Origin of the sequence: Cocleimonas sp. KMM 6892 (assembly GCF_035798195.1) — a bacterium.
GTDB classification, from domain to species: domain Bacteria; phylum Pseudomonadota; class Gammaproteobacteria; order Thiotrichales; family Thiotrichaceae; genus Cocleimonas; species Cocleimonas flava.
On record NZ_JAPFBV010000001.1, the window covers coordinates 749729 to 865071 of the forward strand.

The 115343-nt window shown below is 39.2% G+C and carries 107 protein-coding genes, 1 tRNA gene, 1 other RNA gene and 1 riboswitch (2 of these 110 running past the window's edge); of the genes, 62 read left to right on the forward strand and 47 right to left on the reverse strand.

Annotated features, from left to right (window positions below):
• The 8 genes from pdxR to OO007_RS03450 all read left to right on the forward strand — a co-directional run.
• Positions 1-333, forward strand: partial view of a MocR-like pyridoxine biosynthesis transcription factor PdxR gene (gene pdxR / locus OO007_RS03415; protein WP_325807755.1) — the 3' end only. The gene continues 1137 nt to the left of window position 1, outside the view; only the last 333 of its 1470 coding nucleotides appear in the window; the start codon falls outside the window, past its left edge; it ends in the stop codon at positions 331-333.
• A 137-nt stretch (positions 334-470) separates the two neighbouring features.
• Positions 471-1418 (forward strand): hypothetical protein, encoded by a 948-nt coding sequence (locus tag OO007_RS03420; protein ID WP_325807756.1) that lies wholly within the window; start codon positions 471-473, stop codon positions 1416-1418.
• 404 nt (positions 1419-1822) lie between these two features.
• On the forward strand, positions 1823-3175 hold the full coding sequence (locus OO007_RS03425) for a substrate-binding protein (RefSeq protein ID WP_131904611.1): 1353 nt from the start codon (positions 1823-1825) through the stop codon (positions 3173-3175).
• 246 nt (positions 3176-3421) lie between these two features.
• Entirely contained in the window at positions 3422-4438 is a 1017-nt protein-coding gene (locus tag OO007_RS03430; RefSeq protein WP_131904612.1) for a branched-chain amino acid ABC transporter permease, read from the forward strand.
• A 2-nt stretch (positions 4439-4440) separates the two neighbouring features.
• Positions 4441-5589, forward strand: a complete 1149-nt coding sequence (locus tag OO007_RS03435; protein WP_325807757.1) for a branched-chain amino acid ABC transporter permease — start codon at positions 4441-4443, stop codon at positions 5587-5589.
• Positions 5586-6347 (forward strand): ABC transporter ATP-binding protein, encoded by a 762-nt coding sequence (locus OO007_RS03440; RefSeq protein ID WP_131904614.1) that lies wholly within the window; start codon positions 5586-5588, stop codon positions 6345-6347. Before OO007_RS03435 ends, OO007_RS03440 begins: the two co-directional genes overlap by 4 nt.
• A complete protein-coding gene (locus OO007_RS03445; protein ID WP_131904615.1) occupies positions 6340-7116 on the forward strand; it encodes an ABC transporter ATP-binding protein in 777 nt (258 codons plus the stop codon). Before OO007_RS03440 ends, OO007_RS03445 begins: the two co-directional genes overlap by 8 nt.
• A gap of 15 nt (positions 7117-7131) precedes the next feature.
• Positions 7132-7959 (forward strand): universal stress protein, encoded by an 828-nt coding sequence (locus OO007_RS03450; protein ID WP_325807758.1) that lies wholly within the window; start codon positions 7132-7134, stop codon positions 7957-7959.
• Between the two features lie 531 nt (positions 7960-8490).
• Here the strand turns inward: OO007_RS03450 and OO007_RS03455 are convergent.
• Positions 8491-8566: transfer RNA gene (locus OO007_RS03455), tRNA-Phe, on the reverse strand.
• 101 nt (positions 8567-8667) lie between these two features.
• On the opposite strand from OO007_RS03455, the gene OO007_RS03460 reads away from it, so the two are divergent.
• Together OO007_RS03460 and ribF are read left to right on the forward strand one after the other, a co-directional pair.
• Positions 8668-9132: a tRNA (cytidine(34)-2'-O)-methyltransferase gene (locus OO007_RS03460; protein ID WP_325807759.1), complete on the forward strand. Its 465-nt coding sequence runs from the start codon at positions 8668-8670 to the stop codon at positions 9130-9132.
• Between the two features lie 9 nt (positions 9133-9141).
• A complete protein-coding gene (gene ribF / locus OO007_RS03465) occupies positions 9142-10071 on the forward strand; it encodes a bifunctional riboflavin kinase/FAD synthetase (protein ID WP_325807760.1) in 930 nt (309 codons plus the stop codon).
• Positions 10072-10098: 27 nt separating this feature from the next.
• On the opposite strand, the gene OO007_RS03470 is transcribed toward ribF, so the two are convergent.
• Entirely contained in the window at positions 10099-10524 is a 426-nt protein-coding gene (locus tag OO007_RS03470; protein ID WP_131904619.1) for a hypothetical protein, read from the reverse strand.
• Positions 10525-10884: 360 nt separating this feature from the next.
• On the opposite strand from OO007_RS03470, the gene OO007_RS03475 reads away from it, so the two are divergent.
• The 5 genes from OO007_RS03475 (at position 10885) to OO007_RS03495 (ending at position 15240) form a co-directional block, all read left to right on the forward strand.
• Entirely contained in the window at positions 10885-11529 is a 645-nt protein-coding gene (locus OO007_RS03475) for an ankyrin repeat domain-containing protein (RefSeq protein ID WP_325807761.1), read from the forward strand.
• Between the two features lie 245 nt (positions 11530-11774).
• Positions 11775-12944, forward strand: coding sequence for an MFS transporter (locus tag OO007_RS03480; protein ID WP_325807762.1), 1170 nt, complete (start codon positions 11775-11777; stop codon positions 12942-12944).
• Positions 12928-13749 carry a biotin--[acetyl-CoA-carboxylase] ligase gene (locus OO007_RS03485; RefSeq protein ID WP_325807763.1) on the forward strand — a complete coding sequence of 274 codons (822 nt, stop codon included), beginning with the start codon at positions 12928-12930 and terminating at the stop codon, positions 13747-13749. The genes OO007_RS03480 and OO007_RS03485 overlap by 17 nt, the downstream gene beginning before the upstream one ends.
• 14 nt (positions 13750-13763) lie before the next feature.
• Entirely contained in the window at positions 13764-14588 is an 825-nt protein-coding gene (locus OO007_RS03490) for a type III pantothenate kinase (protein ID WP_325807764.1), read from the forward strand.
• Positions 14581-15240: an SPOR domain-containing protein gene (locus OO007_RS03495; protein WP_325807765.1), complete on the forward strand. Its 660-nt coding sequence runs from the start codon at positions 14581-14583 to the stop codon at positions 15238-15240. The genes OO007_RS03490 and OO007_RS03495 overlap by 8 nt, the downstream gene beginning before the upstream one ends.
• Before the next feature lie 70 nt (positions 15241-15310).
• On the opposite strand, the gene ssrS is transcribed toward OO007_RS03495, so the two are convergent.
• Positions 15311-15494: non-coding RNA, 6S RNA (ssrS, locus tag OO007_RS03500), on the reverse strand.
• Between the two features lie 345 nt (positions 15495-15839).
• On the opposite strand from ssrS, the gene lexA reads away from it, so the two are divergent.
• Both lexA and OO007_RS03510 read left to right on the forward strand, forming a co-directional pair.
• Positions 15840-16427: a transcriptional repressor LexA gene (gene lexA / locus OO007_RS03505; protein WP_325807766.1), complete on the forward strand. Its 588-nt coding sequence runs from the start codon at positions 15840-15842 to the stop codon at positions 16425-16427.
• A gap of 121 nt (positions 16428-16548) precedes the next feature.
• Complete coding sequence (locus OO007_RS03510) at positions 16549-17379, forward strand: ankyrin repeat domain-containing protein (RefSeq protein WP_131904626.1); 831 nt, start codon at positions 16549-16551, stop codon at positions 17377-17379.
• Between the two features lie 7 nt (positions 17380-17386).
• Here OO007_RS03510 and bioD read toward each other — a convergent pair whose 3' ends face one another.
• Both bioD and lepB read right to left on the reverse strand, forming a co-directional pair.
• On the reverse strand, positions 17387-18043 hold the full coding sequence (gene bioD, locus OO007_RS03515) for a dethiobiotin synthase (protein WP_325807767.1): 657 nt from the start codon (positions 18041-18043) through the stop codon (positions 17387-17389).
• 3 nt (positions 18044-18046) lie between these two features.
• Positions 18047-18667, reverse strand: coding sequence for a signal peptidase I (lepB, locus tag OO007_RS03520; RefSeq protein WP_325807768.1), 621 nt, complete (start codon positions 18665-18667; stop codon positions 18047-18049).
• 50 nt (positions 18668-18717) lie between these two features.
• Between lepB and hemF the strand changes: the two genes are divergently transcribed.
• Positions 18718-19653: an oxygen-dependent coproporphyrinogen oxidase gene (gene hemF, locus OO007_RS03525; protein ID WP_325807769.1), complete on the forward strand. Its 936-nt coding sequence runs from the start codon at positions 18718-18720 to the stop codon at positions 19651-19653.
• A 12-nt stretch (positions 19654-19665) separates the two neighbouring features.
• Here the strand turns inward: hemF and OO007_RS03530 are convergent, their stop codons facing one another.
• The 3 genes from OO007_RS03530 to OO007_RS03540 are packed head-to-tail and all read right to left on the reverse strand — an operon-like array spanning position 19666 to position 22220.
• Positions 19666-20907 (reverse strand): S8 family serine peptidase, encoded by a 1242-nt coding sequence (locus tag OO007_RS03530; RefSeq protein ID WP_325807770.1) that lies wholly within the window; start codon positions 20905-20907, stop codon positions 19666-19668.
• A complete protein-coding gene (locus OO007_RS03535; RefSeq protein WP_325807771.1) occupies positions 20894-21619 on the reverse strand; it encodes a hypothetical protein in 726 nt (241 codons plus the stop codon). Before OO007_RS03535 ends, OO007_RS03530 begins: the two co-directional genes overlap by 14 nt.
• Positions 21609-22220 carry an RNA polymerase sigma factor gene (locus tag OO007_RS03540; protein WP_131904632.1) on the reverse strand — a complete coding sequence of 204 codons (612 nt, stop codon included), beginning with the start codon at positions 22218-22220 and terminating at the stop codon, positions 21609-21611. The genes OO007_RS03535 and OO007_RS03540 overlap by 11 nt, the downstream gene beginning before the upstream one ends.
• A 327-nt stretch (positions 22221-22547) precedes the next feature.
• Between OO007_RS03540 and gshB the strand changes: the two genes are divergently transcribed.
• From gshB to OO007_RS03555, 3 genes are all read left to right on the forward strand, one after another.
• Positions 22548-23513, forward strand: a complete 966-nt coding sequence (gene gshB, locus OO007_RS03545) for a glutathione synthase (RefSeq protein WP_325807772.1) — start codon at positions 22548-22550, stop codon at positions 23511-23513.
• Entirely contained in the window at positions 23510-23920 is a 411-nt protein-coding gene (locus OO007_RS03550) for an OsmC family protein (protein WP_325807773.1), read from the forward strand. Before gshB ends, OO007_RS03550 begins: the two co-directional genes overlap by 4 nt.
• Positions 23921-24048: 128 nt before the next feature.
• Entirely contained in the window at positions 24049-24618 is a 570-nt protein-coding gene (locus OO007_RS03555; protein WP_325807774.1) for a C40 family peptidase, read from the forward strand.
• Between the two features lie 3 nt (positions 24619-24621).
• On the opposite strand, the gene OO007_RS03560 is transcribed toward OO007_RS03555, so the two are convergent.
• Both OO007_RS03560 and ispB read right to left on the reverse strand, forming a co-directional pair.
• Positions 24622-25071 carry a hypothetical protein gene (locus tag OO007_RS03560; protein WP_325807775.1) on the reverse strand — a complete coding sequence of 150 codons (450 nt, stop codon included), beginning with the start codon at positions 25069-25071 and terminating at the stop codon, positions 24622-24624.
• Positions 25072-25201: 130 nt separating this feature from the next.
• Complete coding sequence (ispB, locus tag OO007_RS03565; RefSeq protein ID WP_131904637.1) at positions 25202-26182, reverse strand: octaprenyl diphosphate synthase; 981 nt, start codon at positions 26180-26182, stop codon at positions 25202-25204.
• Positions 26183-26406: 224 nt separating this feature from the next.
• On the opposite strand from ispB, the gene rpmA reads away from it, so the two are divergent.
• The 4 genes from rpmA (at position 26407) to OO007_RS03585 (ending at position 29988) form a co-directional block, all read left to right on the forward strand.
• Entirely contained in the window at positions 26407-26664 is a 258-nt protein-coding gene (gene rpmA, locus OO007_RS03570) for a 50S ribosomal protein L27 (RefSeq protein WP_131904638.1), read from the forward strand.
• Positions 26665-26749: 85 nt separating this feature from the next.
• On the forward strand, positions 26750-27796 hold the full coding sequence (gene cgtA, locus OO007_RS03575) for an Obg family GTPase CgtA (protein ID WP_131904639.1): 1047 nt from the start codon (positions 26750-26752) through the stop codon (positions 27794-27796).
• Positions 27783-28907 (forward strand): glutamate 5-kinase, encoded by a 1125-nt coding sequence (gene proB / locus OO007_RS03580; protein ID WP_325807776.1) that lies wholly within the window; start codon positions 27783-27785, stop codon positions 28905-28907. Before cgtA ends, proB begins: the two co-directional genes overlap by 14 nt.
• A 268-nt stretch (positions 28908-29175) precedes the next feature.
• Complete coding sequence (locus OO007_RS03585) at positions 29176-29988, forward strand: hypothetical protein (protein ID WP_325807777.1); 813 nt, start codon at positions 29176-29178, stop codon at positions 29986-29988.
• Between the two features lie 94 nt (positions 29989-30082).
• On the opposite strand, the gene OO007_RS03590 is transcribed toward OO007_RS03585, so the two are convergent.
• A complete protein-coding gene (locus tag OO007_RS03590) occupies positions 30083-30739 on the reverse strand; it encodes a precorrin-8X methylmutase (protein WP_131904642.1) in 657 nt (218 codons plus the stop codon).
• Between the two features lie 172 nt (positions 30740-30911).
• On the opposite strand from OO007_RS03590, the gene OO007_RS03595 reads away from it, so the two are divergent.
• The 3 genes from OO007_RS03595 to OO007_RS03605 all read left to right on the forward strand — a co-directional run bounded on the left by OO007_RS03595 (position 30912) and on the right by OO007_RS03605 (position 33796).
• Positions 30912-31799: a phosphoribosylaminoimidazolesuccinocarboxamide synthase gene (locus OO007_RS03595; protein WP_325807778.1), complete on the forward strand. Its 888-nt coding sequence runs from the start codon at positions 30912-30914 to the stop codon at positions 31797-31799.
• 83 nt (positions 31800-31882) lie between these two features.
• Positions 31883-32788, forward strand: a complete 906-nt coding sequence (gene gspC / locus OO007_RS03600) for a type II secretion system protein GspC (RefSeq protein WP_325807779.1) — start codon at positions 31883-31885, stop codon at positions 32786-32788.
• A 105-nt stretch (positions 32789-32893) separates the two neighbouring features.
• Positions 32894-33796: an FAD:protein FMN transferase gene (locus tag OO007_RS03605; protein ID WP_325807780.1), complete on the forward strand. Its 903-nt coding sequence runs from the start codon at positions 32894-32896 to the stop codon at positions 33794-33796.
• 40 nt (positions 33797-33836) lie between these two features.
• Here OO007_RS03605 and OO007_RS03610 read toward each other — a convergent pair whose 3' ends face one another.
• The 9 genes from OO007_RS03610 to OO007_RS03650 all read right to left on the reverse strand — a co-directional run bounded on the left by OO007_RS03610 (position 33837) and on the right by OO007_RS03650 (position 43045).
• Complete coding sequence (locus OO007_RS03610) at positions 33837-34424, reverse strand: class I SAM-dependent methyltransferase (RefSeq protein ID WP_131904646.1); 588 nt, start codon at positions 34422-34424, stop codon at positions 33837-33839.
• 72 nt (positions 34425-34496) lie between these two features.
• The gene (locus OO007_RS03615) at positions 34497-34871 is read right to left on the reverse strand and encodes a SirB2 family protein (protein WP_325807781.1); all 375 of its coding nucleotides are present in this window, start codon (positions 34869-34871) and stop codon (positions 34497-34499) included.
• Between the two features lie 55 nt (positions 34872-34926).
• Positions 34927-36063: a 5-(carboxyamino)imidazole ribonucleotide synthase gene (locus OO007_RS03620; RefSeq protein ID WP_325807782.1), complete on the reverse strand. Its 1137-nt coding sequence runs from the start codon at positions 36061-36063 to the stop codon at positions 34927-34929.
• Positions 36063-36560: a 5-(carboxyamino)imidazole ribonucleotide mutase gene (gene purE, locus OO007_RS03625; protein WP_131904649.1), complete on the reverse strand. Its 498-nt coding sequence runs from the start codon at positions 36558-36560 to the stop codon at positions 36063-36065. The genes OO007_RS03620 and purE overlap by 1 nt, the downstream gene beginning before the upstream one ends.
• A 97-nt stretch (positions 36561-36657) precedes the next feature.
• Entirely contained in the window at positions 36658-38916 is a 2259-nt protein-coding gene (locus OO007_RS03630) for a hypothetical protein (RefSeq protein ID WP_325807783.1), read from the reverse strand.
• 210 nt (positions 38917-39126) lie between these two features.
• Positions 39127-40710, reverse strand: a complete 1584-nt coding sequence (locus tag OO007_RS03635; RefSeq protein WP_325807784.1) for an AmpG family muropeptide MFS transporter — start codon at positions 40708-40710, stop codon at positions 39127-39129.
• Positions 40711-40808: 98 nt separating this feature from the next.
• Positions 40809-41159 carry an MGMT family protein gene (locus tag OO007_RS03640; RefSeq protein ID WP_325807785.1) on the reverse strand — a complete coding sequence of 117 codons (351 nt, stop codon included), beginning with the start codon at positions 41157-41159 and terminating at the stop codon, positions 40809-40811.
• A 90-nt stretch (positions 41160-41249) separates the two neighbouring features.
• Positions 41250-41825, reverse strand: coding sequence for a thioredoxin family protein (locus OO007_RS03645; RefSeq protein WP_131904652.1), 576 nt, complete (start codon positions 41823-41825; stop codon positions 41250-41252).
• Between the two features lie 152 nt (positions 41826-41977).
• The gene (locus OO007_RS03650) at positions 41978-43045 is read right to left on the reverse strand and encodes a DUF1287 domain-containing protein (RefSeq protein ID WP_325807786.1); all 1068 of its coding nucleotides are present in this window, start codon (positions 43043-43045) and stop codon (positions 41978-41980) included.
• A gap of 258 nt (positions 43046-43303) precedes the next feature.
• Between OO007_RS03650 and xrtH the strand changes: the two genes are divergently transcribed.
• Both xrtH and OO007_RS03660 read left to right on the forward strand, forming a co-directional pair.
• Positions 43304-43807: an exosortase H gene (xrtH, locus tag OO007_RS03655; protein WP_131904653.1), complete on the forward strand. Its 504-nt coding sequence runs from the start codon at positions 43304-43306 to the stop codon at positions 43805-43807.
• A 27-nt stretch (positions 43808-43834) separates the two neighbouring features.
• A complete protein-coding gene (locus tag OO007_RS03660; protein ID WP_325807787.1) occupies positions 43835-44470 on the forward strand; it encodes an exosortase H-associated membrane protein in 636 nt (211 codons plus the stop codon).
• Positions 44471-44479: 9 nt separating this feature from the next.
• On the opposite strand, the gene tcdA is transcribed toward OO007_RS03660, so the two are convergent.
• On the reverse strand, positions 44480-45280 hold the full coding sequence (tcdA, locus tag OO007_RS03665) for a tRNA cyclic N6-threonylcarbamoyladenosine(37) synthase TcdA (protein WP_325807788.1): 801 nt from the start codon (positions 45278-45280) through the stop codon (positions 44480-44482).
• 197 nt (positions 45281-45477) lie between these two features.
• Here tcdA and OO007_RS03670 point away from each other — a divergent pair, with 197 nt between their 5' ends.
• The gene (locus tag OO007_RS03670; RefSeq protein ID WP_131904655.1) at positions 45478-45984 is read left to right on the forward strand and encodes a hypothetical protein; all 507 of its coding nucleotides are present in this window, start codon (positions 45478-45480) and stop codon (positions 45982-45984) included.
• 76 nt (positions 45985-46060) lie between these two features.
• Here the strand turns inward: OO007_RS03670 and OO007_RS03675 are convergent, their stop codons facing one another.
• The 3 genes from OO007_RS03675 to OO007_RS03685 all read right to left on the reverse strand — a co-directional run bounded on the left by OO007_RS03675 (position 46061) and on the right by OO007_RS03685 (position 48604).
• Positions 46061-46825 (reverse strand): sulfite exporter TauE/SafE family protein, encoded by a 765-nt coding sequence (locus tag OO007_RS03675; protein ID WP_325807789.1) that lies wholly within the window; start codon positions 46823-46825, stop codon positions 46061-46063.
• Between the two features lie 209 nt (positions 46826-47034).
• Positions 47035-47865, reverse strand: coding sequence for a sterol desaturase family protein (locus OO007_RS03680; protein WP_131904657.1), 831 nt, complete (start codon positions 47863-47865; stop codon positions 47035-47037).
• A 133-nt stretch (positions 47866-47998) separates the two neighbouring features.
• Complete coding sequence (locus OO007_RS03685; protein ID WP_325807790.1) at positions 47999-48604, reverse strand: midcut-by-XrtH protein; 606 nt, start codon at positions 48602-48604, stop codon at positions 47999-48001.
• Positions 48605-48772: 168 nt separating this feature from the next.
• On the opposite strand from OO007_RS03685, the gene OO007_RS03690 reads away from it, so the two are divergent.
• The 4 genes from OO007_RS03690 to OO007_RS03705 all read left to right on the forward strand — a co-directional run bounded on the left by OO007_RS03690 (position 48773) and on the right by OO007_RS03705 (position 52772).
• Positions 48773-49591, forward strand: a complete 819-nt coding sequence (locus OO007_RS03690; RefSeq protein WP_325807791.1) for an urea carboxylase-associated family protein — start codon at positions 48773-48775, stop codon at positions 49589-49591.
• Between the two features lie 424 nt (positions 49592-50015).
• Positions 50016-50864, forward strand: coding sequence for a midcut-by-XrtH protein (locus tag OO007_RS03695; RefSeq protein WP_131904660.1), 849 nt, complete (start codon positions 50016-50018; stop codon positions 50862-50864).
• Positions 50865-50897: 33 nt separating this feature from the next.
• The gene (locus OO007_RS03700) at positions 50898-51716 is read left to right on the forward strand and encodes a sterol desaturase family protein (protein WP_325807792.1); all 819 of its coding nucleotides are present in this window, start codon (positions 50898-50900) and stop codon (positions 51714-51716) included.
• 162 nt (positions 51717-51878) lie between these two features.
• Positions 51879-52772: a recombination-associated protein RdgC gene (locus tag OO007_RS03705; RefSeq protein ID WP_131904662.1), complete on the forward strand. Its 894-nt coding sequence runs from the start codon at positions 51879-51881 to the stop codon at positions 52770-52772.
• Positions 52773-52896: 124 nt separating this feature from the next.
• Here OO007_RS03705 and OO007_RS03710 read toward each other — a convergent pair whose 3' ends face one another.
• A complete protein-coding gene (locus OO007_RS03710) occupies positions 52897-54135 on the reverse strand; it encodes a ChaN family lipoprotein (protein ID WP_325807793.1) in 1239 nt (412 codons plus the stop codon).
• Between the two features lie 119 nt (positions 54136-54254).
• Here OO007_RS03710 and OO007_RS03715 point away from each other — a divergent pair, with 119 nt between their 5' ends.
• The 3 genes from OO007_RS03715 to OO007_RS03725 all read left to right on the forward strand — a co-directional run bounded on the left by OO007_RS03715 (position 54255) and on the right by OO007_RS03725 (position 58353).
• Positions 54255-55625 (forward strand): vWA domain-containing protein, encoded by a 1371-nt coding sequence (locus OO007_RS03715; RefSeq protein ID WP_325807794.1) that lies wholly within the window; start codon positions 54255-54257, stop codon positions 55623-55625.
• A gap of 190 nt (positions 55626-55815) precedes the next feature.
• A complete protein-coding gene (locus OO007_RS03720; protein WP_325807795.1) occupies positions 55816-57645 on the forward strand; it encodes a sensor histidine kinase in 1830 nt (609 codons plus the stop codon).
• A 24-nt stretch (positions 57646-57669) separates the two neighbouring features.
• The gene (locus tag OO007_RS03725) at positions 57670-58353 is read left to right on the forward strand and encodes a response regulator transcription factor (protein WP_325807796.1); all 684 of its coding nucleotides are present in this window, start codon (positions 57670-57672) and stop codon (positions 58351-58353) included.
• 19 nt (positions 58354-58372) lie between these two features.
• On the opposite strand, the gene OO007_RS03730 is transcribed toward OO007_RS03725, so the two are convergent.
• Positions 58373-58957: a DUF1007 family protein gene (locus tag OO007_RS03730; protein WP_325807797.1), complete on the reverse strand. Its 585-nt coding sequence runs from the start codon at positions 58955-58957 to the stop codon at positions 58373-58375.
• A gap of 195 nt (positions 58958-59152) precedes the next feature.
• Positions 59153-60970, reverse strand: coding sequence for a translational GTPase TypA (gene typA, locus OO007_RS03735; RefSeq protein ID WP_131904667.1), 1818 nt, complete (start codon positions 60968-60970; stop codon positions 59153-59155).
• A gap of 329 nt (positions 60971-61299) precedes the next feature.
• On the opposite strand from typA, the gene OO007_RS03740 reads away from it, so the two are divergent.
• Complete coding sequence (locus OO007_RS03740; RefSeq protein ID WP_325807798.1) at positions 61300-61899, forward strand: response regulator transcription factor; 600 nt, start codon at positions 61300-61302, stop codon at positions 61897-61899.
• Between the two features lie 12 nt (positions 61900-61911).
• On the opposite strand, the gene OO007_RS03745 is transcribed toward OO007_RS03740, so the two are convergent.
• Positions 61912-62241 (reverse strand): hypothetical protein, encoded by a 330-nt coding sequence (locus OO007_RS03745; protein ID WP_131904669.1) that lies wholly within the window; start codon positions 62239-62241, stop codon positions 61912-61914.
• Positions 62242-62429: 188 nt separating this feature from the next.
• Between OO007_RS03745 and OO007_RS03750 the strand changes: the two genes are divergently transcribed.
• On the forward strand, positions 62430-63719 hold the full coding sequence (locus tag OO007_RS03750; protein ID WP_325807799.1) for a DUF1800 domain-containing protein: 1290 nt from the start codon (positions 62430-62432) through the stop codon (positions 63717-63719).
• A 37-nt stretch (positions 63720-63756) separates the two neighbouring features.
• Entirely contained in the window at positions 63757-64896 is a 1140-nt protein-coding gene (locus tag OO007_RS03755; RefSeq protein ID WP_325807800.1) for a DUF1501 domain-containing protein, read from the forward strand.
• A 127-nt stretch (positions 64897-65023) separates the two neighbouring features.
• Here the strand turns inward: OO007_RS03755 and metF are convergent, their stop codons facing one another.
• The 3 genes from metF to metK form a co-directional block, all read right to left on the reverse strand.
• The gene (gene metF, locus OO007_RS03760; protein ID WP_131904672.1) at positions 65024-65866 is read right to left on the reverse strand and encodes a methylenetetrahydrofolate reductase [NAD(P)H]; all 843 of its coding nucleotides are present in this window, start codon (positions 65864-65866) and stop codon (positions 65024-65026) included.
• Between the two features lie 276 nt (positions 65867-66142).
• The gene (gene ahcY, locus OO007_RS03765) at positions 66143-67543 is read right to left on the reverse strand and encodes an adenosylhomocysteinase (RefSeq protein ID WP_325807801.1); all 1401 of its coding nucleotides are present in this window, start codon (positions 67541-67543) and stop codon (positions 66143-66145) included.
• Positions 67544-67673: 130 nt separating this feature from the next.
• The gene (gene metK, locus OO007_RS03770) at positions 67674-68828 is read right to left on the reverse strand and encodes a methionine adenosyltransferase (protein WP_131904674.1); all 1155 of its coding nucleotides are present in this window, start codon (positions 68826-68828) and stop codon (positions 67674-67676) included.
• An 18-nt stretch (positions 68829-68846) separates the two neighbouring features.
• A riboswitch (S-adenosyl-L-homocysteine riboswitch) is annotated at positions 68847-68959 on the reverse strand.
• A 585-nt stretch (positions 68960-69544) separates the two neighbouring features.
• Here metK and tkt point away from each other — a divergent pair.
• From tkt to OO007_RS03800, 6 genes are all read left to right on the forward strand, one after another.
• Positions 69545-71545, forward strand: a complete 2001-nt coding sequence (tkt, locus tag OO007_RS03775; protein ID WP_325807802.1) for a transketolase — start codon at positions 69545-69547, stop codon at positions 71543-71545.
• Positions 71546-71633: 88 nt separating this feature from the next.
• Positions 71634-72632: a type I glyceraldehyde-3-phosphate dehydrogenase gene (gene gap / locus OO007_RS03780; RefSeq protein ID WP_325807803.1), complete on the forward strand. Its 999-nt coding sequence runs from the start codon at positions 71634-71636 to the stop codon at positions 72630-72632.
• 162 nt (positions 72633-72794) lie between these two features.
• Complete coding sequence (locus OO007_RS03785) at positions 72795-73976, forward strand: phosphoglycerate kinase (protein WP_325807804.1); 1182 nt, start codon at positions 72795-72797, stop codon at positions 73974-73976.
• Between the two features lie 55 nt (positions 73977-74031).
• Positions 74032-75480, forward strand: a complete 1449-nt coding sequence (pyk, locus tag OO007_RS03790; protein WP_325807805.1) for a pyruvate kinase — start codon at positions 74032-74034, stop codon at positions 75478-75480.
• A 128-nt stretch (positions 75481-75608) separates the two neighbouring features.
• Entirely contained in the window at positions 75609-76673 is a 1065-nt protein-coding gene (fba, locus tag OO007_RS03795) for a class II fructose-bisphosphate aldolase (protein ID WP_131904679.1), read from the forward strand.
• A gap of 213 nt (positions 76674-76886) precedes the next feature.
• Complete coding sequence (locus OO007_RS03800) at positions 76887-77696, forward strand: ankyrin repeat domain-containing protein (RefSeq protein ID WP_325807806.1); 810 nt, start codon at positions 76887-76889, stop codon at positions 77694-77696.
• Between the two features lie 103 nt (positions 77697-77799).
• Here the strand turns inward: OO007_RS03800 and OO007_RS03805 are convergent, their stop codons facing one another.
• From OO007_RS03805 to OO007_RS03825, 5 genes are all read right to left on the reverse strand, one after another.
• Positions 77800-79374: a SpoVR family protein gene (locus tag OO007_RS03805; RefSeq protein ID WP_325807807.1), complete on the reverse strand. Its 1575-nt coding sequence runs from the start codon at positions 79372-79374 to the stop codon at positions 77800-77802.
• The gene (locus tag OO007_RS03810) at positions 79371-80663 is read right to left on the reverse strand and encodes a YeaH/YhbH family protein (protein ID WP_325807808.1); all 1293 of its coding nucleotides are present in this window, start codon (positions 80661-80663) and stop codon (positions 79371-79373) included. Before OO007_RS03810 ends, OO007_RS03805 begins: the two co-directional genes overlap by 4 nt.
• Before the next feature lie 54 nt (positions 80664-80717).
• Positions 80718-82640 (reverse strand): PrkA family serine protein kinase, encoded by a 1923-nt coding sequence (locus tag OO007_RS03815; RefSeq protein ID WP_131904683.1) that lies wholly within the window; start codon positions 82638-82640, stop codon positions 80718-80720.
• Positions 82641-83297: 657 nt separating this feature from the next.
• Entirely contained in the window at positions 83298-84560 is a 1263-nt protein-coding gene (locus OO007_RS03820; protein WP_131904684.1) for an inorganic phosphate transporter, read from the reverse strand.
• Between the two features lie 11 nt (positions 84561-84571).
• Positions 84572-85252, reverse strand: coding sequence for a TIGR00153 family protein (locus OO007_RS03825; RefSeq protein WP_131904685.1), 681 nt, complete (start codon positions 85250-85252; stop codon positions 84572-84574).
• A 243-nt stretch (positions 85253-85495) separates the two neighbouring features.
• On the opposite strand from OO007_RS03825, the gene OO007_RS03830 reads away from it, so the two are divergent.
• The 7 genes from OO007_RS03830 to OO007_RS03860 all read left to right on the forward strand — a co-directional run bounded on the left by OO007_RS03830 (position 85496) and on the right by OO007_RS03860 (position 95402).
• Complete coding sequence (locus tag OO007_RS03830; RefSeq protein WP_325807809.1) at positions 85496-86176, forward strand: hypothetical protein; 681 nt, start codon at positions 85496-85498, stop codon at positions 86174-86176.
• Positions 86177-86178: 2 nt separating this feature from the next.
• On the forward strand, positions 86179-87357 hold the full coding sequence (locus tag OO007_RS03835; RefSeq protein WP_325807810.1) for a copper amine oxidase: 1179 nt from the start codon (positions 86179-86181) through the stop codon (positions 87355-87357).
• Between the two features lie 12 nt (positions 87358-87369).
• Positions 87370-91728 (forward strand): Ig-like domain-containing protein, encoded by a 4359-nt coding sequence (locus OO007_RS03840; protein WP_325807811.1) that lies wholly within the window; start codon positions 87370-87372, stop codon positions 91726-91728.
• Between the two features lie 14 nt (positions 91729-91742).
• On the forward strand, positions 91743-93272 hold the full coding sequence (locus OO007_RS03845; RefSeq protein WP_325807812.1) for a copper amine oxidase: 1530 nt from the start codon (positions 91743-91745) through the stop codon (positions 93270-93272).
• Positions 93241-93672, forward strand: coding sequence for a FixH family protein (locus OO007_RS03850; RefSeq protein WP_325807813.1), 432 nt, complete (start codon positions 93241-93243; stop codon positions 93670-93672). The genes OO007_RS03845 and OO007_RS03850 overlap by 32 nt, the downstream gene beginning before the upstream one ends.
• Before the next feature lie 15 nt (positions 93673-93687).
• Positions 93688-94887 carry a cytochrome-c peroxidase gene (locus tag OO007_RS03855; RefSeq protein WP_325807814.1) on the forward strand — a complete coding sequence of 400 codons (1200 nt, stop codon included), beginning with the start codon at positions 93688-93690 and terminating at the stop codon, positions 94885-94887.
• 95 nt (positions 94888-94982) lie between these two features.
• Positions 94983-95402, forward strand: a complete 420-nt coding sequence (locus OO007_RS03860) for a hypothetical protein (RefSeq protein ID WP_325807815.1) — start codon at positions 94983-94985, stop codon at positions 95400-95402.
• 17 nt (positions 95403-95419) lie between these two features.
• On the opposite strand, the gene OO007_RS03865 is transcribed toward OO007_RS03860, so the two are convergent.
• From OO007_RS03865 to dnaA, 6 genes are all read right to left on the reverse strand, one after another.
• Positions 95420-95731 carry a hypothetical protein gene (locus OO007_RS03865; protein ID WP_325807816.1) on the reverse strand — a complete coding sequence of 104 codons (312 nt, stop codon included), beginning with the start codon at positions 95729-95731 and terminating at the stop codon, positions 95420-95422.
• 141 nt (positions 95732-95872) lie between these two features.
• Positions 95873-96640: an exodeoxyribonuclease III gene (locus OO007_RS03870; protein ID WP_325807817.1), complete on the reverse strand. Its 768-nt coding sequence runs from the start codon at positions 96638-96640 to the stop codon at positions 95873-95875.
• A gap of 12 nt (positions 96641-96652) precedes the next feature.
• Positions 96653-99070: a DNA topoisomerase (ATP-hydrolyzing) subunit B gene (gene gyrB / locus OO007_RS03875; RefSeq protein WP_325807818.1), complete on the reverse strand. Its 2418-nt coding sequence runs from the start codon at positions 99068-99070 to the stop codon at positions 96653-96655.
• 129 nt (positions 99071-99199) lie between these two features.
• Positions 99200-100285, reverse strand: a complete 1086-nt coding sequence (gene recF, locus OO007_RS03880) for a DNA replication/repair protein RecF (protein WP_325807819.1) — start codon at positions 100283-100285, stop codon at positions 99200-99202.
• A 24-nt stretch (positions 100286-100309) separates the two neighbouring features.
• Positions 100310-101416, reverse strand: a complete 1107-nt coding sequence (gene dnaN / locus OO007_RS03885) for a DNA polymerase III subunit beta (protein ID WP_131904697.1) — start codon at positions 101414-101416, stop codon at positions 100310-100312.
• Positions 101417-101668: 252 nt separating this feature from the next.
• Positions 101669-103060 carry a chromosomal replication initiator protein DnaA gene (dnaA, locus tag OO007_RS03890; protein WP_131904698.1) on the reverse strand — a complete coding sequence of 464 codons (1392 nt, stop codon included), beginning with the start codon at positions 103058-103060 and terminating at the stop codon, positions 101669-101671.
• A gap of 415 nt (positions 103061-103475) precedes the next feature.
• Here dnaA and rpmH point away from each other — a divergent pair, with 415 nt between their 5' ends.
• From rpmH to OO007_RS03920, 6 genes are all read left to right on the forward strand, one after another.
• Positions 103476-103610, forward strand: a complete 135-nt coding sequence (rpmH, locus tag OO007_RS03895) for a 50S ribosomal protein L34 (protein WP_131904699.1) — start codon at positions 103476-103478, stop codon at positions 103608-103610.
• Positions 103611-103649: 39 nt separating this feature from the next.
• Positions 103650-104045, forward strand: coding sequence for a ribonuclease P protein component (gene rnpA / locus OO007_RS03900; RefSeq protein ID WP_243651466.1), 396 nt, complete (start codon positions 103650-103652; stop codon positions 104043-104045).
• 13 nt (positions 104046-104058) lie between these two features.
• Positions 104059-105765 carry a membrane protein insertase YidC gene (yidC, locus tag OO007_RS03905; protein WP_325807820.1) on the forward strand — a complete coding sequence of 569 codons (1707 nt, stop codon included), beginning with the start codon at positions 104059-104061 and terminating at the stop codon, positions 105763-105765.
• A gap of 65 nt (positions 105766-105830) precedes the next feature.
• The gene (gene mnmE / locus OO007_RS03910) at positions 105831-107168 is read left to right on the forward strand and encodes a tRNA uridine-5-carboxymethylaminomethyl(34) synthesis GTPase MnmE (RefSeq protein WP_325807821.1); all 1338 of its coding nucleotides are present in this window, start codon (positions 105831-105833) and stop codon (positions 107166-107168) included.
• A gap of 80 nt (positions 107169-107248) precedes the next feature.
• On the forward strand, positions 107249-107872 hold the full coding sequence (locus OO007_RS03915) for a LysE family translocator (RefSeq protein ID WP_325807822.1): 624 nt from the start codon (positions 107249-107251) through the stop codon (positions 107870-107872).
• A gap of 38 nt (positions 107873-107910) precedes the next feature.
• Positions 107911-108525 carry a LysE family translocator gene (locus tag OO007_RS03920; RefSeq protein WP_325807823.1) on the forward strand — a complete coding sequence of 205 codons (615 nt, stop codon included), beginning with the start codon at positions 107911-107913 and terminating at the stop codon, positions 108523-108525.
• A gap of 1 nt (position 108526) precedes the next feature.
• Here OO007_RS03920 and OO007_RS03925 read toward each other — a convergent pair whose 3' ends face one another.
• The 5 genes from OO007_RS03925 to OO007_RS03945 form a co-directional block, all read right to left on the reverse strand.
• Positions 108527-109648, reverse strand: a complete 1122-nt coding sequence (locus OO007_RS03925; protein ID WP_325807824.1) for an extracellular solute-binding protein — start codon at positions 109646-109648, stop codon at positions 108527-108529.
• On the reverse strand, positions 109626-111353 hold the full coding sequence (locus OO007_RS03930; protein ID WP_325807825.1) for a chloride channel protein: 1728 nt from the start codon (positions 111351-111353) through the stop codon (positions 109626-109628). Before OO007_RS03930 ends, OO007_RS03925 begins: the two co-directional genes overlap by 23 nt.
• A 70-nt stretch (positions 111354-111423) precedes the next feature.
• Positions 111424-111906 (reverse strand): HugZ family pyridoxamine 5'-phosphate oxidase, encoded by a 483-nt coding sequence (locus tag OO007_RS03935; protein WP_325807826.1) that lies wholly within the window; start codon positions 111904-111906, stop codon positions 111424-111426.
• A 62-nt stretch (positions 111907-111968) separates the two neighbouring features.
• Positions 111969-112457 carry a hypothetical protein gene (locus OO007_RS03940; RefSeq protein ID WP_325807827.1) on the reverse strand — a complete coding sequence of 163 codons (489 nt, stop codon included), beginning with the start codon at positions 112455-112457 and terminating at the stop codon, positions 111969-111971.
• A gap of 29 nt (positions 112458-112486) precedes the next feature.
• Positions 112487-113263 carry a TatD family hydrolase gene (locus tag OO007_RS03945; RefSeq protein ID WP_325807828.1) on the reverse strand — a complete coding sequence of 259 codons (777 nt, stop codon included), beginning with the start codon at positions 113261-113263 and terminating at the stop codon, positions 112487-112489.
• A gap of 132 nt (positions 113264-113395) precedes the next feature.
• On the opposite strand from OO007_RS03945, the gene OO007_RS03950 reads away from it, so the two are divergent.
• Both OO007_RS03950 and OO007_RS03955 read left to right on the forward strand, forming a co-directional pair.
• Positions 113396-115123, forward strand: a complete 1728-nt coding sequence (locus tag OO007_RS03950) for a mucoidy inhibitor MuiA family protein (RefSeq protein WP_325807829.1) — start codon at positions 113396-113398, stop codon at positions 115121-115123.
• A 53-nt stretch (positions 115124-115176) separates the two neighbouring features.
• Positions 115177-115343, forward strand: partial view of an aspartate/glutamate racemase family protein gene (locus OO007_RS03955; protein ID WP_131904710.1) — the start only. Its footprint extends 550 nt past the window's final position; 167 of the gene's 717 nt are visible here — the first part of the coding sequence; its start codon is at positions 115177-115179; its stop codon lies off the right edge, out of view.

Below are 115343 nucleotides of genomic sequence, written 5' to 3' on the forward strand. Positions count from 1 at the left end.
CACTTAAAACGCATGCGTAAGATCTATTCCAGACGTCGTGAAATCTTGATCTCCAAGCTTGAAGAATATTTTGGTGATGAAATATCTGTTGAAGGCACCAATGCAGGTATTCATTTATTAGTTTGGTTCAAACAGCTTGATGCGGCCAAAGAAGCAGACTTTATTCAACTCGCTAAAAATAAATCCGTTGGCGTCTATTCTGCAAACAAGCTTTACCAGAAACCACCTGAAAACCTCGGGTTATTAATTGGTTATGGCAACTCGAGTTGTGACCAGATAGAACGTGGAATAGAGCGATTAGCTGAGTGTTATTCATCCCTGACGCAACAATAACTACTTCCTATTTTTTACAAAGACACCCCCCTACTTATAGGCACTTTTTTAAAGGCTGCTTATTCTGATTCCAATTTCCTGCCTCTAACGGTCAATACTACACGTATCGTTTAGAGTGTCTTACAGGAGGGTTATCCATGATACTCAGACCAGTTAGAGTCTACGTTTGTTATTTCTTGTTACTGTTAACCATTCTTAGTAGCAGCATTAGCAGTGCAAACGCTAATGCCAATTCAGAGTATCAATTAACTATCAAAGGCAGCTCAATAAACCTGAGATTTTCGCCAGAAATGTCAGATAAGCATCTTGCACTGGATCAACAAACCATCGTTAACTGGATAGAAAAATCTGCAATCGCCGTTGCCGATTACTTTGAACAGTTTCCCGTGAAAAATCTAAAAATTGCAATCACCCCGGGCTCTGGCTCAAGAATTGGTGGCAATGCTTATTACCGGGCAACTCCCTTAATCGTTTTAAGAATTCAACCTGACATCACAGAACAACAATTACAAAAAGATTGGGTATTGGTACATGAAATGGTTCACCTGGCATTTCCCCTGATGGAGGATGATCATGGCTGGGCTCAAGAAGGTCTTGCCACCTATGTTGAGCCCCTAGTTAGACTCAAAGCTGGCATAGTTAAAGAGAAAGATGTCTGGCTCTGGTTATTAAAAGGGACACCCAACGGTATTCCCAAAGAGGGCGACAGAGGATTAGACAACACCCGCAGCTGGGGAATGAAATACTGGGGTGGTGCCATATATTTTCTACTAGCCGATATTGAAATACGTGAACAGACCAATAATAAGTTAGGGCTGGAAGATGCGCTAAGGGCGATCAATCATTCTGGTGCAAGTATGGCTGCTGATGGAACATGGCCAATAAGCGAGGTATTTTCAATAGGAGATAAAGCTGTTGGCACTCAAACACTTATGAATTTATATAACAAAATGAAAAGCAAGGCTTTTGATCCTGAGCTCGAAAATATATGGAAAAAATTTGGAATTAGCTTAAAAAATGATCAAATTAAATTCGATCAATCCAAATCTTTAGCACGGCAAAAATTCATTTTTGGTGTGAAATAGTTTCAAAAAACAAAAATAATCAGACTTATGTGAAATCCTCTAAGCCTTTGATAGCGCTTTCATAATTGATATTTCTCCAGTATTAAATTTAAGTTTTGAAAACCTTAATATTAAATTTACTAATATTAAGTTTTGAAATAATTTACATAAATTCTACCAATAGTCTTAGAAAAAACAAAAACATAGCTTATACTCGGCGATCTATTTTGACCAACATCACTGATGTACACACATGGTGCAATAGAAAAAAACGACTGTTTAGGTTTAATCTTTATTGATGATAGCCTGTATTTAGAGCTCTCTTAAAGAGCCATTTTCTAGTAAATGTGCAAATTGCATTATTAGATCGCTAACAATAATAATATTTTTACCCGCAGTCTTGTTAAACCCCAAGGAGAGAAACAATGAAAAAAAATGAAAATACGCCACATCTAAACAGACGTGGTTTCCTCAAAGTTGCGAGTGCTACAGGCGTAGCCGCTTCTGCTCCAATGATTTTTATGAAAGACGCGTACGCGGCAAAGGACTTTAGAAATGACCCTAAAGATTCTAAAACAGTAACACTAGGATTCAACGTACCACAGTCTGGTCCTTATGCCGATGAAGGTGCTGACGAATTACGCGCTTACAAATTAGCGGTAAAGCACCTTAACGGCGAAGGCGATGGTGGAATGATGAAAACCATGAAGCCTAGCATGTTGAAAGGCAATGGTATTCTCGGTAAGAAAGTTGTCTTCTCAACAGGTGATACTCAAACCAAATCAGATGCTGCACGTGCATCTGCTAAGCGTATGATCGAAAAAGATGGCGCATTAATGATCACAGGTGGCTCTTCATCTGGTGTTGCAATAGCAGTACAGGGTTTATGTCAGGAAATGGGCACCATTTTCATGGCTGGTTTGACTCACTCAAACGATACAACAGGTAAAGACAAGCGTCGTTACGGTTTCCGTCATTTCTTCAATACTGAAATGTCTGGTGCTGCACTTGGTCCAGTACTTGAGAAAGAGTATGGTAAAGATCGTACTGCTTATCACCTAACGGCTGACTATACTTGGGGTTGGTCTCAAGAAGGTTCAATCAAAAAGTACACAGAAGCCATGGGTTGGAAAACCAAAGCAGCAGTTAAAACTCCTGTTGGCGCAGGTGACTTCTCACAATTTATTACACCGGTACTAAACTCTGGAGCTGACGTACTGGTTCTTAACCATTACGGTAAAGACATGGTTAATTCACTCACTCAGGCAGTACAGTTTGGTTTACGTGATAAGCAAGTCAATGGTAAAGATTTCCAGATAGTTGTTCCTTTATTCTCTCGTTTAATGGCACAGGGTGCTGGTGAAAACATCAAAGGTATCTTAGGTTCTACTAACTGGAACTGGGCACTTAAAGACGAAGGTTCAGCAGCTTTTGTTAAGTCATTTGGTGCTGAGTATGGTAACCCACCATCAATGGCTGCTCATACCTGTTATGTTCAGACTCTTTTATATGCAAATGCATGTGAAATGGCTGGTACTTTCTATCCACCAGAAGTTATTAAAGCACTTGAAGGCTTTGAGTTTGACGGTATGGGTAACGGTAAAACTGAATATCGTGCTGAAGATCATCAGTGTTTCAAAGATGTATTGGTTGTACGTGGTAATCAAAACCCAACTAGTCAATTCGATCTGCTTGAAGTTGTACAAGAAGTTCCTCGTGCACAAGTTGAATACAAGCCAGAACTACTTGGTGGCGAATTAGGTCCATACGAAGTATAAGTAGTCGTAAAATTAACCCCATCGGAATACTTCTGATGGGGTTTTAAATTTTAAATACTTAATCGTTATAAATAATAGTTTCAATATTTATAAACGGTTACCTACACGCTTGAATCAAAAAATTTCATTTTTACTAATAATTTGAAATATACGCAAACAGTGTTTATTTTTAAATGCTCGCTATCTTTTTATATAAATTCTAAATTGATTCAAATACTTTAGCTCACAAAAAGAGAAGATAAAATCATGGATGCGATTCTGATCCAACTACTCAATGGCCTTGATAAAGGTGCAGCTTATGCATTAATTGCATTAGGTCTGACTCTAGCATTTGGCACCTTGGGTATTGTTAACTTTGCACACGGTGCATTATTCATGCTTGGTGCTTTTTGCGCCGTCAGCTTTCAAAAAATTCTTACGATATCTAAAAAAGTAAAAGATGAAAGTATTACTTTTTTCGATGCATATAAGGAGCAACCCTATTTAGAAATATGGTGGGGTGACACAGGAACCGCGATCATAGATTATGCCGTCCCACTATCAATAATAATGGCAATTCCAGTGATGCTATTGATTGGTTTTATAATGGAACGTGGCCTAATCAGGCATTTTTACAAACGTTCACATGCAGAACAAATTCTCGTGACCTTTGGTTTGGCAATTATTATACAAGAGGTTATTCGTCATTTTTTTGGAGCAAATCCAATTCCAACACCTGCACCAGATGTAGTTTCTGGTAGTGCGGCGGTTGGAGCATTTTTTGGACTCAACGAAAATTTAGTTTACCCATGGTGGCGATTAATTTATTTAGTCTTCTCTGCAGCAATAATCCTTGCCGTATTTGCCTTCTTGAAATTTACGACCTTCGGAATGGTAGTTAGGGCGGGTATGGCAGACCGTGAGACTGTCGGTTTATTGGGTATCAATATTCAAAAGCGCTTCACTATCGTATTCGCTATTGCTGCATTAGTAGCTGGTCTAGCAGGTGTTATGTATGCACCAATATTACCACCTGACTATCACATGGGCATGGACTTCTTAGTACTGTCCTTTGTTGTAGTGGTTGTTGGTGGCATGGGCTCTTTACCAGGCGCTGTTGCAGCTGGATTCTTATTGGGGGTTTTACAATCATTCGCTTCGATGACTGAAGTGTCATCGTTATTCCCTGGTATTGATCAAATTATTATTTACTTAGTGGCAGTAGTGATACTTCTAGTAAGACCGCGTGGATTAATGGGACGCGAAGGCGTATTTGAGGATTAATGATGAAAAATTTAATTAAAAGTAATACCGTCATCATGCTGATATTTGCAGCTGTTGTTTTAACTGCGCCAATGTGGACTGCGCCAATTGGTGCCAACTATCCTGACTTACTTCAGAAGTTTGCAATATTTGGAATATTTGCAGTTGGTTATAATATTCTATTTGGTCTAACGGGTTATTTATCCTTTGGTCATGCAGCCTTTTTAGGAATAGGTTCATATACCGCCGTTTGGTCTTTTAAATTACTGACGATGAATGTCGTGCCTGCAATAATTCTCGCAGTCATTGTGTCAGGCATATTCGCTTTGATTATTGGCTACTTGAGTCTGAGACGTTCTGGCATTTACTTCTCAATATTAACCTTAGCTTTTGCACAAATGGCATATAGTCTTGCTTATTCTGTACTGACACCTATAACTAACGGTGAAACTGGTTTGCAGCTGGAGCAACAAGACCCACGCATCATTGATTCTATGTTTGGCGTTGTTGTAACGGATGGCCTCCCATCTACCAATTTATTCGGCACTTTGATGAGTGGGTATTCTGGTTTCTATGTTGCTGCAGCTTTTTTGATTTTCGCATTTTATATTTCATTAAAGATTTTCCGATCACCTTTTGGGATGAAGTTGTTAGCAATAAAGTCTAATCAAACCCGAATGAAATACACAGGCTTCAACACCAAACCTTACCTATTAACAGCTTTCATTATATCTGGTATGTATGCAGGTTTAGCTGGTGGACTTTTGGCGTCAATCGATCCTCTTGCGGGTGCTGAAAGAATGCAATGGACGGCTTCTGGTGAAGTAGTATTGATGACAATCATGGGTGGTGTCGGTACTTTAATCGGTCCATTACTAGGCGCTGGAATCATTAAGTATCTTGAAAATATATTCTCTGCGTTAAATAAATCCGAATTAACAGAAATATTCAGCTTTATGCCAGAGTGGTTACAAACCATTGTGGTAAATATTTCGAATGTTTTTGTTGGGGAAGGCTGGCATTTGACACTAGGTGCATTATTCATGCTGATAGTTATATTCTTACCAGGCGGTGTTATGGAAGGTGTAACCAGAATTAAAGACTTTATTTTAGGTATTTTTGGAAAGGGCGAAGACAATAGAACTGCTGAAATCGAAGGAGAGGCAAAATGAGTAATATCCTTGAGATTAAAGGCGTAAATAAAACCTTTGGTGGCTTGCACGCTCTACAAGATGTGAATCTACAAATTGAGGAAGGTGAGACACACGCGATTATCGGCCCCAATGGTGCGGGTAAATCAACACTTCTTAACTGTTGTATTGGACGATTAATACCAGATAACGGAAGTGTGACGTTCAACGGAAAGAATATGATTGGAATGGAAGCGCATGATATTAATCATGCAGGAATGGTGCGTGTATTCCAAACACCAGAAATCTTTCCTGAACTCACTCTTCTTGAGAACGTGATGATTCCAGCACTTGCAAAACGTGATGGAACATTCAAATTCAATCCATTTAAAAGTCTCCTTAAAGAAACTGCCATACATGAAGAAGCGATGGCAACACTAGCCGACTTTAATTTAGATAGGTTTCATGACCATCACGCTGGCAGTATGTCTCGTGGTGATAAGCGTCGTCTCGAGCTTGCAATGGGATTGATTCAACACCCTACTTTACTGTTGTTAGATGAACCAACTGCTGGTATGGCGAGACACGATACTAATGCCACAATTGATCTATTAAAAAGTGGCAAGATGGGTGAAATGACAAAAGTCATTATCGAGCACGATATGCATGTAGTGTTCAGCCTTGCCGATAGAATCAGTGTACTTGCTCGTGGTCATATCATTGCCACAGGCACACCCGAAGAAATTAAAAATGATCCAAAAGTAAAAGAAGCATACCTGGGAGAACAAGAAGATGAGTGATCGAATAGTCGATAATATAAAGGTCAAAGACAGAGTCGCCCCAGTTCAGAGTCAAGGATCTGATCCTGCTTTTTTCTCATGTTGGGATATTCACTCATACTACGGTGAGAGTTATATCGTTCAAGGTGTAAATTTCGATATCCGTGAAGGCGAAGTTGTCGCACTTCTTGGTAGAAACGGAGCAGGTAAAACATCAACGCTACGTTCTATTGCACGTGTTGATGATCCTCAAGTAACTCACGGTGAAATTTGGCTAGACCATAAACCTTTGCATAAAATGTCTTCTTACGAAGCGGCTCAAAGTGGTGTTGCTCTAGTACCAGAAGATCGCCGAATTATTGCAGGTTTAACCGTTCATGAGAATTTAGAGCTCGCACAAATTGCTCCGCCTGTAGGCTGGAGCATAGAGCGACTTTACGAGCATTTTCCACGCCTTGCAGAACGTCGCAATCAGATGGGTACTACTTTATCGGGTGGTGAGCAGCAAATGCTGGCTGTTGCAAGAGCGCTAGCTCGTGATATCAAATTATTACTGCTCGATGAGCCTTATGAAGGCTTGGCGCCTGTTATCGTACAAGAGATAGCCAGCATCGTTGATAGCATTAAGAAACAAGGTATTACAACCATTATCGTTGAACAAAATGCGGTTGCTGCCCTTCGTTTAGCTGATCGTGCATTAATTCTTGATATGGGTAATATCGTGTTTGACGGTACTGCCAAAGAAGTCCTAGATAACGAAGAACTTCGTCATGAATACCTCGCGATATAGTTAGTAAATTTACATTTGAGCATTAAAGACATACTTGTTTTTCTCGATGATAGTGCCGGACACGAAGATCGAGTTAATGCTGCATTTGATATTTCCAAAGCACATGAGGCCCATTTAACAGGGGCCTCATTGGCTTCTATGAAGCCAATTCACGCAAAGTCCGATAATGAGGAAGTCCTCATACGCATATCGGATAAACAAGCCCACAAAATAGCTGATGAATTCGCCGAAAATGCTGAGGCTGAAGGCATTAATGTCGAATCACTAGTCATTAACGGTGGCGCATCTAAAAGTGCCCTCAAGATGGCACATTACGCTCGTAATGCAGACCTTGTAATACTCGGGCAACCTGACCCATCAAGAGATAATTTCTCAAGGCTAGAGGACTTCTCACAAGAAGTCATTCTACATAGTGGTAGACCAATTTTATTCATGCCATACATTGGCACTAGAAGAGTAGGTTTTAAAAAAGCGATGATTGCATGGGATGGCACTCCTGCTGCAAGTCGTGCCATCCATGATTCAATTCCTTTATTAGCCAAAACCAAAGAAGTCTTCATTCTGATTGTTGAAAGTAAAAAACAAAAAGAGCAAAAGAATAATTTAATGGAGAAAAGACTAATTAAGCATTTATCGCATCATGAGATTAACGCCAAGCTGATGCGCGTCAATCCTGGCTCGAATAATGTACCCACAACAATTCTTAATAAAATTTCAGAATATGATGTCGATTTGCTAGTGATTGGCGGTTACGGTACGCCTACGTTAAAACAGAAAATATTCGGCAGCGTCTCTACAATATTATTGAAGTCTATGATCGTTCCAGTATTAATGTCTCATTAAAGACTAGCTACAATGGAGTTAATTAGCCCTTAGCACGTTTCAAAACCCACCCCCCACCTTTGGGGCAGTTTTTATTGCTTAGTTGCTCTATTCGTCTTTAACACCTCATAAGTCATTCAAATGAACTACCCACTATATCCTCACGGCTTAAATTGATAGAAGTGCTGCTATGCTTATTAAAACTGCATTTTTTCTACATTTATCAGTAGATTTCATCTTGTTATTTGCGCAAGATAGCGCACCTGATATTACTTGTACTAATTCCTTAACAAGACCGTATAAACACGCTCATATCAAAGCTAATGAGAACTATGAACCAATAATGCAGGTATCTCTAAAATATCGTTGTGATGGATTATATGCTTAAAAATGTCTTCAAAAGGAATTTCGTATTGGAAATATGGATGAGTTTGGATCCAAGCATCAGTAAAAAACGCTACGGGGTTTGAAAATTTTAAACACGAGTTATTTGTGTATGGAAAAGCTAGAGTGTTAGGAGATAAAACAAGAAGTGGAGCTAGAAGCTTAAAATGGTGGCCCGAGGTGGAATCGAACCACCGACACGAGGATTTTCAATCCTCTGCTCTACCGACTGAGCTATCGGGCCTTAAGCGAGGGCGCTATTAGAGCGTTTTCGTATTTAGTTGTCAAGAGATAAGTTAACAAGTTTTTGATTGAATTTAAATTTTATAAGAAGTAATTATTAATATGATTGATATAGCGCTCTTTGAGCCTGAAATACCGCCAAATACAGGCAACATTATGCGCCTTTGTGCGAACACCGGATCACGCTTGCATTTAATCCATCCACTGGGTTTTGATCTTGATGAAAAAAAATTAAGGCGTGCGGGTATGGATTACCGCGATATGGCGACAATTCAAGAACATGAAAACTATCAAAGCTTTTTAGACTTTATTGGTGATCGACCTGTTTTTGCATTGACCACAAAAGGTAAAACAACTTATACAGATGCAAAACTCGTGGCAAATTCAATCCTGCTATTTGGACCGGAAACACGCGGTTTACCTGATGAGGTATTAAAGACCTTCACAGAAGAAAATAAATTACGTCTACCCATGCTAAAAGAGAGCCGTAGCTTGAATCTTTCTAATACCGTAGCGATTGTCACTTATGAAGCACTTAGACAAAACAATTTCGAATCTTTGGGTTAAACTTTACGGATGAATTTTATCCGCCATATTAGTTCACCGAAGAAGAATGATTCTGCGTGTGTCGCCACCATCGGTAACTTTGATGGACTCCACCTGGGCCATCAAAAAATCATCGGTAAGCTAAAACAAAAAGCTAAAGAGTTACAGCTACCACTAACAGTCGTTAGTTTTGAGCCACTACCCGCTGAATATTTTAGCCCTTATCCTCCAACTCGAATATACCCACTGCGCGACAAGATTCGTTTATTAGAGCAATTAGGCGTTAATAATTTTCTTTGCTTAAAGTTTGATGAAGCACTAGCCAATATGGCGCCTAAAGTATTTGTAAAAGATATCCTTGAAGATTATCTGAATGTTAAACACCTCGCCGTTGGCGATGATTTTAAATTCGGCTATAACCGGGGGGGTGACTTTGCTTTATTAAAAACCCTAGGCAAGCATTCTGGTATGACGGTTGTTGACACCCCAACGCTAGAAAAAGAATCTCAGCGTGTTAGCAGCACCAGAATTAGAAAAGCGCTGGAGCACGGTGATATTTCTCTGGCAAATAGCTTACTCGGAAAAAATTATCAGCTCAGCGGAAGAATTCGCCATGGAGAGAAACGTGGTCGAACCATTAATTTCCCTACATTAAACTTAAAACTTCCGGAAAATATTTCCCCCAAGCGAGGAGTTTATGCCGTTCGCGTTTATGGCTTAAATAATTCCAGTTACACCGGCGTCGCAAATCTAGGCAATCGCCCAACGGTGTCTGGCAGTCAGAATCGTTTAGAAGTGCATCTATTTGGTTTTTCAGATTCAGTCTATGGGCAATATATTTGCGTAGAATTGCTGGAATATATTCGCGAAGAAAAGCGTTTTGATAATTTTGAAGAGCTAAAAGACCAAATTTTACTTGATGCTGAAAAAGCCAAAGAGTTAATTGCTAAAGTCGTTTAAATTTCCCATTGAATTGATATCAAGATACTAGAATGAATTGATAAGCTCTTCTGGCAATTCATCCTTGTATTTAGTCACATAGTTTTGCACCGTGTTTCGATACTCTTCCACATACTGCTTAAAGCTCTTGGTGTTCTCATCAAATACGCCAATTTTATTATCAAATTTAACGATCTGATTGATCTCTATAAAAAATGCATCGCTTAATACATCGTGCTTACTTTGATGAGACATTGCCCTTGGGTAAGACTGGTCGACAAAAGCTTTACTAAAATCAGCGAGTTGCTGACACGAAGAAATCAACGACTCGGTATCCTCATCATCTGTTTTTAATTTCCTGATCGCTATATCGTAAGTGTTGATTATATTTCTGGAGGTTACGTGATCGAACTCTTTAGTTTGCTCATAAGAGTCAGAAAACTTATCAGGATTGAAGTAATGAAATAATTTCACATAATTTGCTCGCGCATAAACGATCGATTCTGTTCCTAATACGGTGCATTTTTTTAATGCAGATATCCTATCCTCGCTATTACATCCAGCTGTAAATAACAAAGCATAGGTAAGCAAAAAGAGCAAAAACAAATACTTCATGTATACCGTTGTGTGGTTGGGCTTATTCAAGAAACTAAAATAGTAGACCAGTTTCAAGAAAATTCAACATTCTTTACATTCATGCGCTTTCCTACAAAACATTGTGCATTACAGTCATCTTTATTTTATGCGCCTTTATCTGGTTCCAGAATGGATTTAGCACCTTACTCTCTATACTAATTCATTAGATTACGGTTAAGCACTTCTTCGGGGAATACCATGCAAAATACCATTCAAAATACAATGCGCAAGCTACTTTTATCTTTGATCACTCTGCTAATAGTGGGATTGAATTTTGTTTCAGTAAGTCATGCACAAGATTATAACAATGGTCAAACCAGCCTCGAACAACAGAGAATTCGAGAAATGCGTCTTCTTGAATGGTATGCGCAACAACAGCAGGCAGAACAAGGTGTACCGCAATCTGCAACTCAGAATGTGAGTGGCAACCAGCCTTACAACGCACCTAGAGCACCGGCACCTGTTGCGACTCCGGAAGCCGATGATTTATTTGCCGCAGCAAATGCCGGTAACGTAAACCAGCTAAGAACACTTCTATCTCAAGGATTGGATATCAATGTATCCAATCGAGAAAGAGAAACTGCACTACATATGGCTGCTGCACGAGGTCATTATTCTGCCGTAATTTTTCTAGTTAATAAGGGGGCTTATGTGAATGCTCCAACTGTAAAAAACTGGATACCACTGCATCATGCGGTTCGTTTTCGTCATCCGAATATTGTTAATTTTCTGATTAATCATGGTTCTTCTCCGCAATCCAGAACCTCGGATGGTTTAACTGCGGTTGATATGGCAAGAAATGTGAATGATTACCGTTTACTCTCCATTTTAGGCGCACGCTAGATTAATACTGACTCTCTAGCCCCCCCCTACTTTAAGGGGCTTTTTTATTTTGCTATTTAAGTGATCTCAGGAATTTATGTTTTTCGGAATGATTTTTATTGGTGAAAACATTTACTGAATTTGCACAAAACTAGTCGCTTTTAAACTATCAAATAAATAGTCAGCTGAAGTTACAAGTCATATACTTTGTCTTTTGTAACTTCGCGATTTTAAGGTCTTGTCCGAAATCGTAAACAGACTTTTAAATGCGAAAAACACAATACTCTCGACTTTCAGCGTTCTACTTTTTTTATTTTGCCGCGCTTGGGGCTTTCCTTCCGTATTGGGCGCTGTATCTTAAATCCTTAAATTTTAATGCGAATGAAATCGGTGAGCTTCTTGCTATTGTGATGGTGAGCAAAGTAGCATCACCTTACCTGTTTAGCTGGATTTCAGATCACATACAAAAACGCCTTGTGATTATTCAAGCCTCCATGTTTGTATCCGTGGTTGTGTTTGCTGGCGTCATTCCATTTCAAAGTTACTGGTGGTTTGCCTTTGTAATGGCAGCTTTTGGCTTTTTCTGGAATGCAGCACTCCCTTTATATGAAGCACTCACTCTTAATCACCTAGAGCACGACACAAGCCTCTATAGCAGCATAAGATTATGGGGCTCAGTAGGTTTTATTGTAGTGGCGTTGGTTTTACCCTTGATTATTGGCGGAAGTCATATTTCTCTGCTTCCTTTAATAATTCTGGCGCTACTTATCGCAAACACCGTTACCACATTTTTAGTTGACGATAGAACTCCAAAATCCAGCCATCAGAGCAGTCAGACACATATAATTGAAACACTGAAAAAACCAATCGTCCTCGCATTTTTATTCGCTTGCTTCTTTCAATCTTTAAGCCATGGAGCGTATTACACATTCTTCACTATTTATTTGGAAGACCATGGTTATTCGCGAGGTTTTTCGGGTGCTATGTGGGCGTTAGGTGTGCTCGCAGAAGTAGGGCTTTTTATTGTCATGAGACGTTTATTAACAAAATTTAGTGTTTGTCACTTGTTCGCTATGGCGCTGTTTATCACAGCTATTAGGTGGATAATGCTGGCACTTTATGTCGATAGCATCGTTTTGTTATTTATCTCTCAACTATTTCACGCCGCCAGTTTTGGTTTATTCCATGCCTGCTCTATTTATCTTGCTCATTCACTATTCCCCGGTCGACTTCAAGGGCGGGGACAGGCACTTTATGCTGGGGTGAGCTTTGGACTTGGAGGAACCTTGGGACACTTATTAAGTGGCTATGCCTGGGACTCTCAGGGAGCAATCTGGACATTTTTATCATCTGCAATTATTGCGCTGATTGGTGCTATTATAGCCAGCAAATATATTACCAAAGAGCGCTTATCTGGTTATGCCAACAACACATAAACCGTATAATATTGAGCTGATTTTACACGAAGCTGGTTCAAAGATACCTGGCAAAATTCATTACCTTGAAGAGGTGGCTTCCACTAACACCTGGCTAAAGGAAAACGGTCAATGTGGGGATGTTTGTCTTAGTGAGAAACAATTCAATGGACGTGGAAGACGAGGCAATAACTGGGTATCTCCCGACAATGGTAATATTTATTTATCATTCTGTTTTTGTCTGATGGAAAATACACAACACCGTTCTTTGTTAGGCTTGGTTACGGGTATAGCTATTGCCGAAGCACTAAAAGATATTGGCCTAAAAGATCATGGGGTTAAATGGCCCAATGATATTTACTGGCAAGGTAAAAAGATGGGCGGTATTTTGATCGAAACTTCAAATTATTCGGATCAATTTATTATCGGCATTGGCTTAAATATCTCTTTAACAGGCATTGAAGAGGATAATATCAATCAGGGAATAACCTCGGTAAACGATGCCATGCTAGGTGATGAATTTTCCCGTGATGAACTTTTAATCAGAATAATCCACAGACTATCTATTCACCTTGATGGGTTTGCTTCCATGGACTTTCAGTCGTTTAAGCATTTATGGAGAGAGTGGGATATTTTACGGGGCGAAAGCGTAAATTTTCAGCATCAGGGGGAAGTTATCTCAGGTACAGTAAATGATATCGATAAGCATGGAAGACTAAGCATTTTACACACATCGGGTGAAACGCAATTTTATTCTTCTGCTGATATAAGACTCGATAAAAAATCCATACAAAAGTTTATAAAAGCTAATAATCTAAAACTCTAAGACTCAACTAATCAATGAAAACACTGTTAATAGACGCTGGAAACTCACAACTAAAATGGGCTATTTTAGATGACGATAGTCTATTGTCGGAGCAACATTCTCAATCTCATCAGTACGAATTACCGATAGAAGTTTTCGAAAAAATTGTAAGCGCAAATACAGACTGTGATAGCGTCATTATGGTTTCAGTGCTCGGTGGGACTTTCTCCCGCGCAGCTAATAAAATCACGCTTGAATTACAAATGAAGTTTATTGAAATTACTTCTACAAACAAACTCGGCAAGATAGAAAATGGGTATAAGGACCCTACTAAATTAGGTGCTGATAGATTTGTTGGAATCTTATCCGCTTATTACCTAAATAATAATTCCGAATCTAATAAAACCGCTTGTATCGTTATTGATTCCGGCACTGCTACGACTATTGACGCCATTGATGGAAATGGAAAACATTTAGGTGGAGTTATTCTTCCAGGTCTAAAGTTGAGCTCTGAAAGCTTATTACAGAACACAGAATTACTTGGCCTTTGGGGAAATGAGTCAAACGAATTTATTCCCGAATGTTTTTCTAAAGAAACCACTCAGGCAATTGCGAGCGGTTGCTTATTAGGCCAAGCGGGCTCTATTGAACATATTTGTAATTTGATGGAAAAACGAATTATTGAGCAGCACGAAAACTCCCATGAGAAAAAACAAGAAAACGTTGAAATTAAAAGAGTCATTTGTGGAGGCGCTGCTGAAAGCTTATTGCCGTATATGCAAGGTGAATACGATTTACATCAAGATCTTCTAATGTCTGGGCTTAAAGTAATCAAGGAAGAACTATCAAATAATGTCTAATTCCCTAATTAAAAACCTGATAGTCGTCTTACTAGGCCTTAATGTCTTTTACTTGATATGGACATTAACCATAGGTAAGAGTCATGGCACCCCCCCACTTACAGAGGAAAAAGGCGTACCAAGTTTAACTTTACTCCCTATTCAAAACAGTGATATCTACCAAAGTAACACTTCAACGAGGCAAAGTAGCTGTTACACATTTGGACCATTTAACAGTGAAAAAACTGCACAAATAATTGCAAAAAATATTAATAATTTTGGTTTGGCGACAGAAACACACAAACAGAAAACCATGCAAACTCTTAATTTTTTAGTGTACCTGGAACCACTGAAAAATCGTTCTGAAGCCTTAAAAGTAATCAATGACATCAAAAAACAAGAAGTCACAGAATATAAAATTATAGATACAGGACCTTATAAAAACGCGATCGCACTGGGTTCTTTTGATTCTCTTGACGAAGCCCGCAGGCATTCAGAGTACATTCGATTTCTTGGGTATGATGCAAAATATACAACACAGAAAAAACAAAAAGAAGTTTACTGGATAGATTATGACGAACCGTTTGGCAGTAATGCACCCGTATTGGATTGGGCAAATGATATAGACCCTAGAAACAGCGCTCAAAAAATTCCTAAAGCCTGTGCTTTTTAGAAGCAAGATTGCTTAGCTAACCAAAACAATTCACCTAAGACCCTTAATAATGTTTCGGGCACAAAAAAGGGTGCCTACCAAGATATCGCAAAGTGTACATTGACCTTGAACCAGTAAGGTTCAAGTGGGAGTCTTTAAAAGCTTATTAGGCTTACCGCCGTAGCAGTCATGCTCACAAAACTTTCTCTAACCCCCGGAGTTTGTAATTAGGCTCAAGGGACTACCCGCACACTTTCCGAATACCACAGAGGACACCCGTAACTAAATACTAATATAAATACCAAAGGTTGTTAAGTGAAATTGGATTAGCACAATAGATGCTCCGTACTTTTTACGAATTTAAAAATTTATTTATTCTTTTAAAACCTCTCAAAATAAGAATATTTCTTTTAGTTATCAGTCTCTTAACTATCCCCTAAAACCTATAGCACTCTAAGTTTTTAATTTAAAAAGATTTATTTATCTGCACATTGTTTTTTTCGATGCTTAACCTTATTACTCTGGCTGTATTTCAATACAATCGCAAGTAATTGAAATTTATCTTGTAAGTTTCTTTTTTGTTCGCTATAAAGAATCCTGAGAAACAAAGGGAGAACGGCATGTTGACATCTAAACAATCACTGGTTTTAAATACCATTCAGGAAATGGCTCAGGAAATGGGCTACTTACCTACATTAGAAGAAATTGGACAGCATATTGGTATCGGGCGCAGCACCATTCACAAACACATCCGAACTTTAATCAATAACAACTATCTGCAAGAAGCTGAGGGCAAAGCCGCCTATCAGCTAGTAGAACCTTTCGAAGAAGAAGGCAGCCTCCCTTACATGGGAAGAATCGCAGCTGGTTTCCCCATTGAAGCTATTCCAGATCAACAAAATATTAACCTTGCACAACTCTTTTGTGGCCCTGGTCGCTATGTATTAAAGATTGCAGGTGATTCAATGATAGAGGCAGGTATCTGGGACGAAGATTATGTCGTGATACAGAAGAAAAATTCAGCAAGAGAAGGCGAAATTGTTGTTGCCCTGGTAGATCGTTACGAGGCAACGTTAAAATACTATTATCCAAAAGATACCGGGGTCGTAGAACTTAGACCTGCAAACAGCCAATTACAATCGATGTTCTACCCTGCAGACCAAGTAGAAATACAAGGTGTAATGATTGGAGTATTCAGAAGCTACTAAAACTTCGTACTTAGAAATACAAGAGAAAGCATGGCCTCCGGCTTTTAAGTGATTTTAGAATTATCGATTAAATATTCTGTTAGAATATAATCAATAATAATTCTCGAGTTCAGGAAGGGCCATGAATAAGCACAACACCTTATCCACTATGTTTCATGGTGCGCTTTTACTATTTAGCGGGCTTATATTTAGTTCTAACGTTACTGCAAAACAAACTGCATTACTTGATGCTAATGGTCAGCCTTTGTCAGAAGAAGTGTTGATGCTATTAAGTTCAGGATCGGAAAAATTCAATTCATCTAAATCATCCAAAACCTCTAAAAAAAGTGATGATAAAGAAAAAAAAGAACTAACAAAGTCACCTAAAAAACCTAAGAGTAACAAACCACCCTCAAATCCTGTTCTAGAAATGGAGTTACTTGATGCGCTGAAAGCAGGTAAAACTCAACGCGCTGATCAACTTCTTAGAGCGGGCACATCGCCCACCTACAAGAATTTAAAAGGTGAAACTCCACTAGGGATTGCTGTCTCTAGAGGCTGGGCATCAATGGTAATTAAACTCATTGATAACGGTGCAGATGTTAATGAAAAAGGAGCAAGAGGAGTTACTCTTCTTCATATAGCAAGCGCAAATGGACTCATTGATGTAGCCAAAGTACTGGTTAAAAAAGGTCTTAACCCAGGCCAAAAAACAGATAAAAACTGGACACCTTTACATGTTGCTGCCCGCTATGGACACTGGCAATTAGTACAATACTTTCTTTCCGTCGGTGTAGATCCAGATATCAGAAATTCAGATGGCAAAACTGCATTAGGACTTGCTCGTCACCTTAAACATCAGGGAATTATCAAAATACTGGCGCGTGTAACTACGGTGAGATCGTTAGATTTTGCTTCTGTGAAAACAAGTAAAAAGAAAAGAAAAAAAAGACGTAAATCTAAACGAAATTAATTATCAATTAGTGGTCAAACCAATTACAAATATTTTTGGCAAATGTAGAAGAATCATTCGTCGAAATAATCGGATAATTTATTTTTTCTGACAAGTCTTCAAAATTATTCATGTTTTGGGTATCAGTGCTTTGACTATCTATCTGGTTTAAAACGACACCCATTAGATTTAATCCACATCTCTCAATAGCTTCAATGCTGAGTAATGTATGATTAATACATCCCAATTTATCTGCTGCGATCAGAATAATCGGTAAATTCAACGCTTTTGCCAAATCGGCATTTAATCCATCTGAACAGATAGGAGAATAAAATCCTCCTGCACCTTCAACATATAAAAAATCTTTTTCAGAATTACAGCTCCCAATACATTCTTGAGATAACTGCTGAATCGTAATTAACTTATGCTCTATTTTGGCTGCTCTATCAGGAGATATAGCGGCTAAGAATCTATTAGGACAAACAACATCTAATTTTTCTTCCTGGTTTGCAGCATACGCCAGTTTCCATGCATCACTCTTCGTAATATCTGTAGGCCAACCAGATTCTATTGGCTTTCTCGGTTCTACAGATATTCCATTCTTACATAACTGTTGAATAATCTTTTGTCCAACCCAGGTTTTACCTACATCGGTATCAGTACCTGTTACAAAAACACCTTTCATTTATTATTTTTTCCCTAGATTGCCTTTAACGCCTTCTGCACTGTAAAGTATATCTGTTGCTTTGCCGACTACGTCTGATATGGAAATTGGTCCAAATATTCTACTATCGTTACTATTGTCTCGATTATCGCCAAGTACAAATAACTGACCTTTTGGTATGCTTATTTCAGACATTCGAGTTGAATAAGGCTTGAGTCTATTTGAATCTTTTATATAAGACTCGGAAATTTTCTTACCATTAACGAACGTATTACCTTTTTCTATTTTTAATAGATCACCTGAAATAGCGATTACTCGTTTAATAAACGGTAACGTCTTTTTAGAGTTTTTATTCTGGATTTTATTAAACACTATTATCTCATTTCTTTTAATGTCTGCCTCTAGGTAAGCTTTGTTTGAAACTACTATTATATCTCCGGGATTCAATAACGGTTGCATAGATCGACTCGGTATTCGATAGATATCCAATCCAAAAATTCGGGGTCTAATATTATTAGATTTAACATCGTATGGATTAATAACATAAAGTAAAACCACTACCGTTAAAGCACACACGAGCATTCCAATTAATATAAAATGTACGCGTTGAAAAATTAACTTTAAAAATCTTCGTAATAAATCCATCGTTGATATAGTAGCAACAAAATTAAACAGATACAGCTAAGGTACTAACAATGCAAACCCCGGATATTCGAGCGGTTAAAGACTATCTACTCACATTACAAGATTCTATCTGTGATCAACTCGCTGATGAAGATGGCCAAAAAGTCTTTGAAGAAGATTCCTGGACTCGTGCTAAAAACCCTGATTCCACTGCCATGCAAGGTGGTGGCAGAACACGACTTCTTGTTGATGGGGGTGTCATTGAACAAGGCGGTGTGAATTTCTCTGATGTGCAGGGCAGTAAAATGCCTGCTTCAGCAACCGCTCATAGACCTGAATTAGCAGGCAGAAGCTTTCAAGCTATGGGGGTATCTTTAGTCATTCACCCCAAAAACCCATACGTTCCTACTTCACACGCAAATGTCCGTTTTTTTATCGCCGAAAAAGAAGGTGAAAATCCTGTTTGGTGGTTTGGGGGAGGATATGACTTAACGCCATATTACGGGTTTGATGAAGATTGTAAGTCTTGGCACCAAACAGCTAAACAAGCATGCGAGCCATTTGGAGACGCTGTTTACGATGAGTATAAACAATGGTGTGATGATTATTTCTATCTAAAACATCGCGATGAGCAACGTGGTATCGGTGGTATCTTTTTTGATGATTTAAATAAATGGAGCTTTGAAGAGTCTTTTAATTTCATGAAAGCGATAGGCGATAGTTATATCGAAGCGTATAGACCGATAGTCAATCTTAGGAAAAATATTGAGTACAGTGAAAAAGAAAGGGACTTCCAGCTTTATCGACGCGGTAGGTACGTGGAATATAATCTGGTCTATGACCGTGGTACGCTTTTCGGATTACAATCTGGGGGGAGAACAGAATCGATTCTTATGTCAATGCCTCCACTCGTTAAATGGAAATATAATTGGCAACCTGAAGAAGGTACTGAAGAAGCTAGATTGTATAACCACTTTCTAAAACCCAAAGACTGGGTCAATTATTGATGTAATGAAATATTAAGGCTTACTATCTTTAAAAACGGCTAAAGCTTTGCTCGCATTAATTAGACCTTCGCCAAACTCTTCATCTCTACCTGGTTTGCCTAAATCAACAGCGGTTTTAGTCAATGCTGAATTAAGATTATTATTTCCTTTCTGAGAAAGCAGAAGGGCAACAATGCCACTAACATGGGCAGAGGAAATTGACGTACCTGTAGCTAGTTTATATTTGCCATCAGGTGCGATCGTTAAAATATTAACCCCAGGAGCAGAGTAATCAATAAAACGACCCTTATCAGCCATATTGAATAGTTTCTTATTCTCATCGATGGCTGTTGCGCCTATTACGCCAGGGATTAGAGCAGGGTAAATCGTACTTCCCCAATTTCCACCATTTCCAGCCGCAGCAACAACAACTATACCTTTAGCGACGGCTTTTCTGACCATTTTCTCTACAATGGAATCTTTCCCACCAGTAAAGCTCAGGTTGATAACATCTACATCATGCTGAATACAGGTATCTATTGCTTTAGCAACATCAGCAGATGACCCTTTTAATACTGAAGGGTGATTTTTCTCTGCCTTGAAAGCACCTATCGAGTATAACTTTGCTCTAGGTGCTATACCTATGTGAGGGTTTTGACTTACCAATACGCCAGCAACAGAAGTCCCATGAAGTAACGCTTCTTTATTAGTTATATCAACTTTAAATAAATCTTTAGTTTCAATGTGTGCATCAGATAAAGACGGGTGAAAAATATCAATAGGAGTATCTACCATGCATATGGTAGTTCCTTTTCCTTTGGTAGTTTCATGCACGTAACTAACACCAGTTTCATACATTGAATATGCATTTTTATAGGAAGCTGAAGCCGTTTTAAAGATATTATTTGTTTCAGCATTTACACTTTTTTCTTTTTTATTGATTGAAGCGCTGAGATCTAAAGGGTCTTGTCCATTCGTTTTAGCAACAACCATCCCTGTTTTTACTGACGCAAGAACCGTAGTGCTTTCAGGGTTTAGATTGTATTTTTGTGTAATATTTTTAACTTTTGAAATATTTTCAGTGGAATACAGTAGCACTACTTCATCTTTAATGTAGTTTGATCTTCTAGGCTTTACTTTTGGCTCGTAGACAAAATCAAAGTACAAAGGCTCAGCACCTTCATTATCCAAAGCATACTCGTCTGCATGAACCCCGCTAATAGCGAGGCTGCAGAATACAGCGCTACTTAAAAAAGTTAATTTAATATGCTTCACCGGCAAACCATATCAATTCTTTGTTAGAAGATAATGATGACAGAACTTCTTTTATCTGTGCTTCATTCATTTTTTGATTGAAGGTAATTTGATACATACCTTCTTTACCAGGTACAGACTCAACTTTCTTAAGCTTTCCTTTAAGTTCAGGGTGCGTCTGTAAAGAGTCCATTGGACCATTTATCCCAACAAGTAATGTCGTGCTAGATTGATCACTTACAACTTCAGCAGATTTCGCTGCTGCTGGAGTAAACTCGCTTTTGTCTGAAAACAAAGGAGCAACAAAAGCCATTAGCACCGATAATGATACAACCAATAAAGCCACGCTCGCAAATCGAGCATACTCAGTGGCACCAAATGTAGATGGCACCCAAGAAGAAAGAGCGTTTTTAAGTTTAGTTACAAAACTTTGGCTATCGCTTGTCGTATTGTTTACTGGTGTTTCTATCGATAAGTTATCAATCTGCTTGAAAACATTTTCCAGTCTGGATTCCGGCGAAGGGAGGTTAGATAAACCTATCAAGGTTTTATCTTCTGCAACTAAATTAAAGAAGTTACGCTCCTCATCTACGAGAGACTCTAGAGCAGCATTATCTTCTAGGACTTCTTTAAAGTAGGCTTCATCATCAGAAGAAAGCTCTCCAGTTACAAACCACGGTAGTAACTCTAGTGCCCTTTCCGGGATTTCATTATTCTTAGTATCAATATTCATTGCTAGTATCTAAAAGATCTGTATTAGAAAGAAGTGATTTAAGGTGCTTTCTTGCATAAAACATTCGAGTCTTGACTGTATTTTCAGATATATCCAACATAACTGAAATATCTTTTATAGATAGTTCACGGTAGTAAACCAACTCTATAACTTCTCTATGTTTTTCGCTAAGTTTAGCTAAATTATCGACTATTTCTTGATCTCTCTCTGAAATAATCACTTCTTGTTCTGGTAATAGATCTGTGTCCTCTATATTTAATTGCTCAAAATCATCATCCTGCAGTAGCTCCTTATTCTTCCTAAGATAACCGATCATTCTAAAACGTGCGATCGAGTGTATCCAGGTTGATGGCTGTGAAAGTCCAGAAAAGCTGCCAGCTGATCGCCATACTTCTATAAGTGCTTCATCGGCTATATCAGCAGCCAATGCAACATCATATTTCAACATGCGACTACAAAATTTAATAAGCCTTGGTTGGTAGCTTATATATAACTCTGTAAATGCGTCACGATCACCTTCAGATATCTTTTTTAATAACTCGGTATCTCGTTTCGTCTTTTCTTCAACTGTTTGCTTATTGTTCTTCACAACTGCGTCCATTGATTCTGTAGTTTCGACTAAATAAAATGTTCAAAATATTTTATTTTATCCAATATTGATAAAAAAATGACAATTTAACACAAATAAATGAACCTTTATGAAATGAATTGCCACTGAGCATATGTGAGACGGTTAAGTTGGGCTTGATCAAAGGGGATTTGTAGACCAACCACATTCACGAGCAAAATCTAGCGGTTTGCTCTGTACCGACTCCCTCGCAACTTTAGGCGGACTTCGTGTCCGCCTTTTTTTTGCTTATTTCTAATTCCTCATATTCTTTTTAGCATACAATAATGATGTCTTTCATTATTTCATCATTGTTTATTTATGCAAAATCAAATCAGCTTAGGGGTCGTTATGGACCCTATACACCTAATAAACATCAAAAAAGATAGTTCATTCGCAATGATGCTTGAAGCTCAGCGAAGAGACTATTCAGTTTATTACATAACCCAAAAAGACATGTATGTTAAAGAAGGCGTTGCATATGCCAATATGGCAAAAATAACAGTCACTGATAATCCTGATTCCTGGTATGAATTAGAAGAACCTAGCGACAGGCCTTTACATGAGCTTTCCTGCATCATTATGAGAAAAGACCCTCCATTCGATATGGAGTACATTTATTCTACCTACATTTTAGAACTAGCTGAGCAACATGGGTGTCTGGTTGTCAATAAACCATCAAGCATCCGCACAGCCAATGAAAAATTATTTACCGCATGGTTTCCTGAATTTTCACCTGAAACACTTGTTACCAGAGATATGGAGCGTATCAAAGCGTTCCACGAAGCACTTAAACGAATTGTTGTAAAGCCACTAGATGGGATGGGTGGCTCAATGGTGTTCCAAATCCAGGAAGGTGATGCTAATAGAAGTGTCATCCTTGAAACAATCACTAATAATGGTACTCAAACTGTCATGGCTCAACGTTTTCTTCCAGAATTTAAAAATGGAGACAAGAGAATATTGGTCATCAACGGTAAACCTTTCCCTCATGGTTTAGCCAGAATTCCAGCTAAAGGGGAAAGTAGAGGAAACTTGGCGGCTGGAGCAAGTTATAAAGGTGTAGACCTTACCGAGAGAGAATTTGAAATCTGTAACGCCGTCGGCCCGAAACTGAAAGACATGGGACTGATGTTCGTTGGCCTCGATGTAATCGGAGATTATGTGACTGAAATCAATGTCACCAGCCCCACTTGTATACGTGAGTTAGATGCCATCTATTCGGCAAATATATCTGGCTTACTAATGGATGAAATTGAAAATAGTTTAAAAGAGAATTTACAATGAATACAAGAGTGAAATGGCTCGATAATATGAGCTTTGTTGGAGAATCAGGCAGTGGTCATTCAGTCGTTATGGATGGACCTCCTGAGCACGGCGGCAGAAATCTTGGCGTACGCCCAATGGAAATGCTTCTATTAGGTTTAGGTGGCTGTGCTTCTTTTGATGTTGTTTCCATGCTCAAAAAAAGCAAACAAGACATCCAGAATTGCGAGGTTGAAATAACTGCAGAACGCGCAGAAACCGAGCCAAAAGTTTTCACTAAAATCCATCTGCATTTTATTATATCTGGAAATGATATATCAGAAAAAAGAGTAGCCAGAGCAATAGAGCTTTCAGCAGACAAGTACTGCTCAGCTTCTATTATGCTTGGTAAGCTAGCGAAGATTACTCATGATTATGAAATAAAGTAATCAAATAAGCCCCAATTATCAGGTGTATTTGCTGAATGTTGTTATTTAACCTACAATCCCCGCGGATTTTAAAATCTAACCATAAAAATAATAATACTTAGATAAATAAGTACACCAAAGGGATAATTATGAAACGCTTGAAAGCAGTTTCTATTGGGTTATTTGTAGTGAGCTTGTTCTGTATTCAAGGAACAAGTTTTGCCAATAGTCCTAAAAAGAAAGTCGATGTTGATTTAAACCACGCATACAATGTATTAGTAAAAGGCAACTCTAAACCCGCAACTAATAAACATAGCAATCGAAAAGCGACGGTAAAAAAGACTACTCCACACAAATATAAAGCACTTCAAATTGCAAAGAAGCAAATAAATAAGCGCTATAAGTGGGGGGGTGCCAATCCTAATAAGGGATTCGATTGTAGCGGCCTAATCCAGTACGCTTACAAGATGATAAAGGTAAATGTTCCTAGATCTGCCGCCGCTCAATACAAACACGCTAAAAGAGTCGCTTTAAAACACTTGGAAGTAGGTGATTTAGTCTTTTTTCATACGAGAAGAACACGCGCCAAGGTTAATCACGTTGGTATCTATCTAGGTGGGAATAAATTCATTCATGCCCCCAGAAGGGGCAAGAATGTCTCTGTTGCCAGCTTCAATAGCTACTGGCGGAAGAAATTTGTAGGCGCAGGTCGCGTCTAACAATTAATCTGTTGTTGATGTCTCAGCAGCAGGTGTTTTGCCAGCATCATCTGTATTCGTTGCTTCATCCTGTGCGTTTTCCACAACAGGAGCAACTTCTTCAGCTACTGGAGCCTCTTCGCTCACTGGTGCGCTTTCCGTAGTAGGCTCACTATCTGTTGCAGGTGCATTTTCTTCAACAGGGGCTGTTTCTGGCTCTGCATTCTCTTCAGGTTCAGCTTTAACTTCAGGAGTTTCTACAGCATCAGTTTCTACTGCTTCAGATTTTGCAGCTTCTTCAACTTTGGGAGTAACGTCTTCTGTAGATGGTGTCGAGCTGGCTTGAGATGAGATTGGCACACCAAAATTCAATGCATTTCCTTCAACAGCTGGACGCTTAGCCATAAAAAAGAAAACAGCCGCAGCTAGAATTGTAAAAATCAATATACCGATTGAGTTGTTAGATAGTTTCATTACTTCGATCCATGGTTTAATTAAATAGAATCATATCATTGATTTAGCCGATACAAACCTTACGATTTTATTTACTGAACGTTAGCAAATAAAATGTGAAGACGAATCTACAAGATTTAAGAAGTTCCAGCTATGTGGTTCTACTCAATGAATAATTTGCCAAATTAGATAACGCAGATTTAAATTCTGAATCTGGCAATACTTTTAAACAATCCGTTGCCAAGGTGGTTTCTTTTTTAGCAACTTCAATTGTATATTCTAAGGACTTGGTCTTTTTAATGATGCTCGTTATCTCTTCAATCAAATCAAGACCACCTTCTTCAATCGCTTTTCTGATCATGTCGGCATCTTCTGTATTGCCGTTCTTTTCGCTTTCACTCAAAGCATAAATTAGCGGCAATGTCGGCTTCCCTTCTGCAAGATCATCTCCAACATTTTTACCCATTTCATCGCTGTCTGCACTGTAATCCAAAATATCGTCAACTAATTGAAATGCTGTACCCAAGTGTGTACCAAACTTTGCAACAACAACTTCATCTTCCTCAGACAGGCCTGATAGAACAGCACCTAGCTGACAAGCAGCTTCGAAAAGTTTCGCTGTTTTTGAATAAATAACCTCTAAATAGCGTTCTTCACTGGTTTCAGCATCATTGATATTAAGAAGTTGCAATACTTCACCTTCAGCAATGATGTTGGTAGTGCTTGCCATGATATTCATAACGCGCATTTCATTGACATCTACCATCATTTCAAAAGCACGAGAATAAAGAAAATCTCCAACTAATACAGCAGCTTGATTTCCCCAAACGTTATTAGCCGTATCTTTACCGCGTCGCATGTCAGATTCATCAACAACGTCATCGTGTAATAACGTAGCGGTATGAATAAATTCAACGATAGCCGCAATATCTACGTGTTTATTTCCTTCATATCCGCACGCACGCGCCATTAGCAGAGCCAACATAGGTCTTAACCTTTTGCCTCCGCTATTGATGATGTAGTGACTCAACTGATTAACGAGTACAACATCTGATTGAAGTCGTTGTTGAATTAAGGCATCAACGGCCTTCATATCTGATTCAACCAGATTCTGTATTGTTTTATAATCCACGCAAATTTTGACTTAATATTATTGAATTAGGGAATGCTAGGTAGATGCAAGGTAAGTGTCAAGGCGGATGTCGAAATTCACCAAGTTTTATTGATTAAAATAGCAAATATAATATTTGACTAACTATATAAGTGCTTGTAGACTTTCGCGGCTTAAAACAAATTATATATTTACTGGAATTTAACCTTGGTTGAATATCTGGTTGAATTACAGAGGTTAACAAAATGGCTCATAAAAAAGCAGCGGGTAGTACACGAAACGGTCGTGATTCTAATTCAAATCGCCTAGGTGTTAAGCGCTTTGGTGGCCAGGCAGTTTCTGCTGGAAGCATTATCGTTCGTCAACGTGGAACTCACTTTCACCCAGGCACAAACGTAGGTTGTGGCAAAGACCACACTTTATTTGCAAAAACTGACGGCGTTGTAGTTTTTGAAGTAAAAGGCCCGAAAAACAGAAAGTTCGTAAGTATTCAAGCGGCATAAGCTACTTACAGCTTTAATAAAAAGCCCCGCTTGTCGGGGTTTTTTATTGCCTGTTATTTTTATTAGATTCAGATAAACTCAAACCATGAAATTTGTAGATGAAGTTGTAATTATTGTTAAAGCCGGTGACGGAGGAAATGGTTGCGTCAGTTTTCGTCGTGAAAAATACATTGAGTATGGTGGCCCCGATGGTGGCGACGGCGGTGATGGTGGTAGCGTTTATCTACAAGCCAATAAAGGACTAAATACACTAGCTGATTTCAGACACGTGCGTTTCTATGAAGCCGGTCGTGGAGAAAATGGTGCGAGTCGCAATATGACTGGCGCTAAAGGTGAAGATAAAATCGTTCAGGTTCCTATTGGAACAATGATTTATGTTGAGGAAACTGGCGAACTCATTGGCGATTTGACCAAAGACGAAGAAATGATCAAAGTTGTTCAAGGTGGTTTTCATGGCTTGGGCAATCTGCGTTATAAAAGCTCAGTCAATAGAGCACCTCGCCAATCTAAACCAGGTTCTGAAGGCGAAACCCGTTCACTTAGATTAGAAATGAAAGTACTTGCTGATGTTGGTCTTCTTGGCCTTCCTAATGCGGGTAAATCAACCTTGATTAGCACTGTCTCTTCAGCAAGACCAAAAGTCGCAAACTATCCTTTTACTACCCTCTATCCAAACCTAGGTGTAGTTAAAGTTGATGCATATCAAAGCTTTGTTATTGCCGATATACCCGGATTGATTGAAGGTGCTGCTGAAGGCGCAGGCTTAGGCATTCAATTTTTAAAACACTTATCCAGAACGAGCCTGCTCCTTCATTTAGTTGATGTTGCTCCAATGGATGAGAGAGAAGACCCTGTTGAATCAATTCGGGTTATTGAAAACGAATTACAAAAATTCAGCAGTGAATTAGAAGAACGTGAACGCTGGTTAGTGCTCAATAAAGTCGACCTGCTTCCACCCGATGAGCAACAACAGCATTGTGATGACATTGTGAAACGTCTCGACTGGAAAGGTAAAGTGTTTATGATTTCGGCGGCTACTGGCCTGAATACTAAAGCGTTAACAAACCAGATTATGCAATCACTCGATGACAAAGCTTACTTAGAAACTCAAAATAAAAATGAGCAGGATTAAATATACGCAAAAGGCAAAGCGCTGGGTTATCAAGATTGGAAGTGCGCTTTTAACCAAAGATGGTAAAGGCTTAGATTACGATGCCATAAACAACTGGACCAAAGAAATGGTTCAGTTACGCCAACAAGGTATTGAAATAATTTTAGTATCATCAGGTTCTGTTGCTGAAGGCATGAGTCGCATGGGGTGGACTAAACGACCAACAGAACTGGCTGAACTTCAAGCTGCTGCTGCAATTGGACAAACAGGACTAATTGAGGCTTATGAAACTCAATTCAAAAAACACCATATCCAAGCCGCTCAAATATTATTAACTCATGATGATGTTAGTAATCGAAAACGTTATCTCAATGCGAGAAACACCTTACGCGCCTTATTAAAATTCAAAGCCTTACCCATCATTAATGAAAACGATACGGTTGCCTTGGAAGAAATGCGATTGGGCGATAACGATACCCTAGCAGCATTAGTGGCAAATATAACTGAAGCTGAATTACTGGTAATTCTTACTGACCAACAAGGTCTTTTTGATAAAGACCCTCGGCATAACAGTGACGCAAAGCTAATTACCGAAGAAAGAGCAGGCAATAAAAAATTACACGAGTATGTGGGTGAAATTAAAACATCACTCGGTAGCGGTGGCATGTCAACCAAGCTAACAGCTGCTCAAAGAGCCGCCCGTTCGGGTTGTGCGACTATTATTGCATCAGGTAGAGAAGAAAAAGTTTTGGGACGAATTGCCAACGGAGAAATCATTGGCACATTATTAACACCCGATGATTCTCATTTCTCAGCAAAAAAACAATGGATTGCGGGACAGGTACAGGCAAGTGGTGCTGTATATCTTGACGCCGGCGCGAGTAAAGCAATTCAAACTCAGGGCACAAGTCTATTACCAATTGGCGTTATTAAGTCTGAAGGTCATTTTAAACGTGGAGACGTGGTTGATTGTAAAAATCAGAGCGATCAGGTTATTGCCCGTGGATTAATCAACTATTCAGACAAGGAAGTATCCCTTCTAGCCCAGAAACCTAGCAATAAAATTGGTAGTATCTTGGGATATACAGGTGAATCAGAACTGATTCATCGTGATAACTTAGTCGTTTTATAATCTATTAATCTCGGCTTTAGTATTAACTACGCTAAACCACCCCCCTACTTATAAGCCTTTTTTTACTATTTCTTATATCATTGATCACCGATAAAGCAGCTTTATCCTCCCTGCAAAACCGTTTAACGTCTATTTCTCATGAATTATCCCGCTAAGACGCGCGCTTATCGGAGTTTCATTGAACACTAGAGTACAAAAGCGTTAAAGTTTAACCAATGAAGTAGAGCTAGGGCTCTATCTAAAATATAAAAATTATAAGGTTACAGTCATGATTTTAGTCGGATCACTCATTTTTGCGTTTCTCATCACCCTTTTCTTGGTTAGCAAGATAGCGAGTATGCTACATGCAAAGAAGCCAGATATGGGTAGAATTTTCTTAGCTTCCATTGTTGGTAGCATTGCAGCTGCAATTACCTTAATTCCTTTAGGAATATTTTTGGGCGGTATAGACCCAAACATCATGTTGATTTTATCAATTGCGATAGTGTTTATCGTTTCTAGCATGGCTTTCAAATACATCAATGTAATGACCTGGAGTGGCGCAATAACAACGAATATTGCCAATATCGTATTAAGCTTAGTCGCGTTAACAGCTTCAGTTGTTTTGAATGGTGAATCCATTGATGAGACCCTTTCAAAAATTAGTGGTGTCGCCAAAGAAAATGCGAATATGGTTCAGAGCGTCGCTAAAGGTGATTTAGACGCAGTGATGTCAAAAGACACTAGTATGGAACAGGAAAGCAATGAACAAGCAGCCATGGATGAAGAAGTTGCTTTAGATGATGATATAGAGCCTACATTTAAAGAAAGTGACTTACTTCCAGCTGGAACGATTAAAGAACTGAAAGCTAAAGAAAAGAAAGTATATATTGAGCCAAAGTTTAGAGTGGTAAGCATTTCAAGCATCAACTCTGCCGTCGGTAAAAATATTAGAATTTTAAACAGTAATGACGCTAGCATTACAGGCTTACTAAGAAGAGTAAGTGGAAACAATGCTGTTATTGAACAACATATTGGTGGTGGTATAGCTACAACCCCTATATCTTTAGCTAAAATTCGTAAGCTAGAAGTTTATAGATAATTTATCAGAAGTTTATAGTTAAATAATTTGGAAATTCCCATAAAAAAAGCCCGCTAAACCGGGCTTTTTTTATGGGAATTTCCTGGCTTAAATTTCAACCATCGTCTGTTTCTTTTCTTATCTTTAATAATGTATTAATTGCCGCTGAGGCAACATCACTACCTCCCTGAGACCCTAAAACTGTAATACAGGGAATATCGAGTTGCTCATGGTTATCCCATAAATAATTTTTGGACTCTACCGCTCCTGTAAATCCAGAAGGCGTAGCAATAATTAGACTTGGCTTTTTAAAGTTATCTTCGTCTTTTAACTCTTCTAAAACCTCTAACAAACGATAAAGAGCAGTAGCTTCTTTACCTATTACAATTATGCTATCAGAGAGATAAGGTTTCCAGAGATCGACCGCTTCCATACTACGTGTATGTTTATTCGACTTTGCCTGTGAGATCACACTGGCTTTGTTTATCAGGCAAATAGGTTCATCTTTTAGATATTTTTGCTTCATCGCACAAGCGACATTATCCGTATCACAAAGAAGATCAAAATCTTCTTTCAGTGCTTCTAAAGCAATATCAATCGCATCTTTGCTGAATCTGATATTTTCAAGAAGAGATACATCCCCTGCCGCTGCAATCATTTGCAGTGCAACTGCTTTCTCATTATTATTAAAGTGGGATAATTCAGCGCTTTCTTGAATAGTTTTTAGTGAACGCTTTTGTATGTTTCTAGGGTTTTTTTCATATTTAATCATAAACAGACATCGTCATATATATGACTGTCCTAAGTGAATTGCTAGAGATTATAGAAGAACTTTAGAAAAAAGGAGAAAAATAAGAGTTTATTTTCAAGCATTACATAGCGCTTGTGGTTTTGGTTAGATAAAATACTGTGATTAATTATCCAGCTATTTCTGAAGTGAAGCGATGTCAACTCCTGTATTTGAAACCAATCTAGAGCACTTACCTTTAATTACTCGCGGTAAAGTGCGCGATATTTATGACGTAGATGATAATCACATGCTGATAATCACGACGGATAGACTGTCTGCATTTGATGTTGTGCTTCCCCAGCCTATTCCAAATAAAGGAATTGTTTTGACCCAGGTTTCAAACTTCTGGTTCGATAAGTTATCGCACATAGTGCCTAATCACTTTAGTGATCTCACTCTTAATGATTTGAAACTCACCAAATCTGAACGAGAAATGCTCGAAGGCAGAAGTGTTATCGTTAAGAAACTAAAACCTTTACCCGTAGAAGCAATCGTGCGTGGATATATCATCGGTTCTGGCTGGAAAGATTATCAGGAAACAGGAAAAGTCTGTGGAATAGACTTACCTGAAGGCTTAAAACAAGCAGAAAAGTTACCCGAAGTAATCTTCACCCCTTCCACAAAAGCTGAAGTGGGTGGTCATGACGTCAATATCACGTTTAAACAAATGCATGCTCAAATCGGTGGGTTTCTAGCGGAAGAGGTTCGCCGCATTAGTATCCAACTTTATACAGAAGCATCTGAATTTGCTTTATCTAAAGGGATTATCATTGCTGACACCAAATTTGAGTTCGGGCTTGATGATCATGGCAGATTGATATTAATCGATGAAATTCTGTCACCCGATTCATCTCGATTTTGGCCAGCAGACCAGTACTCAGAAGGCACTAGCCCGCCATCGTTCGACAAGCAATTTATTAGAGATTATCTAGAAACTCTAGACTGGGATAAAACACCACCTGGACCACATTTACCCGCAGAGATTTTAGAAAAGAGCGCTAAAAAATATCAGGAAGTTGCCGACTTATTATTACAATCTTAGAACCAAAAACTAAGTAGGGAGTCCAAGCTACATTCCGGTCTCCTTCTATAGTATTATGGCGACAAATTAATTAGAGCAGTATAATGAGCGCAACCATACAAACAAAAACAAAACTTCCCGGCTTTATAAGCCTGCTACTCGTTATAGCCTTAGGTTTTTCTCTAGCTAAGTTAATGTGGTTAGTGTTGACGCCAGCCCCAAAAATAGGCACTTTTACATCTAGTGACACTGGTAACCTGATTACACCTCAGACTCAGATTAATTACGGTAAACGCATTGCAGACCAGCATATTTTTGGTGAAGTTAAAGTTAAACCAGTAGCAGCCCCAGTCACTAAACAAACAACAACTAAAAAGGCCGTTGTTGCCCCTACTAAATTAAATTTAAAACTTCATGGCATCGTTGCCTATAAGTCTAAAGAAGGTTTTGCGCTAATCTCAGCCGCTAATGGACCTCAAAAAGTCTATGGCAAAGGCGAAAAAATACAGGAGGGCGTTACTGTCAGTGATATCTTCCCAGAAAAAGTCGTATTAGATAACCGCGGGAAAACAGAAGAACTATTACTACCGGTTAATAAAGCGTCAACCAAATCAAGAAGACAAACCAGCAGCGTTCCTTTACCTGGTAGCGAAACCCAAAAAAAACCTAAGCGCTCTCCTATAGCTGCCCCAAATTCAACACCACCTGACCTTACTCAATTAAGGCAGGATATAATTACTAATCCAACAAAACTGATGGATATAGTGAGACCGTCTCCTGCAATTGTAGATGGTCAGTTTATTGGGTTTCGTATTAGACCCGGCAAACAACGAAAAATGTTTAATCAGCTGAACTTCCGTTCAAACGATATCATCACTGAAGTAAATGGTATTGTGTTAGATGACCAAAACAAGGGTGCAATGGTTTTAAATGAATTATCACAAGCATCAAGCATTTCTGTAAAAGTAAAACGTGGCTCACAAGAAATATTAATCGATCACGCATTCTAAATTAAAACGATGTCCCGCTTTATATCTCTCTGTTTGTTATTAGTATTATTGGTTTCATGTTCTGATAATAACGCTCCCAGAAAAGTCGTTTTACAAGGTAAAACCATGGGGACGAGTTATCATATAACTCTGATAACCACACAAAAAAATCAAGATAAGCAATCTGCTTTACAATTGGATATTGATAACCTGTTAAAAGACATCAACCACAAGATGTCGACGTATCAATCCGACTCCGAAATCAGTCAATTTAATGCAACCCCTTCATTAGAGTGGATACCCATATCGCAAGATTTTTATAATGTGGTTGATAGTGCGTTATTAATTTCAAACTTATCTGGAGGCTATTTCGATATAACAATTTCACCTTTGGTAAATCTATGGGGATTTGGCCCTAAAATAAAAATTAATACGCCTAAGAATGACGATATTAAAGAAGCAATGTCACACATAGGCTACCAAAAACTGGGCACTCAAAAGGAAACCAACTCGCTTAAAAAAACAGACCCACTGCTCACTATAGATTTATCATCAATCGCCAAAGGCTATGCAGTAGATAAAGTAAGTGACTACTTAAGCAGTAAATCCATTGCTAATCATTTAGTGGAAATCGGAGGCGAGGTTAAAGCGAAAGGTAAAAACCTGTCCAATAAGAAATGGCGAATTGCCATAGAGAATCCGGACGCGGATTCAAGAGCGGTCAATAGTTTACTTGAATTAGACAATACTGCTGTAGCCACATCCGGCGACTACCGAAACTATTATGTTGAAAATAATGAAAGACAATCACACATTATTGATCCTAAAACAGGTTACCCGATAAAGCATAAACTGGCGTCAGTCACAGTCGTAAATCCGTCTACAATGCTTGCAGATGCCTGGGCAACCACTCTAATGGTATTAGGTGAAGCAAAAGGAAAAGAACTAGTAATAGAACAAGGCCTGAGCGTTCAAATGATTATTAGAAACGGTAATGGGTTTACAACCTGGAAAAATAAAATGCCCTAAAGTAGGGGGGTGCCTTTTCTTCCTTTTAGATTAAGATTTTTCATTTTTTAGCCAAATGAATGGTATACGCTTTACCCTGTTTTACCTTTTTATAGTTACCAAAAATCTCTTTCAGATTTCTTTTCATATACTGGCGTAAACCATTAACTGTAACCAGATATAAACTTCCGTCTTTTTCTAAATGATGATAAGCGTCATGCAACATCAAAGACATCATCTCTTTTCCAACTTTAGCCGGTACATTAGAAGCAATAACATTGAATCGCTTTGACCTTTCAATGTGTTGAAAGCCATTACTAAGCTGCGCCGTAGCATTGGATAACTTATTCAACGCAGCGTTTTTATTCGCATATTCAACAGCCATGAAATCTTTATCAACCAATACTGTTTCACCATTAGGGGCAAGTTTTGCCATTGTTAAACCTATCGGTCCGTAACCACAACCTAGATCAAAACAATTGTCATCCGAATTAATCTTAATGTAATTCATCAACAATTTAGTACCATCATCCAATTCTCGTGGAGAGAAAATACCCCAGGTACTTTTGTAATTTAATGTGGTGTCACAAAGTGTGCCGCTAAATGAAATATCTTTACGATACTCATCTAATTGTTTTTTATCTAACATGATTTCTTAGTCTTATGATTATTGCTTAAAAAGCAGAAAATATTTAATGAGGAGTTTTGTGTTTATAGATGCTCAGAACAAAGGAGCGAGTTTATGCGTAGCGATAAGGAAAGCGTAAATAAAAGCAACCAGTCCTAATAGCCACAACCCACTAGCTACAGCTTTTGATAGGCCTTTCTTAAGTGCGATTGTGCCAAACGCAACAAATAACAATAAACTGATAATTTTAGTTAATATAAAACCATCTGCAAAAGAAAGATTTTGTGCAAAGCCAATATAAACGCCTAGACCAAAAAGCAATAAGGTAAAAATCGAAGCGATAGATAACACTGTTGCTGAATTAGTCTTAGGTGAATTTGCAAGCATCAAAGCACCACGAACGATATAGATTATCAATACGGCAATAGCGATGCCAGAATGCGCTTTTATTAATAGCGATAAATCCATAGCTACTCCTTAACTCGACGTTTACATTTAATAGAGAATAAACAACTCTATTAAATTAAGCCGGCAGTTGATTAAAGATCTTATCGGCTTGCTGTTGAGCACTCGTTAAGTCATCTGCAAGTGTGCAGTAATGTCCCATCTTTCGACCTGCTCGGGCTTCTTTTTTTCCGTAAAGATGTAACTTGGTTGATGGGTTTTCAAGTAACTTATCCCAATGCGGTTGTGTGTTTGCTCCAGAACCCCAAAGATCGCCAAGCATGTTTGTCATAACCACAGGACTCAACAAACGCGAATCACCAAAGGGTAAACCACATACCATACGTACTTGTTGTTCAAACTGCGAAGTCACACAGGCGTCAAGCGTGAAATGACCGCTATTGTGTGTTCTTGGTGCCATTTCATTGACAAGTAATTCGCCTTTTTTGGTAACGAAGAACTCAACAGCCATTACACCAACATAATCGAGTTTATCAGCCATTCGCTGAGCAGCAGCTTGTGCAGCATTAGCAATATTGTCATCCACTCTGGCAGGAGCCAGTGTTTGATAAAGAATACCATCTCGATGGATATTTTCTGCAACAGGGAAACACTGGGTTTCTCCTTGCTCATTTCTACCGAGGATGACTGAGACTTCACAATCCAGATCAATGCGTTGTTCTAAAACACAGGATACCTGGCCAGTTTCTTTAAATGCGGCTTCTACTTCATCCACACTATTTATTGTTTGTTGACCTTTACCATCATAACCAAAACGCGCTGTTTTCAAGATTGCGGGAAAAGTAATATCCTTAACCGCATCAGCGATATCTGAATTTGTATTGATTACGCCATAAGGAACAGGTAACAACCCGCAAGACAGAATAAATTCTTTTTCAACAATACGATCTTGGGCTTTTTCCACAGCACTAGCCGATGGAAAAACAGGGCAATATTCTGTTAGTTTATTAAGTACTTCAGCGGGAATATTTTCAAATTCTGTGGTTATGACATCACATTGATTGCCAAGCTTTACTAAGGCTTCGGCGTCGTCATAAGCAGCGATAATATGTTCATCAGCGAGTTGACCAGCAGGGCTACCAGTATCCGGCTCAAGTACAACAACCTTGTAGCCGAGATTTCTTGCTGCAATAGTAAACATACGGCCTAATTGGCCACCGCCTAACATACCGAGTGTTGCGCCTGGTAATAACATTATTTTGTCTCTGGTGGGAGTTGCATATTCAAGGCTTTTTGCTTTTGCTTTTCACGGAACTCAGTGAGTTTTTTAGCAATTGACTCATCCGTATTTGCCAGTAAAGAAATAGCAAATAATGCCGCATTAGTCGCACCAGCTTCACCAATAGCAAACGTGGCAACAGGCACTCCAGCAGGCATTTGTACAATAGAATGCAGTGAATCAACACCTTTTAGATAACGTGAAGGAACAGGGACACCAAGAACCGGTATTTCTGTTTTGGCTGCAATCATGCCAGGTAAGTGAGCTGCACCACCCGCGCCTGCAATTATCGCAGTTAAGCCACGTTCTTTAGCTGAACTTGCATATTCAAACAGCAGGTCAGGTGTGCGATGAGCTGACACGACTTTGTATTCATGTGGAATACCAAATGCTTCTAATTGCTCAACAGCTTTGGACATTATATTCCAATCGCTATTGCTACCCATTACAACACCAACAAGGATTTGAGACATTATTACGTTCCTTAAATCTCACGAAACGGCGCATTATAACCGAATAACACTGTTGTTGTACGGTTATTCCATCATTGTTGAAATTGGCATCGCTAACTTAATAAGTTAGCTTTTCGATAACCGTATTTAAGCCAGGACTTGTTTCAATCATCAACCTGATAGGAGGTCCGACATAACGACTGACATCTTCCTCAAATAACTGGTCGAAATTACCAATTTCTGCAATATCTGCCGCTGGCTGTTCCAACAACAATTTTCTTCCACCCCTGCTATCCATCGCATACAAACGAAAGAACTGATTACCTGCACGCGTTGCATTGGTGTAATGCCACAAAAGCGACAGTCTGTTTCTGGCGCCACGTTGTAATGTGATTGGCGGAGAAATAGTTGAATTACCCGTTCTCGCCCAACCCTGAATGCCAGCGCCACTAAGTGGGGAGCCCGCTTGTGCTCTTACAACAGGTGCTGGTTGTCTTGCTGCTTGTCGAGGCGCAGGTTCAAGGAATTTATCCCAGTTATTTTGAGCAGGCGCTTGTCTCTGGACTTGCGGAGGCGGAGCTTGTCTTTGCACTTGTGGCTGAGGAGCAGGGGCACGAGGTGCTTGCTGTCTTTCTACGACAGGAGCAACGTAAGCTTTTCTTGGCGCGACATAAGTCGAACTAGTCCCTAAATAGTCCATTAATGCTAAATACTTAGGTGTAGAAGGCTGATGTAAATGATCAAGCATACTGAAGAAGTTTTTAGGTTCTGGTTCACCAATACCGTAATAATGCAGTATCAATCCGCCACCACCTTGTTGCCAGGCATTTAAGTACTGCTGATATGCCGTTCTCATGCGAGGATCTTTTTGTGCAGTCATAAATAAATTAAGCACTGCAGGATCCTTTACGGTATGTGGTGGGTCAAAACGAATCAAATGCTGTCCAGCTTCATACGCTACTAATTGAAGATTGTATTTATCTGCAAGCGCTTTATTTTGAGCAATCTGAGTACGTAGGAGGCTCATTGCACCACCTTCAGGACTGTTCTTTACCATGCCGCCGTGAAGGATTTCCTGGAACAAGCGAGATTTTCCGCCATCACCATCTCTCGTCCAGCTTTTAACGGTTTCACGGTTCTCTTTACGTGCGATGTAATCGCCAAAGTAAGGGCCAATACCGTAGGCATCAATGTGTCTTCCACAGCCGTTAGCTGCTTTCCATAATGGGCAATCTAAAATTTCTTTACCCACCCAAGGTACTGAATTCAATGAACCAACCGCACAAATTACGCGATTACGTTGACCCCCAAATTCTTTTTTGAAAATCTGACACATTTGAACACTGCGCATTGCATACCAGTTAGCTGCGAGTAATACACGGCGTTTTCCTTGCGGAACTTTTGGATAAGGGAACTTCCACAATTTATCTGCTTTTCGGGCGGCGTAAGTTGCAGCAGGGAAGATGGTATTCCACACTTCATTGGAAAACTCGACGTAGACTTTTTGGTCTTTACGCAATCGATTTTTAACCATACGTGCGTATTGAGCCATGTAATCATCGCTTGCTTTATAAGGGATACTCAACCATGGAGTCGCATTTATCGCATTGGCTAAATCCACCATACGTTCTGCAGGTACACCATTATCACCGGTGTAGTGAGAAGTACCGATAGTTGCACGTTGATTCCACTCTTCTGCCATATTACCTCTTGGGTTTGTCCAAGGCATAAAGCGTAAGGCATGCATTTCTCTGATTCTGGCGATGTAATCAGGATTAAATACCTGACGCTGATAGGTTTTTTCGTAAGCTTTAGGAACAATACGAATATTACGAATATAGTCACCCGTTCTACGTGGGTCAGTTCTGGTAATTTGCAGTTTCAAATTACGTTTTGGCGATAGCAAATCGAATTCGATGTGCCCAGGTCGTTGATAACCCATACGCAAATCACCGGTGATTTTCATCACACCTTCACCATCATAAAGAACCACATAACGGCCAGTAGGGAAATGCTTTGAGAGCTTCCAGGTACTCGTTACACTGGTGAATATAGGAGATTCATTAGGTGCAGGAAGAGACCTTACCCAACCATTGCCATCTAACTGTAATAGATCTTGTTCTTGTGAATTTAACGATTTCTTTTTGGTGCAACCAGGGTCTATAGGGACACCAGCACGCCAGTCGAATTCACATGACGTAAACCAACCGCGAGAGCTCTTAAAGATATCAGTAAAAGGAATAGAAGTGGTCATTTTACCGACACCACCGACATTAATTCCGAGTTTTGGATTAGTGCTGTAGCGAGCGCTACTAGTTTGAGTTAGTCCTATTGTTAATGTAAAAAGAATCATTAACTTAATAAATCGGGATAACATCAATTTCTCTCCTTGAAATAGATTTTGCGTCTGTGACTTTAACGGCTGAGCTTAACGATAAAAAACATATATGGCAAACCGCCACATAGCTGAATTCACTATTCTAACTGACAAGTGGCAAAATCACCTAAACACTTAGTTAATATGATAAAAATACCGTGTAAATGCTGGTTTATAAAAAATGACACCCCCCTACTTTCAGAGGGTTTTTCATGCCTCGCTGTTTTGTTTTAACTCTAACTTTTTACCTGCGATAAAAATTAAGACTAAAACCGGTATTCCCATAATCGCCGTAATCAGGAAAAAGTTAGGGTAACCAACCTCATCCACCATCGAACCTGAATAGCCGCCTAGTATTTTTGGTAATAACGTCATTAACGAACTAAAGATAGCGAACTGCACAGCGGTAAAAGAAATATTCGTCAAACTAGATAAAAAGGCAATAAACGCAGCACTGGCTAATCCAGCGGATAAATTATCAGCCGAGATTACAAGGTAAAGCATAGGCATATTGTAACCTGCCCCTGCCAAAGCCATAAAAAGCAGGTTTGTTAACGCGGAAAGTAACGCACCTAAGAATAGAATTCTCATTACACCAAAACGAACGGATAATAACCCACCTAGAAAACCGCCAACGATCGTCATGAGCAAACCAAAGGTTTTCACCACACTCGCAATTTCAGGTTTTGAAAACCCTAAATCCTGATAGAAAACATTCGAGATTACGCCAAGTACAATATCTGCAATTCGATAAAGACCTATTAACGCAAGAAGAAGAAAAGCGAGCGAGTAACCATAACGTAAAAAGAAATCCTGTACGGGCGCTACATACGTTTCCTTTACCATTGCCTTATTCACGAGTCGCGCTTTAACTAAAACAAAAGCAACAAGTCCAGCGAACGCTATCGCTGTGATCAAGCGAATGAGGGCAACGATGAAATTCGCCAAGTGTTTATTATCAAGCGTTACTTTGAGTGAGCTTTTAAGTTCTTTTGAAATATCACTGCTGAAGTAAAACGTTAAAATAAATGCGATAACAATCGCAATGAATAAGAATAAGAACCTTAAATAATCATCGGCCGAATATTGGGTGGATTTGTCTTTGCTTTGGGCGGGTTCAGGAATAAGTAACGTGGTAATCACACCAACTAACATGACCCCAGCCATGATCATATAGCTGTATTCCCATGCTTGATAATTGTAAGCCCCTTTTTCAGAACCAAAAAAACTGGCAAGGTAGAGCGCACCTGCTCCGGCGACCAACATGCCTATTCTGTAACCTGCGATATAAGTCGAGGACATTAAGGCCTGTAAATCCGTTTCTGCAGATTCAATGCGATAAGCATCGATTACGACATCCTGAGTTGCTGATGAGAACCCCAATAAAACGGCAGCAATGGCCATTAGCGTAAGACTTTCGTCATTACTTGGATCCGTCTGTGACATCCACAAAATAGCTAAAATAATTGCAAACTGTGACAGCAATATCCAGCTTCGTCTGCGACCTAATAGTCTGGTTAGTATCGGTAATGGTAATTTATCTACCAAGGGCGCCCAGACGAATTTAAAGGAATAACCAAGAGCCGCCCAACTGAAGAAAGTAACGGCGGAGCGTTCAACCCCCGCTTCTCGTAACCACAAACCCAAGGAAGAGAAAATCAGCAGAATAGGGATACCTGCAGAAAACCCAAGAAATAACATCGTTAAAACACTTGGATTCAAGAATAATTTTAGTGTGTCTCCCCATGATTCTTTTTTATTAATCGTTTTAGAATCATTGATTGAATCAGACATATTTAGCCCATAGTCGATTTAGTTTGTTGCCAATCATACCTGAAAAGTCACCCCCCTACTTACAAGGCGTTTTTCTTATTTTATTAGCCTAAGTAGTATTAAGTATCGTTGCCAGGTCCCCACAATACTTCATCAAGCGCTCTATTCTTATCTGAGGCAACAGGTACAACTTTACCCTGTTTGATTTTTACGCCCTCTTCTAATAACAAAGCTTGTTGTTTTTTATACGGTTCGCTGCCTTTTTCAAACGCAATGGTACGATCGGATTTTACCACGCGATGCCAGGGAAGCTGTTCTTCTGATCGACTCATCGCACGCGCCACCATTCGAGCGTGTCTGGGATACCCCGCAGCACGAGCGACCTCGCCATAACTCATGACGCGCCCTACCGCTATTTGAGAAACGACTTCCCAGATAGATTTATCGAAAGTTTTTTGAAAAGCAGTCATCTTTATCTAATATTTATACATTTTTATTTAAACAGAAAAAAGTAAAGGTCACCTCTTACTTATAAGCTGTTTTTTTATCGTTTGTTTTTTCTAGGTATATTGAGGCTCGTTACCTGCTTTCCATTTAATATTACAACCCATTGATGGTTTTTGGACTACCGGTTGCGGTTCACCTGCGAGCAATGATTCAGCAGCTTTAATCATATCTTCGCCCGTAACCGGAATTTCGGAATTGGGACGCGCACCATCGAATTGACCGCGATAATACAATTTATGATTCGCATCGAATAAAAAGAAATCTGGTGTGCATGACGCTTGATAAGCAGTAGCAGTTTGCTGCGATTCGTCAAATAAATAGGGGAAGGTGTAATCATACTTTTCCACATCTTCAACCATTTTTTCCGGACTATCATCAGGATAATTTTCTACATCGTTAGCATTGATTGCGATGACTTTTAGACCTCTATCTTGATAATCTCTGGCAAATTGCGCCAACGCATCTTTAATTAGAATGACATAAGGACAGTGGTTACTAATGAAAGCGACCAAAACAGCTTCATTCTTAAAATCAGATAAAGAAATCATGTTGCCCGATGCAGGCTCAATTAACGAAAAATCAGGCGCTTGAGTACCAAGCTCCAGCATTGTAGAGGGGGTTGCAGCCATAGTATTTTTTCCAGACAAGTTAATTTACAAGAAATAAGATAATACAGTCTAGACCGCTTTGCACGTAATTGATGATAGGAAAAATCTTAAAAAAACATAAAAAAAGCCCGAGGTCTAATCGACACTCGGGCTTTTATCATATGTAAACGATGCTATTTAATTAATAACGCATTGATTTCATCATTTGTTAACGTCGCTAGTTTTACGGAGTTATTTTTCGCCGTTACCACAGGCCCAGCTGTATTATTTAATCGAACTACATTATTCATGAGTTCAGCATTTGATAATGCGCTTGGTGCTGCAGCCACTGTAAGAGGTGCTGCTTGAGCAGTGCGTGATTGCGTTCCAGCACCTAATAAATTAGCCGCTTGAACCAGTTGAGCATGACTCATTTCATTTCTACGTGGCTGTGCTTGATTAGACGTATAATACGTTTGTGTAGAGTTTCCAACATGAGCCGATGTATAACGATAGTGGCCAGTAATTGGGAATCTAAATAAAATATCTTCCATCTGCGGACCTTGCGCGATGTTATGAACAATCATCATGCGATTTGGATCAGCACGACTTGGTCTATCAACAACGACACCGATATGTGGTAAATCAGGTCCAACCATCCAGGTTACTAGGTCACCCGGTTTATAATCACGCGCATTGCGAGTGATAGGTAATGCAGCACCTTTACGCTGGAAGAACTTTCTTAAATTGTAAACACGACGATGATCAATATTGGTATCAGGACGTGACAAACCCCATTTACGTGGATTCGGGTAAGAATTGAAAGCAGTGGTCATATCTTTATGCACTTCTTTCTGTAAATCGATGCCTAATTTACGGTAAGAACGGATAACAACGTCAGTACATACACCAATATTGGCAGGTACATCACCCCAAGGGTATGCAATCTTTACATATTTACCATCGTATCTAACACGTGACTGTAAACGCTGTAATGCGGCATTAGATAACTTACGTGAGAAAGCACTCACATTATTATTGTATCTAGGTGGATTTATTGCTTTGCGTATATTGCGTTTCGGAGAACGTTTTTCATATACAACCGGTTCTACTTCAACGTCATTATCGGCAACAGTAGGTACCTTAGCTATTTGTTTTGAAGCCGCTGAGTTGCTAGCTTGTTGTGGTTTTGTGCCCGAACAACCGGTAATGCCAGCAGATATGAGTACAATCGGCATTAATACCGTGAATTTTTTTAACATGGAAAAGACCCCTTTTTATTGTTCTTTTTTTACAGGATATATCAAGATTACTGAGCATAGGCTTAACCATAGAAAATAGTTAAAACAATTTGATATCAATTTCTTATCGAAAGAACGGGCTAAAAGTAGCACGTTATTACGAGATCTCATAATAAAGTTGATTTACACCCTTAAATTTAAAGCAATTTCCGTAACTTTTTCACAAAAAACATACGAAAGTTATGCCATACTTTAACTATCTACATTGTTGGAAAGCTTATGCGTATCTCGTGGTTTGTGTTGGTCTTGGTTGTTTTATTTGCCCTGGAATTGCTCGGTCCTGTTCGTGAATACGTTATCTTGCCTTTCACTGGCTTAATTGCATCAGTCAGCGCAGCAGTTACGCAACTATTTGATAGCTCGGTTCAATCTCACGGCATCATTCTTCAAAATATAAATAATGGCACCGCTGTCTCTATTCAGCCCGGTTGTAATGGCGTTGAGGCGATGATCTGTCTGACAGCTGCCATTGTCGCATTCCCTGCCAGCTGGAAGCATAAACTGTATGGCTTATTGTTCGGCTTTATTGCCATTCAGGCGCTCAATATCGTCAGAATTATCAGCCTTTTTTACCTATTGCAATGGGATAAAGATTGGTTTGAATGGGCACATTTATACTTGTGGCAAGCACTTATCATTCTTGACGCATTGATCGTATTTATTGTTTGGGTACGAATGCTACCTGAGCCAGAAGATGACCAAACAGAGCCTCAAGCGGCTTAAAATTAACACAGTACTGATTATCAAAATATGACAAAAGAATCGGAACAAATAATCTCAGTTAAAGGATTTTTGCTTAAAATTCTGATTTGGTTGCCAATTACTTTTGTAGTCTGGTATTTCTTAACACCCGTTATTCTCTATGTACTTTCATTTTTAGCGAAAGCGACATTAACCTTAGTAGCTGGTCAAGCAGTGGTTGATGTTAATGTTTATGAGCACGTGTTACATATTGTTACTCCATTCGCGGCTGAAAAAACCAATGATGTGAATCAGGGGCAATTAGTATTCGCCATTAATGCCATGAAGTACGGTTATGGTATCGCTTTATTTATCGCGATGTTGTTAGCCACTCCCGACAAACTAGGCAATAAGCTACAGAATTTATACATAGGTATTCTGATTTTACTCATCGTGCAGGTTTGGGGCATAACCTTCGACACACTGCAAACGTTGGTATTTAAATTGGGAATGGGTATTGCAGAAACACTCAACACTACCGCATTTACTCGAGAATTGATCGCGCTTGGCTATCAAATGGGCTATTTAATCTTGCCTGCGGTAACACCAGTTTTGATGTGGTTTGTGATGTATCAAAATCATCTCGAAAAAATGGCGCCTAAATTCGCAAAGATTAAAAAGCCAAAAAAGAAACCTTCTAATTAAAACGATTACTTAAGTTTTCGCTGCTATTTTTTCCAACACATAAGCCACCGCTACAAACCCAAATGTCGCCGTAACCATTACAGATGAGCCTATTCCTCCGGCACAACTTAAATCCGTCAATGCCGCTTCCCCTGTGGGTTTATCGTTGGACATTTCACCAGAGCTGAGTGGGTATTTCAACTGCTCGGAGGAAAACACACAGGGAATTGAAAAACGACGTTTCGCATTTTTTGTAAAGCCATAATCCTGACGTAATAATTTTCGTGTTTTAGATAATAAAGGATCATGTATCGTTTTACTTAAATCAGAGACTTCTATCAAACCAGGATTTGTCTGACCGCCCGCTCCACCAAGAGTGATGATTTTTATTTTATTGCGTTTGCACCAGGCAATCATGGCTGACTTAACCCGTGAATCATCGATACAGTCAACAACAAAATCAGTATCGACCGATATCATCGCTTCTATATTATCTTGCGTAACAAAGTCATCAATCGTGACAGTCTCACAGTTAGGATTAATATCTTTGATTCTATCCGCCATTACATCGATTTTATTTCGACCCAAAGTGCTTGATAAAGCAGGGAGCTGGCGATTGATATTTGATTCTGCAACGACATCCATATCGATCAATGTAATATTTGCTATCGCGTTTCTGGCGAGGGCTTCAGCAACCCAGGAACCAACCCCACCCACACCAACCACAATCACATGTGCTTGTTGAAATTTTTCTAAGGCAGCCTTTCCATATAAGCGTTGTACGCCACCAAAGCGTCGATTCATATCTACATGTTGATCTGATTTAGTCACTTGAAATAGCTTAAATTATCAAAAATAGAAGCTTAGCCTAGTCCCCATCAATAAAAAAGCATTTGCTGTGTCAAAAGCACTTTGAAAACTCCTGCAAAAAATGCACCAAAAAGTTGCATACAATACTATTTTCTATAAAATAACGACCATACAGTTAATAACTGGGAAGCAATTCATAGCAAAAAGGGGAAGCTTTGATGAATACTCACACAATTAACCACAATGCACTAACTCACTTAATAGAAGCCGGAGCTGTTGCTAAAGCTAAAGCAAATGCTGAAGGTGATACCTGGACATTAACCATTACTGCTGGTGAAACAGATAAAATCGTAATGGCTAAAAACAGTGGTAAAGCACGCGTCTGGAGAAAGCTCGATACGCTCGCTAAATACCTACTGGATATCGGCTTAGGGAATTTTGAAATTAATTTATCCGATTACGACCCTACAAAGAAAAGCCTGAGACGTCCTGATAGCGCGAACACGCTGAAAAAAACCCATGAAGCGCACAAATCTTTCCAAAAACAGAAGGAAGATAAATTAGTAGAAACTACGTCCAGGCTTTCTCCATCCTTAGCGATCAAAACCCAAACACCCACTCCTGAGTTTACCAACAATACGGACAGAGCTATTCAAACGGCAAAAGAAAGGTGGGAAGAAAGACGTGCCAAAATTCTTCAGAAAGAAGATCCTAGAGCTAAATAGAACGACTTAACATTTAAGATAGTTTATAAAATTAACCAAACCCACCCCCCTACTTACAGGGAGTTTTTTAGGCTAATTACATAAACATCTTGATTACATTCGCCGTTAACATAACGGTTAGTACGATAATTAATAGACGGCGGATAAATTTATCTCCTCCTTTAATGGCAGAATGACCTCCTATCCAGCCACCTAAAGAACTTGCGGCAATCATCGGAAGAGCGATTGCCCAAATAACCTTTCCCGCCAGTAAAAATGCAACAGCAGCCCCTATATTGGTAAATAGATTTAAGGGTTTGATGGTTGCGGTTGCTTTAAGTAAATCAAATTTCAGAATTTTTCTTACGGCAATTGCCATATAAGTGCCGGTTCCCGGACCTAAAATTCCATCATAGAAACCAATCGGCGCAAGCGCTGCTATTGCTTTAATCGGTCGATCTTCAGGAGTGCCCAAGTGTGCTTCTGGTTTGTCTCTCAGTACAATAATCAGCGCAATCGGAATACAAATTATAATAGCCCAGGCCAAAAAGGTAGCAGAGAGTTTTAGAGCAAACATCCCACCAACATAAGAAGCCAATAGACAAGGAACCGCCGCATAAGCCACTATTTTCCATTGCACTCTTTTACCTAAAGCGTATTTGGCAACCGCAAGTGTAGTGCCAGCAATAGCAGTCACTTTGCTCACAGCTAATGAAGAAATTGGTGGAACACCCGCGAATAATAAAGCGGGAAGGTTAAGCATTCCGCCACCGCCCGCAACAGCATCAACATAACCCGCGCAAAAAGCGACAAGGCTCAAGGCTAATACCCAGTAGATACTGAGCTCAAAAATAGGATCCATACTTAAAACTGGGTTGAGATAAAGAAGCAAGAGTATAGGTTATCTATTTGAGAAAACCCTGTAACTTAAATAAAAATACTTAGCGCTCAATATTCTGCTTAAAACAGTTCTGAGTTATTGGCTAATTAACATTACAGGATATTGACCACGAATATTACATAGAGGCTTTTCAAGTATTATAAAAAACCTCATGAAAGTAGGGGGGTGGGTTAGCTTTTTGGTTTGTAAATAAATGGTGTAATGAACAGCCTGTCTAGGCGACTATCTTGATTATCGCGCAATGTTTCTAGACCAACTTCCATTGACGCAATCTCTTCATAAGGCTTTTGCGTGTACGTCCTGAAAAAATAATCAAACCACGGAATCATGTCGCTGTAATTGCTGTTGGTGAATTTTTTATCGCTGGAATGATGCATACGGTGAAAATCTGGCGTCACAATAAACAGTCTTAATACCTTATCGAGCTTTTTAGGCAACACTATATTGCTGTGGGTAAATAAACTAAATGCAGTGTGGGTTAGGTTATAAAGCGCAATAACAATAAAAGGAGCACCTAGAGATAAAATAACAGGGGTCAAAATAATGACATTAATCATCGGCTCAAAAGGATGATGCCGATGGCTTGTCGTCACATCAATTTCGGTATCTGTATGGTGTACTGCATGTATTTGCCAGAGAAATGGAACCTTGTGAAAAAGACGATGAATCCAGTAGACCAAAAACTCCATCACAAACAGCAACAGAATAAATACAGGAAGATCAGAAATTTTAAAATGTGATAGAAGCGGAGATTCCGGGACAAAACCAGATATTAACCCATACACGACAATCGAGAAAAACAAGACAAAGAAGTGATTAAATAACGCTAATCCAATATTACCCAGCCAACGATTGGTCTCGTTCTCATTCGATTTTCGCCGAGGAATAAACCCCTCAATTAAAAAGAAAAGGACCATGCCGCCAAAAATGGCAGCAAATTGAATTTCAGTAAAATGCGTCTGAAACCAGCTTTGGCTTAAATCTAATACTTGGGTTTCCATCGGTTTATGGATGCTCTGTTATATATCTATCATTCACTTGGTCACATCATAATCAACGATAATAAGTATGATTGCAATTAAGATTAATGGATAAAGGAGGCTCGAAGAACTTTTACCTATCTGGTACCCAAAATTATTTTACGGGTTTTATTGCTTGCACTTCGTCAATAATAACTTCATCAACTTCTAACCTGCAATCCACATGGCAACTCATGTCATCTGAAAGCGGCAGATTTATTGCACATTCTGGTATTCCCTCGATCATTCCAGCGCCAGGAAAATTCCCACAAGAGTTACCTTCAAAATTTAAAATTATGTCTTTTACTTGTTGTGTGACGCCAGAACCATTTTTAATGATAGTAAAAGCTCCTTCATTAAAAATGACATCTCCACCTGCGGGGTTATCCATCGTTTTGGTTGTACCCACAGCAGCCTGTAAATCAGAAACCGTTTTAAAACCACCAGCCGCCATTAAAGCAGAAGCGCCAATAAGCGCTATGAAGAACTTACCAGCTCCATTTTTTGAATTTTTTGATACTCGGAAAGCAACTACCATTAAGAGTAAACTTAATAGGATAAGCATTGTTCCACTAAGCGTAGGAACTGCCGTTGTAGCAGTCGGCGACAATGTCACTGTACCACCAGGAACAGCAATTCCCGCAAAAGCCGCTGAAGAAGAGAAAACCATTAAGGTAAAAATCGAGATGCATTTTGCTGTTAAATTTTTAATAGCAGTCATGGTAGAAATCCTTTTGAGTGTAACAAGCTTTAAATAAATCAAAGCCAAGCAATTCACCGCAAAAACTAACACACACTCTCTATTAAAAGTATTACCCAAATATACTATTGATTAGGTCATCAACTGTATAAGATATACCCAGCCTCTTTAGCAAAAAGGAAATATCTGATGAGTAGAAAACCAATCATTTGTTATAGCGTCGATCAACTTCCACCTGTCGATACTGATTTTTATAACAAGGTCCGCACCAATATGACTAAAGTCGACGAGGTGCTAATACCACCTAGAGATGCGAAGACATTTGAAGTACCCGCAGGTCATGTATTTAGACTCGTCAGTGTAGAAGGGCCGCAAGTTGGCGATTTAAACTTATGGAATCAACACGATTTAAGCGAACGCTTTTTCAGCGGTAAAACACGTCAGCTACACGCCAGTCATGTGACCACAGGTGATCGTTTATGGAGTAGCTTGCCCGGTTTACGCCCACTAGCAACTATTACTCACGATACGCTGGAATGGTATGGCTGGGATGAAGATGGCGCAGGTATTCATGATGTGATTGGTACACGCTGCGATCCATACACAAATTACATGTTAAACGGCGTAGATTATCATTATTGCTGTCATTCAAACCTCACCAGATCGTTGGTAGAAGGTAGAAATTTAGCGCCTGAAGAAGCCGAGCTGCACGTACACGATGTGTTAAATGTATTCATGTGTACCGGTTTCACCAAAGATACCCATCAATATTTTATGAAAGCCAGCCCCGTAAAACCAGGTGATTATATTGAGTTTTTTGCAGAGATTGATTTACTCGGTTCGATGTCGACCTGCCCGGGTGGTGATTGTGGTAGTAGCCATTCAGACGATGATGCCGCCTGTTATCCACTTCTGGTAGAATTATATAAGCCGAATGAAGGGATTTTGGGAGACTGGAAACAGGCTGATCACAATGCTTATTCTGGGACTCATGGCTTAGAAAAGTAATGTCACCCCCCCACTTTGAGCCGTTTTTTTAGAATGTTTTAAATTTAAGGAGTCAGCTTTCGATATATATTCACCAAAGCTGATTCTATCAATAACAGAACAAAGAAAACAAGCCCACTAAACAGTTTAACTTTGTCGTCTTGCTCCTGAGTGGGATATAACTCTTGAGAGCCATAAAAATAGTAGGATAAGTTTAAAATCATTGCGACAGCGATCATGATAATTAGCGCAAGTAATATGTTTTTTTGGTGTTTTTTCCAGAACATTCTCAATAAATACCTATGTTAATTGAAGGTGCGCTTCTTTTTTATAGTAAATCGTTTGTGCTAGACTGTATTCAGGATAATTAAACAATATAAAAATAATCACTCCATTATCTGTCTCTGATTCAGTAATTTTAACCAATACTTAAGGAAGATACAGGATGAAAAAGCGAGAAATTTTTTTTACTAAAGTTGGGTTTAGCATAGCACTTTCTTTTATTTTAACCTCAAACGTATTTGCAGGTGCACCTAACCCAATAGGTACTATGACCTATAGTATCCCAGGAGCTACAGCAGTCCCTACGTTAAGCGGCACGATGCTTATTGCACTTAGTTTATTGTTATTTGCGGTTGCTTTTAGGGTTGCCAAGCAGAAAGGCTCTGGAAAGATGTTTATTACGCTGATTGGTGTTAGTGCATTATCTATTGGTGGTAGTGGGATTAAATTGGTATCTGATGCCAAAGCTTTAATGGGAGCTTCTTTACCTTTGAATACTGGTCCTACAACAGGCGAAGTTGATTTATATTCTGGTTATAATATCTTCGAAAATACAAATTCTCAAACCGTAACAATTAAAAGTATAACAACTGATGCAGGTTATTCTTGTGGCGCATTAGCGGGAAAACCACAAGCTTTAGCATTACCTGCAGTGTCAACTTGCAGCGAATCTCTTGAAATATCAAATGGAAATATTTGTGACTTTCAATGTGATGCAATTGTTGAAGTTTCAGATATACGCCTCAAACAAAATATCAAATATCTCCGTACTCTTGAAAATGGTTTAAAGATCTATTCTTTTAAATACCTTACGAATGTGTCTAATTCTAAAGAGACACAAGTTGGTGTTATGGCCCAAGATCTTCTGAATGATTCTAGATACAAAGATGCAGTAATCAGAATGAAAGATAATCATTTCGCAGTGAATTACCGATCAATCGGTTTAAAAATGATTACTTTAGATCAATGGAAGGCCTCTCCAGATAACGTCTTTTATGAACAGAAACTTTAAACAATAGGATTTACTTATGGTTAGCTAGTGACAATGGCTGATTACATTCAAAATAATTATTACGAACTTCAATTTGCCATCATTTTTGGTGGCATGTTTGTTTTTTTTATACTTGAAGGTTTTATTCCTCGTCGAAACCCCAGTCAAAATCAAACTGGGAGATGGTTTAACAATATTGGTCTAGCTTTTTTTAATCATTTCATTGTTCTATTCTATTCAATCGGACTAGGTTTTGTTATTCAAAAGCTACACTCTGACACAACACTTGTTCGCCATTTTCAAATATCAGATATTAACATTTTCATATTTCTTGTTTTTTTGATGGAGTTCATTACCTATTGGTTACATCGTGCTTTTCATAAATTCCCATTACTTTGGAAAATCCATGCGGTTCATCATTCTGACATAGAGATAGATGTAACCACAGGTCATCGCCATCATCCACTTGAGCCTATGATTAACGGGCTTATCGCGACACCACTTATTATCTTTCTAGGTGCCCCGGTGATAGTCATTGCAATGGTTAATATTCTCCATGCCGCAATCGCACACTTTAGCCATAGCAATATTGTTTTACCAAAACGACTTGATTCTTACTTACGAAAATTTATAGCAACTCCTGATTTTCATCGTATGCATCATTCGAGTCAGAGAAAATATACTGATAGTAATTTTTGCGTCATGTTTCCCATTTTCGATTATGTTTTTGGCACAGCAACTCGTTTACCTTATAACGAATTGCCTGAAATGGAGATTGGTCTTGAGTACTTTCGAGAACCTAAAAATAATCGACTAGATCAACTACTTCTAATGCCACTATTATCTGAAAAGTCTATTAATTCACTTAGGTAAGGAAAAAAGTTGATCTTAATATATAATTAGATGTTTCCTATTTAATGATTTCTTTTGTGAAAAATTAGAGAGATTTCTATTATAGACTTGTCATTTATTGCATAATCCTCCGCCTAAAAATTACCATTTTTAAAAACAAAAAAGGGCTAACAAGGACAAATTATGTGGTTTAAAAATCTCTATCTTTACAACTTTGAAAAAGAATTTCCCTTAGATGCAGAGCAGTTACATGAAGAATTGGCGAAGAAGCCTTTTGTTCCGTGTTCTGCTACTCAACGTGAAAGTGCAGGTTGGATTCCTCCTTTAGGTAAGAACGCAACTTCATTCACGCATGGATCAAATGGCTATATTTTATTAAGCATGGCACGTCAGGAACGTATTCTTCCTGCGTCTGTGATTAAAGAAACCTTAGATGAAAAAGTAGAAGCGATTGAGCTTAAAGAAAACCGTAAAGTGAGTTCTCGTGAGAAAAAAGATTTGCGCGAAGATATCGAGCACGAATTGTTGCCAAGAGCATTCAAACGCACTCAAAAAATGGATGCCTGGATAGATCCTAAAAATGGTTGGTTAATTATAAATACGCCTTCCGGACCACGTGCTGAAGCTTTCACAAAATTATTGCGTAGCACATTGGGTACGTTACCAGTGACATTGCCAGAATCTGAAACTTCTCCAGCCGTTGCTATGACTGAATGGTTAAGCAGTTCTAAAACCCCTGAGCCTTTTGATTTAGGTTTTGAGTGTGAGTTAAAAAATCAGGGTGATGACAAAGGCAGTGCAACATTCAAACAGCATGATTTAACCTTAGATGAAGTGCAGAAAAGTTTAGAAGCGGGTAAGTATGCAGCGAAGCTTGCATTAGAGTGGGATGAAAAAATTAGCTTTGTGTTAAGTGAAGACTTACAGATCAAAAAGCTTAAATTCCTTGATGTGCTTGAAGAAGAATTAAACGATAACGACCCAGAATCACACGAAGAGCATATGGATATTCAGTTTTCCTTGATGACGGGTGAAGTTTCGTTAATGCTTAAAGATTTGATGCGTGTGCTTAACTAAATAACGTATTAAATCAGTTAAACGATAATCAAATAAGCCACCCCCCTACTTTAGGGCACTTTTTTAGTTTCCATCATAAAAAGGCTTCTAAAGTAGGGGGGTGGCTTTATTTATTTACACTCATCTATTTTTTATGAATCCTGCTGAAATCGAATGCGCCATGTTTCTTCGGCTTACCAAGCACTAAGGTTTTAATCAGCGTTTTATTATTTCTTAGTAATTTCACCATCGCTTTATCCCCCGGCTTTTTATCTAAACGCCATAAACTCACATCACTGGTTTCTTTTATTGTTTGATTGTCGATCGCGATAATGACATCTTTTGCTTGGATCCCTGCTTTTGTAGCTGCACCTTTGTCGATGACCGAATTCACGATTACACCCCGATCAGCTTCACCCATCATGATGCCGATAAGTCCTGCCGGTGGTAATTTTGCCTCTGGTGAATAAAGCAAATAATCTGCATTTTTAGAAGATGGATTCGATTGAATGCTGCTACTACTTAAAATCACCAAAGAATGTTTTTTATTATTTAGCTGTCGATCAAGACGGCTTGGAATACCTTCTCGATTTATCAGATGACCACTGCCAGTAATCACAACCATTTTTCTTTTTGGGTATTTTTTTAAATAATTAGCAGCCGCAAAAGCCATACCTTCATCCCAGGCTAATTGCGCATCATAGAAGTTATCAAACGCCTTGCTATTGTTTTTCACCCCATGGGAATGCATCGAGTACACAGTTTTTAAACGTGCCTCATAGTCTTTATTCGATCGATCGAGCGTTTTGGGTAATAAGGCGCGGTCTTTCGATGAAAGACCCTTAATGCCTACTTTTGCAACCCGCTTAGTTACTTCCTGGGGAATATTCAATGCAATTAGTGGAATTTTATTCGCTTTTGCATAATCAAAAATAGGTCTATAGAGACGGAAATCGTACTTCCAGCGTTTATACCATTCTACTTTCCTTAACATCTGGCGTTCATTAATTCGACCAGCAATATAATCATCCAGTGCAGATTGAAACGGTTGTTGAACCATCTCTAATCCAATACTTAAGCCAGCCCCCCACTTATAGTGAGTTTTCTTAATCACTGCTAATTGATTAAGATGGTGTCCGTAATTGGTGTGTGATTCACCGACAAGCACAACACGATATTGGTCTAGCTCATTCGATAATGTATCCAGCGGTTGGATTGCTTTCAAATCTAAAACGTTGATTTTCTGATCATGTTCTGTTTGTGCGCCATGCTTGGCAGATTTACTGTTTGATGACTTGTTCACTGAATGTTGTGAACAGGCACTTACACTCATCAAAACAAGTAGCATTAAAGGAAGTGTGTATTTCATTGTCGTAGATTTCATGCCTGCATTGTACGAGCTTTTACAAACTTTTTACAAAGTCCTTACATCGTTTTCACGTATGATTGTTCTTGCTCACTTAAAGTCATTCTTCCACAAACAAGAAATAAAGGTAGGACGAGATGACAGGGAAAAACATGCAACCATTTTGGAAAAAATTATTAGGTGCCGTTGGTATCGCTTCGTTTAGCTTATTGGGTAGTACGCTGGCAATGAGTTCAGCTCAGGCGAAACAAGTTGAATTACGCGCAGAACTAGGCAGCCCAGTAATAGAAGCAGGCAAAAAACAAACCACGTTTTTAAAAATAGCCTTAACCGGTTTTAAACTGGATGACGAGTCAGACCGTACACCTGCGAATATTGCCATTGTTTTAGATAAGTCAGGTTCGATGGGCGGAGATAAACTGCAAAGCGCAAAACAAGCTGCACGCATGGCGGTGAATCTGTTAAATGACAATGACATCATTTCAATCATCAGCTACGACTCAACCGTGAATGTACTGGTTCCGGCAACAAAGGTAAGCGACAAGAAAGCGATTCATCGTGCGATTGATAGAATGCGTTCCAACGGTAAAACAGCGTTGTTTGCAGGTGTTAGCAAAGGGGCAGCAGAAATCCGCAAATTTTTAGATAAGGATCGAGTTAATCGTGTGATTTTATTATCCGATGGACAGGCTAATGTGGGTCCAAGCTCTCCCAGTCAACTAGGTGACTTAGGTGCGTCACTAAGTAAAGACGGCATCACAGTAACTACCATAGGTTTAGGCACAGGATACAACGAAGACCTCATGGCAAATCTGGCTGGGTATAGCGACGGTAACCACGCATTTGTTAAAGACGCAGAAGACCTGGCTAAGATTTTCAAATACGAGTTTGGTGATGTTCTATCCGTCGTTGCACAGGATGTTGAAATAAAAATTCAATGTAAAAATGGCATCAAGCCGATTCGAATTTTAGGTCGTGACGGAACGATTTTAGGTCAAACTGTTAAGACGAATATGAGCCAGCTGTATAGCGAACAGGAGAAGTTTGTATTAATCGAAGTGGAAGTGCCAGCAGGCAGAGCAAAACAACAAGTGTCTTTAGCTGACGTTAGTGTGGCTTATCAAAATATGCAGAGTAACCAACAGGATAAACTCGCTGATAATATGACCATTGCTTACAGCGCATCTCAAGCGGATGTGAGACGCGCTTTAAATCGTAGCGTTGAAGTGACTGCAACTAAGCAGGTAGCAAATGAAGCAAGTAAAGAAGCACTTCGTTTACGCGACCAAGGTCAGTTAAAAGAAGCGCAGGAAGTATTGAAAGGCAGTGCGCGAGTTATCAAACGCAAAGCAGAACAACTTGGTGGGTCTGAAGCGGGCTTATTGAATTCGTTTAGCTCATCAATCAGTGAAGATGCGAATACGATCATGGAAGAAAAAGACTGGAACCAAAACAGAAAGTCTCTTAAAGCCAGACAATATAAATTAGATAAGCAGCAGTCTTATTAATTGGTAATTTATCGATTGGATATATATACGAGGCCCAGAAAATATGGGTCTCGTATTTTTCTATATAATGAATTTACTGATAAGCTTTGCTCCATTAATACAACTGAGAACACAACTTAGAACACAACTGAGTTGCAACTAGGCTAACTTTAAGCCTAGACTGAATAACCACAACGGAATAAATTTTTTAATGCCTCAAAGCACTAAACATAAAAAACTAATCATCATATTGATATTGATTGTAGTGCTGCCATTGCTATTACTTGCATGGCAAGGCTGGAAGATTAATCAGGATAATAAACAACTTAATAGTGCGCGTTTTGATAGTTTGGTGAGTGCCAGACTAAACCAAGTCGATACGGTGATTCAAAGCTATTTCGAAGAGATGCAAATCCAGTGGGGCTTACAAATTCAACAATGGAATCTGGGCAATGACCAGATCCGAAAACGCATCGATGATAACGGCAATATTCGCCAGATTTTTGTTATTGATGCTCAGAACAAACGTCAATTTCCACCAACAAACGAAGCGGTCACACAAGCAGAACAAACCTTCGTCGATCGCCTCGAACTGATATGGCGCGATCCGCAAATGTTGATTACAAACCAAAGTAATCAGCTAGAACGTGGGGAGTCCAAAGGTCAGCAGATAGCCGCTAATACGAAGAAGAATTCACGCGCTTTGATAAAAACAGATTCAGCGTCTTCTTTTTCTTCGACATTTTCTAACTCAACTAAACCATCTAGTGCTCCTCAGTCTATGCAAAATGCCGATGCAATTGCACAACTTGATAAGCAGGAAAACATTCAGGCAGAAATATCCCCCATGTCTGCACCCGTTACAAAATCAGCCTCTTATGAATCATCCAAAATAGCTAGAAGCAAAACAACACCTAGGAGAAGCACCAATAAAGCAAATCGACAAGGCTGGTATATGTGGCATTGGGGAAGCGATTCTAATTTAATTTTTTGGCAACAGAAAGACAATGGCATCATCGTTGGCGTAGAAATGGAACCCGTCCGCGTAAAAGCCGATTTAATAAGTCGTTTACCCGATACCGTTCCTGGTGATGAAAGCAGTGATTTTCGATTACGCTTACTCGATACCGCTGGACAAGTGGTTTATCAATGGGGTAATTATCAACTCACAAGTGCTAAAGATGTACCGCAGCAAAAACGTCCTTTGAGTTATCCACTTTCAAGCTGGGCGCTGGAATATCATGGCGAACCGTTTAATCAATCTGCCTTATCCCGATATACCTTGTTACTGACCTTTTTCGGTTTTGCTTTTTTGATCTCGGCGTTGGCATGGTTTTTATACCGGGAACAAACGCGTGAGATGCGTTTGGCCGAGCAACGTGTGCAATTTGTAAGTCAGGTATCTCACGAGCTTAAAACACCACTGACCAATATCAGAATGTACGCAGAATTGTTAGAAGATCAACTGGAGCAGCAAATCTCGGAAGAACAACCTAAGCGTTATGTTCAGGTAATAACCGATGAAAGTAAGCGTTTATCCCGTCTTATTTCTAATGTGTTGAATTTCTCAAGGGCGCCCAGAGTTCACAAGCGCGAGATATATCCCGATGATATTGTTAAACAATCCATAGAACATTTTTCACCCAGTCTGGAAGCAAAGCAAATTGCTTTGGAATTAGCTTTAAATGCAGATGAAGAAATCATAAGCGACCCCGATATTTTAGAACAAGTGCTAAACAATCTATTAAGCAACGTTGAAAAATACGCTGCCAATGGAAAGCGTTTGGATATCAAAAGTGAGATTAAAGATGATAAATATCGCCTGTCTGTTAGAGATTATGGCGATGGTATTTCAAAAAGTGAACGCAAGCATATCTTCAAGCCCTTCTACCGAATCCATGACAAGCTAACTGAAGGTGTTAGCGGCACTGGTATTGGTCTAACAATTGCTCGACAACAAGCGCAACACTTGGGTGGCTCATTAGAATATATTGATGTTGACCAAGGGGCTTGCTTTGAATTACGCATACCTACAAAGTAAATAACACCTTAAGAGTCAGCTAACATGAAAATATTAATTGCAGAAGATGACCATAATATTCGACAAGGGCTGGATGACTTGTTGTCACAAGAAGGCTATGAAATCGATGCAGCGGAGAACGGTAAAATCGCTCTCGAACGTTTTAAACAACATAAACCACAATTTGTGATTCTGGATATTATGATGCCAGAGATGGATGGTTACGCTGTGTGTCGTGAGATTAGAAGTCTAGATACTGATATTCCTATTATTTTCTTAAGTGCAAAATCAGAAGAAATTGATCGGGTCATAGGATTGGAATTAGGTGCCGATGATTACATTAGCAAGCCTTTCGGAACCCGGGAAGTTGTCGCTAGAATACGAGCGATTACCCGTCGTTATCTAAAAACGAATAACACCCCAAGTGAGCAAACAAGTTTCAGTTTTGGTGATTTAGAAGTCTATCCGAGTGAATTAAGGGCTAAAAAAGATGATAGCTTCATAGACTTAAGTTTACGCGAGATAAAAGTACTTCAAACGCTGTCAAATCATCAAGGTGAAGTGGTTACCCGTGATCAATTGTTCAATGAATGCTGGGGCTATGATCATATGCCGAATAGCAGAACGCTGGATCAGCATATTTCTAAATTACGTAAGTTGATTGAAACAAACCCTACAGAACCCGTTTTAATCAAAACGGTGCATGGTGTGGGTTATCGTTACGAGTAAGGTAAAACGTTAACGCAAATCAGGAACAGATAATGGTCACGATCTGAGGAAACTCACCTTCTTTAAAACTGGGTTTTTCTTCAAGACTCGTTTTACATTTTTCTTTCAGGCCAAACCCTAGGCTTACATCTGCAGGATTTTCATAATACAAAATCGCTGTTGCAGTTGGGTCCGAATAATCAAATGTTAATTTTTTCACACTGCCAAGCGCTGGTGGCGAGGTAAACGGCAAGGTAAAACTAATTTGTAGATTCGTTTCTTTGTCGTATTTAACTTCTTCTAGTTTAAAATTTTGTGCTTTTCCGATGCTTAGCGTTTTATCTTCTGATTTGATTTTAGTGAAAAACTTAAAGCGCTCAAGATTGTTATTGATTGATTTACCTAGCTTTGTCAGATCGGGCTCATCTTTCAACATATCGACACTAACTATCGGGTCGTAAACCCAAACCATGCCTACGCCACTAATCTGGCCATCAGTATTCGCTTGAAGCTCACTTTTCAGCTGAACCTCGTAATGCATTCCATGCGAAAAAGCTGGTTGGCTGGAAAATACAAAAAGAACAAATAAGGAGGTAAAAAATGAAGAGGATAGGATCTTAAACATAGACGAAAGCCCAAAAGGTTAGATCATAGAATGAATACAAATTTACACAAATAGTATTTTTGTAAATGGATATTGTTAATACGAAAACCCCACTTAAAGGCAATAAAAAAGGCCTGTAAGTGGGGAGGTGTATATTCTTTCAAATTTAATCTTTCATATTCTATTTAGTCAAACATGAAAGATTTGACGAAACATTTACTTTGAAGAACGAGTCGCCGCTTTACGCAAACTTTCGTTAAGAATTTTCTTACGAATACGAATGCTGTCTGGTGTGATTTCTACAAGCTCATCATCATCAACAAACTCTAACGCTTGCTCAAGTGTGAATTTAATCGGCTTAACCAGAATCAAGTTTTCATCAGTACCTGCAGCACGGATATTGTTTAACTGTTTTGCCTTAAGAGGGTTAACAACCAAATCGTTATCGCGACTGTGAATACCCACTACCTGACCTTCGTAAACTTCTTGTGCGTGATCGATAAACATCTTACCGCGCTCTTGAAGGTTGAAGATAGCAAATGCTAGTGCTTTACCTGTAGCGTTAGAAACCAATACACCACTACTACGCTGACCGATCTCTTCTTTGATGAATGGGCCGTAATGATCAAATGAGTGATACATCAAACCTGTTCCAGAAGTCAACGTCATGAATTCAGTCTGGAAACCAATCAAGCCACGTGATGGAATTACATACTCAAGACGAATACGTCCTTTACCATCAGTTTCCATGTTTTGAAGAGCGCCTTTACGTTCGCCCATCTTCTCCATGATGCTACCTTGATGATTCTCTTCGATATCGATCGTCAAGTTCTCATAAGGTTCTTCACGGCTGTCACCTTCACCACGTACAACTACTTCTGGGCGAGATACAGCAACTTCGAAGCCTTCACGACGCATATTCTCAATCAAGATACCAAGGTGTAATTCACCACGACCCGATACTCTGAACTTATCAATGTCGTCACCTGGCTCAACACGCAAAGCAACGTTGTGTAAAAGCTCTTCATCTAGACGTTCTTGAATGTTTCTTGATGTTACGTATTTACCTTCTTTACCAGCGAACGGTGAATTGTTTACCTGGAAAGTCATGCTTACTGTTGGCTCATCAACCGTCATTGCAGGAAGAGCAACTACGTTATCAGGATCGCATAACGTGTCTGAAATGTGTAATTTGTCCATACCTGTAAACGCGATGATGTCACCAGCTTGTGCGTGATCTACATCGATACGATCAAGTCCGTGGAAACCCATTGGCTGAAGGATACGACCGTTACGGATCTTGCCTTCTGCATCAATAACTTTAACAGCAGAGTTCTTTTTGATCTTACCCTGTTTGATACGACCAATACCGATCAAACCTGTATAAGAATTATAATCTAACTGACTTACCTGCATCTGGAATGGTGCATCTGGGTCAACATCAGGGTGATTTACGCTATCTACGATAGTTTGAAATAGCGGTGTCATGTCGCCACTATCAACCGTATCTTCCATGCCTGCATAGCCATTGATTGCTGATGCATAAACTACTGGGAAGTCTAACTGCTCGTCAGTTGCACCAAGCTTATCGAATAGTTCGAAAGTTTGGTCAAGTGCCCAATCAGGACGTGCACCCGGACGGTCAATTTTATTAATAACAACAATCGGCTTGAAGCCCATTGCGAAAGCTTTTGATGTTACAAAGCGTGTTTGTGGCATTGGGCCATCAACAGCATCAACAAGTAGTAATACCGAATCAACCATAGACAATACACGTTCAACCTCACCACCAAAGTCGGCATGACCTGGTGTGTCTACGATGTTGATGCGGTAATCATTCCATTTGATAGCCGTATTTTTTGCAAGGATAGTAATACCACGTTCTTGTTCAATGGCATTCGAGTCCATCATACGTTCAGAGACATTAGCGCGATCACCAAGGGTGCCAGACTGCTCCAACATTTTATCTACCAAAGTAGTTTTACCATGATCTACGTGGGCAATAATGGCAATATTTCTTAAATTTTCAATCACGACAAAAGTCTCTATTTATATAAGGAGGGTTAATTTCATTCACAATTAACCGAGGCGCGCGATTATACAAGGTGTTATGCATTAATAATACCCCTTATTCATCACTATATTTGGAACTACGCTCAGTTAATATAACAAATTATTACAGATAGATTTTTAATTTGTGACTTTTGTCACATAACTTTGATCATCCGCTATGTATATTACTTTCAAGACAGTTTAGATAAGTAACAAAAAATCGGGCCAAAAACTGCAAAAAGGAGAGTTGTGGAGTTTAATTAGATCAAATAAAAGCATGGGGGTGCTTAAGGAAGATCGAGGGAGCGCAGATGAAAATCTTAATAATAGATGATCAGATTCTTTTTGCTGAAGGACTGAAGAATCTTATAGAAAGTTATGATGAATCAAACCAGGTAGAATGTGTAGATAATGTAGACAACGGTTACGCCTATATTGAAGATAAGGGTAAACCAGACTTAATATTGCTCGACATAAATATCGATGGAGTCAGAGGTTTTCGACTCTTTGAATATTTAAATAGGCTGGATAGTAAAATTCCAGTATTAATTATATCGGCCAATGATTCTCCAACCATTGCAACGATGGCTATGGAAAAAGGAGCATTAGGCTTTATTTCAAAGTGCAGTCAAATTGAAGTGATGTTGGAAGCAGTCCAGAAATTGCTAAGTGGCGAATCCTATTTATGTAAGCCTTTGTCTGAAAATACAGAGATACATGGTCAGGTAACCACGAGACAACAAGAGGTGCTTTACCTACTGTCCCAGGGATTACTGAATAAGCAGATTGCCAGTGAGTTAAATATCTCAGCCAATACCGTAAAGGCTCACTTACATGATTTGTTTAAGCACTTAAAAGTATCCAACCGGACAGCAGCGGTGAAAAGTGCGCAACGATATGGCCTGATATAAACTGAGTTTTATTCACCTATCCGAAAACGGTGAAGTCTCGAAATTACGCAACAGCTTAACCAGTTTAAGCTGTTGCTGATGTTCTGTAATTTGTGAACTTGTTTTGGCGTTTTGCCTTAACATGGCGAATAGTGATCCGGCAAAATAACCGATAACAAAGATGCCACACCACCAGAACGATGGCACTAAAAGTGAGACAATTAAAGCGCCAATAAAACAAATAGCAAAATACTTACGCCATGTCTGTGAGCGTTTGTTTTGTATCTCTTCCCACTCTTGTTTGAAATCATTGAGTGTTTCCTCTAGCTTAGCAACTTCCGTGTGATCTACATCAATGTTCATACCTTGATTCCAAAATAAGTGTAGGTATACTGTCGGCCTTATAGTACCGCTTGTCAGAGGGGGTTATGATTCAAAATATCGTTCATAATCTCTTAATCAAGCAAAGCGTATATTGGGCACAAGTCTCGAGTAATAATAACTAAGTGGTACTTATAAATACTGCGGGGTAGTTTAGGTAGGGTATTGGAATGGGAAGGCTGAGTTTCTCAGACACACGGCATCTAGTTACACGGACTGCTTTAGGGCAAGAGTGGGGTGGCGTAAAAGCATTGGAAGGTAAAACCCGAGCGGAAGCTATTAGCATTCTGCTGTCTCCGTCTGCCATAAAAACACCGCCAGCACCAAGACTAACTCCATGGGCTAATGTCAACCGCATGCGAATGCGCAATGGCGCAGGGAAAAAACAAGCCCGTAAGATGATGATGCGCGAAGGTGAAAGACTAAAGCGCTGGTGGATGCTGCATCTCTTGCAAACAGACACTCCTGTCAACGAACACATGACCTTGTTCTGGCACAACCATTTCACTTCATCACTAGAAAAAGTAGAGCAACCGAATCTGATGCTAAATCAGAATAAGCTACTGCGTGATAATGCCATGGGTAACTTTCGCACATTGTTACACAAAGTCGCACGAGATCCTGCCATGCTGATTTACCTTGATGGCTCGGAGAATGTGAAAGGCAGTCCAAATGAAAACTTTGCCAGAGAATTACTCGAGTTATTTACCTTGGGTAGAGGTCATTATACCGAGAATGATATCAAAGCTGCGGCCATCGCTTTTACCGGTTGGGGTGTAAATCGTACTAATGGCACCTATGTTTATGACGCCAGACAACACGATACCCGACCTGTAACTTTTATGGGACGACGAGGTTCTTTTTCTGGCGATCAAATCATCGATATTATTTTAGAAAAACCAAGAACTGCCGAATACATTGCGGAAAAATTCTGGAAAGAATTTGTGAGTGATATACAACCCGATCATCGCTACATCCGGAACTGGGGAGCAGCGTTTAGAAAATCAAATTACAATATCAGAACACTATTCTCAGAAGTACTCAACAGCGAACCATTTTGGTCTCCGCGTTACAAAGGGACTTTAACCAAGTCACCCATCGATTTACTGGTAGGTACATTACGCGCGTTACCTTTCCCTAAATTACCCGATACGGAACTTGTGCACATTTCACAACTCTTAGGTCAGGACTTGTTTGATCCTCCCACTGTAAAAGGTTGGGCAGGAGGCAATGACTGGATAGATACGCAAACATTATTGGTACGTACATCTTTACTCAATAAATTGACGCGCCACAGTCAGGCATCGGCAAAAGTACAGTCGTATTTACCGAAGACAACAGGGTCTGAAGTTGTTCAATGGTTGTTACCATTGGCACCTGTTTTACCTTTACCTACTACGCCGGGAAAGCGACGCATGGTACGTGCGTTAATTTTAGATCCGGTATTTCAGCTTAAATAGAGCTGCTTACCTTTGATAAAAACAAAGATAACAAATAATGAATAGACGTGATTTTTTACAATACGCCAGCTTAGTTCCGCTTGCTGGCATGGCTCCCGGCGCATTTGCCGCAGGCCAAGGCAATCGACCCGATCAAATTCTTTTGATGGTTGAGTTAAAAGGCGGTAACGACGGTCTTAACACACTCATCCCTTTTAGAGATGCAGATTATCATCGCGCCAGGCCCACACTCCGCGTAAAAAATGGCATTCCATTGCGAGATAATATGGCAATGAATCCTTACCTGAAAAACTTATTGCCGCTCTGGAAAGAAGGCCACATGGCATGGATTCAGGGTGTTGGTTACAGCAATCCGAGTCGTTCTCATTTTCATTCTATCGATATATGGGAAACCGCTTCTACCAAAAATAATGAATCACGCGGTTGGTTATCAAGAGTTTTACCGCCACGTAACAACGCCGTTAATGGCATTGTATTAGGAGATAACAATCTTGGTCCAATGTCGGGAGCAAACAGTTCAGCTGTTGCTATGGAAGACCCAAAAACCTTTTTACGTCAAACAAAGTATTTAAACAAAAAAGGGTTTAAACCAGCCAATTCTTCATTGGCGCATATGCTGAATGTGCAAAATCAAATCAATACTGCAGCACAAGAATTAGGACGAATTCACAAAGGCAAACGCTCTCCGGTTAGATTTCCGCCCAGTCGTTTTGGTCGCAAACTTGAGCAAGTCACTCAAATGATCATTAACGGTATGGATACGCCAGTTTACAAAGTTTCACTGGAAGGTTTTGATACGCATGCCTCACAGGTAGATCAGCATAATAATCTGATGAATCACTTAGGTGGTGGCTTACAGGCATTTTCTCAAGCAATGAAACGTGCAGGACTGTGGAACAATGTGATGGTTATTACGTATTCTGAATTTGGTCGTCGCGTTGCCGAAAACAACAGTGGCGGAACAGATCATGGTTCAGCAGCACCACATTTTGCTATTGGCGGACGAGTGCGTGGTGGTATGTATGGAAAACAGCCAAGCTTATCGCCAGATAAATTACACGACGGTGATTTGATTCACACGGTAGATTTCCGTGAAGTGTATGCGACGTTAGCGCAGCGCTGGTGGAGAAGACCGAACCCCTGGGAAAAACAATTCAGACCAATTCCGTTTGTTTAAATACTGAAATAGTTAGATAGAAAACACATAAAATAGGGGGGGGTGGCTTTAGGTGTTTTTAAAACAACTAAAGCCACCCCCCTACTTATAAGCATATTTTTTATCTATATTTTTTAGATAATGGAATTTAAGCCTCAGAAAGCCCTAAGTTATTCCAGATAGCTAAACTTGGCTCGACTCTATTCATCGAATAGAAATGCAAACCCGGTACACCTTGTTCCAGTAAACGCTCACACATTCCAGTGACAAACTCATTGCCCAGTTTCTGTATCGATTCAACATCGTCACCGTATGATTCAAAACGCATACGTAACCAACGTGGAATTTCAGCACCAATTGCATCAGAAAAACGCGCCATCTGTGAAAAATTAGTAATTGGCATAATTCCAGGCATCACCGGAATATCAATCTGTGCTTTTTCTAAACTATCCATAAAATGGAAGTAAGCATCAGCATTGAAAAAGTATTGTGTAATTGCACGGTCTGCGCCCGCTTTTGCTTTACGACCAAAATTTTCGATATCTGCATCAAAGTTTTTAGCCTGCGGATGTTTTTCAGGATAAGCAGCGATTTCAATTTGAAAGTGATCACCAGTTTCTGCACGAATAAATTCAACCAGCTCATTGGCATAGTGAAAATCACCAATTTCAAACATACCTGATGGTAAATCACCGCGTAATGCTACGATACGATTAATTCCGTTGTCTTTATAATCGTTCAGCATTTGACGAATTTGTTCTTTCTCAGAACCGATACAGGAAAGATGTGGTGCTGTGGCAATTCCCGTCTCTTTCTGAATACTGAGAACCGTTCCTTTTGTCGCATCTTGTGTTGTTCCGCCTGCGCCGTAGGTAACAGAATAGAACGCTGGATTATAGTGAGATAATTCTTTGCTAACTTGTGAGAGTTTTTCAACACCAACTTCAGTTTTAGGAGGGAAGAACTCAAAGCTATATGAATGGTCTTTCATGGTTATTACTCCTAGTTAAGTTGAAATCTTTGCGCAACATAATGACTGTAAAAAATACGATGAAAATCTTCATCTTTTTCATAAAACTCAGACAATATCCGAGGTTGTTTTATCATTAATATGAAAAACTGGGAAATGAAACGTATTTAGATTCGCCGGGTGATGACGAAAAGATTTCTGAAATATAAAGTACTACTAATGACACCCCCCCACTTTAGGGCAGTTTTTTAAAAAATATGCCTGTAAGTGGGGGGGTGTACTTTATAAAACTAACTACTAGTAACGGTAATGCTCAACTTTGTAAGGACCCGCTTTATCAACACTGATGTAATCAGCCTGAACTGACGTTAATTCAGTTAAGTTTGCACCAATTTTTTCAAGGTGAAGACGAGCAACTTCTTCGTCCAATGCTTTTGGTAGCATGTAAACGTCGTTCTCGTACTTTTCGCCATGACAGAAAATTTCGATCTGCGCTAACACCTGGTTAGTGAAAGAAGCTGACATTACGAAACTTGGGTGTCCAGTTGCACAACCCAGGTTTACTAAACGACCTTGAGCAAGAAGAATGATGCGGTTGCCGCTAGGTAAAATGATGTGGTCAACTTGTGGTTTGATGTTTTCCCACTCGTATTTTTCCATATCTGCAACAGCGATTTCGTTATCGAAGTGACCGATGTTACAAACGATAGTCTCATGCTTCATCTGTAGCATGTGCTCTTCAGTAATTACATTGAAGTTACCAGTCGCTGTTACAACGATATCAACTTGTGCTGCTACGTCATCCATATTTACAACGCGGTAGCCTTCCATTGCTGCTTGAAGTGCACAAATTGGATCGATTTCAGTAACCCAAACAGTAGCGCCTAAACCACGTAGTGATTGTGCACAACCTTTACCAACGTCACCGTAACCAAGTACAACAGCAATTTTACCTGCGATCATTACGTCAGTAGCACGCTTGATACCGTCAACCAAAGACTCGCGACAACCGTATAGGTTATCAAACTTAGACTTAGTGACAGAATCGTTTACGTTGATTGCTGGGTAAGCTAGCTCGCCCTTTTTAACCATTTCGTATAAACGATGTACACCCGTAGTTGTTTCTTCCGTAACACCTTGAATGTTAGGACGAATGTTTGAGTACCATGTTGGATCTATCTTCAATTTCTCTTTGATAGAGTTGAACATGCAGATTTCTTCTTCACTGCCTGGGTTATCCAGTACAGAGATATCTTTTTCAGCTTTAACACCTAACTCGATTAAACCCGTAGCGTCGCCACCATCATCAAGAATCATGTTTGGAGTGCCGCCATCATGCCATTCAAAAATTCTGTGGCAGTAGTCCCAGTACTCATCCAGTGTTTCGCCTTTAACCGCGAATACAGGAACACCCGATGCAGCGATTGCAGCAGCAGCGTGGTCTTGAGTAGAGAAGATGTTACACGTTGCCCAACGAACTTCTGCACCTAATGCAGTTAATGTTTCGATAAGAACAGCTGTCTGAATAGTCATGTGTAAAGAGCCAGCAATACGAGCACCTTTTAAAGGCTTGTCTGTACCGTGCTTTTCACGTAATGCCATTAAACCAGGCATTTCATTTTCTGCGATATTGAGTTCTTTACGACCCCAATCTGCGAGTGTTATATCAGCGATAATATAATCTTGTGCTTTAGTCATGATATTTTCCTATTAAATTTAAAGTAAAAATTTAGGAACGCAGTTGAAAGTTTTAGCTACTTTTCTGAGCCTCCCATGATTACTGATTAAGCAATCCGGTGCAGCGTTCCTCAGAAAAGTAGCAAATAGATTAAACGCTAGCTTTTAGTGCTTCAGCTCGGTCAGTCTTTTCCCAAGGTAAACCGATGTTCTCACGACCGAAGTGACCGTAAGCAGCAGTTTGCTTGTAGATAGGCTTGAGTAAATCCAGCATTGTCATAATGCCGTAAGGACGTAGGTCGAAGTTTTCACGAACCAGTGCTTCGATTTTCTCATCAGAAATAGTGCCAGTACCGAATGTTTCGATAGAGATTGACGTTGGCTCAGCAACACCGATTGCGTAAGAAACCTGAATTTCACAACGCTCAGCAAGACCAGCAGCAACAATATTTTTAGCGACATAACGACCAGCGTATGCAGCAGAACGGTCAACTTTTGATGGGTCTTTACCAGAGAATGCACCGCCACCGTGACGCGCCATTCCACCGTAAGTATCAACGATGATTTTACGACCTGTAAGACCACAATCGCCCACTGGACCACCGATAACGAAGTTACCTGTTGGGTTGATGTGGTAAAGCGTATCTGCATTTAACCATTCAGCAGGTAAAACCGGTTTAACGATTTCTTCCATAACGGCTTCTTGAAGATCAGCAAGACTAATGTCAGGGCTGTGTTGCGTTGAAAGTACAACCGCATCGATAGCAACTGGCTTGTCGCCTTCGTAACGGAAAGTTACCTGGCTCTTAGCATCTGGGCGCAAGAAAGGAAGCGTGCCGTTTTTCATTAGCTCAGCTTGTTTTGCAACCAAAAGGTGTGAATAGGTGATTGGAGCAGGCATCAAAACATCAGTTTCGTTACTTGCGTAACCAAACATTAAGCCTTGATCTCCAGCGCCTTGTGATTCTTTGTCTTCGCGGTCTACACCCATTGCGATGTCAGGTGATTGTTGACCTAGTGCGTTAATAACGGCACATGAATCGCCGTCAAAACCAATTTCTGAACTGGTGTAACCGATTTCTTTAACTGTATCACGTACGATTTTTTCATAATCGACAACAGCGCTAGTAGTTACTTCACCAGCAAGAATGATCATGCCCGTCTTAGCCATAGTCTCGCAGGCTACACGTGCATCTGTATCTTGTTCTAGAATTGCATCAAGGACAGCATCAGAAATTTGATCTGCCAACTTGTCGGGGTGACCCCCAGAAACCGACTCGGATGTGAATAAATGATTCCCAGCCATATTAAGTTCTCCTTAAATATTAGCTGAGCGTCGTTGCATATTCATTAAACAGCCGTCACGGTCTATCTAATTAGCTTGAGCCTAGTCTAATATTTTGAAAAAAATATCGGATTGCAACGCTCCTCAAGCAAGGGGGCAACATTCTATACCAAAAGAAAATTAATTTCTAGTACCCTTAGTGACAAAGGATGTACCGCTTAAACTTCCTTAGAATACCTCTGATTAGAGGTTGCTCAGTAAGGCTAAGTCCAGCACAATATGGCCTCTAAATAATCCACCCCCCTACTTTGACGAACGTTTTAAGGTAAGGCTTATTTGGATATTTAAGTGTTGATGGTCTTTGTTTATAACGACAGGAATGGTTACTCGTTGATGATAATTACGTTATCTATTTTTCGAGCATAGGAGTCTAAGTTTATTTTCAAAAATACCGATATACATAAGCAACCCTTATATAATAAGCAGGTAATATTTAGTTTCGTTAAACGTTGAATTGCAACAGAATGTGCCATCTGTCCCTTTCAACTATAGTAAACATCAGATTTTATAACGTGTTTTATCTTATATGATTAAAGTATAACTCCAGTTAAATAATAGATTTCTATGTGGCTTATGCACCTAATGAAAGGTTTAAGCTATACAGAAATATATTATCGATACTATTTTTAAACCTGATTAATACTGATTTAAAGCTAACACAATCTAAGGAGAGCTTAATGTCTAATCGCGCAACTCTGGCTAACGCCATCCGTGCCCTTACCATGGACGCCATACAAATTCCTAACTCTGGCCATCCTGGTGCACCGATGGGAATGGCAGATATCGCCGAAGTACTTTATAACGACTTTATGAAGCACAATCCAACTAACCCAAACTGGGCTGACCGCGATCGCTTTATTATGTCTAATGGACATGGCTCTATGTTGCCGTATTCCGTTCTTCATTTAACGGGTTATGATTTATCTATTGATGATCTTAAGTCTTTCCGTAAATTACACTCTAAAACACCGGGTCATCCAGAATATGGTTATGCGCCAGGTATAGAAACAACAACTGGTCCATTGGGTCAAGGCATCACTAATGCTGTTGGTTTTGCATTGGCAGAAAAAGTCATGGCAGCGCAATTCAACAAAGACGGTCATGAAATTGTTGATCACAATACTTATGTATTCCTGGGTGATGGTTGTTTAATGGAAGGCATTTCTCATGAAGCGTGTTCATTAGCGGGATCATTTGGTTTAGGTAAAATGATTTGCTTCTACGATGATAACGACATCTCTATCGATGGAAATGTTGATGGTTGGTTTATCGATGATACGCCAAAGCGTTTTGAAGCATACGGCTGGCATGTACAATCTATTGATGGACATGATCCAGAAGCAATCAAAGCAGCAACACAAGCAGCGATTGATGCATCTGATAGACCTTCGCTTATTTGTTGTAAAACAGTCATAGGTAAAGGAGCACCAAATAAAGAAGGTGGACACCATGTGCATGGTGAAGCGCTAGGCGCGGAAGAAATTGCTGCTACCCGTAAGAATCTGGGTTGGGATTATCCTCCGTTTGAGATTCCAGCAGAAGTTTACGCAGGGTGGGATGCAAAAGAAGCCGGTACTGTGGCTGAAAACGAATGGAATGCTAAATTCGCAGCATACAGTGAAGCATATCCTGAAGAAGCATCAGAATTTGAACGCCGCATGGCCGGTGAACTTCCAATTGGTTGGGATGAATTTGCGGCAAAGGCAATTGCAGACATTAATGAAGCTGCACCAACTCAAGCAACACGTATCTCATCAAAAATGTCATTAAATGCATTCTCACCGATGCTACCTGAGCTACTCGGCGGTTCTGCCGATTTAACACCATCAAATAACACCTTTAGCGAAACCAGCGTTAAGATTAACGATAACAATGGTTCTAAAGAGATGAATTTCGCTGGAAACTATATCTCTTACGGTGTGCGTGAATTTGGCATGTCAGCCATTATGAACGGCGTTACATTACACGGCGGATTGGTACCTTACGGTGCAACCTTCCTGATGTTCTCAGAATATGCACGTAATGCATTACGCATGGCAGCATTAATGAAGATTCAAAGCATCTTTGTGTACACCCATGACTCAATTGGATTAGGTGAAGATGGTCCGACTCACCAGGCTGTTGAGCAAATTCCTACACTACGTATGATTCCTAATATGTCAGTTTGGCGTACTTGTGATGCTGTCGAAACTGCTGTTTCATGGAAACATGCAATCGAAAGAAATAATGGGCCTACCACATTAATCTATTCTAGACAGAACCTTGCACACCAACCTCGTTCAGCAGAACAAATTGCTAATATCGAAAAAGGTGGCTATATTCTGGTGGATACTGATGGAACGCCTGATGCCATTGTCATCGCAACAGGTTCTGAAGTAGATCTAGCCGTAAAAGCAGCTGAAGCCTCTGATAAAAAAGTACGTGTTGTATCAATGCCTTCAGTTGATATGTATGAAGCGCAAGATGATGCTTATAAAGAGTCAGTATTACCCGCTGCTGTAACCGCTCGCGTAGCAGTAGAAGCAGCGATTATGGACGGATGGTGGAAGTACGTTGGCACCAACGGTAAAGTCATCGGCATGACGACTTTTGGTGAATCTGCTCCAGCACCTGACTTATTTGAATATTTTGGCTTTACGGTAGACAATGTAGTTAACGCTATTAACGAAGTAGCCTAAACAAATTATCCAATACGCCCCGATTTAACCGGGGCGCTATTGTTTTTATCTTTTATCAATTTTTTTATATTTTTCTGAGGAGAAACCCATGACAACAAAAGTCGGCATTAACGGTTTTGGACGTATCGGACGTATGGTATTTCGTGCGATCAAAAAAGACTTTCCTAGCCTTGAAGTAGTTGGAATCAATGACTTGCTTGATAACGATTACCTCGCATACATGCTTAAGTATGATACGGCTCATGGACGTTTTGATGGTGAAGTAACAGATGTAGATGATAGTTCTTTCACGGTTGATGGTAACAAAATCCGTTTAACAGCTGAACGCAATCCTGCGGACCTTAAGTGGGGCGATGTTGACGTAGACGTGGTTCTTGATTGTACTGGATTCTTCCTTACTGAAGAAAGCTGTCAGGCACATATCGATGCTGGCGCAAAGAAGGTTGTTCAATCTGCGCCTTCTAAAGACGGTACACCAATGTTTGTATACGGTGTTAACCATGACGAATATGACGGACAAGCGATTATTTCTGCCGCTTCATGTACTACTAACTGTCTTGCGCCAGTGGCTAAAGTTATTAACGATAACTGGGGTCTTAAGCGTGGTTTGATGACAACTGTGCATGCTGCAACAGCTTCACAGAAAACCGTTGATGGTCCTTCAACAAAAGATTGGCGTGGTGGCCGTTCTGTATTTGAAAACATTATCCCATCTTCAACAGGTGCTGCTAAAGCAGTAGGTGTTGTTCTTCCTGAGCTTAACGGCAAACTGACTGGTATGGCTTTCCGTATCCCATCTGTTGACGTTTCTGTGGTTGACCTTACTTGTGAGCTAGACAAGCCAGCAAGCTACGAAGAAATTTGTGCGGCAATCAAAGAAGCATCTGAAGGTTCTATGAAAGGCACGTTACAGTACACAGAAGAGAAAGTTGTATCATCAGACTTCCGTGGTATTAGCGCTTCTTCTATCTTTGACGCTGGCGCTGGTATTGCACTAGACGACACATTCGTTAAAGTCGTTTCATGGTACGACAACGAGTATGGTTACACTTGTAACATGCTTCGTTTGGTTGATCATATCGCTTAATAGCATTGTTTATTTGTGGGTATGCCTAGCATACCCACAGATTGCTTAAATAAGCAGGCTGGTCTGCCTTTCCTAAAAAAGCCCTTGTAAGTAGGGGGGTGGCTTTAGATACCTTGCTAGTTTCTTTATTTAATCAATCTAAAAATTAATAGGAGATTCTCTGTGTCTGTAATCAAAATGACTGACTTAGACCTTGCTGGCAAGCGTGTTCTTATTCGCCAAGATCTCAATGTCCCCGTTAAAGATGGCAAAGTAACATCTGACAAACGTATTCGTGCATCGTTACCAACCATTCAAAAGGCACTTGCAGCAGGTGCCAAAGTCATGATCATGTCACATTTGGGTCGCCCTACAGAAGGCTCTCCTGAAGAAGAGTTTTCACTAGCACCCGTTGCTAAACATTTAGGTGGACTGCTCGGCACCGATGTTCGATTAATCACTGATTATCTAGAAACAACACCAGAAGTCGCTAACGGCGAAGTCGTTTTATTAGAAAACGTACGTTTCAATAAAGGCGAAAAAGCCAATGATGAAACACTATCAAAACAATATGCAGCACTTTGCGATATCTACGTAATGGATGCATTCGGTACTGCACATCGCGCTCAGGCTTCAACGCACGGTGCTGGTCAATTTGCACCTACTGCAGCTGCGGGCCCTTTACTGGCTGGCGAATTAGAAGCCTTAGGCAAAGCACTGGATAATCCAGCTCGCCCAATGGTGGCACTGGTTGGTGGTTCTAAAGTATCGACAAAATTAACGGTTTTAGAATCTCTATCAAAAGTTGTAGATCAATTAATCGTTGGTGGTGGAATCGCGAATACCTTTATTGCGGCTGAAGGTCACAATGTTGGGAAGTCACTGTACGAAGAAGATTTGGTAGAAACTGCCAAAAACCTAAAAGCTGCGGCACAAGCAAACGGTGGTGACATTCCGGTACCTATCGATGTGGTTTGCGGTAAAGAGTTTTCAGAAACGGCAGAAGCTACCGTCAAAGACGTTAGCGATGTCTCTGATGACGATATGATTTTTGATATCGGCCCAAAATCAGCGGCAGAACTTGCTGACGTCATTAAAAATGCTGGCACAATCGTTTGGAATGGTCCTGTGGGTGTTTTCGAATTTGACCAATTTGGTGAAGGCACTAAAGCGATTGCAATGGCGATAGCTGAGTCAAAAGGCTTCTCCGTCGCTGGCGGTGGTGACACACTGGCAGCAGTTGATAAATATGATATTGCAGATAAAGTTTCATATATTTCTACTGGTGGCGGTTCATTCCTTGAGTTTTTGGAAGGCAAAAAACTACCTGTGGTTGCAATGCTAGAAGAACGAGCGAAGGGTTAATATTTTAGTAATGAAGTCACTTTATAATCTGATTTTTTACTAGCATATATTAATCATGAGACGAACTAAGATAGTAGCAACAATGGGGCCGGCAACGGACACTCCAGAATCTGTTGAGGCAATGATACGTGCAGGCGTAGACGTTGTACGAATGAATTTTTCTCACGGCGAGGTCGAAGACCATATCCGTCGTGTAAAAATGGTCCGGGATATTGCTGATAAACTGGGTTGGTCTGTCGGCATTTTAGGTGACTTACAAGGACCTAAAATTCGTATCGATCGTTTTGTAAACGATAAGGTTACCATTATCGCTGGTGACTCATTTATTCTCGATGCGGCACTGGATAAGTCATCAGGAACTACACAGCGTGTAGGCATTGCTTATAAAGATCTGCCTAATGACGTTTACAAGGGTGATGAACTGTTACTCGATGATGGCAGAATTGTGTTAGCCGTCACGGATGTAATCGGAGAAGAAATTCACACCAAGGTCTTGGTTGGTGGTGACCTTTCTAATAATAAAGGCATCAATAAACGCGGTGGTGGTATCTCAGCTGAAGCGTTAACGGAAAAAGACAAAGAAGATATAAAAACAGCTGCCAAAATAGGCGTTGATTTTTTAGCGGTATCATTTCCAAGAAGTGCAGCAGACATAGAGTATGCTCGATTATTAATGCAAGATGCTGGTGGAGATGCCGCGCTTGTCGCAAAAATTGAACGAGCAGAAGCAGTAGAACAACCTACTTTAGACGACATTATTAGTGCATCTGATGTGATCATGGTTGCCAGAGGCGATTTGGGTGTCGAGATTGGTGACGCTAATTTGCCTTTGATGCAGAAAAAGCTGATCAAACGTGCGAGAAACCTCAACTGTGCGGTAATTACAGCAACACAGATGATGGAGACAATGATTGATAATACAATTCCGACAAGAGCGGAGGTATTTGACGTCGCTAATGCCGTAATGGATGGCACTGATGCAGTAATGCTATCTGGCGAAACAGCTGTTGGTAAACACCCGGCAAAAGTTGTTTCTGCGATGGCTAATATTTGTATAGAAGCAGAGCAATCTACTTCACAGAAGAAATCCAGGCATCGTATTGGCAAGCGTTTCCAGCGAATTGATGAAGCCATCGCCATGTCGACAATGTATGCCGCAAATCATATGGGTGTGAAAGGTATTGGTGCCTTAACTGAATCTGGTTCTACAGCACTATGGATGTCTCGTATCAGCTCGGGAATTCCAATATATGCCATGACTACGCATAAGAAAACCTGTCGTAAAGTGAGTATGTATCGTGGTGTTTATCCTGTTTGGGTACATGAACCTTTAAGTGATCCATTGCAGGCTAATCGCATAGTAGTTGAACACTTGGTGGTAGAAAAAATAGTAAAAGATGGTGATTTGGTGATTGTCACAAAAGGCGATTTACTAGGAACAGGATCAGATGGCGGCACCAATCAAATGAAAGTAATTCGAGTTGGAGAACATCACAACGGTTAAACCACTTGAAGGTTGTTTTTGCTATTTATATAACAAACGCACCAAACTGTTAAAGCCAGTTAAAAAGACATTATTCTGATTAACTGATTCGTAATTTTATAAGTGATTAAATAGTAAAGGAGATTTCAATGGCCCTGATTTCGATGAGACAACTGCTAGATCATGCAGCAGAAAATGGCTACGGTATGCCAGCGTTCAACGTGAATAACATGGAGCAAGTACATGCGATCATGCAAGCAGCGGATGAAACAAATTCACCGGTTATATTACAAGGTTCTGCAGGTGCGCGCGCTTATGCAGGCGAACCTTTCTTACGCCATTTGATAACTGCAGCGACTGAAATGTATCCACATATACCTGTTGCTATGCATCAGGATCATGGCTCTGAACCTGCAGTATGTTTACGTTCCATTCAGTCTGGTTTCACCTCGGTGATGATGGATGGATCGCTAGAAGCAGATATGAAGACTCCAGCGAGTTTTGAATACAATGTCGGTGTTACCAAAGAAGTGGTAAAAATGGCGCATGCTGGTGGTGTATCTGTAGAAGGCGAATTAGGTTGTTTGGGTTCTCTAGAAACCGGTGAAATGGGCGAAGAAGATGGTCATGGCGCTGAAGGCAAACTCGACATGGACATGCTACTCACTTCGGCTGAAGAAGCAGCTGATTTTGTTAAAGCGACCAATGTTGATGCATTAGCAATCGCTATCGGAACCTCACACGGTGCTTACAAATTTACCAAAGAGCCTGATGGAGATATTTTACGCATCGATCGAATTAAAGAAATCCACGAGCGTCTTCCTAACACGCACTTGGTAATGCACGGTTCTTCTTCGGTACCTCAGGATTGGTTAGAAATCATTAATAACTATGGCGGCGATATGGGCCAGACTTATGGTGTACCTGTTGAGGAAATCGTTGAAGGTATCAAAAACGGTGTTGCAAAAGTTAACATCGATACAGATTTACGCATGGCGTCTACGGGTTCTATCCGTAAGTTCATGGCAGAAAACCCATCTGTATTTGATCCACGTAAATTCTTGAAAGAGTCTACCAATGCGATGAGACAGATCTGTAAAGCACGTTTCGAGTCATTCGGTTGTGAAGGTAATGCGTCAAAGATTACACCGATTTCATTAGATGTAATGTCACAGCGTTATGCATCTGGTGAGTTAGACCAGAAAGTGACTTAATTTCTTAAGTTTCACAAGTCTATAAAAAGGGTGCTTTTAGCACCCTTTTTTAATGCCAAAAAAAGTGCCTGTAAGTAGGGGGGTGAACTATTTAAATCAATGTACACCCTTAGTAAGCGTATTTAAAAAGATAACTGCCTAATCATCAAGCAACTGATTTTTACTATTTATCTTATAATCAATAGATAAGACGTGCTTACAAAGGAACTTAAAATGAAATGCTCTAACATCGCTTTATACACAGTGGTCACCACTACTTTCCTGGTAAGTAATCTATCAGCAAGCGCAAACTCTGAATATGCCTACGATATGTCTGATATTGGGGCCCTGCAAAGCGAGTATCAAAAGCAACTCAAAAAACCAAAAGCAGCTCCAGCCAAAAGAATGGTAAAGAAACCACCATCGAGACCCGTGACAAAATCATCACAGTCGAACCAGAGTTTCAATGAGCAGGTGCGTCTGTTAAATGCCCAACAGCAATCACGAAAACAACAGCAATTAGCAACGCGCAAAAAGCAATTACAGCAGCAAACTAAAAAGCGTCAAATGCAGCAGCTACAACAGAAAAAAACAAATTTCCAACAAAGACCTGTGCAAACGTCTCAAAATCGACTTGCGCCAAGAGCACCAGCAGCAACCCAAGCACCTGCACCGACATCCAATGAATTATTTGATGCGGCTAGTAGAGGCGATGTGCGAACTATTGGTCAATTGATAAATCGTGGAGTGAATGTAAATTCAGGAAATTCAGAGAGAGAAACTGCGCTGCACATGGCGGCTGCAAAAGGACATTATTCCGCAGTCATCTACTTAATCAATCATGGGGCAAACATTAATGCCCGAACAGTTAATAACTGGTTACCGATTCATCATGCTACACGCTTTCGCCACGCTCAGATTGCTAACTATCTAAAGCAGCGTGGATCGTCTCCTTATGCTAAAACATCAGATGGATTGAGTGCAATTGATATGGCTAAAGCGACCAATGACAGACGAATTCTTGGCGCATTCGGTGTTCGTTAGAATAAGCGATTACGACTAATTCTATTGCCACCCCCCCACTTTGGGGCATATTTTTTAAACGAGAATAGATCAGTTAACGTTAGTCATTATTACTCAAGTAATGCTAAGCGTAAGTCGAATAGCTCGTCACGGTTTCTCCATTTTCATCCACTGAATTTAGTTTGACGTCGTAGCCCCATAACTGGCGAATATGTTTTACGACTTCAGTCGTTGCAGGCCCTAATGGTCTGCGGTTATTCATATAGTGATTTAGGGTTAGGGTTCTATTCCCAAGAATATCAACATCAAAAACCTGAATATCTGGTTCTCTATAACTAAGGTTATATTGTTGTGATAATTGATCACGGATTTGTTTGTAACCTTGCTCATTATGAATCGCTTCTACACCAATCGTCTCTTGCGAGTCGTCGTCATTCAAATGGAATAATTTAAAATCACGCATGACTTTCGGAGATAAAAATTGCAGTACAAAACTCTCATCTCGATAATTGCGCATTGCATTATGTAATGTTTCTAACCAGTCGCTACCTGCAATATCCGGGAACCATTCATAATCTTCTTCTGTGGGGTCTTCACATATCCTGCGAATGTCTTGCATCATCGCAAAACCCAAAGCATAAGGATTAATACCTGAATAATACGGGCTATCAAAATCTGGTTGTGCCACAACACTCGTATGCGACACCAAAAATTCCATGATGAAGCCTTCAGAGACTAATCCTTCATCATAAAGCTCATGCAAAATGGTGTAATGCCAGAACGTCGCCCAGCCTTCATTCATGACTTGTGTTTGTCGTTGTGGATAAAAGTACTGTGATATTTTTCTTACGATTCGAACTATTTCGCGCTGCCAGTTTTCAAGTTTTGGCGATGTTTTCTCAATAAAGTATAAAAGGTTTTCTTGTGGGTCTTCTGGAAAACGTTTTTTCTTTGCCACTTTATCTTTTTCTTCGGGCAATGTTCGCCATAGGTCGTTGATATGTTTCTGAATATATTCTTCGCGTTCTTTCTGACGTTTTTGTTCTTCAACCACCGAGATTGGAGTAGGGCGCTTGTAACGATCGACCCCGTAATTCATCAGCGCATGACAAGAATCCAGTACCTTTTCTACCTCTTCAACACCGTATCGCTCTTCGCATTTTGCGATATAACCTTTGGCAAATAACAGGTAATCAATGATTGCTTCAGCATCTGTCCATTCTCTAAAAAGATAATTTCCTTTGAAAAAAGAGTTATGACCATAACAGGCATGCGCTATCACTAACGCCTGCATTGTCAGCGTGTTTTCTTCCATCAAATAAGCGATACATGGGCTGGAGTTAATCACGATTTCATAGGCTAATCCCATACGTCCGCGTTGATAATCCTGTTGCGTACTTAGAAACGATTTGCCGTAAGACCAATGATTATAGTTAATCGGCATACCGACTGATGCATAGGCATCCATCATTTGATCTGAACGAATCACCTCTATCTGATTCGGATAAGTGTCTAGCTTGAATTTCTCCTTAGCGATACGGCTGATTTCTTTGTCGTATTTTTCGAGTAACTCAAAAGTCCACTCAGAACTTGTCGAAATATAGTTCTTTTCGTTATGAGGTCCATGAGGTTGTGCGGGTTCTGAACGACCATCTACATCAAATTTGGAAAACGGTGTTTGTTTGTTGGTTTTACTCATGTCCGAAGCCCCTCTTTTTTAAACAGCTCACGGAACACTGGAAAAATTTCACTGTTATTTCTTACTTTGCTCAACGCAAAACTATCGTTAAAGCTCTCTTTTAAATCTGTGTATAGACGCCACAATTCTTGTGGGTCTTGTTCCCCAATTTCTATATAAGTGAAGTATTGAACAGCGGGTAAAATTTGCTGTGTCATTAATTCATGGCACTTGGCGGTATCATTTTGCCAGTTATCACCATCAGATGCCTGAGCACCATAGATATTCCATTGATCAGCAGGATAACGTTCTTTGATAATTTCATTCATCAGTTCCAGAGCACTCGAGACAACCGTTCCACCTGTTTCACGAGAATAGAAAAAATCCTCTTCGCTCACTTCTTCCGCTTTAGTGTGGTGACGGATAAACACGACGTCTATTTTTTCGTAACTGCGATGTAAAAACAGATACAGCAAATAGAAAAAACGTTTGGCGGTGTCTTTGATTTCCTGAGTCATAGAACCGGATACGTCCAACACACAAAACATCACTGCCTTTGGCGAAGGCTGTGGAATCTTCACGCGTAGATTAAATTTCAGGTCGAACTCATCGATATAGGGCAGCGCATCCAGGCGGGCTGTTAATGAAGCAATTTCATCTTCCAGCAATAACTTTTTCTTTTTTTGCTCTTCATCGTAGGGCTTGGGTGTGGCTTCCAGAAATTCAGCAAGCTCCTCTCGCAACTCTCTGCGCTTCCTTCTTTTTTTACCTCCCAATGCTATTCGACGAGCTTGTGCGCTGCGCAAAGAACGCACCACATTCACTTGATTGGGGCTACCGACTTCGCTGATTCCGGCGCGTTTATAACTGAATGAATCATCCGTACTCAATTGCAGTTTGATCATATTCGGCAAGGCCAGATCTTCAAACATGAACTCTAAGAATTCTTCCTGGGAGATCTGAAAAACGAACTCATCTTCACCTTCGCCGGAATCTGATGCTTCGCCTTCACCAGATCCTCCTTCACCTCCTTCTGGTCGTTTGAATCGATCACCCACGACGAAATCTTTATTGCCCGGATGAACAATATTTTGGTTGCCACCTTTACCATGGCTAAAAACTGGCTCAGATAAATCCTTCTTGGGGATGCTGATGCTATCCCCATTTTCCATATCTTCTAACTTACGCTCATTTACTGCGTCGGAAACAGCCTTGCGTATTTGCTTTCGATAGCGCTTTAAAAAGCGCTGACGATTAACCGTGCTTTTATTTTTACTGTTGAGCCGGCGATCTACGATGTAAGATGACATTTTGTCTCCGTTAGTTTGCTTCAGTTTCCTTAGCTTTTCATGGTAATTACTAGTTTATTGAGATTTTCTGACTCTTAAATACCATTCAGCAAGTAATCTCACTTGCTTCTCGGTATAGCCACGTTCAACCATCCTTGAAACGAAATTATCATGCTTCTGTTGCTCTTCACTTGAAGACTTGGTGCTGAACGATATAACTGGCAATAGGTCTTCTGTGCTTGAGAACATTTTCTTTTCGATCACATGACGTAGTTTTTCATAACTGGTCCAAACCGGGTTTTGACCATCGTTATGTGCTTTTGCACGTAATACAAAATTAACAACTTCATTTCTAAAGTCTTTTGGATTACTGATTCCCGCTGGTTTTTCAATTTTTTCCAAATCGTTATTCAAAGCCGCGCGATCTAAAATCTGACCGGTTTCAGGGTCACGGTATTCCTGATCCTGAATCCAGAAGTCAGCATAAGTTACATAACGATCGAAGAGGTTTTGTCCGTATTCTGAATAGGATTCTAGATAAGCTGTCTGGATTTCTTTACCAATAAAATCAACATAACGAGGGCTGAGATATTCTTTGATAAATCCAATATAACGATCTTGCGTTTCTTGTGGGAATTGCTCTCGTTCGATCTGTTTTTCCAGGATATACATCAGATGTACCGGATTTGCTGCAATCTCTTGTGCATCGAAATTAAACACTTGAGAGAGTATCTTGAATGCAAAACGCGTTGATAATCCGTTCATTCCCTCATCAACACCGGCAACATCACGGTACTCTTGATAGGTTTTTGCTTTAGGGTCGATATCCTTTAAGTTTTCGCCGTTATACACGCTCATTTTAGAGAATGTATTGGAGTTTTCTGGTTCTTTAATTCGAGAAAGCACAGAGAGTTGCGCAAGCATTTTAAGCGTGTCAGGCGCACACGGTGCTTTGTTGAGTGAGCTTGCCTCCAACAATTTGTTATAGATTTGAATCTCTTCATTGACGCTCAAGCAGTACGGTACTTTTACAATAGAAATACGGTCGATGAATGCTTCGTTGTTACGATCATTCTTGAATGACTGCCACTCTGATTCATTTGAGTGAGCCAGTATCATCCCATCAAAAGGTATGGCTCCAATATTCTCAGTGCCGTTGTAATTCTTTTCCTGTGTTGCGGTTAATAATGGATGTAATACCTTGATTGGCGCTTTAAACATCTCAACGAATTCAAGCAGGCCTTGATTCGCCATACACAAACCACCCGAATAACTATAAGCATCAGTATCGTTTTGTGAAAAGTCTTCGAGTTTTCTGATATCAACTTTTCCGACTAAAGCTGAGATATCCTGATTGTTTTCATCACCCGGTTCTGTTTTAGAGATTGCTATCTGATTCAGCTGAGACGGGTATCGTTTTACTACTTTGAATTGAGTAACATCGCCTCCAAATTCATTTAAGCGTTTTACCGCCCAAGGAGACATGATATTGCCCAAATAGCGCTTATCAATTCCGTAGTCTTCTTTGAGTATTGCGCCATCCTCTCCTGAGTCGAATAGCCCAAGTGGGGATTCATTGATAGGAGAATCTTTAATGCAATAAATCGGCATCTTTTCCATCAGCACTTTTAAACGCTCAGCTAATGATGACTTACCACCTCCAACAGGACCTAGTAAATAGAGTACTTGTTTACTTTCTTCCAGACCTTGAGAAGCATGGCGTAAGAATGAAACGATCTGTTCTATGGCATCTTCCATTCCAAAGAATTGTGAAAATGCCGGGTATCGTTTTATTACTTTATTAGAGAATAATCGGCTCAAACGCTCGTCATTGGCAGTGTCTATCAGCTCTGGTTCTCCGATAGCCATTAACATTCTTTCGGCTGCTGTTGCGTATACAGAGGGATCCTCCTTACACAAATTTAGGTATTCTTGAAGTGAGTATTCCTCCTCGAGAAATGACTCGTAACGTGACTGATAACTGTCAAAGATGCTCATAATGTACCCCAGGTTATTTTGATAATTGTCTTATCAACAATAATCTAAACTGCTTTTGGTACTTATTTTTTGCGAACTACTTCTATTTTTTGAATCTTAAACAGCAATATGCTTTGTAAAGTTATATCCGCATCTTGCCTTGAAATTCACAAAAAATACGTAACTTTGTAGCTTAGAATGATTGAAAATTAACACTCATCTATTTGTTTAGACTTGTGTTTATTTATTTAGTTCGACAGAACAGATTAGTGATTTTTAAAACTGCCCTAAAATTCGCTTTGCTTATATTATTACTTATATTTTATTAATCGAATTCGAATTGCAATGCGTAATTTTGTGTTTCGTATGCATTAGATTTTGCATTAAAAACTAGTCTAATACACTATATACAAGCTGCCAAACACATTCCCCAAAGCCTTATAAAAAGACCGAGCTACAACCAATTAAATTATTGAAGCTGACTTAATATTAGCTGATATTGAAGCGCTCGTAAATTGAAAGTTAATGATTACCCTCTATTGTTTTAATTATTTTAATGGAATGATTCTCATTTCCGTATGAAAAGAGAATCAAATAGTTACGTATGAAAGGTGCCTTGAAACATTAATTAAATAAGGCACCTCCCCACTTACGGGCACTTTTTTAGAGTGTATGCTTCTAACCAAATATTCCTTTCAGCATGTAGAAGAATAATATCGAGAGAATAGCGCCAGCCGGTAAGGTAATTACCCAAGACATGAATATATTACCCACAACGCGTAAGTCTATTGCTGCGATACCTCTGGCTAAACCAACACCTAAAATCGCACCCACTAATGTTTGCGTAGTTGAAATTGGTAGACCGGTATAAGAGGCTAGTACTACTGTCGAAGCCGCCCCAATTTCTGCAGAAAAACCACGAGTTGGTGTTAACTCAGTTATATTTTTACCTACTGTCGCCATTACTTTGTAACCTAGGGTAGCAAGGCCTATAACAATACCAATAGCACCTACTAGCAACACCCAGCTTGGCAACTCAGATTTTGAAGCTAGTTCGCCAGATTGAGCAACACTAATAACAGCCGCCATAGGTCCAACTGCATTTGCTACGTCATTTGAGCCATGAGCAAAAGCCATAGCCGCAGCGGTAAAAACCATTAATACAGCAAATATTTTTTCAACATTAGCAAAGTGAAAGCGTTTTTCAGCTTTTTCATCAAACTTTACTTTTTTGATTAAATACACACCTAGTAGCGCTACTAACAAGCCTAAGATAATCGCGTAGACAAATTCCATGCCGCCATTAACATCCAGGCCTATGTGCTTTAAACCCTTTTTGATTGTCACCAAGGCAATAATGAAACCGACCATAAATAAATAAAACGGTCCATATTTTTTTGCATTTTCTAAAGGGTTACTCGTATTAATAACCAGGTTTTGGATACTTTTGAACACCGCAAATGCTATGCCCCCTGCAAGTACCGGTGAAACCACCCAGCTCATTACAATGGTACCCACTTTGCCCCAGCTAACAGCGTCAACACTAACGCCGACTGCAGCAAATCCAATAACCGCACCGACAATACTATGCGTGGTAGAAACCGGCCAACCCTTCATGGATGCAATTAATAGCCATGTACCTGCAGCTAATAATGAGGCGAGCATGCCCCAGATCAATAAATCCGGATTACCATCAAAAGCATTGAGATCAACGATACCTTTTCTGATGGTTTTAGTAACTTGCCCTCCAGCAAGGTAGGCACCTAAAAATTCAAATATTGCTGCAATTATAATCGCTTGTTTAATGGTGATCGCTTTTGAGCCTACCGACGTCGCCATTGCATTAGCAACATCATTTGCGCCAATACCCCATGCCATGAAAATGCCAAAAACGGCCGCAAGAGTAATATAGATAAACGTTGTATCAGTTAAAAATTCCATGATTTATATACCTATCGTGCTAGCATCAAAGATAAACGACTACCAACACGCTCGGCATTGTCGGCCACATTTCCAACCCAATCTATCAACCTGTAGGTGAAAATTACATCTACTGGGCTTAGGTCATCCTCTAATTTAAAGAGTGTGGCTCTTAAATCATCTTGCATCGTATCTGTCTCACTTTCGATGGCACCCAAATCAGAAAGCATGCCTTCTACACGTTCGACTTCAAGTCCTCTGAACCCTGTCTCTACTAATTCATCCAGTTCATTAATGGTATGTAACGCCTGTTTTACCGAATCGATACAACGTTTGGTGAAAACTAAAAATGGTTCATTCATTTCTGCCGGCAATTGCATTTTCCGTCCGACAATCAGAGCAGCAATATCTTTCGCCTGATTCGCAATAATGTCTTGGCGAAGTAATACATCAAGTACATCACGCCTATCAACAGGCATGAAGAGCCCTTTCGGAAGATGAGTGCGTAATTCACGCTTCATCTTATCCGCATCATGCTCACCTTTTGCAATTGCTTTTTGTGCATTTAGAACCTTTTTCTCATCAGACTCCACCATACCTTCTATAAGTGGCGATAAATGTCTTACGCACCGGTAAACACGGTACATATGTTCTTGCAAAGGGGTTATGGGAGATCTACCAAACAGGCCAGACATATAGTTTTTTGTAACCATAGCTATTCACCAAGTAAAGGAAGGGGGGTAGTTAAAATTTAGGCGGAGTTTATTGTGTGTATGACTGCTTGTAAAGTAATCTACCAATACCAATAAAAACCTTAGCTTATGTATATTTATCGCCTGTATTTACAGTAAATATCAGACAAGTGGCAGTAACTGTTTGACTAATATCAAATTAATGTAGTCAATCTGGTTTATACTTTGTCGGATATAATAAAAATTTATTTTGGTGAGTTGATAATGATTTTTTCTAGACCATCCTGCATGAAAATGCTTCCATCAATAATTATTAGCATTGGTATCCTAAGTTTTCTTAGTTTTAGCAATGCTTATGCACACAATAATGACCCTTTGACCGTTGATGAAATATCCCGAGTAGGAAACTTAGTCACCCCTCAAACCTTAGCTGCTAAATCTGAAGGTGGTGTAACGGTTAATGATAATCAGGAACTGTTATTGATTGAGCGTAACGAAGAAAAAGGTGCACCTAAGGATCAACGTCGCGCGGATGTCTATATCTACAACTACTCAACGGATGAATTAGAACAATCTCTGGTTGATTTAAACACATCAGAAATTATAAGCACCGTTACTAAACAGGGTGTGCAACTTCCTTTAACAGTAAATGAGCTTAAGCGAGCTAAAGAGATAGTGTTTGAGGATGAAGACGAGCGTCAGATTCTTGAGCATGAATACAATAGAATCACGTCACGTACACTTAATGATACATCTGAGCTAAATATTAAAGCATTTACTTTCACTGCAGACAGTTTGCCTAATAGAGTAAACGAAGCGAGTAAACAATGTGGTATTCATCGTTGCGCACAGCTAATGCTGTATACCGATGAAAATATTGTATTTGAAATTTCACCAATCGTTAATTTATCTGCTGGTGTTGTAACCCAAAGAATTGGTTTTTAAGTATGAGTAATAAAATAATCAAAGCCGGTTTCGCGCTTTTCACTTTATCTTCGTTGTTATTTGCCAGTTCAAGTTTTGCGCGACCAAATACCTTCTCTTGCGCTGCTGGTAATACAATTTCCAAAACTTTTTCTTCAGGTGCCGCTTGGGATCTTTGCTGGGAAGTGAGAGATGAAGAGGGCGTGGTGTTAAGTGATATTCACTATAAAGCAGCTAATTCAAACAGAAGAAAAGTTATAGGTGAAATGAGTCTCTCTCAAATTCAAACAGAATATGATGATGATTCAGCTGATCAGTTCCTGGTTACAGACTTCGGCTTAGGCGGAAATAGTTTGCAAACACTTAATGCTTCTATGTGTGAAGGTGGTCAATTACACGAATATGCAGGTAGAAATGTATTGTGTGAAGTCTCTAGTGCCAACGGTTATATTTATCGATATAGAGACAATATCCGCAGGCAAGGAAGCAAACTAGAAATACTAAGTGCATCAAACATAAACTCAAGAGAGTTTATCATTCGTTCGACTTTTCTCGAAAACGGCACGATAGAAACGGGTGTTGGTATTACCGGTCAATTCACGAAAACAACGACAGATTCAAATGCAGGTTGGCCAGTAACTTCGCAAAATAAACTCTCTACCAGCTTCACCGATCATTTCTTTTGGCGACTCGATTTTGATATAGGATCCAGTAATAGTAACGATGTTGTTGAACAAATTAAAAGTGTTCCATCTTCTGATCGATTAACTAAAACCAAACAGACTCAAACCATATCGTCAGAACTTGCGGCATCATTTACGCCAGCTGATAAAAAATTCTGGCGCATTAAAGACCAAAGCGAAACAAATAATGCAAACCAGCCCGTGTCTTATGAAATGGTATTACTCAACTATGCACAACAGAGTAAAGGCAACAGTAGCTCACCATGGTTAAAAAATGATGTTTATATCACTGCTTATAATGCCTGCGAAAGATTCGCTGTTAACAACCCAGCAAGCAGTTGCGGTAGCAACGTGTCTGAGTTTGTAAATTCACAAAATACAAACGCTAAAGATATTGTTGTCTGGTACCGCATGGCTCATCACACACTTCCAAGAGATGAAGACTTTTCTCCTGTCGCTGTTCAGTGGAGTAACTTTATTCTACTGCCTCGAGACTGGACATCGATTAATCGACTGTAATGAAAATATAAAATGATTATTCAGTTAGAAAATAGTTTCAGCCGCATACTGCTTAGTATTCTACTCGCATTAACAGTTCTGTCTTTGTCCACAAAAAATGCAGAAGCGGCCGAACATTGTAGCGATGATTATTTTATTAATGAGACTCTCCCCAATGGCTCGAAATGGGATATGTGTTGGGAACACCGACAACGCGAAGGCATTATTTTCCATCATGTCTACTACACGCCTAAAAATGGGCAACGCCGTCTTATATTAAACCATGCCGCTGTAGCCCAAATACACGTTCCTTATGACGATAATGGAGCGCGTTATCACGATATTTCCGATTATGGTATTGGTGGAAATAATATTATTAGCTTAAATAGCGATGAATGTCCGGCAGGTGATTTACTCAATTTTTCTGGTAAAAACGTTTTATGCAAGCAGATTGAATCTAGGCCATTAGCGCATAAAAGCGGCAACAATGTTGTTAATGCTAAAAATCTAAGTCTTTTTAGTGTTTCGCCTGTTGGTGCTTATTACTATATTCCTACCTGGCGTTTTATGGACGACGGTACAATTGAACCATGGATAGGCGCAACAGGTGCATTACAACGTTATGGATCTAATCAGAGCCGTGGTTGGAAACTAGGTGATAACCGTGTTGGTATCGCTCATCTACATAATTTTTTCTGGAAACTTGATTTCGATTTAAACGGATCACACCTTGATGATGTTGTTGAGGAGATTAACTTCCCATTAGTCAGTGGTAAAAGACAAAGAACCATTACAACTTTTAATACGGAAGCAGCACGCAAAGTTAATCCAGATACGATGCGTCATTGGCGAATAAAAGATAAAACACTTAAAAATATTAATAATCATAGTGCTTCATTCGATATTTTAATCAATGAAGCTGGCCATCAGGATATAGGTCCAGCGAGTGAACCCTTCACGCACAATGACTTTTATGTCACTAAACAAAAAAATGAAGAGAAGTTTGCTTCTCATAATCCAACAGGTGCAAGTAACCTGGCAGAATTTGCCAATGGTGAATCAATTACTAATAACGATATCGTGGTCTGGGCTGGCGTTACTTTCTATCACATGCCACGTTCAGAAGATGCGCCACATATGGATGCGCATTGGAGCCACATAAAAATAGTGCCGCGTGACTGGCACGCATCGAATCCTTTAGGCAGTATTCCTGTCAATACACCACCCACTGTTACTTCACTAAGTAATCAAAATACACAACAAGGTAGCTCTGTTAGTTTAGCTATTCAGGCGACTGATGTTGATGGTGATTCTTTAAGTTATTCAGCGGCGGGACTCCCAAATGGTCTTCAGATAAATAGTAGCTCAGGATTAATTTCAGGGACTGCTTCAATTGCTGGTAACTATGGTACGACCATAACTGTAAGCGATGGGAGTGACAGCAGTTCGATACTATTCAACTGGCTTGTATCTGCTAATACAAATACTGCACCTACAATTTCCTCTCCTGGGAATCAAACAGGTTTGGTCGGTAACAGCATAGATCTTGCTATTCAGGCAAATGATTCAGATGGTGATAGCCTGAGTTATAGTGCCACTGGACTTCCCAACGGCTTACAAATCAATGCAAATTCTGGGCGTATAACAGGTACCTTAAGTACTACAGGAAACTTTTCTACTACGGTTACTGTTAGCGATTCTTCGAGATCCGCTAACACATTTTTTAATTGGGTTATATCTTCCCCTACAAATTCAACGTCGAATGAAGTCTCTAATACGTCAATTACTATTAATGGCGCAGTCTCAGATTGGGGCAGTTTAGAATACTTCAGTAATGATGCTGATGACATTAGTGGTCAAAATAATCAAATAGATTGGCTAAAAGTTGCTATTGCTCATAGCCCGCAAAATGTCTTTATGACTTATCAGAATAGACAAAATGTAGACCCTAGTAATACTTCAGGTTCCTATATTCCTTGGGGTTGGCAAGCTTTTCTAGATACAGATAACAATGTAAATACCGGTTATCAACAAGGCTCTATTGGCGCTGATTACGTCATCAATGGCAATGTAATAGAACGTTATATAGGTACTGGTACCAGCTGGAGTTGGGATGTCGTAACTTCTTCAACGTTAATGTATTCAGGTGCTAATGTTGAAATGAGATTTCCTCGTTCGAGTATTGGCAACCCTCAAAGCATGAAAGTGATATTCCTGGGAGATAATGCTGCATTTAATGGTGATAGTACTGACCGATACCCAGATACTGGATTCTTTAGCTACACCTTTACGGGTTCTGGTTCACCTAATTCGGCTCCTATCGCTAATAATCAACAGCTTTCGGTTGGTAGTGGTGCCTCTATAAGTTTAATACTCACAGCATCTGATGCCGATAATGACAGTTTAAGTTATACCGTTAACCAACAACCTCAACACGGTTCTTTAAGTGGCTCTGCTCCTAATCTGGTTTATACCGCAGATGATAATTACACGGGGTCAGACAATTTCCGTTTTCAAGCTAATGATGGTTTATTAAACAGTCAATCTGCCACTGTATCTATTACGGTAACAAACGGACAAACCAATGGAGCTATTGCTAACTATGTAAGCTCCCCCATATCGGTTAATGGAGATGATTCTGATTGGTCGACATTAATTCGTTTTGAAGACGATGCAGATGACGCTTCAGGAAATATTGATTGGCAAAATGCGGCAATTGCGCATGACAGTTCTAAACTCTATTTGCTCTATAATAACAGAGGCAATATCGATCCAAGCAACAGTTCTGGTTCTTATCTAGCATGGGGATGGCAGACATTTATAGATACCGATAAGAACGCTTCTACCGGCTATCAGACTGGTGCTATCGGTGCTGATTACGTTTTAGAAGGTAATCAAATTCAGCGTTACGACGGAAGCGGAAGTAATTGGAGCTGGGCTCACTTGGGTTCAGTTGAATCTCAATATCAAGGTAATATTGCTGAATTAGCATTGCCTCTCAGCCAATTAGGCAACCCTGATTCAATTAGAGTGAGTTTTTCAGGCGATAGTAGTTCTTATGCTGGTTCTGGTGCAGACTTATATCCCAACGGACAAAATAATGCGCAATCCAGTATTCGCTTTTTCGAATACGACATTACCGGTGGAGATTCAGGCTCTAATGGGCGACCCATCGCTTATACACAGTCTGTCTCTGTAAATTCAAATTCTACTGTTAACATTACATTAGTAGCATCCGATCCTAATGACGATAATCTTACTTACAGTATTGTATCTAACCCGTCTAATGGATCTTTATCCGGTGTTGCCCCTAATCTGACTTATGTTCCAAATAGTAATTTTATAGGGCAAGACAGTTTCACGTTTAATGTAAATGACGGTAATGCCATTAGTTCTAATGCTACCGTGAGCATAAATGTTTCTGGAGCTGAAGGTGGAGCTTACTCCAACCCTGTAAGTAGCATATCCATTGATGGTAATAACGAGGAGTGGGCTAGTCTCTCTGCTTATACACAAGATGGTAATGACATCGGCGGAATCAATAACGTTATTGATTGGCAACGTGCTGCGACAGCTCATAACGGATCAGATATTTATTTCATGTACCAAAGTTACAATGCTATCAATGCCGATGCTAATAATGGCAGCTTTATCAATTGGGGTTGGCAAACATTTATAGATACCGATTCTAATCCTGATAGCGGCTATAAAATAGGCACTGTCGGCGCTGAATATGTTATCGAAGGTACTCAAATTCAGCGCTACACTGGTGATGGAAGTAGTTGGAGTTGGAACAATTTCGCAACAGCCACAGTTAGCTATAATGCCAACACCGTGGAATTAGGCTTTGCCAGAAGTCTTATTGGAAATCCGGATAAGATGCGAGTAATTTTTGTAGGAGACAATGATGCGTTTGGCGGTAGCAGTATAGATACTTACCCTAACGCACTGGATTATTTTGAGTACCAACTTTCAGGAGGTACTTCAAGTTCATCAAGTCGACCAGTTGCATCTTCTATATCATTTAGTGTCAGGAGCAATACGACTAGTGAGATTACTTTATCCGCATCAGACCTTGATGGCGATACACTCACTTACCAACTATTAGAGCAACCTAACAACGGCATTCTTTCGGGCAGTGGTCAAAACTATATTTATACACCTGATTCAGATTATGTAGGTGAAGATAGCTTTAGATATATAGCCAATGATGGCACTTTTGATAGTTCTGTTGAAACAGTTGTATTAAATATAGCTGAAAATGGAACAAATAGTGGTACAAATACGAATACAGACACTGATAATTCTAGTTCAAGTGGAGGGGGTTCAGTCCCACTTGAATGGCTAATATTACTTAGCTTTATTGGATTGTTAAGATTTAGAATAAAATAATAAGAGCAAACATTTTGAATAAATTACTCATAAAAATAGTTTTACTATTTACTCTTTCCTTACTCGGGTTTAGTCACGCTAATGCCGCTGAAAATTGTGGTAATGAATTTTATGTGAATGAAATATTTCCTAATGGAGCACGTTGGGATATGTGCTGGGAACATAAAGATAGAGAAGGCATCATATTCAAAAGTATCTATTTTACGCCGAAAAATGGCACACGCAGAATGGTTTTAAACCAGGCTGCTATTGCCCAAATACATGTACCTTATGACGATAATGGTACTCGCTTCCATGATTTATCTGATCTCGGGATCGGTGGTTTGAATATGTTAGAACTTCAATCTGATGAATGTTTGGATGGAAGTCTGATTCCTTTCAGTGGAAAAAACGTACTCTGCAAACAAACCACAAAACAGGACATTTCATTTAAATCAGGCACTAATACCGCAAATGGTTATTATTTAAGTTTATTTAGTGTTTCACCGGTTGGCGCTTATTACTATATACCTACCTGGAAATTTTTTGATAATGGTAAAATTGAACCCTGGATGGGAGCCACTGGTGCGTTACAACGTTTTGGTACAGACGATAGTACAGGCTGGTTATTAGCTGATAATAGAGTAGGTATCGCACATTTACATAATTTCTTTTGGAAATTAGACTTCGATCTTAATAAAACTTATCTAGATGATGCTGTAGAAGAAATCAATTTTAATCTCGTAAATGGAAAAAGAGAGCGAAGTATTATCCCTTTTTCTACGGAAGCAGCTCGTAAAGTTAACCCCGAAACCATGCGTCATTGGCGGGTCCGTGATAAATCAGCTAAAAATGAAAATGGTCACAGCATCTCTTATGATGTCATTCTTAGTGAAATGGGTCATCAGGATATAGGCCCAGCCAGTGAACCATTTACTCATAATGACTTTTTCGTTACCACTCAGAATGATAACGAACGCTTCGCCTCACACAATACGAGTGGCGGTGCAAACCTGGATGAATTTGTAAATGGTGAAAGCATCGTCGATAACGATATTGTTGTCTGGGCTGGTGTCACCTTTTACCATATGCCGCGCTCAGAAGATGCACCCCACATGGATGCACACTGGAGTCATTTAAAAATAGTTCCGCGTGACTGGAATGCAAGCAATACCTTAAGTGATGATGTGACTAATAACGCACCAACCATTGCAACTGTAGCCAATCAAAATAGTCAAATCTCTGACTCTATCACTCTCAATATTCAAGCTAGTGATTCAGATGGTGATAGCTTGACTTATAATGTTTCTAATTTACCTACTGGCTTATCTATAAACACCAGTTCAGGTGTAATTAGCGGCGTTATTTCAACAGCAGGAACCTATCTTGTGCAAATTACTGTGTCCGATGGACAGCAAAGTGCTTCTACGCAGTTTAATTGGGTGGTATCTGCAGCATCTACTGGTTCAAGTTCTGGTGGTGGAACACTTTCAATAATGCTGTTATTCAGTCTACTGGGATTAATTTTATTCAATGTATTTTTCAGATTTAAGAACAATGATTAAATCTATTTTAATTTTCGGCCTGCTTTTATATTTCCAATCTCTTTACGCCAACAACACTGCTAGCTGGAAAAAATCACAAGTATCTGAAAACGAACACTACTCTGTTGATTTAATGTGTAAGCACCCCCCCACTTTGGGCGGTTTTCTTCCATGTAGTTTGGTTCTTAGTGATAATTCTAATCCTATATCTAATGCTATTATTAAAATAGAGGGTGGTATGCCAGAACATCATCATGGCTTACCTACCTCTCCAACTATAAGTTGGGATAGTGAGAAAGAAGTACATATTATCAATGGTTTAAAGTTCAGTATGCCTGGTGCATGGCAACTTAAATTTCTGATCGAAAAAACTGATAAGCTACCACGCGATATTGTCACTTTTAATTTTGTCATTGATTAATTTTCAAAAAATCCAATGATTAAGTATTCTTTTAATCTAATTTTTACCTTATTTTCGATACTAATTGTTTCTTCAATTAGTGCTAATAGCTGGTCAGATAAAGACATTCAACAGATCTCGGCGTTCACCCTTAAAAAACTACAACCCGTAAAAGACCCGTCAAACAAATATTTATTAGATAAAAACGTTATTTCATTAGGTGAAAAACTATTTTCTGATACACGTTTAAGTAGTAATAAAAAGATATCCTGTGCTTCCTGTCATATAAAAGAAAAATCTTTTACAGACAATCATAACCTTGCTGTTGGCTTACAAAAAGGATTTAGAAACACACCAACGCTTTTGAATTCAGCACACCATAACTGGTTTTTTGCTGATGGAAGTAAAGACAGCCTTTGGGCACAAGTTTTAAGTTCTATTGAAAACCCCGCTGAACAAAACTTCACCAGAGTAGAGTTATTTAATTTATTCATTAATGATAATACTTATAAAACTCTGTACGAATCTGTATTTAAACAATCTCTAACTAAAACCTCTATAGCTACAAATCTACCTGCTAAGGCTGGCCCTAATGCAGATTTACAAGGTTTAATAGAATGGAAGAAACTCAATAGCAATCAACGAGATAGAATAAATTTATTTTTTACTAATATTGGCAAATCGATTGCTTCTTATGTCACTACGCTTGAATCTAAAGAATCACGTTTTGATAAATTTGCGTATGAGTTATCGGTCACAGGACGTTCTTCACTTCTTAATAAATCTGAAATAAACGGCTATAAACTTTTTATAGATCAAAAATCAGGTTGTTCAAATTGTCATAACGGTCCACTTTTTACTAATAAAGAGTTTCACAATATAGGAACCGGGATTCTTGCGTACGATAACGGTAGATCTGAAGTTATAAATGCTGTTATTCATGATGAGTTTAATTGTTTAAGCAAATACAGTGATGCAAAAAAAGAAGAGTGTGTTGAATTAAATTACATCAATAGAAACAAGCATGGTCTTTCTGGTGCTTTTAAAACACCGTCTCTTAGAAACCTTTCTAAAACTGCACCTTATATGCATGATGGCAGGTTTAGTAATTTAGAAGAAGTTTTAAAATATTACAGTAGTATTGATGAAAAAAGGGCGCTAGAAGTTGATCTACCACCTATTTCTTTAACTGTTAAAGAACAACAAGATATTGTTAATTTCTTACTTACTTTATAACGCTATTTGTCTGGGCTAAACACTTTTTTATCACTTAACATTATGTAACAATGCGTAACAATATTCACTCTAATGGGCTAAATGGATTTTTTCTGATGAAAGTTATACCGCTAATATTATTGTCTGTTCTTTTTACGGGTTGCAGCAATTTTAATACTGCTACTAATACTATGTCATCACATCCGCTTAAATCTCAAAAAGACGTCAAAATTGAAAAAACACTAACAAGTGGGACCTGGAAATACGAACGCCAAGCTGATGATTGTAAAGATACATCGTGGTCACAAACGTTTTATAAAAACAGATATTACAAGTCTGTAGGAGATGCGTGTTTAATACCCGATGCATTTTCTGTAGATGCTGAAAATTGGCATATCAAACGTCAGATTTTATATGTTACAAATCTTTCGCCTATCAACGGTGACGATATAATTCTTAAGTACGGAATTGATTTCTTAGACAAGAATAAACTCATCTTAAGCAGCGGAAATTATAAATATACTTTTGTTAAGTAATTGATAATAAAAAGTAATTACTTACAAACACCTAAACTATATTCATAGACATTATTATCACTACAGGCCGTACAGCTATTCGAATAGGTCTTTTTGATAGTTGAAGGACAGGGTGCTTTTACGCATCTAACCTTAGTATCTACAACTGCACAAACTGGCTTATATTCTCTCGTACATATTTCAGGTCTTGGATTTGAACACACCTGAGCTTGTGTATTATTTTTATTTTCTAAATTAGAAGAATAATTTTTATCTGCTTTAGTTTGACATGCGACAACAGCACATATAGCTACAGTAATAATAAAAATTTTCTTAGCTATTCTTGGCATGCTAATCACCAACCTTGTTAACAGGGAATGAAAATATAGCCTTAAAGTAGGGGGGTGCCTTTTGAATTCTTTATAAGGCACCCCCCTACTTTAGAGCACTTTTTTATCTTGATTTCCTGATTCATCAATAGCGCTAATCAATTAAATGTCATAGTCATAATCGATTATCAGAGGCGCATGATCTGAGAACTTCTCATCCTTATAGATTTCTGTTTTCTTAACAGTTCCTTTGAGTGAAGGACTCAGTACATGGTAATCAATGCGCCAACCAGTATTGTTAGCATAAGCCTGACCTCGATTTGACCACCATGTATAGCTATGTTCTTCCTGTTCTAATTCTCTGAACGCATCTACAAAGCCAACATCATCAAAAAGGGTATCTAACCAGGCACGCTCTTCCGGAAGGAATCCAGAGTTCTTTTTATTGCCTTTCCAGTTCCTGATATCTTCATTCTTGTGGGCAATATTCCAATCGCCACAAATAATATAATCTCTGCCAGAAGATTTCATTTCTTCCATAAGATTCATGAAGAAATCCATACACTCATATTTAATAAGCTGTCTTTCATCTTTCGCCGAACCCGAAGGCATGTACAAAGAGATAACGCTTAAGTTGCCAAATTTAGCTTCTAGATAACGTCCTTCTGAATCAAACGTCTCGTAGCCTGTCCCGCTTATCAAATCATCGGGCTCTCTTTTACAATAAAGAGCGGTTCCGCTATAACCTTTTTTAACGGCATCATTGTAATAACTAAACCCAGGATGAAACATAGGATCTTCAAGTTGATGGATTTGAGCCTTGGTTTCCTGAATACAGGTAACATCAGCATCCTGTTTTTCTAGCCAGTCAAAAAAACCTTTTTTTGCAGCAGCACGAATACCATTTGTATTTGCTGTAATTATCTTCATAACTGTACTTTTCTATACGTCTAGATTGGCAACATTCAATGCATTATTTTCTATGAACTCACGTCTAGGTTCTACTAAATCACCCATCAACGTAGAGAAAATTTCATCTGCCTGATACGCATCCTGAATATTTACACGAAGCATTCTTCGGGTTTCAGGATCCATTGTTGTATCCCAAAGTTGCTCAGGATTCATTTCACCCAGACCCTTATAGCGTTGAATATTCAGTCCTCTTTGACCTTCCTTCATTAACCAGGCTATAACATTATCAAAGCGAGAAACATATTCTCGTCTATCTGAACGTTGTATATAACTTTTCTCATTCAGCAAGCCATCTAGTTTTCTGTTCAATTCAACTAATAAGGTCATTTCAGGGCTAGCAAAGAAATCTTTATTAAAGAAATATTCTGTATCTACTCCATGCATACGGCGAGTGATTTGGATACTCCAATCATCACCCTCAAGTTCTTTTAACTGAGCTTTATAATTACGAGTGCCATTAAACTTATCATTCGCCGTTTCTACCGCTCCATTTAACCAGTCGGTGCCCGTAGTACTATCTATGTCTTTAGTCCCAGCAGACGTAAACAGCATTGCTTCTAATACATCTTGATCATAACGACGTGATAGACGTTTAATTATATTATTGATAACAAGGAATTCATTCGCTAGTTTTTCAAGCGCTTCGCCTTTAATCGCAGGAGATCCTTCTTCAGTAAACAGACCAGCATCTTCCAGTGCTAATTGTAATAAACGTTCGTTTAACTCATCATCGTCTTTTACGTACTGTTCTTGTTTACCTTTCTTTATTTTATAAAGCGGAGGTTGAGCAATATAAATATGCCCTCTTTCTACTAGTTCATGCATTTGTCGATAGAAGAACGTTAAGAGTAACGTTCTGATATGAGATCCATCGACGTCCGCATCGGTCATGATAATAATACGGTGATAACGTAATTTATCGGGATCAAATTCTTCTTTACCGATACCACAACCTAATGCAGTAATTAAAGTTCCTACTTCTGCAGAACCTAGCATTTTATCAAAGCGAGCTTTCTCTACATTCAGAATTTTACCTTTGAGTGGCAAAATTGCTTGAGTTCGACGATCTCTTCCTTGTTTTGCAGAACCTCCCGCAGAATCACCCTCCACCAAGTATATTTCAGAAAGCGCCGGGTCCTTTTCCTGACAGTCTGCAAGTTTACCTGGTAGACCAGCTATATCTAATGCACCCTTACGACGAGTCATTTCTCTTGCTCGACGTGCAGCTTCTCTAGCTCTTCCTGCTTCAACCATCTTAGCGCAGATGATTTTTGCTTCTTTCGGATTCTCTATTAAAAACTCTGACAAGCTTTCGCCCATCGCAGATTCAACAATACCTTTCACTTCTGAAGAGACTAATTTATCTTTTGTTTGAGATGAGAACTTAGGATCTGGTACTTTCACAGATAACACAGCGGTTAAACCTTCACGCGCATCATCACCCGTTAAAGAAACTTTATCGTTCTTTTTAGTCGATAAAACGCCTTCTCTTTCTATGTATTGATTTAACGTTCTTGTCAGTGCTGTTCGGAAACCGGAGAGATGAGTACCACCATCACGCTGTGGAATATTATTAGTAAAACAGAAAATATTTTCCTGATACGAGTCATTCCATTGTAAAGACACTTCAACACCGACATCATCTTTCATCGTATCGAAGCTAATTACTTTTTCATGTATCGGTGTTTTCTTATCATTCAGATGACTAACAAAAGCGCTAATACCACCTTCATATTCGAAAACTATATCTTCGCCTTCACCACGTTCATCGATAAGATGAATTCTTACACCTGAATTCAGGAAAGATAATTCTCTTAATCTTTTCGCTAAAATATCAAAACTAAATTCGTGAATTGCAAAGATTTCTTTGCTCGGTAAAAAGCGAACTTTCGTACCTGTCTTTTCAGCTTTACCAACCACTTCCATTTCTGTGGTTGGATCACCCATACTGTATTCTTGTCTGTAAACTTCACCGTTACGCTGAATCGTTAACGTCAACTTTTCAGATAAAGCATTTACAACAGAAACACCAACACCATGAAGTCCGCCAGAGACTTTATATGAATTATCATCGAACTTACCACCGGCATGAAGTACCGTCATGATAATTTGAGCAGCTGACCCACCATCTTCGTGTTCATCAACAGGTATGCCACGACCATCATCAGAAACAGTCACAGAACCGTCTGTATTCAACTTTACAGTGATTTGGGTACAGTGACCTGCTAAGGCCTCATCTATCGAGTTATCGACGACCTCAAACACCATGTGATGAAGACCAGTTCCATCGTCTGTGTCACCGATATACATACCGGGTCTTTTTCTAACAGCTTCAAGTCCTTTTAAGACCGTAATACTCGAAGAATCGTAATCATTTTTTTCAGACATTCTTTACAACCTATCAATAAGATTTTAGGCACTTAAAATTGCTTGAGAATTTTATTTTTGTGCAGGCAAATATAACCGACAAATTATATACTATTTAGCAGGAAATGTATTTAGATTAGCTAGACTTCTTCAACCTTGATATTCAGAAAATGACCCGTGTTTCACGTGAAACATCTTTGCTTGGTCCAAATCATAAGTTAAAGGTTTGGTAGTGGTGATGATGGATTGTAATTTCAAATCTGAAATGAATTTTAAAAGCTTATTCTGGTTTATAACATCTAACTCTGAAGATAAGTCATCAATTAACAAAATACCTTTACTGGATTTCGTTTCAAGAATAATTTCACTTCGAGCTAAAAGTAAAGATATTGCAATTAGTTTAAGTTGTCCTCTCGACGCAGACTGAGAAGCAGATGTATCGCCTAGGTTTATTTTTAGATCAGCCTTGTGAGCACCAGTTACCGTTCGCTTAAATTTAATATCAATATCAGATTTTGATTTGTAGAAATCCAGTAAGGATTTCGAATCCGTTTGAATATCATTTGGAAAGCCCGAATATAATTCAATATTGATATCAAGTTTGGGTAATAACACAGAAGTGATTTTTTGAAGTATCGGTTTAATTAATTTAACCGTTTGATGTCGGTATTTAATAATTTCAGGTTGGTTAATAACGAGTTCGCTGGTCCATTTATCTAAGGCATAAAAATGTTTAGGTGACTTTAAACAGATATTCCTTTGTTTTAAAACATGCTGATAGGTTTTCCACTTTGAATAAAAATCAGGAAAAATATAGAAAGCCAACCAATCGATATACGCTCTTCGTAACGATGGAGCTCCAGTAATCAGTTCTAAAGAATTTGGATGAATTATCGTTATAGGTAAATGAGAACTAAGTTCAGCTTGAGAAAAAATGTCTTTCTGATTAATACGAATTGACGTTTTACTCTGGCTTTTATCAATACCCATTTTTATTGAAGAATTATTATTATTGAGTGTAGCATTCACCAAAGCTGATGGTTGTTGATATTTGATTACTTCAGAAATATGGGAAGACCTGAATGATCTACCACTAGATAATAAACTTAAAGATTCGAGTAAGCTTGTTTTACCAGAAGCATTATCACCAATGATGATATTGAATCCAGGACAAAAGTCTAAACTTTCATCCTGAATTGAGCGTACATTTTTAATGTTGAGTTTCTGAATCCACATAAGATCAGAAGATATGAAATATAATTACAAACGGATTGGCATAACAACATAACGTGTTTGCAAATCATCCGATGAATGTAATAGGGCACTGCTATCAGGTGTAGATAATTCAAGATGAACAATTTTACCTTCTAGATGATTTACTGCTTCGAGCAGATAAGTCACGTTAAAACCAATTTCGAATAGTTCACCAGAATAATTGATATCAATTTCTTCTTCAGCACTTTCATTTTCGGGATTGTTACTGTGAAGAACCATTACACCGTTTTGAAGCTTTAGACGTATTCCACGAAATTTTTCATTAGACAAAATAGCAACACGAGACAAAGTATCTCTGAATTGTTCTCGATCAAGTTCAATATTGTGTTGGCAGTTAGATGGTATTGCTGCTTGATAATCTGGATATTTTCCATCAATAAGTTTTGATGTAAATCTAATATTATCTTTGTGAACGCGAATATGGTTATCGCTGATTTGTAAGGCAACGGGAATTTCACTGGTAGAATCAAGTAAACGAGTTAATTCTAGAATCCCTTTACGTGGCACAATGATTTTCAAAGGAGAATCTAATTTAAGATCTTCAACTGTAAATTCAGAAACTGCTAGACGATGTCCATCAGTAGAAACTGCCAAAAGTTTATTATCAGATAGTTCTAACAACAAACCATTAAGATAATATCTGACATCCTGATTCGCCATTGAGAATGAGACTTTTTCCATCAAAAGTTTTAAATCTTTTTCTGGAATAGTGATTTCGTTTTGTATCGGAATATCATCAAGCAGTGGATATTCTTCTGCAGGTAACGTTGCTAATTCAAATTTACTTCTAAGTCCTTTGATGTGAAGTCTTTCACCTTCCGTTTCAAATAAAATAAAACAGTCAGCAGGCAAAGCTTTGCAAATATCAAAAAGCTTTCTTGCAGGTGCAGTAATTTGACCAGGTTCTTCTGCTTGAATATCAAGTTTAGAAGACATTTCAATTTCAAGGTCTGTACCAACAAGGCTTAATTGATTTTCTGAGACTTGAATTAATATATTTTCAAGAATTTTGCTAGTGTGTTTTTTTTCTACAGCACCGACAACATGAGTGAGTTGATCGAGCAATGTTTCTTTGGAAATAGTTAATTTCATATTTATATTATATATATATTTAAAAGATAATAGTAGTAATAGGGGTAATGGTTTACTGTTAACAAAGTTAATAAATACAATTAAATCATATATTTAAAGATACAAATGGGTGTTGATATTGTATCTGATAAAAATGATTATATGTGTGTAAGAACTGTGGATAAGTCTGGTTCTAAATTTAAACAGTTTTTTATCCACAGCTTGTTATTAGTTTTACCAAGCATTTAATAACGTCTTATCCTTTTACAAATATTACCTTGTTAAGGTTCTTTCTAGTATACGATAGCTTTCGTCTAAAGTTGTGTCTTCTGTTCTTAATTCTTTAATTTTTTTACATGCGTGTAATACAGTAGTGTGATCTCTATTACCAAAGAAGGTACCTATCTCAGGTAAACTATGATTAGTCAGTTCTTTAGATAAGCTCATGGCTACTTGCCTTGGTCTTGCTATAGATCTAGTACGTCTCTTAGAATCAAGATCAGAAGTCTTTATATTGTAATGTTGGGCAACTGTCTTTTTAATGTTATCAACCGTAACCATTTTATCCTGGCTTGCTAATTGATCGCGTAAGGCGTCGTGAACAAAATCAAGGGTAATGTCAGTACGTTGATGCAAACGTAAACTAGCAAGGACTCTTTGCAAGGCTCCTTCTAAATCTCTGACATTCGAACGAAAACGTTTTGCAATAAAAAACGCAGCATCTTTCGGTAAATCAAGATGAAACTCTTCTACCTTCTTAGTTAGTATAGCTACCCGTGTTTCAAGCTCTGGTGGCTCGATTTCGACGGTTAGACCCCAATTTAGTCGTGACCTTAATCGGTCATCGATGCCTTCTACATCTCTGGGGTATTTATCACTAGTGAGGATTATTTGTTTTTGGCCTTCTAACAGTGCATTAAACGTATGAAAGAATTCTTCCACAGAGCTTTTTTTGCCAGCGAAAAACTGTATATCATCGATGAGTAATGCATCAACAGTTCGGTAATATAATTTGAATTGATCAATGCTGTTAGTTCGTAAAGCAGTAATCATGTCGTTTACAAAACGTTCTGAATGAAGGTATACCACCTTGGCATTCGGATTGTTTTCTCTTATTTGATTCCCGACTGCATGCATTAGATGCGTTTTACCTAGACCAACTCCCCCATAAATAAATAGAGGATTATACGATTGACCAGGGTTGTCTCCCACCTGTTTGGCTGAAGCTACAGCTAAACGATTAGATTTACCTTCAACGAAATTGTCGAAAGTCATTGTAGGGTTTAAATTATTGGTAAAACTTTTCTGATTGATAATAGGTTGTGGCTGTGGATTAGAAACATTTTGAGTATTATTGTTTAAAACAGGCGGCGCACTCGGCGCTGTGATAGAAGCTTCAGCAGGCACAGGTTCTGAGTACGAAAGCGTATCACCAGCACCAATCTGCAGAATCACTTGAATATTATTGCCATTAGAGATTTTCTTAACTTCATCTTTAATGGTTTCCAAGTGTTGATCTTTAACGTACTGAAAGACGAATGTGTTTGGGGCTAGAAGTACTAAAACATCATCATGCTGTGTACCATGTAGAGTACGTAACCAGGTATTAATTTCCTGATCTGATAATTTTGACTCTAGTTTATTCAGGCATTGTTGCCAGAGCATAGATGATACTCCTACGAAATTTATGACAATTTAAGGATTAAACCGTTAAACCAATAATTGATTAGTGGGTTGAAAATATTAGTATTTTAATTGAATGGCTATAGAGGTAATTTGTTAGGGGACAAACTACTATTTATACACATTCTATTCTTATTATTAGTACCGTCATAAAGCTATAATTTGTAAATGCTTTGTATCGTACTTAAGAAGGTCAAATACTACTCTCTATGATAAGTTATCCACAAGCAGTTTTTGGTTCAAAAAAATAATATATTATTTGACATTGAGACAATCATAGCGTATTTTTTCCGCCCTTTGCGTTCCTACAGTAATTTGAATATAGCAATATGCTCAATTGTAGAATGCAATCTTCTTAACGAAGTTATAAATAACAGATTTTAATAGGTTTTTAGTCATGAAAAGAACATTTCAACCAAGTAATTTAAAGCGTAAACGTACACACGGTTTTCGCGCACGTATGAGCACTGTTGGTGGACGTAAAGTTTTAGCATCTCGTCGTGCAAAAGGTCGTGCATCACTCTGCTGTTAAGTTTTAAGTTATTTAAACAACTTAAGATTTCAGTTTAAAGTGAACGCAATAGATGTGGCTGACAGTAATATTAAGCTTCATCTTCATCGTGACTTGAAATTGTTGAATGCTGAAAACTATAAATTTGTTTTCAGTGATTCACAGCGTTTTGGTAATCGTTGTTTAACTGTATTAGCCAGAACAAATAATTTAGATCATCCTAGATTAGGATTAGCTATATCTAAAAAATGCGCAAAAAGAGCTGTAGATAGAAACCGCATTAAAAGATTATTCCGTGAAAGCTTCAGGTTAAATCAACATTCATTACCTAATGTTGATATCGTCGCTATGTGTAAGCCAGGCATTCTTTCTTTAGATAATGCGGAGATGCAAAGGCAAATAGAAACACAATGGCGTTTCATGCGTAAAAAATTCCCTGCATTATCAAACGAATAGAGTCTTTTTAGTCATGGATCAACAACGCCCTTTTCTATATTTAAGTTTAGTATTTTTAGGTTTCTTAATTTGGTCTACTTGGCAACAAGAACATGCACCAAAGCCTATCCCTTCAGCCAACACGTCTGTTCAACAATCTGCTAATGGAAATAATTCAGTGCCTTCGGGTTCTAGTGTTTCGGTAAATGGTTCAGATGTCATTCCTTCGGCAAATAATTCTGCTACAAATGCACAAGCTAAACAAATTCACATTAAAACTGATGTACTCGATATGTATATCAGCACAGTGGGTGGAACCATAGTTCAAGCAGATTTACCGACACATCCAGTTAGTTTAGAAGAACAGGATAAAGCAACGCGTATTATTGATAGAGAAATGAAGTACGCTGCACAAGCTGGTCTTATTTATCGTGGAAGCAATGGTGAAAGTTCTGCACCTAATCATTACACTAACTTTGACACTGAGAGTACCGAATACACCCTTCAAGATGGTCAAGATACAATTCAAGTGCCTCTTACCTGGAGTAATGGACAAGGTATCACTGTTACTAAAACGTTTATATTTGAACGTGGCTCTTTTTTAGTTAAACAAATTCAGACCGTTGATAACAAAACAGATCAAGTTTGGTCTGGAAACGAGTATTTAGAGCTGACTCATAAAGAGCATGAGAGATCAGGAAGTCTACTTGGTGGCGCTATCGCCTACGTTGGTCCTGCTTATTACAATAATAAGTACGACAAAATTGATTTCGATGAAATAAAAGATGGTGAGTTAAAAGATCTTAATAGTTCTGAAATTAACGCATTACCAGAAGAAGAAAAAGCCAGCCGATTAATTCAAGGTGGTTGGGTAGCCATGTTGAAGCACTATTTTGTAAGTGCTTGGATACCTTCTAAAGAAGAAACAAACACCTATTACACCCGTTATAACAAATCTAGTGATAACTACATTATCGGTGTTAAATCTCCTGTTAAAGATATTCAACCAGGTACATCGGGTAGTTTCGACAGTCAACTATACGTAGGGCCAACAGATCAGGCGACATTGGCTGAAATCTCTGAAGGTCTGGATTTGACAGTGGATTACGGAATATTTGCATTTGTTTCTAAACCAATATTCTGGGTTATGAGCTTCATTAACAGACATATTGTGAGCAACTGGGGTTGGACAATTATCCTGTTAACCATGTTCATAAAACTTATTTTCTTCTACCCATCAGCGGTTAGTTACCGTTCTATGGCGAAGATGAAAAAGCTTGGTCCAAAGATAAAAGAAATTAGCGAAAAATATAAGAACGACCCACAAGCTAAGCAAAAAGAAACCATGGCGTTTTATCGTAAAGAGAAGATAAACCCATTAGGTGGTTGTTTGCCAATGCTAATCCAAATGCCGGTATTTATGGGTTTATATTGGGTACTTCAGGAGAGTGTAGAGTTACGTCAGGCACCGTGGATTCTTTGGTATAAAGATTTGTCGATCAAAGACCCGTTCTTTGTATTACCGATCATAATGGGCGCAAGTATGTTTATTCAGCAAAAGCTGAATCCACCTGCTGTTCAAGATCCGATGCAGCAAAAGATATTTACCTATCTACCGGTTATCTTCACTGTGATGTTCTTATTCTTCCCTGCTGGTCTTGTACTTTACTGGGTTGTTAATAACATTCTTTCTATTTTCCAGCAGTGGTTTATCAATAAAAAGATAATAGGCGACGGATAGATAGTTAACTATTCCTTTGCAATAAAGGTTTATCAACGTTCATTAACATGTAGTGGTATTAGTAAATGATGAATGCCATCGATACAATTGCCGCAATAGCTACACCATCCGGTAGAGGTGGTGTAGGTATCATTCGTATTTCAGGGCCATACGTTCGCGATATGGCCGTTGATATACTAGGTTCCTTACCACCTCCTTTTAAGGCGTCACATCGTCTATTCAAAGATGCTAATCAAGAAACTCTTGATGATGGCGTTGCCATATTTTTCCCCTCTCCCAATTCGTTTACTGGCGAAGATGTTTTAGAACTCCAGGGTCATGGCGGTCAAATTGTTTTGGATATGGTGCTAAAACGATGTCTTGAATTGGGATCACGAATAGCAAAACCTGGTGAGTTTTCGGAAAGAGCATTCCTCAACGATAAACTCGATCTTACACAGGCAGAAGCTATTGCTGATTTGATAGATTCAGGTTCTGAGCAAGCAGCAAGATCTGCGTTACGTTCTTTACAAGGTGAATTCTCTTCTTCGATAGATTCCCTGTTGATTAAGATGATTGAGATGCGCGTTTATGTCGAAGCGGCATTAGATTTCCCAGAAGAAGAAATTGATTTTTTAGCGGATAAAAAAGTTCTAGAACGATTACAGGCTATTAAAGATCAACTCACTGAAATCACCTACAAAGCAAAACAGGGAAGCTTGTTAAGAAGCGGTTTAAACCTCGTTATTATCGGTGAACCTAATGCGGGCAAATCCAGTTTACTGAATGCTTTATCGGGTAACGATACTGCGATAGTCACTGATATAGCCGGCACTACACGTGACGTGTTGCATGAGTCTATCAACCTTGATGGTATGCCATTACATTTAGTGGATACTGCTGGTCTTCGAGACAGTGAGGACCCTGTTGAAAAGATCGGAATCGAGCGTGCCTGGAAAGCAGTAGAAAAAGCAGATATTGCGCTTTTGCTATTAGGCGATACCCATTTATCTACAAAGAGTGATGAAATAGTCAAAAAACTACCACAATCATTACCTTTAATTGTTGTGCAAAACAAAATTGACTTGAATGCCAAAGACACAGGAAAAGAAAAAGATATTATAAATATCTCTGCTAAATACAATCTTGGAATAGATATTCTAAAAGAAGAACTCAAACAAAGAATGGGCTATCAGAATAATAATGAAGGGATATTTATAGCGAGAAGAAGACACCTTCAAGCGTTAGAAAGAACTCAGGAATTTGTCGATAATGCAGAAATGCAATTAACTGAATTCAATGCCGGAGAATTAATGGCAGAAGAGTTAAGACTGGCGCAGGATGAGCTTAGTCAAATCACCGGAAAATTTACCTCAGATGATTTATTAGGTGAGATCTTTAGTAGTTTTTGTATCGGCAAATAAAGCTTTTATTTCGATTAAAACAGGCATAGTCTACAGCGAAAAGCCACCCCCCCACTTATAAGCAGTTTTTTAGGTTAGCCATGTCTTTAGAAGCAGCGATTACATTTACTCTCGCAATATTCATTTTTGGTATTACTCCTGGTCCAGGCATCTTTGCAATACTGGCACGTGCTTTAAATTCAGGTGCAAAATCATGTATTCCATTATCTTTGGGAATGTCTGTTAGCGATGTTATTTATTTGATCTTGGCAACATTTGGTCTTGCAGCAATTGCAGAAAACTATGGTGGTTTATTTACAGCGATACGGTTTATAGGCGCAGCTTACTTGATGTACTTAGGTTGGAAAATGTGGACAACCAAAGTCGATGTAGAAATACAAAAAAATAAAGTAAGCCGATCTTCCTGGTTAAGTAGTTTTGTTCAAGGCTTTTTAATTTCTGCATCAAATCCTAAAGTGATACTTTTTTATATCGCGTTTTTACCAACGTTTATGGACTTAACCAAACTGTCTACTTCGGATATTGTGTTAGTCAGCGGATTAACCCTGCTAGCTTTAATGGTTGGTTTGATGCTAGTGGCTGTAATGGCATCTTCGGTTAGAAAATACTTAAAGTCGCAAAAGGCTTTAAAACGATTAAACAAAACTGCAGGCAGTATTATGATTGGTGCTGGCTTGTTTTTAGTCAGCAGAGGAACAAGTTAGTTTACTTACTTGGTGAGGAATTAAGCTGATTAACTCTTATGCAAAACCTATCACTTTTCATCACTGCTACATTGATATTAGCCATGACACCCGGGCAAGATTTTATCTATGTTATGGTTCGCAGTATTTCACAAGGTATTCGCGCCGGTTTCATTTCTATCGCCGGTTTATTTATCGGGGTAATGTTTCACACCTTAGCAGCAGCCACTGGAGCTGCGGCAATTTTATTAACTTCAGCGTATGCATTTACCGTTATTAAAATTGTTGGCGCACTCTATTTGATTTATCTGGGTATTCAAGCATTTAGACAAAAAGGGCGTTTAGAAATAAAGAAAACTAAAGACAAAGCATCTGATTTTAAATTATTAAAAGAAGGCATGCTTTCAAGCACGCTTAATCCAAAACTAGCGTTATTTTTTATGGCTTTTTTGCCTCAGTTTGTAAGACCCGATTCAGATGCTTTTACCAATATGATTTTGCTGGGTTTACTGTTTCTTGTTTTATCATTGCCCATACTTATCGCTGTGGTTTTATTCTCTTCCAAATTTGGTGAAGTACTCAGTAATAACGAAAAAGTGAGCACACTAATTGGCAAGGCGACAGGTGTTATTTTGATTGGTTTAGGGATTAGATTAGGGTTTGTAGAAAGCTAGATCATTGATTGTCTTCTTTAGCATCACCCATTTTATTTTGATTTAACCAATCCCAGAATCGTGTTTTCCTTAAATTCTGAGTATTGGCATACCAATTTGCATCTCTAAACAGCGCCCTGTCTAAATGATGCGTGGCTGTTGGCAATTGATCACGCATAGAAAAGCCTTGTTCAGCATGTAGACCTATTCTGCGTAAGGCACTTTTTCTACTAGGTCCGTAAGGTATAATCTCTGCCAGTTTAGCCATGTTTTCGGCTTTTATAACAAAACGGATAAAATCATTTTTTAATGCAGTTTTAGAATTACTATCCTTTTGTTTGGGAATAACCCATACATTCCAGTCAATAATCTGAGCATCCCAGATCATTGTTATGGGCGCGCCATCGAGTTGCGCACTAAAGAACCTTCCGTTATATCCTGAAGCCATTACAGCTTTACCAGTTGATAATAATGATGCTGCTTGTTTTGGATTATCCCACCATATAATTTCATCCCGAATACTATCTAGACGGCGAAAAGCAATACGCATACCACGTTCAGTGCTGAGTAAATCGTAAATTTGATCTATGGGCACTCCTTCGGCAATCAGCGCCCACTCCAGAATATCAGAGGGTGATTTATTCAGTGCTCGCTTCCCCGGAAAACGTTTGATATCGAAGAAATCAGATATTGTTTGAGGCTTTTCTCCCGTGAATTCTCTTTCATCATAAGCAATCAAAGTTGAGTATGAGAGATGTGCTATTCCACACGGTAAAATCGAATGTTTAACAAAGTCGCTTTTAGGATTTTTGTGTTTTTTATCCTTAATAAGAATCTGTTTATAATCCAACTTATGAATGAGTTTTTTATCACAGGCGATAAGTGCATCGCCTAATGTCATGTCGATAATATCAGGGAGTAAATCACTGTTTAAAATTGCCAGATCGGCAGAGTATTTCTGGGTATTTACTAAGGTACCTGTGGCAACTTCAAAAGGTTGAAATAAAGCAGTTTGCTGTGCATTTTCATAACTACCGCCCCAGGTAGCTATGGTTAATTCTGATTGGCCGTAGAGTAACGTTGTAGAAAAATAACTACAGAGCAGGAAGATAAAAAATTGATTAAATGCCTTCATTTTCTTCATTCTTAATATCCTTGGCAATTTTCTGATAGGCAGTAATTAATTCACTTTCAGGTACCATGCCAATCAATTCACCATTACTAGAATCGATGATTGGAACAGCTTCGCCAGTAAATCCCTCGAGTGCAGACATGGCTTGCCAAAGTGATGTTTTCTCATTGAGTACTGGCATATCCTTTCTGATGAGGTTGGTAATTGCTTGGGATTCTTCACCAATTAAATCAATGGTTCGTACAACACCTAAATATTCATTGTTATGATTAGTGATTGCTCCGGCAGAACGACCAGCCTGCTTAAGCTGAATCAAAGATTCTTCAATACTGGATGTGTCTTTTAAGTTAGCAAAATCGGTATTATCCAAGGTTAATATATTGATGTTTTCAAGCATCGCTCTATCTCTTCCAGACGATAAGTCGACACCTTTACTGGCGAGAACGACATCGAAAATGGAGCGACCGTGCAATCGATAGGCGAGTAAATTTGCAAATACGACGCTGACCATGGCAGCGATGGTTAAATCGTAATTATGGGTTAATTCAAAAACAATAAGAATTGTGGTTAAAGGCGCTCCTATGATTGGGCTGGTCAAGGCCATCATCGCGCAGATGGCGTAAACCACGACACCAGAATTGGGTATGCCGATAAAGTTTAAAAAGGTCCAACATAGCGCGCCAAACAAAATACCAATCAGTAGCGATGGGCTGAAAACGCCCCCAGCAAAACCAAATCCTAAGCAGAGTGCGGTCAGCACCATTTTAGCAATTAGTAATAGAATCAGTTCTCCACTACTAAATGCGCCTTCTATGGTTGCAAAGCGCAATGCTTCTTTACCTATTCCAAGTACATCAGGAAATTGTAGCGCAATGATTCCCACTGCTAATCCAGCGATAGCAGGTTTATAAATAGCGGGTAATGATAACTTCTCCGAAAACGCACTAGTAGAAGCTAACAGTCGCATAAATATAACAGCTAAGAACGCACAGACTAGTCCCAAAATTGCAAACAGCAAAAACTCGTAACCAAAAGCCACGCCATTAAAATGAACAAGGAACAGTGGAGGACTATCAAAAATGATATTGGCGAAAACATAACCGGTTGCAGAAGCGACGGTAGTTGGTGCGAATGCTTGCAATGAGTAATGACGCAAAATCACTTCATGGGCAAAAACCAAACCGGCAATAGGAGCATTGAATGCTGTGGAGATGGCAGCAGCCACACCACAGGCAATTGCTATTGTTTGGATATTGGGTATATCGAGTTTTAGACGACTGGCAAAATTACCCGCTATGGCACCCATGTAAACCATAGGACCGTATTGGCCCACTGAAGCACCACTGCCAAGCGAAACCAGCGAAGCCAAGGTTGAAACAAAACCAGATCGTGCATCTGGTAAAGATGTTCTAAGTTGTACCGCTTTAATTGCATCGGCAGGCCCCAAAGGTCTCTTTTCAATGGTTAATTTTTGTATAAGAAAACCAACAATCAGGCCACCAATAGCGGGCACTAATACTGTAGCTGCAGTCAGTAAAAATGGATTGTTTAGCTGAATGCGAGAGCGAGGTGAAATAAGTAATATATCATTCATCCAATCTACTGCTTCAATAAACGCTATTGCAGCGAGCGAAGCGATACTGCCTAGCGTTAATGCGAGAAGGGTTAAAACGATAATTCGATAGCTAATCCGAATAAAAGTGACATCAGAAGTCATACTAAAGACTAGTAAACAACTGTATGTTTAGCAAATGTAACTATGTTCGTGTTACTTCGCTATGATGTGCTTAGGCACTGACATGTTCCAGTTCAGTTAAATGTTCACCGGTTAGTTGATAGGCTTTACCAAAGCCTTGAACATAACGTCCTTCAGTTGGTGTTAGTTTAAATAGAATAAAATCTGGCAGGCTTCTCAGTAATGGAATGATGCTACCAAAAGACTGCTCAAATTTATCCAATCTATCGCTATAACAGGCTTCATCAGATTGAACGATACTGACATCGCAATCATAGCTAATACGTTGTCTGGCAAATAGCTGTCGAGCATCCTGTTCATCCTCTATCAGCAAAATACTCGCCATTGGCTGATTAAGAAGTTCTTGTGTATGGCTGGCCAACTGGCTAAGGAACAAATAAAAGCAGCCGTTTTCATCTTCTATGAAAGGTGCATAGCTGATGTTGGGTCGACCTGTTGCGGTCAGCGTTGATAGAGACAGTGTTTTTATCTTTGCTTTGAAGGTAACAAAGTCTTGTTCGGGTGAGTTGCTCATGAACCTACTTTAAACAGTAATACTATAAATATAAAGTCACCCCCCTACTTTCAGGCATTTTTTTAATTAAGCTTTTTGGTGCTGGTTACCAACACACCACGTTTAGTATCAGGGTTATATATCAAAGCCACAGAACGTCCCTGATCTGTGCCAGAAAAATAGGTTTCCTGATTCACAGCAGTGGGATGCCACCAACTGGCTGGTGGGTTATTTGTAGAGAAAGTGGATTCCAAAATTTCTGGTGTCAGCGTATTTTGAGATAATTTTTTATTGATAATGTACTTTTCAACTGGTCGACGACCAACGCTAAATGAAAACCAGGATGATGAAGTTTCATTGCCCGATTTATTAATCGCTTGTACATCCGTGATCAAGGCATCGGGTGATTGAAACCATTGTTGAAGCGCCATTACAGCTGCTTCTGGTTTTGCTACACGTGTAGCATTCTCAGGCACGGGGAAAAACTTATCAGCAACGAATGGTGTTACCGCGAGTATCAATCCAGCTAAAATAACGATACCCATAATTATGGTGGAGAGTGTTTTCATCATAAAGTCACATCTAATAATCTGACGCAGGATTATAACGCAAACAACCTCTTCGCATTAGCCGTTGTTACACCCGCTACCTGATTGATGTCTATACCGCGTATTTCTGCAATGGTATTTGCCACTGTGGGTAAATAGGAGGGTTCGTTACGTTGTTGGTGATGAGATGAGTCAGGTTGATCCGGAGAGTCGGTCTCTATCAACATATTGTCCAGGGGCAGTGTTTTTACAAGTTGTTGTAATCGAGTTGCCCGTGTGTAAGTAATAGGTCCACCGAAGCCTAAATAAAAACCCAGATCTATCAGCTGTTTTGCTTGTTGTTCACTACCCGAAAAACTGTGAATGGATCCAGTTAAAGAAGGAAATTGTCTGAGGTGTTTTAGTACTATATCGAGTGATTTACGCGCGTGAATAATAACCGGCAACTGAAACTTATCAGCAATGGCTAATTGCCCGACGAATATATCTATTTGTTTTTGCTTATTCTGTTGTTGATGACTTTCAGGGATAAAAAAATCCAGACCAATCTCCCCTATTGCGACGGCTTTATGCTCTTGTAAATACAGTTTTAATTTATCCAGATCATCATTATTTACATCATCCATAAACATCGGATGTAAACCATAAGCTGCGTGACACATTGATGGATTAGCTTCAACTATGTTTGTAATCAATCGCCAGCGATCTGCAATTGTCGATGAAACGATAATATGAGAAACATCTGCTTGTTTAGCCCGCAGGATAGCGTCAGTGCGATCATGATCAAACTCTGCAAAATCAATATGTGAATGGCTATCTATGAGTTCCATGGTTTCTTATTTTAGGTTTTTACATTCTTTTTACAAAGTTGTTACACTTGATTAACGAATTAAAAGTCTCGTTCTTTATAGTGATGTCATATTCACATGAACATGAACATGAACACAACAAAAGGTATAAAAATGTCTAAGAATACTTCTGGCTTAATATTCAAGTCATCTTCACCATTAAAACTAGTGAGCAGTACTGCATTATTTGGCTTACTTCTCTCTGCTCAATTTTCATCACTGGCATTTGCGGATGACATCATTGCAGAATCTAGCATTGAAGCAGTCACTGTATATCCGGGTAGCGCCAAAGTAACGCGAGTTAGCAAGATTTCATTAAATGCAGGCAATAATGAAGTTGTCATAGAAAATTTGCCTTTAAACTTAAATGAGACATCTTTGCGTGTTTCTGGTGAAAGTCAGGCAGATGTATCACTTGGTAGCATTGAGCTATTCAAGAATATTAAAAGAGATGTAGTACAGCAACAGGAAAAAGAATTACGTCAAAAAATTGAAGATGTTCAGTTAGAACAAAAACGAATTCGAGACGATATAAGCCGTAATAAGACACAGCTTCAATTCATTCGTCAGATGGTTTTAGGTAGTAATAATACGAAGCAAAAAAATGAAGAAGTTAAAAGTGGAAGCTACACGAATCTGCCTTTAGATCAGTGGAAGCAGGCATGGGATACATTAGACTCTGCAACAGCTGAAGTGCAAGAGAAAATCAGACAGTCAGAAATTGCGCTTTCAGAGAAAGATCAGACATTAAATCAATTGAAACGCGAGCTTCAGCTGGTCGCTACGAATCAAAAAGAAACCAGAAGTGCAAAACTACAAGTCGAATCTAATGGCGCGACTGAGTTAACCTTAAATCTTACTTATCAAATAAACGGTGCCCGCTGGGAGCCAGTTTACGATGCTGATTTAGATACTCAAACAGGCGACATTAAATTAAAAACCTTAGCCCAAATTAGTCAACGAACCGGTGAAGACTGGACGGGTGTTGATGTAACGTTATCTACCTTGCGTCCTAGCGCAGGCTCGCAATTACCTGTACTTCAACCCTGGGCATTAGATTTTATGCCAGAAGCTATGCCTATGGTACAAGCAGAAAGCTCTGGCATGATGATGAAGAAAAGCAATATGGCAGATATGGCACTGGCAGCTCCTATGCCTTCGCCCGTCAAAAGAGCACCTAGGAAAAGTATGCAGCAACAGCAAAGCCGTTTGATCAGTGCAGATTTTTCTGCGGAATATAAAGTTCCGGGTAATATCAGTTTAGGTTCTGGCAGTAATAAGCGACGTTTCGCGTTGACATCACAAGATTTACAATCAACGATTAATCTTGCTAGTGCTCCTCGAATGGATCCTAGAGTAATGATTCTTGCTACTACAAAATACCAGGATGAAACACCATTACTGGCTGGCAGTATGTCGCTTTATCGAAACGGTAGTTTTGTCGGCAGTACCTTCTTATCTCAAAAACAATCAGGCGAAGAAATAAAACTATCGTTTGGTGAAGACGATAAAGTGAAAATCAAATTTTTACCTGACCCAGATCAGAAACGAAAAGACGGTTTATTATTTGGTAAAAAGAAGGTTGTTGAAAGACATTACAAAGTCAGCGTAAACAGTAACCACAATAAAGCTTATCCATTAGTGATACAGGATGTATTGCCTGTTTCGTCTAACGAAGAACTTAAAATTAAAATACTGGGAGACCTTCCTACCAATACAGATGTAGATGGTAAGAAAGGAGTGTCGAGTTGGAACATTAACTTATTACCAAAAAAGTCAGTGAATATTAAGTATGGTTACTCCGTGAGTTATCCTGAAGATCGTATAGTTCCAGGGCTATAAAAGTCTTACTTCGTTATAGGTTGGCTCCCGAATAGTTAATAAAGGTTATAAAAATGAAAACAATAGGTTTATTAGGTGGGATGAGCTGGGAGTCTACAGAGCTTTATTACCGTTGGATAAATGAAGGGATAAAACAAAACCTTGGTGGATTACATTCTGCCAAGATTGTTTTGCACAGCGTAGATTTTTCAGAAATTGAAAAACTTCAGCATCAGGGAAA

Bases quoted from the DNA above. Each gene is read 5' to 3' on its own strand.
- OO007_RS03420 (WP_325807756.1), top strand. From the start codon at position 471: ATGATACTCAGACCAGTTAGAGTCTACGTTTGTTATTTCTTGTTACTG.
- OO007_RS03425 (WP_131904611.1), top strand. From the start codon at position 1,823: ATGAAAAAAAATGAAAATACGCCACATCTAAACAGACGTGGTTTCCTC.
- OO007_RS03430 (WP_131904612.1), top strand. From the start codon at position 3,422: ATGGATGCGATTCTGATCCAACTACTCAATGGCCTTGATAAAGGTGCA.
- OO007_RS03435 (WP_325807757.1), top strand. From the start codon at position 4,441: ATGAAAAATTTAATTAAAAGTAATACCGTCATCATGCTGATATTTGCA.
- OO007_RS03440 (WP_131904614.1), top strand. From the start codon at position 5,586: ATGAGTAATATCCTTGAGATTAAAGGCGTAAATAAAACCTTTGGTGGC.
- OO007_RS03445 (WP_131904615.1), top strand. From the start codon at position 6,340: ATGAGTGATCGAATAGTCGATAATATAAAGGTCAAAGACAGAGTCGCC.
- OO007_RS03460 (WP_325807759.1), top strand. From the start codon at position 8,668: ATGATTGATATAGCGCTCTTTGAGCCTGAAATACCGCCAAATACAGGC.
- ribF (WP_325807760.1), top strand. From the start codon at position 9,142: ATGAATTTTATCCGCCATATTAGTTCACCGAAGAAGAATGATTCTGCG.
- OO007_RS03475 (WP_325807761.1), top strand. From the start codon at position 10,885: ATGCAAAATACCATTCAAAATACAATGCGCAAGCTACTTTTATCTTTG.
- OO007_RS03480 (WP_325807762.1), top strand. From the start codon at position 11,775: ATGCGAAAAACACAATACTCTCGACTTTCAGCGTTCTACTTTTTTTAT.
- OO007_RS03485 (WP_325807763.1), top strand. From the start codon at position 12,928: ATGCCAACAACACATAAACCGTATAATATTGAGCTGATTTTACACGAA.
- OO007_RS03490 (WP_325807764.1), top strand. From the start codon at position 13,764: ATGAAAACACTGTTAATAGACGCTGGAAACTCACAACTAAAATGGGCT.
- OO007_RS03495 (WP_325807765.1), top strand. From the start codon at position 14,581: ATGTCTAATTCCCTAATTAAAAACCTGATAGTCGTCTTACTAGGCCTT.
- lexA (WP_325807766.1), top strand. From the start codon at position 15,840: ATGTTGACATCTAAACAATCACTGGTTTTAAATACCATTCAGGAAATG.
- OO007_RS03510 (WP_131904626.1), top strand. From the start codon at position 16,549: ATGAATAAGCACAACACCTTATCCACTATGTTTCATGGTGCGCTTTTA.
- bioD (WP_325807767.1), bottom strand. From the start codon at position 18,043: ATGAAAGGTGTTTTTGTAACAGGTACTGATACCGATGTAGGTAAAACC.
- lepB (WP_325807768.1), bottom strand. From the start codon at position 18,667: ATGGATTTATTACGAAGATTTTTAAAGTTAATTTTTCAACGCGTACAT.
- hemF (WP_325807769.1), top strand. From the start codon at position 18,718: ATGCAAACCCCGGATATTCGAGCGGTTAAAGACTATCTACTCACATTA.
- OO007_RS03535 (WP_325807771.1), bottom strand. From the start codon at position 21,619: ATGAATATTGATACTAAGAATAATGAAATCCCGGAAAGGGCACTAGAG.
- OO007_RS03540 (WP_131904632.1), bottom strand. From the start codon at position 22,220: ATGGACGCAGTTGTGAAGAACAATAAGCAAACAGTTGAAGAAAAGACG.
- gshB (WP_325807772.1), top strand. From the start codon at position 22,548: ATGCAAAATCAAATCAGCTTAGGGGTCGTTATGGACCCTATACACCTA.
- OO007_RS03550 (WP_325807773.1), top strand. From the start codon at position 23,510: ATGAATACAAGAGTGAAATGGCTCGATAATATGAGCTTTGTTGGAGAA.
- OO007_RS03555 (WP_325807774.1), top strand. From the start codon at position 24,049: ATGAAACGCTTGAAAGCAGTTTCTATTGGGTTATTTGTAGTGAGCTTG.
- OO007_RS03560 (WP_325807775.1), bottom strand. From the start codon at position 25,071: ATGAAACTATCTAACAACTCAATCGGTATATTGATTTTTACAATTCTA.
- rpmA (WP_131904638.1), top strand. From the start codon at position 26,407: ATGGCTCATAAAAAAGCAGCGGGTAGTACACGAAACGGTCGTGATTCT.
- cgtA (WP_131904639.1), top strand. From the start codon at position 26,750: ATGAAATTTGTAGATGAAGTTGTAATTATTGTTAAAGCCGGTGACGGA.
- proB (WP_325807776.1), top strand. From the start codon at position 27,783: ATGAGCAGGATTAAATATACGCAAAAGGCAAAGCGCTGGGTTATCAAG.
- OO007_RS03585 (WP_325807777.1), top strand. From the start codon at position 29,176: ATGATTTTAGTCGGATCACTCATTTTTGCGTTTCTCATCACCCTTTTC.
- OO007_RS03590 (WP_131904642.1), bottom strand. From the start codon at position 30,739: ATGATTAAATATGAAAAAAACCCTAGAAACATACAAAAGCGTTCACTA.
- OO007_RS03595 (WP_325807778.1), top strand. From the start codon at position 30,912: ATGTCAACTCCTGTATTTGAAACCAATCTAGAGCACTTACCTTTAATT.
- gspC (WP_325807779.1), top strand. From the start codon at position 31,883: ATGAGCGCAACCATACAAACAAAAACAAAACTTCCCGGCTTTATAAGC.
- OO007_RS03605 (WP_325807780.1), top strand. From the start codon at position 32,894: ATGGGGACGAGTTATCATATAACTCTGATAACCACACAAAAAAATCAA.
- OO007_RS03610 (WP_131904646.1), bottom strand. From the start codon at position 34,424: ATGTTAGATAAAAAACAATTAGATGAGTATCGTAAAGATATTTCATTT.
- OO007_RS03615 (WP_325807781.1), bottom strand. From the start codon at position 34,871: ATGGATTTATCGCTATTAATAAAAGCGCATTCTGGCATCGCTATTGCC.
- OO007_RS03620 (WP_325807782.1), bottom strand. From the start codon at position 36,063: ATGTTATTACCAGGCGCAACACTCGGTATGTTAGGCGGTGGCCAATTA.
- purE (WP_131904649.1), bottom strand. From the start codon at position 36,560: ATGTCTCAAATCCTTGTTGGTGTTGTAATGGGTAGCAATAGCGATTGG.
- OO007_RS03630 (WP_325807783.1), bottom strand. From the start codon at position 38,916: ATGTTATCCCGATTTATTAAGTTAATGATTCTTTTTACATTAACAATA.
- OO007_RS03635 (WP_325807784.1), bottom strand. From the start codon at position 40,710: ATGTCTGATTCAATCAATGATTCTAAAACGATTAATAAAAAAGAATCA.
- OO007_RS03640 (WP_325807785.1), bottom strand. From the start codon at position 41,159: ATGACTGCTTTTCAAAAAACTTTCGATAAATCTATCTGGGAAGTCGTT.
- OO007_RS03645 (WP_131904652.1), bottom strand. From the start codon at position 41,825: ATGGCTGCAACCCCCTCTACAATGCTGGAGCTTGGTACTCAAGCGCCT.
- OO007_RS03650 (WP_325807786.1), bottom strand. From the start codon at position 43,045: ATGTTAAAAAAATTCACGGTATTAATGCCGATTGTACTCATATCTGCT.
- xrtH (WP_131904653.1), top strand. From the start codon at position 43,304: ATGCGTATCTCGTGGTTTGTGTTGGTCTTGGTTGTTTTATTTGCCCTG.
- OO007_RS03660 (WP_325807787.1), top strand. From the start codon at position 43,835: ATGACAAAAGAATCGGAACAAATAATCTCAGTTAAAGGATTTTTGCTT.
- OO007_RS03670 (WP_131904655.1), top strand. From the start codon at position 45,478: ATGAATACTCACACAATTAACCACAATGCACTAACTCACTTAATAGAA.
- OO007_RS03675 (WP_325807789.1), bottom strand. From the start codon at position 46,825: ATGGATCCTATTTTTGAGCTCAGTATCTACTGGGTATTAGCCTTGAGC.
- OO007_RS03680 (WP_131904657.1), bottom strand. From the start codon at position 47,865: ATGGAAACCCAAGTATTAGATTTAAGCCAAAGCTGGTTTCAGACGCAT.
- OO007_RS03685 (WP_325807790.1), bottom strand. From the start codon at position 48,604: ATGACTGCTATTAAAAATTTAACAGCAAAATGCATCTCGATTTTTACC.
- OO007_RS03690 (WP_325807791.1), top strand. From the start codon at position 48,773: ATGAGTAGAAAACCAATCATTTGTTATAGCGTCGATCAACTTCCACCT.
- OO007_RS03695 (WP_131904660.1), top strand. From the start codon at position 50,016: ATGAAAAAGCGAGAAATTTTTTTTACTAAAGTTGGGTTTAGCATAGCA.
- OO007_RS03700 (WP_325807792.1), top strand. From the start codon at position 50,898: ATGGCTGATTACATTCAAAATAATTATTACGAACTTCAATTTGCCATC.
- OO007_RS03705 (WP_131904662.1), top strand. From the start codon at position 51,879: ATGTGGTTTAAAAATCTCTATCTTTACAACTTTGAAAAAGAATTTCCC.
- OO007_RS03710 (WP_325807793.1), bottom strand. From the start codon at position 54,135: ATGAAATCTACGACAATGAAATACACACTTCCTTTAATGCTACTTGTT.
- OO007_RS03715 (WP_325807794.1), top strand. From the start codon at position 54,255: ATGACAGGGAAAAACATGCAACCATTTTGGAAAAAATTATTAGGTGCC.
- OO007_RS03720 (WP_325807795.1), top strand. From the start codon at position 55,816: ATGCCTCAAAGCACTAAACATAAAAAACTAATCATCATATTGATATTG.
- OO007_RS03725 (WP_325807796.1), top strand. From the start codon at position 57,670: ATGAAAATATTAATTGCAGAAGATGACCATAATATTCGACAAGGGCTG.
- OO007_RS03730 (WP_325807797.1), bottom strand. From the start codon at position 58,957: ATGTTTAAGATCCTATCCTCTTCATTTTTTACCTCCTTATTTGTTCTT.
- OO007_RS03740 (WP_325807798.1), top strand. From the start codon at position 61,300: ATGAAAATCTTAATAATAGATGATCAGATTCTTTTTGCTGAAGGACTG.
- OO007_RS03745 (WP_131904669.1), bottom strand. From the start codon at position 62,241: ATGAACATTGATGTAGATCACACGGAAGTTGCTAAGCTAGAGGAAACA.
- OO007_RS03750 (WP_325807799.1), top strand. From the start codon at position 62,430: ATGGGAAGGCTGAGTTTCTCAGACACACGGCATCTAGTTACACGGACT.
- OO007_RS03755 (WP_325807800.1), top strand. From the start codon at position 63,757: ATGAATAGACGTGATTTTTTACAATACGCCAGCTTAGTTCCGCTTGCT.
- metF (WP_131904672.1), bottom strand. From the start codon at position 65,866: ATGAAAGACCATTCATATAGCTTTGAGTTCTTCCCTCCTAAAACTGAA.
- ahcY (WP_325807801.1), bottom strand. From the start codon at position 67,543: ATGACTAAAGCACAAGATTATATTATCGCTGATATAACACTCGCAGAT.
- metK (WP_131904674.1), bottom strand. From the start codon at position 68,828: ATGGCTGGGAATCATTTATTCACATCCGAGTCGGTTTCTGGGGGTCAC.
- tkt (WP_325807802.1), top strand. From the start codon at position 69,545: ATGTCTAATCGCGCAACTCTGGCTAACGCCATCCGTGCCCTTACCATG.
- gap (WP_325807803.1), top strand. From the start codon at position 71,634: ATGACAACAAAAGTCGGCATTAACGGTTTTGGACGTATCGGACGTATG.
- pyk (WP_325807805.1), top strand. From the start codon at position 74,032: ATGAGACGAACTAAGATAGTAGCAACAATGGGGCCGGCAACGGACACT.
- fba (WP_131904679.1), top strand. From the start codon at position 75,609: ATGGCCCTGATTTCGATGAGACAACTGCTAGATCATGCAGCAGAAAAT.
- OO007_RS03800 (WP_325807806.1), top strand. From the start codon at position 76,887: ATGAAATGCTCTAACATCGCTTTATACACAGTGGTCACCACTACTTTC.
- OO007_RS03805 (WP_325807807.1), bottom strand. From the start codon at position 79,374: ATGAGTAAAACCAACAAACAAACACCGTTTTCCAAATTTGATGTAGAT.
- OO007_RS03810 (WP_325807808.1), bottom strand. From the start codon at position 80,663: ATGTCATCTTACATCGTAGATCGCCGGCTCAACAGTAAAAATAAAAGC.
- OO007_RS03815 (WP_131904683.1), bottom strand. From the start codon at position 82,640: ATGAGCATCTTTGACAGTTATCAGTCACGTTACGAGTCATTTCTCGAG.
- OO007_RS03820 (WP_131904684.1), bottom strand. From the start codon at position 84,560: ATGGAATTTTTAACTGATACAACGTTTATCTATATTACTCTTGCGGCC.
- OO007_RS03825 (WP_131904685.1), bottom strand. From the start codon at position 85,252: ATGGTTACAAAAAACTATATGTCTGGCCTGTTTGGTAGATCTCCCATA.
- OO007_RS03830 (WP_325807809.1), top strand. From the start codon at position 85,496: ATGATTTTTTCTAGACCATCCTGCATGAAAATGCTTCCATCAATAATT.
- OO007_RS03835 (WP_325807810.1), top strand. From the start codon at position 86,179: ATGAGTAATAAAATAATCAAAGCCGGTTTCGCGCTTTTCACTTTATCT.
- OO007_RS03840 (WP_325807811.1), top strand. From the start codon at position 87,370: ATGATTATTCAGTTAGAAAATAGTTTCAGCCGCATACTGCTTAGTATT.
- OO007_RS03850 (WP_325807813.1), top strand. From the start codon at position 93,241: ATGTATTTTTCAGATTTAAGAACAATGATTAAATCTATTTTAATTTTC.
- OO007_RS03855 (WP_325807814.1), top strand. From the start codon at position 93,688: ATGATTAAGTATTCTTTTAATCTAATTTTTACCTTATTTTCGATACTA.
- OO007_RS03860 (WP_325807815.1), top strand. From the start codon at position 94,983: ATGAAAGTTATACCGCTAATATTATTGTCTGTTCTTTTTACGGGTTGC.
- OO007_RS03865 (WP_325807816.1), bottom strand. From the start codon at position 95,731: ATGCCAAGAATAGCTAAGAAAATTTTTATTATTACTGTAGCTATATGT.
- OO007_RS03870 (WP_325807817.1), bottom strand. From the start codon at position 96,640: ATGAAGATAATTACAGCAAATACAAATGGTATTCGTGCTGCTGCAAAA.
- gyrB (WP_325807818.1), bottom strand. From the start codon at position 99,070: ATGTCTGAAAAAAATGATTACGATTCTTCGAGTATTACGGTCTTAAAA.
- recF (WP_325807819.1), bottom strand. From the start codon at position 100,285: ATGTGGATTCAGAAACTCAACATTAAAAATGTACGCTCAATTCAGGAT.
- dnaN (WP_131904697.1), bottom strand. From the start codon at position 101,416: ATGAAATTAACTATTTCCAAAGAAACATTGCTCGATCAACTCACTCAT.
- dnaA (WP_131904698.1), bottom strand. From the start codon at position 103,060: ATGCTCTGGCAACAATGCCTGAATAAACTAGAGTCAAAATTATCAGAT.
- rpmH (WP_131904699.1), top strand. From the start codon at position 103,476: ATGAAAAGAACATTTCAACCAAGTAATTTAAAGCGTAAACGTACACAC.
- yidC (WP_325807820.1), top strand. From the start codon at position 104,059: ATGGATCAACAACGCCCTTTTCTATATTTAAGTTTAGTATTTTTAGGT.
- mnmE (WP_325807821.1), top strand. From the start codon at position 105,831: ATGATGAATGCCATCGATACAATTGCCGCAATAGCTACACCATCCGGT.
- OO007_RS03915 (WP_325807822.1), top strand. From the start codon at position 107,249: ATGTCTTTAGAAGCAGCGATTACATTTACTCTCGCAATATTCATTTTT.
- OO007_RS03920 (WP_325807823.1), top strand. From the start codon at position 107,911: ATGCAAAACCTATCACTTTTCATCACTGCTACATTGATATTAGCCATG.
- OO007_RS03925 (WP_325807824.1), bottom strand. From the start codon at position 109,648: ATGAAGAAAATGAAGGCATTTAATCAATTTTTTATCTTCCTGCTCTGT.
- OO007_RS03930 (WP_325807825.1), bottom strand. From the start codon at position 111,353: ATGACTTCTGATGTCACTTTTATTCGGATTAGCTATCGAATTATCGTT.
- OO007_RS03935 (WP_325807826.1), bottom strand. From the start codon at position 111,906: ATGAGCAACTCACCCGAACAAGACTTTGTTACCTTCAAAGCAAAGATA.
- OO007_RS03940 (WP_325807827.1), bottom strand. From the start codon at position 112,457: ATGATGAAAACACTCTCCACCATAATTATGGGTATCGTTATTTTAGCT.
- OO007_RS03945 (WP_325807828.1), bottom strand. From the start codon at position 113,263: ATGGAACTCATAGATAGCCATTCACATATTGATTTTGCAGAGTTTGAT.
- OO007_RS03950 (WP_325807829.1), top strand. From the start codon at position 113,396: ATGTCTAAGAATACTTCTGGCTTAATATTCAAGTCATCTTCACCATTA.